This is a genomic window from Coleofasciculus sp. H7-1, from assembly GCF_057473865.1.
On sequence record NZ_JBYCCT010000064.1, the window covers coordinates 1 to 98,931 of the forward strand.

A 98,931-nucleotide genomic window follows, 5' to 3' on the forward strand; every position below is an offset into this window, starting at 1 on the left:
GCTGCTGATTCCACAACAAAGTTGCGATTTAAAACTGGCAAACAAAACTTGGGATTTTGGATTCCACATCCAAAATCCCAAATTAACAAACAGCACCTAGTCGTTAATGGCGTTGAGCAGCACTTCCTGCAAAGTCATGCCCTCCATATCATCCAGCGTTACCGTGTCGCAAATATCAAACTTTGCCCCAGCACCTTGCAAATCATCATCCAAGGCTTTCAGAAACCGACTCGCCGTTTGATCTGAACCCACTTGAATGAAGGAAATGGCTAATTCTTCATCTTTATCCATCCGGCGAGAGGCTTCAATAATCACCCGCATCACGGCTTTGCGGTCATCGGGTTCACCATCTGTAATCACTAGAATTGTCTCGCCATTTGGCTTGGTCTGACCAGCCGCCTTCCGCTCAAAGTAGTTGTCGGTAGCGTTTTTCAAGACATCGGCAAGATTCGTGGTGCCAGAGGGATCGTTTTCTTGAAATATCTGTGCGACCTTGCTAGAAGTCACATTGTCAAATCGCTTAAACCGACCTGAAAACAGGTAAAGCGTAATCCCATCGGGGTCGAACTTTTCGCATTTTCTCGCCAACGCCAGAGTAGATTCCTGTGCTGTTTCCCAGCGACTTCTACCGCTCGGTGGCTCTGGGGTAGACATACTGCCGCTTTTATCGATGATTAATGTATAGTCACGGTCTTCTGCCACAGATCCTCCTTCCACCAAAGATAACCTCCAGTGTTTGTCAAGATTTCCAAGCTCTAGCCTAGCCCACCTGCCGTGACTATCTAGTTGGTTTAGATAAAAGAAACATAAAAATTTCTACACGAGAGAGGGGGGAATTATCATTCTGGCGATCGCTCGTGGCTTTTACGCTTTAGTTTCCCCCAAGGCTTGCAAATAATCAATCGCTGCCTCTAGTTTAGATGGGTATGCATCGGCAAACTCTTCAAACCAAAGACCTTCTTCTGAGAGTGGCTTTAAATTTTTCAGCCATTCTTGCGCTTGGTTCTTGAATACCTCCCGTTGTTGCTGCCTTAGCTGCTCCTGTTTGAGTTGTTCTTCTCTGAGTTGTTGCTGTTTTTTTAGCTGTTCTGCGCGTTCTTGTTCTTCAAATTCAGACCTGACTTGGGCAAGAATTATATCGTCAGCTGAGGCAATGGTATGATTTTGCCATTTTTGTCGGGGCAATTCCGGAATTGAGTTGGCAAGAGGTATGTTAGCAGAATGATTCTGTAAGAAGTTCGCAGATTGCGGTTTGACTGGTTCTTCTTTCAGTTGTGGCGGTTTTGGCAGTTCTTTTGGTTGATCTTTTGTCTCATACTCAGCCTTGACTGCCGCGAGTATGTCATCTATTGATTCCATAAATTTGGACGCCTCTAGAGAGATTTTAGATTTCTCTTCACTATCAAAATCCCAAATCCCAAATTAGACTTTAACCTTAGTCAATAATGGCATTGATCAACACTTCCGTCAGGGTCATGTCCTCCATGTCATCCATCGTGACTGTGTCGCAAATATCAAACTTTGCCCCAGCACTTTGCAGTTCATCATCTAGCACTTTGAGAAATTTCGTTGCCTGTGCGTCTGTGCCAACTTGAATAAAGGAAATCGCCAGTTCTTCATCTCTATCCATGCGGCGAGACGCTTCAATAATTACCTTCATTACCGCTTTCCGGTCATCCGGTTCCCCATCCGTGACGACCAAAATGGTATCTCCATTTGTCTTGGTTTGTCTCGCTGCTTTACGCTGAAAGTAGTTATTCGTCGCATCTAGAAGGACTGCTGCTAAGTCAGTGCGTCCAGACGGTTCGTTTTCGCGGAAAATCTGTGCGACTTTACTGGCGTTTACATTGTCATACCGTTTAAATCGACCGGAAAATAGGTAAATAGTGATGCCATCCGGATCAAATTCTTCACATTTACTGGCTAAGGCGAGAGTAGATTCCTGCATCATTACCCAGCGACTTTTCCCACCTGGTTGGTCTGTAATCGACATACTGCCGCTTTTGTCAATAATTAACGTATAGTCGCGGTTTTCTACCATAAGAGTTTGCCTGATTCGCTTGCTTCTTTAAAGGTATCAAAATCCTCTAGCCGAGTTAAAGGAGCTGGTGGGTCACAAAGCTTAACCATTCAGACGTTCCAGCTCGTTTTGGCTCGGCATGAATGAGCGCCGCACCAGTGCTTGGGTGTGACGCTGAGATTGGATTGACTGACGCTGATTTTAAGCGGCAGCGATCGCGTTTTTAAGCGGTGTCCAGCGGAAAGCGCGATCGCCTCCCATTTCTACAGCAATTTTTAGGCGTGGCTCTATATTTGGCAACGTGGTTAAATATTCCACTTCCTCACGCGACAATACGTGTCCTTCAATCATCCACAGCACCAGTCCCTTCGATTTGGGAGGCAGTTGTTCCAACTGATAGGTCACGATAGGTGGCACGTAGTAAACGCGAATGTCTTTCTTACCCAAATGCGCGGGACGAACGCCGTGTACGCTCGTTAAATACGTTGCTACGTCGCCGAGTCCCCGTGCTGTGATGCTTAAAGTGGTATAGCCAGCTGCACGCAACCGCCGCTGGTAACGCCCCTCAAACCCTCCTTCTAAGGGTACATACATTCCTAAAGCACCTGACTTTTCCAAGTCTTTGACGAATTGATTGCCGATGGTGATCAGTGCCATATTTTTATGTTCTACCCAGCTTTAAGTTTTGTTAATTGCCGCTGGCAATTTATTATAGTTGGACGCTGAGGAACCTATCAACTTTGAGCGAAGAGCGATGTGCAACAAAATCTTTGGTGATTCTACTGAGGAGGGTTGCACTTTTTCAGGACAGTGTTGAGTTTTGAGGCTCTTTTGAATATAGGCTTACAGGCAATCGATCGGTTGAACTGCTTGAGCGATCGCGCTTTTTGTGGAGGTGCAACTGCTACTTAGAGCTAGTAAAGATTTAACTTTATTTGACTCAACATCGACTCAAAATAAGCGAACAGGCTTCTCCCTCACAGCACTTTATACCGCAAGTCGGAAAAGTAAAACTCAAACAGGTGACGTTGAACGGCTGAATCTATGGTTGAAAGCCTGCTTTCAACTATCTGCAATCTCTTGTAGTCCTCTGGGCTTCGGGGGATGTGTAGCCATTGTAATACTGTGTTTACAAATACTGTGCAGACAAATCGTGAAATGCTATAACCGACCTAAATGCCGGTCGTCGGGTTAGCGATCGCCTTCTTCCTTTCTATCCGTTAACCGGACAGTCGTCTTCTGGATCTGGAGTTGCACTTCAAGCGAGGCATACGATCCAGCAGACTAAATTTTTTTTGGAACAATCGCTAGACAAGTTGTAACAAATCGTTTATAGTAAACGATTGTGGTCAAAATTCGAGCAGCTATTACCGCTGAAGTTGAAATCGAGTCCAGGGACAGCACGACTTCCAAGTGAAAAACTATTGAGTCTTTCTCACAAGAGTTCAGTGCCCCCAGCGAGCGTCAAGCGTACCGCGACATCGATTTCAGAATTAGCGATCGCATCTAGAAGGCTTCTTGAGAAGAACTCTTCTAAGCCGGAAAAAGCCCTTTCGCCTTCTCGGGATACTGGATGGCTTGCCATCTAAGTCCCCGCGAATATAGGCAACGCGCTTCTAGCGCTTACCCGACCGTCGAATAGCTTCATACCAGCTAAAGAAAAAGCCTAAATTAGGCTGACTTGAAAGCTTGCCTCTCTCAATCCGAGGATGCGCCACAGCTGGCTGGTTTGATAACAACGTTTGTTGGAGCAAGCGGATTTACGAAACACTCGTAATCCCGCCTCTTTGTACTGTGTAAAAAGGAGAGACCAGAAAGCCGTGTCTGTTGGTATCCTCGGCACCAAACTCGGCATGACCCAAATATTTGACAAAGCAGGAAAAGCGATTCCTGTGACGGTCATTCAAGCAGGGCCATGCACCGTTACGCAAATTAAAACCAAAGAAACAGATGGCTACACTGCCGTCCAACTTGGTTATAAAGAAGTCAAACCTAAGGCTTTGAACAAGCCAGAATTGGGTCACTTGGCAAAATCAAGCGCTCCTCCTTTGCGGAAACTGCGGGAGTATCGCTTCGAGAATGTGGGAGAGTTTGAGCTAGGTCAACAACTCAAACCAGATATTTTTACTGCTGGTCAAATTGTGGACGTGATCGGCACCAGCATCGGAAAAGGCTTCGCCGGTTATCAAAAACGCCACAACTTTAGGCGGGGGCCCATGTCCCACGGTTCCAAAAACCACCGTCAACCCGGTTCGACGGGTGCTGGAACCACACCGGGACGTGTTTATCCCGGTAAGCGGATGGCAGGTCGTTTAGGCGGCACGCGCGTTACCATTCGCAAATTGACAGTAGTGCGGGTAGACTCAGAACGCAATTTACTGCTGATCAAGGGAGCGATTCCTGGTAAACCAGGGGCGCTGGTTAATATTGTTCCTGCCAAGATAGTAGGTCGAAAGTAGTCATTTTCTAAGGTCAGGCTGGCTAATCGCTAATAGCTTTTGATACTTAGCAATCCTTCAATTAGCAATTAGCAATTAGCAACGAACAAAGGACAACGGATATGGTTAACTGTGTAGTACGAAACTGGGACGGGGAAGAGGTCGGACAGGCAACTCTAGAATTAAAGGTTGCCAAAGAAGAGAATGCAGCTCATATTGTCCACCGAGCCTTGGTAAGGCAACAGGCGAATGCTCGTCAAGGCACTGCCAGCACCAAAACCCGCGCGGAAGTTAGAGGGGGAGGTCGTAAACCTTGGCGTCAAAAAGGGACTGGTCGCGCTCGTGCTGGGTCGATTCGTTCACCACTGTGGCGAGGCGGCGGTGTCATCTTTGGTCCTAAGCCAAGAGACTATGACACTAAGATGAATCGGAAGGAACGGCGTTTAGCGCTGAGAACCGCCTTCTTTAGCCGATCCGAGGACATGATTGTGGTGGAGGAATTTGCTGACAAGTTGCCTCGGCCTAAGACTAAAGAATTGGTAGAAGCGATCGCACGTTGGGGCGTCGAACCAGACTCTAAAGTCCTGCTGATCTTATCCGAACGTGAAGAAAACGTTTATTTGTCAGCGCGGAATGTTGCCAAGATGAAGATCATCCCTGCCACCCAGTTGAATATCTTTGACCTGCTGGCAGCTGACAAAATTGTGACGACGCCATCCGCCCTTGTCAAAATTCAGGAGGTTTACAGTGAGTGAGTATAACCCCCGCGAACTTGCGGATTTGGTGTATCGACCAATTGTAACTGAGAAGGCAACTCTGCTGATGGAGCAGAACAAGTATGTCTTTGAAGTCGTTCCCAAAGCAACCAAGCCAGAAATTAAAGCAGCAATTGAAGAACTGTTTAAAGTAAAGGTTGTGAGCGTGAATACCCTTCGTCTACCGCGCAAAAAGCGTCGCGTCGGCAAATTTGCAGGGTTTAAGCCTCAGTACAAGCGAGCAATCGTAACTCTGGCAAGCGGAGATACCATTACCCTTTTCCCAGAAGTTTAATAAGTTGGAAAGTTGACAAGTTGAAATTAAAAATTTCAACAAATTTCAACTTCACTCAACGGAAAGCCGCCCTACAAGCGTCTACAACCTTCAACCTTCAAACCTCTTTTTTAAGTTATGGGCACCCGTTCTTATCGGCCTTATACTCCCAGTACTCGTCAAGTTACCATTTCGGACTTTGCCGAAGTTACGCGGAGTGAGCCGGAAAAGTCACTAACCTACACAAAACATCGCCCCAAAGGTCGAAACAATCGTGGGGTAATTACCAGCCGCCGTCGGGGTGGCGGTCATAAACAGCTTTACCGGGAGATTGATTTTCGGCGCGACAAGCGCAATATCCCGGCCAAAGTGGCAACCATTGAGTACGATCCCAATCGCAATGCCCGGATTGCCCTGGTTTATTACCGGGATGGAGAAAAGCGGTATATTCTTCACCCAGTCGGCTTAACCGTGGGTACAGTTATCACCGCTGGACCAGACGCCCCAATTGAAATTGGCAATGCGTTACCTTTAAGCAAGATTCCTTTGGGAACTGCCGTTCACAACGTAGAACTGACTGCTGGACGAGGTGGGCAAATTGTTCGCGCTGCTGGTGCCACTGCACAAGTGGTCGCTAAAGAAGGCGACTATGTCACCATCAAGCTGCCCTCCGGTGAAGTCCGCATGATCCGCCGCGAGTGCTACGCTACCATCGGACAAGTCGGCAATGTTGAGCATCGAAACTTGAGCGCCGGTAAAGCTGGTCGCAATCGCTGGAAAGGACGCCGTCCGAAAGTAAGAGGCAGCGTCATGAACCCAGTCGATCACCCCCACGGTGGTGGTGAGGGACGGGCACCGATTGGTAGAAGTGGACCAGTAACACCTTGGGGCAAGCCCACTTTAGGTGCCAAGACCCGTAAGCCAAACAAGCCAAGCAATAAATTAATTGTCCGGCGTCGTCGCAAAGCTTCCAAGCGAGGTCGGGGCGGTCGGGAGTCCTAGGATTTAGATTTTGGATTTTAGATTAGCAATAAGTCCAAAATCCAAAATCCAAAATCCAAAAATCCAAAAGTAATTGGGGTTATTTGAACTATGGGTCGTTCTCTTAAAAAAGGTCCTTTTGTTGCGGATCATTTGCTGAAAAAGATTGAAAATTTGAATGCTAGGGGCGATAAGCAGGTTATTAAAACTTGGTCTCGTGCTTCAACTGTATTGCCGCAAATGGTGGGTCACACCATCGCGGTTCATAACGGGCGGACTCACGTGCCAGTTTACGTCAACGAGCAAATGGTAGGGCATAAGTTGGGAGAATTCGCTCCAACTCGCACATTCCGGGGACACTCGAAAGATTCCAAGGCAAAGAGGTAATTTTGAAGTTTGGATTTTGAGATTATTCAGAATTCCAAATTCAAAATTATTAAAAGGGAGAAATCTATGGCAGTTGATACTACAGAAGAAGTGAAAGCGATCGCGCGATACATCCGGATGTCTCCCCACAAGGTGCGCCGGGTTCTCGACCAAATTCGGGGACGATCCTACCGGGAAGCCCTGATCGTTCTGGAATTTATGCCCTATCGGGCTTGCGATCCAGTCCGCAAGGTATTACGCTCAGCAGCCGCTAATGCCGAACATAACGCCGGTTTAGACCCAACAAAATTGGTAGTTTCTCAGGCTTATGCTGACCAAGGATCAACCTTAAAGCGCTTTAGACCCCGCGCTCAAGGTCGCGCATATCAAATTCGCAAGCCAACGTGTCATATCACCGTAGCCGTTGCCCAAGCAGCGGCAGATGAATAACACTACTTTGGCTAAGCGCTAATTGTCACAAACAAGCTTTTGAACAATTAGCAATTAGCAATTAGCTGATTTAAGAGGACGCATTCGTGGGACAGAAAATTCATCCAATTGGTTTTCGGCTGGGGATTACCCAAGAACATCGCTCCCGTTGGTTTGCGGATGCTAAGCGCTACCCAGAACTCCTGCAAGAAGACTACACCATTCGGCAGGTCGTGGAGAAAAAACTCAGTAACGCTGGCATCTCTCAAGTGCGGATTGAGCGCAAAGCCGATCAAATTGACTTAGAAATCCACACCGCTCGACCGGGTGTTGTGGTAGGTCGCGGTGGTACTGGCATTGAAGTATTACGCGGCGATCTTCAAGAAGCTTTAGGCGGTGGCAATCGTCAAATTCGGATCAACGTGATCGAAGTGGCACGGGTAGATGCCGACGCCGGACTGATTGCTGAGTATATTGCCCAACAGCTAGAGCGACGAGTTTCCTTCCGGCGGGTCGTGCGTCAGGCGATTCAACGTGCCCAACGCGCTGAAGTCCAGGGAATTAAAGTACAAGTCAGCGGACGGTTAAATGGGGCGGAAATTGCCCGAACCGAGTGGACGCGGGAAGGTCGAGTGCCTCTGCATACCCTTCGCGCCAACATTGACTACGCTTACCGCACCGCCAAAACCATTTACGGCATTCTTGGCGTTAAAGTTTGGATCTTCAAAGGCGAAGTGATTCCAGGTCAGGAAGAAATTCCGGCTCCTAACAACGCTCAGCCCAAGCGTCGTCAACAGCGCCGCCGTCAGCAATTTGAAGACCGCTCTAATGAATAGGTTGATAGGTAATCGGTAATCGGTAATGGGTAATCAAAAAGAAAACGCCCAATTACCAATTACCAATTACTAATTACCAATTATCAATTACCAATTACCAAGTCATGTTAAGTCCCAGAAGAACAAAATTTCGCAAACAGCAGCGCGGGCGGATGAACGGCTTGGCGACTCGGGGCAATAGCCTAAACTTTGGTGACTTTGGCCTCCAGTCCACAGAACCGGCTTGGATTACCTCCCGTCAAATTGAAGCCAGCCGCCGAGCCATGACCCGCTACATCCGTCGGGGTGGCAAAATCTGGATTCGGATCTTCCCCGACAAACCAGTAACAATGCGTCCTGCTGAAACCCGTATGGGTTCTGGTAAAGGCTCGCCGGAATTTTGGGTGGCTGTCGTGAAGCCCGGACGGATCTTGTTTGAGATTGCCGGGGTTCCGGAAGAAACCGCCAGGGAGGCGATGCGTCTAGCTTCCCACAAGCTGCCAATTAAGACGAAGTTCATCACTCGTGAAGAAGAAGGGACTGTGTGAGTTATGGCTCTGCCCAAGATAGAAGAAGCCAGAAATTTAGGCGAACGAGAACTGGCTGAAGAAATTTTAGCTCTCAAGCGTCAGCTATTTGATTTACGACTGCAACAGGCAACTCGACGCCTGGAAAAGTCACACCAGTTCAAGCATACGAAGCATCGTTTAGGTCAGCTCCTAACCGTAGAAGGGGAGCGGCAACGGGCTGCAAAGGCTCAAAAGCCACAACCAGATGCAACATCCGAGGAGTAGACCCCAATGGCAGTTAAAGAACGAGTTGGCTTGGTCGTCAGCGACAAGATGCAAAAGACCGTAGTGGTCGCCATCGAGAACCGCTCGCCCCACCCGAAATACGGAAAAATTGTAGTGCGTACAAAGCGTTACAAAGCTCACGATGAAGAGAATCAGTGCAAGGTAGGCGATCGCGTCCGAATTTTGGAAACGCGACCTCTGAGTCGCACCAAACGATGGACAGTCGCTGAAATTCTCAATCGTGAGGCTCAATAAGTAAAGTTATGAGTTTTGAGTTTGTAAAGGCGGGTTAATCGAAATTTTCGATTTTATACCGATATTTAATCAAGTAAACCCGCCGGTAACAAGTTCTGAGTGAAAAATCCAAGTAAAGAATTCCGGAAATAAAACCGAACATCTTAAGTTCTTTCTCTTGTTCAAAACTCAAAACTTACAACTCAAAACTATTATTCAAAACTCACGCATCCGAAGCTAAGAACTATGATTCAGCCCCAATCCTACCTTAATGTCGCAGACAACAGCGGCGCTCGCAAATTGATGTGCATCCGCGTCTTAGGTGCTAGTAGCCGACGCTATGGCGGCGTTGGCGATGTAATCATTGCTGTCGTCAAAGACGCCATTCCCAACATGGCAGTTAAAAAGTCAGATGTTGTGCGAGCCGTGATTGTCCGTACCCGAAAAAATATGCGCCGGGACAGCGGTATGAGTATTCGCTTCGATGATAACGCCGCCGTGATCATCAACGCAGATGGCAACCCTAGGGGAACGCGCGTTTTTGGGCCAGTGGCACGCGAACTGCGCGACAAAAACTTCACCAAAATTGTTTCCCTAGCTCCGGAGGTACTCTAATGGCCGCAAAACAGTCTAAAAGAAACGGGATGAAGCTTCCCCAGCGCTATAAAATGCACGTCAAAAAAGGCGACACAGTACAAGTGATTGCCGGTCGTGATAAAGGCAAAGTTGGGGAAATCTTGCGGACACTTCCCCAGGAAAGCCGGGTAATTGTCAAAGGCATCAACATCAAAACCAAGCATGTTAAACCTCAGCAAGAAGGCGAATCCGGTCAAATTGTCACGATAGAGGCACCGATCCACAGCTCTAACGTGATGCTTTATTCGGCTCAACAAAAGATTGCCAGCCGCATTTGCTATACCTTGAATGAAGAAGGACGCAAGGTGCGGATGCTCAAAAAAACTGGTGAAATTATTGACTAAATAGTTGTTAGTTATAGCAAATTGCTAATTACTAACTGCTATTTTCCCTGACCAAGCCCAGGGGTATTAAGGAAAAAACAATGACACAAAAACTGAAAACGCTGTACCAAGAGACGATCGTTCCTAAACTGATGACTCAGTTTAATTACACGAATACCCATCAGGTACCCAAAGTCATAAAGGTCACGGTTAATCGAGGTCTAGGGGAGGCTTCTACCAACGCCAAAGCGCTGGAATCTTCCCTGACTGAAATTGCCAAAATCACTGGTCAAAAACCAGTGGTGACGCGGGCGAAAAAGGCGATCGCTGGATTTAAACTTCGCCAAGGTATGCCAGTAGGCGTGATGGTGACTCTGCGAGCGGATCGGATGTATGCCTTTCTCGACCGATTAATTAACCTGTCGTTGCCACGGATTCGGGACTTTCGCGGCATCAGTCCCAAAAGCTTTGATGGTCGGGGAAATTACAGCTTAGGCATTAGAGAACAGCTGATATTTCCCGAAATAGAATACGACAGCATCGACCAAATTCGGGGCATGGACATTTCCATCATCACTACAGCAAATACCGACGAAGAAGGCCGCGCCTTGCTAAAAGAAATGGGAATGCCTTTCAGGGATCAATGAGGCAGTCAAAATAAGGAGGGAATAATGGCGGCAAACGACACAATTTCAGATATGCTAACTCGCATTCGGAATGCGAATCTGGCGCGGCACCAAACAACAGAAATACCAGCAACAAAGATGACTCGCAGTATTGCCAAAGTCCTCAGGGATGAAGGCTTTATTGCTGAATTTGAAGAAGTTGGCGAAGGGATCAAGCAACACTTGCTAATTTCTCTAAAGTACAAAGGCAAAAACCGTCAACCGATTATTAATACCTTGAAGCGGGTCAGCAAACCTGGTCTGCGGGTCTACTCTAACCGCAAAGAACTACCCCGTGTGCTGGGCGGTATCGGAATTGCAATCATTTCTACCTCCAGCGGGATTATGACTGACCGAGAAGCGCGGCGTCAGGGTGTAGGTGGGGAAGTGCTTTGCTACATCTGGTAGATAAGCTAATAGCTATTAGCTCGATTGGCTGGTAGGTTTCAAAAACCTAGAAAAGCACAGACTTTGGGACTCACCGATAGACCAAAAGCTAACAGCTAACGGCTAACGGCTAATTGATTAGGAGGATTAAGTCATGTCTCGTATTGGCAAACGCCCTATTAATATTCCCGCTAAGGTACAAATTTCGATCGAAGGGCAATATGTTGCAGTTAAAGGACCTAAAGGAGAACTCTCCAGGGTTCTGCCATCTGAGGTAAGTGTAGAGCAGGAGGGAGAAACGATCCTGGTCAAGCGGCGGGATGAATCTCGTGCAGCTCGTCAGCGTCACGGTCTTTCTCGTACCCTGGTTGCCAACATGGTCGATGGAGTTTCCCAAGGATTTCAGCGTCGTCTAGAAATCCAGGGAGTCGGTTATCGTGCCGCAGTTCAAGGTCGCAATCTGATTCTGAACGTGGGTTACAGCCATCCAGTTCAGATTGAACCTCCCGACGGTATTCAAATGGCTGTGGAAAACAACACGAATGTGGTTGTAAGCGGCATTGATAAAGAAATCGTAGGAAACATTGCCGCTCGAATCCGTGCTGTCCGTCCACCGGAAGTCTACAAGGGTAAAGGCATCCGCTATGCGGGTGAAGTGGTAAGACGTAAAGCTGGAAAGGCAGGTAAGAAGTAAAGATGAAGCTAACTCGTAAAGAATTAATCCAACGTCGGCACTACCGGGTGCGTCGTAAGGTAAATGGCAGTGGTGAGCGTCCTCGGTTAGCTGTCTTTCGATCTAATCAGCACATTTATGTCCAGGTAATTGACGACACTCAACAACGCACTCTTGCCTGTGCCTCAACTTTGGAGGCGGATCTGAAATCACAGTTAACAACAGGAGCTACCTGTGCCGCCTCTGTTGAGGTGGGCAAGCTAATTGCTCAGCGAGCGATCGCTCAAGGCATTTCAAAGGTTGTCTTTGACCGAGGCGGCAACCTTTACCACGGTCGAATCAAAGCACTCGCAGACGCGGCTCGCGAAGCTGGGTTGGATTTCTAAAGACAAGTATGCAAAAGGCAAAAGTAAAAAGAAAGAAGTTTTTATCTATATATTTCTACCTTTGATTTCTCTTTCTTTTGCCTTTTTACATTTTTAGTTTTTACTTTCACTCTCAAGGTTCAGGATAAAACTATGGCAAAAGAGCGTCGGAAAAGTTCTGCGCGTCGGGAAAAAGAAATCACCTTTCAAGAACGGGTGATCCAGATCCGTCGTGTTAGTAAGGTCGTCAAAGGCGGTAAAAAACTCAGCTTCCGCGCCATCGTTGTTATTGGCAATGAGCGCGGTCAAGTTGGCGTTGGTGTTGGCAAAGCAAGTGATGTAATTGGAGCTGTTCGCAAAGGCGTTGCCGATGGCAAAAAGCACTTGATTGACATCCCCTTGACCAAGGCAAATTCTATCCCCCATCCGGTCAACGGAGCCGGGGGTGGTGCCCAAGTGATGATGCGACCCGCCGCCCCAGGAACTGGTGTTATTGCCGGTGGTGCTGTACGCACTGTGCTGGAGTTAGCTGGTGTCCGTAACATCTTAGCAAAGCAACTGGGTTCTAATAACCCCTTGAACAATGCTAGAGCCGCCGTCAACGCTCTTTCCACCTTGCGGACATTTTCCGAAGTGGCTGAAGAACGCGGGATTCCTATCGAAAACCTCTACGCCTAAATTTAGCCATCAGCGATTAGCTATTAGTGGTTCTCAGTTTAAAGGCAACTTTAATATCTTAGACAAAAGGCAAAAGACTAACAGCTAATAGCTAAAAGCTTTCTCAAAAAAATTAAGTCGTCAATCCTCTAGGTCAAGCGAATGAGATTAGAAGATGCAGTCCCTAAAAAAGGCTCAAAGAAGCGCCGCCGACGCATTGGACGAGGCATAGCGGCTGGTCAAGGTGCCAGCGGTGGCTTTGGTATGCGCGGTCAAAAATCGAGATCGGGGCGGGGCACACGACCCGGATTTGAAGGCGGACAAATGCCACTGTACCGACGCCTGCCTAAGTTAAAGCACTTTACGGTCATTAATCGTAAACAGTACACTACGATCAACGTAAGTAAGCTGGCATCACTCCCTGCTAACACGGAAGTGACTCTGGACTCATTGATGGAGTCTGGTATTATCACCGCCAATCAAGGTTCGCTGAAAATACTCGGTGACGGGGAACTGAATGTGGCTCTGAACGTAAAAGCAGCTGCTTTCACTGGCTCGGCTCGCAGCAAGATTGAAGCCGCTGGTGGCAGTTGTGAAATCGTTGCTGCCCGTGCCCGTAAGGGTTAAGCACATTGTATGCCAGCGTCTCTTGCTCATCGTTGAGGTACCCCTTCATGGTCGTTAGTCGAGACAAAAGCCCAACTGCTCAGGAAACCTTTGCACAGATGGCTCAAGCAGCCGGTCTTAGAGGTCGGCTGCTTCTCACCATCGGCTTGCTAATTTTAGTTCGCATTGGCATCTTTTTGCCAGTACCGGGAATTGATCGGACTAGGTTTGCTCAAGATATTCAAAATAACCAATTAATTGGATTTCTGGACATCTTCTCTGGGGGCGGCATTACCGCCTTAGGGATTTTTGCTTTGGGGATTTTGCCCTATATCAATGCCTCCATCATTATCCAACTGCTAACAGCCGCTATCCCTGCTTTGGAGAAATTGCAGAAGGATGAAGGAGAAGCTGGAAGGCGAAAAATCTCTCAGGTTACTCGCTATGTAGCGCTGGGGGGGGCTTTGATTCAAACTAGCTTCATTGCGGTATGGCTTGAACGCTATGCAACGAACGTTCGAGGACCTCTGTTCATTGCGGAGACTGCACTCGCTCTAACAGCTGGTTCGATGTTTGTGATGTGGGTGTCAGAGCTGATTACCGAGCGGGGGGTTGGTAACGGTGCTTCTTTGTTGATCTTTATCAATATTGTTGCAGTTCTACCCAGGTCGCTTGGGCAAACCATTAATTACGCCCAGGTTGACAATCGCAATGTGGGACCGGTGATCATTCTGCTATTAGTTTTCCTAGTCATGATCCTGGGAATTGTTTTTGTGCAGGAGGGAACCAGGCGGATTCCGATTATTTCGGCACGCCGACAGGTGGGTAAACGACTCTACCGGGAAAGGACGAGCTACCTGCCCTTGCGGCTGAACCAGGGTGGCGTTATGCCGATCATTTTTGCGTCTTCCGTCTTGATTTTCCCAGGTTTCCTAGCTCAGATTACTCAAAATCCTGGCAACAACCCGTTTTTGGTGCAACTCCATCAAGTTCTGAATCAAGTTGCGAATGCTCTAAATCCCAATAGTCAGACGCCCGGAGTTTATGAGGTCGTTTATCTGATCTTGATTCTGTTTTTCAGCTACTTTTACGCATCTTTGATTGTCAATCCCGTGGATTTGTCACAGAACCTGAAAAAGATGGGAGCCAGCATCCCTGGCATTCGTCCGGGTCGGGCTACTAGCGATTATGTGGAAGGGGTTTTGAATCGGCTAACTTTCTTAGGCGCTATCTTTTTGGGATTAGTGGCAATCGTGCCAACAATTGTGGAAAGAGCCACTGGCATTACGACTTTTCAAGGGCTGGGAGCTACTTCTTTGCTGATTCTGGTGGGCGTGGCAATTGATACAGCCAAGCAAATCCAAACGTATGTCATTTCCCAGCGCTATGAAGGAATGGTGAAGCAGTAGTGACGCGATTGATTTTTTTGGGGCCGCCAGGGGCGGGGAAGGGAACTCAGGCACATATCCTCGCTCAAGAGCTGGAAATTCCTCACATTTCCACGGGTGACATCTTGCGAAATGCCAAGGCTGCCGGAACCGAACTTGGTTTGAAGGCTAAGTCTTATATGGATCGGGGTGAGTTGGTTCCCGATGCTTTGATATTGGATCTGGTGCGCGATCGCCTTAGCCAAACGGATGCCCAACCCGGTTGGATTCTAGATGGTTTCCCGCGTACCGTCTCTCAGGCGACGTTCCTGGATGAATTGTTGCAGGAATTAGACCAAGTCTCCGATAGCGTTCTCAACCTGGAAGTTCCGGACGAAGTGTTGGTGGAGCGGATGCTGGAACGAGGGCGCAAGGACGGACGAACGGATGATACGGAAGAAGTCATTCGTCGTCGTTTGGAAGTTTATCGCAACCAAACGGCTCCGTTAATTGATTTCTACGAGCAACGCCAACAGTTGGTTTCAGTTGATGGCGATCGCTCCCTAGAAGAAGTTACTTCCGCACTCAAACAAGTTGTTCATTCTTGACAGGAGCGGGTGCGATCGCCCAGATGTTTGGGGTCAGTTCGTTGCCAATCCACTTCCCAGGCTGGCGGCTGGGACTGACCCCAAACCGGATGAAGTGAATTTTTGATAAAATATGTTAATAAGACCTTGACTGTCAGTCAGGGGCATGATCCGTGAATGACAATAGGCAAGCTGAAGAATTGAGGAAAAGGATAACTTGGCTAAACAAGATTTAATTGAAATGGAAGGCACGGTAACAGAATCCCTGCCTAATGCAATGTTTCGGGTCGATTTAGACAATGGGTTTAATGTATTAGCCCATATTTCCGGGAAAATCCGCCGGAATTACATCAAGATTCTACCGGGCGATCGCGTCAAAGTGGAACTCACCCCATACGACCTAACCAAAGGCAGAATTACTTATCGGCTGCGTAACAAAAAGTAGTGGCGAAAAAAAGCGATTCGCTCCTCTTAAAAAGCTTGTCTTATTAAAAAATTCGTCAAGCAGATGAACTTTAAAATCCACTTAAAAAGTGATATAATGTAGAGCTTGCAATGTAGCCAAAATAGGCATGAAAGTTCGAGCATCAGTCCGAAAAATTTGTGAAAAATGCCGCGTCATTCGGCGGCGCGGTCGAGTCATGGTGATTTGTTCTAACCCAAAACACAAGCAACGCCAAGGTTAACGAAGGCCCGATCCTCAGGACAAGTTTATAGCACTAAAAGCAAGACTAGGGAGACAACAAGCGTGGCACGGATTGCTGGGGTAGACCTTCCTCGCGATAAGCGCGTAGAAATTGGTCTGACTTACATCTATGGAATTGGACTCTCGCGCTCCAAAGAAATTTTGGCAGCATCCAAAGTTAATCCAGACACAAGAGTAAAAGACTTAAGTGATTCGGACGTAGCTGCCCTGCGCGAAGCAGTGGAAAGCAACTATCAAATTGAAGGGGATCTCAGACGCTGGGAGGCAATGAACATCAAGCGCCTGATTGACATTGGCACCTACCGGGGTCGGCGTCATCGGATGGGCTTGCCAGTTCGGGGTCAACGAACCCGTACAAATGCCCGAACCCGTCGCGGCAGGCGTCTCACAGTCGCAGGTAAGAGAAAGGCACCAGGACCGAAATAACCTTCTTCTGTTAGCTGAAAAGCTAAAAGCAGAGGCTCGAATTTCGTTTGCTAAAGGCAAACTTGACCAAGCAATTCAGCCAACCCATTATAACTACTGTCAACTAGATCCACATGGCGCGACAACCAACAAAAAAAACGGGTCCAAAAAAACAAAAACGCAACGTACCCAATGGCGTAGCCTTCATCCAGTCCACTTTTAACAACACGATTGTCACGATTTCCGACACGAACGGGGACGTACTTTCCTGGGCTTCAGCTGGCTCAAGTGGCTTTAAAGGAGCGAAAAAAGGAACTCCTTTTGCAGCGCAAACCGCAGCTGAAAGTGCGGCTCGCCGAGCGACCGATCAGGGGATGCGTCAGATTGAAGTGATGGTTAGCGGTCCAGGAGCTGGTCGAGAAACCGCGATTCGAGCGCTGCAAGGGGCGGGGCTAGAAATTACCTTAATTCGAGATGTGACGCCAATCCCCCACAATGGCTGTCGTCCGCCCAAGCGACGTCGAGTCTAGGATTGCTTTGAGTGCGATCGCACTCAAAGCAATTAGTAATTAGCAGCAAGTGGCAAACAGCTAACTGCTGAATTGGCATTGGGACAGCAGTGGCAATGCTAGGAAAGCGCTTTCAGCGTTCTTTCCAGGGGTTTTATGAAGAAGGGAGGTCACTCCGTGGCGCAGTTTCAAATTGAGTGTGTAGAGTCCAAAACTGAGAATAATCGGAGCCAATATAGCAAATTTGTCCTGGAACCTCTAGAACGCGGTCAAGGCACCACCGTTGGCAATGCGCTGAGGCGGGTTCTACTGTCTAACTTAGAAGGGACAGCAGTCACAGCTGTTCGGATTGCGGGGGTTAATCATGAGTTTGCCACAGTTGAGGGAGTGCGGGAGGATGTCCTAGAAATTCTACTGAACATGAAGGACATTGTACTCAAAAGTCATTCCTCCCATCCCCAAATTGCTCGATTAACTGTCACAGGCCCAGCAACAGTGACAGCCGGACGATTTGATTTACCCTCCGAAGTTGAGGTGGTCGATCCTAATCAATACGTTGCCACCCTAGCAGACGACGCTAGGCTGGAAATGGAATTTCGCATCGAACGAGGCAAGGGATATCGCGCAGTAGACCGGGGACGAGACGAAACTGCTGCTTTGGACTTCCTCCAGATCGACGCTGTGTTTATGCCGGTGCATAAAGTTAACTACAGCATTGAAGATGCCCGGATTGACGGTTCTTTGGAAAGAGACCGACTAATCCTGGAAATCTGGACGAATGGCAGCCTCAGTCCCCAAGAGGCACTTTCTCAAGCGGCGAGTATTTTGGTGGATTTGTTCAATCCTCTGAAAGATATCACTCTCGATCCGATGACGGTAGACTATACCGATGATGAAGATCCTACCAGCCAGATCCCAATCGAAGAATTGCAGCTTTCGGTGAGGGCATACAACTGTCTCAAGCGAGCGCAAATTAACTCCGTAGCCGACTTGCTGGATTACAGCCAAGAGGATCTGCTAGAGATTAAAAACTTTGGTCAAAAGTCGGCAGAAGAAGTCATCGAAGCCTTGCAGCGGCGACTGGGAATTACCCTGCCCCACGAAAAGGCGGCGAAAACAACTTGAAGTAAGGAGTAATGGGTAATAGGTAGAATCATTTACCTGTTACCAATTACTTTTTCACCGAGTACCAATTAGCAGTTACCAATTACCAATTAGCAATTCAAAATCGTTATGCGTCACTGTCGTCGTATTCCAAAACTGGGTAAGCCCTCCGACCAGCGTCGAGCGCTTTTGAGGTCGCTGGCAACCGAACTAATCCGTCAGGGTCGAATCACTACCACCAAGACGCGAGCCAAGGCGCTGCGCCCGGAAGTGGAAAAAATGATTACTCTGGCAAAGGACGGCTCTCTGTCAGCCCGCAGACAAGCCTTGGGCTACATTTATGACAAACAGTTGGTTCATGCCCTGTTTGAGCAAGCCGCTAGCCGTTATGGCGAACGCAACGGAGGATACACCCGTATCCTGCGAACCGTGCCACGTCGGGGTGATAATGCCGAAATGGCAATTATCGAGCTGGTTTGAAGTGAGGACTGAGAGAATTTAGAACTCAAAACTCACAACTCAAAGCTCATCATGTTAGAAGCCATGCCATTATCGACCCAGCGAGTTGCCCTGGTAATCCAATACCTGGGCACTCATTTTCATGGCTGGCAGCGGCAACCCAATGGGCGCACCGTGCAGGAAGAGATTGAAACAGTTCTGTCCAAGGTGCAGGAGCGACCTGTTACTCTACACGGTGCGGGGCGCACCGATAGCGGTGTCCATGCAGCAGCACAAGTGGCACATTTTGAGGCTACGGGTCCCATTCCGGCTGATAAGTGGGCGGCGATTCTTAATTCTCATCTGCCCGATGATATTCTGATTCGAGCCTCAGCTGCTGTGGGTTCAAACTGGCACGCTCGGTTTTCTGCGAACTGGCGTCGGTATCGATACACGATCTATACAGATCTCAAGCCAAACTTGTTTGTGCAGCCCTTCAGTTGGCATTATTATTATGCACCGCTAGATGAATCTTGCATCCAGGCAGCTTTAACCCCTTTGATAGGCAGCCACCATCTAGCTGCTTTTCACAGGGCGAATTCGGCGCGATCGCATTCCTGGGTGGATGTGCAGGCGGCAGAGTGCTACCGAGACGGCTCATTTATTCATATTGAGATTCAAGCCAACGGATTTTTGTATGGCATGGTGCGGCTGCTGGTGGGATTACTGGTACAGGTGGGAAGGAAAGAGCGATCGCCAGAAAGCTTTACCGAGTTGTGGGTAAACCAGCGCCGTCACGAAGTGAAGTACTCTGCACCCGCTCAAGGTCTGTGCCTGTTGCGAGTTGGCTACCCGGAGTTTCCCTTTCCCCCGGAAGTCTGGTTTGACACCCAGCCTAAGTTGGTCTTGCCGACTGTCACCACTGCCGAATATTGCCTAAGTTGAAAGGTTGAAGGTGAGAAGGTTGAAGGTTAAAAGGTTCTTCAACATTCAAAGCTCCAACTTACCAACTTTTGACTCACCCCTTGAAGCGTATAAAAAGAACCATGAACAAAACCCCCATCCCATCTCAAGACTCCATAGAACGCAATTGGTACGTCGTCGATGCCGCAGAGCAGCGTCTGGGCCGTCTGGCGAGTGAAATTGCCATGATTCTAAGAGGCAAAAACAAGCCCATCTTTACGCCCCATCTGGATACCGGCGATTTCGTGATCGTCGTCAATGCCGAAAAAGTAGTAGTCACGGGCAAAAAACGCACTCAAAAGCTCTATCGGAGACATTCGGGGCGTCCGGGCGGAATGAAGACTGAAACCTTTGCCAAGCTACAGGGCCGTATCCCAGAGCGGATTATCGAACAGGCCGTGCGCGGGATGCTGCCCAAGAGTTCTCTGGGGAAACAACTGTTCACCAAGCTGAAAGTTTATCCGGGACCATCCCATCCCCATGAATCTCAAAAACCCCAGGAAATCAAAATTCAAACAATTCCAGGAGGAGAAAGTTAATGCAAGCAGTAGAACAAAGTGGTCGAGTCGTGTACTGGGGAACAGGTCGCCGCAAGTCTTCCGTAGCAAGGGTTCGCTTGGTTCCCGGAAGCGGTCAGATGATTGTTAATGACCGACCGGGAGACAATTACTTCAATTACCAAGCGGCTTATCTGTCAGCAGCAAAAGCCCCCCTGGAAACCCTGGGTCTGGAAAATGAGTATGACATTCTGGTGAAAGCCCACGGCGGTGGATTAACCGGACAGTCTGATTCGATTCGGTTGGGAGTGGCGAGAGCCTTGTGCCAACTCGACCCGGACAATCGCCAGCCGCTGAAAAGCGAAGGTTATTTGACCCGCGATCCCAGAGCTAAAGAGCGGAAGAAATACGGCTTGCACAAAGCCCGGAAGGCTCCGCAGTACTCGAAGCGATAAAGAAGCGATCGCTTTTGAGTTGGTTATCGATGGTAGGTGCGAGGCAGACCTCGCACTCGCTAATGCTGGAAAGCTAGAATTTGTATAGGGACATTACCCAGTCGAGGAGCAATCATGGCAAAACAAGGAATTCATCCGCAGTGGTATCCAGAAGCAAAAGTTTACTGCAACGGAGAAGTGGTAATGACTGTCGGCTCAACACAACCAGAACTTCACGTTGATGTTTGGTCGGGCAACCACCCCTTTTACACCGGAACCCAGAAAATTATTGACACCGAAGGTCGGGTAGAGCGCTTCCTGCGGAAATACGGAATGTTGGAAACCAACCAAGCCCAAGGTGATGATTCGGGTTCCCAAGGCAAAAAGTAGCGGGTCGGCTTGCTCGTAGCGCGACCCACCTGTTGGGTCGAAGTTATTGATGATAAGCTTTCCTGCTGTTTTTGTGGAGCGATCGCATTTCCTATGGCTGAAACATACCTGCTGGAGAAATTAAATTCCGTTGAGCAAACCTTTAATGAGTTAACCCGCCGACTGGCAGATCCAGATACCGCCTCCAATCCAGATGAGTATCAACGGGTGGCAAAGGTTCGTTCCTCATTGGAGGAAGTTGTCAACACCTACGAAAGTTGGAAAACAACTCAGCAAAACTTGGTGGGCGCAAAACTCGTACATAAGGAATCTGCTAGCGATCCTGAGTTGCAGGAAATGGCAGCCTTGGAAGTGGAAGAACTGGAAAGCAAGCTAGAGCATTTGGAAATACGCCTCAAGATTTTACTTTTGCCCCGCGATCCCAATGATGACAAAAACATCATGCTGGAAATTCGTGCTGGCACAGGTGGAGATGAGGCGAGTATCTGGGCGGGCGATTTGGTGCGGATGTACTCGTACTACGCCCAAACTCAAAACTGGAAGATTAAGTTACTGGGCGAGTCGCGGGCAGAGTCGGGTGGTTTTAAAGAAGCCATCTTGGAAATCCAGGGCGACAACGTTTACAGCCAGCTAAAGTTTGAAGCTGGCGTCCATCGGGTACAACGGGTGCCAGTGACGGAAGCTGGAGGACGGGTTCACACCTCAACGGCAACAGTGGCGGTGATGCCAGAGGTGGATGATGTAGAGATACACATTGACCCGAAGGATATTGAAATGAGTACAGCTCGGTCTGGCGGTGCTGGCGGTCAAAATGTGAACAAGGTAGAAACTGCTGCCGACTTGTTCCACAAGCCGACGGGGATTCGGATTTTCTGTACCGAAGAGCGAAGTCAGTTGCAAAACAAAGAACGCGCTATGCAAATCCTCCGTGCCAAGCTTTACGAAATGAAGCTGCGCGAACAACAGGAAGCTGTTACCTCCATGCGGCGTTCTCAGGTAGGTACCGGCTCCCGTTCGGAAAAAATTCGCACTTACAATTACAAAGATAACCGTGTCACCGACCACCGCCTGAATCAGAACTACAGCCTTAACCCTGTTCTGCAAGGCGACCTGGAACATATTATTCAGGCTTGTATCTCTCAAGACCAGCAGGAACGCTTGGCAGAATTAGCCGCTTCCACTACTAACGCTGAGTCGCTTCATTAAGATCAGAGCTAAAGGTATCGAAAGACGCGATTAATCGCGTTTTTGCCATCCCGCACCCAGCCGACGTGTAAGCGGCTGGATTTTTTATGTCTTTTCATAATATCATCTCCGGTAAATTGCCCATCATTAGAGAAACCCACCTTGCCAGAGAATTAACAAACTTGCTCTCAGACGCGATCGCTTCAACAGCAGGACTTTTGCGTTCTATATCACTATCCGCAAGATGAAATTCTGGCAAAATTAGCTAAGGAACGGTTGTACCCTGCTGTTTTGCTCGAAAATCGGGATGGCAATCGCCCTTACCTAACAAAAAGCTGACTTTCCCCCCTATCTATCTGGGTTGGAAGTGAGAGCAGGATGAATCCAACTGTTCAAAAGCCTTATTTTCTTGTATTTTATTCTTATTAGAGAGATATGAATAATTACTCATATATTATTAATAACACTATTAAGTCAAGTTTCTCTAACTTTAGGCTCAAGTAAAACGGATGTAAAAATAGACTCGTCTAAATTAATTGAAAAAACTGCTTTAAAGGCTTGTATAAATAGCGTTGACCAGAGGTGCCGAGATGTCAAACAATAATAATCAAGCTTCGGATTGGAATTACGATCCAAACGATCCCTATTCTCCAATTTACTATAAGGGAGCCGTCGTTGGATTTATAAAACCAGAATATGCCCTCCGAATCGTTGATTTTCTCGATGAAGATGAAAGGCTACGCAAAGCTCTCAAAATGGCTTGTTTTGACTTGATAACTGAGGCGGGGGGCGATACGAATAGAGTTGATATTCTAATGAAAAAATATATTGCAAGCACCGAACGTCCTAGATATGGATCGGCGGCGATCGCCTTGCTATTAAGGGATAGACAAGATGAACTTGATATTAGTGATAAAGAATTTGCCCGGTTCTGCGATTCTTATCGATTGTCTTGGAAAGAGCTGAAAGAAATTTTTCTAGGAAAAGAAATTAACGATAATCAGCTAGGACCAATTGCACGAATCGTAGGAAAATCCATTGAAGAGTTGATTGAAGTGAGGGATGGGCCAATTCCCAGAGGCGATCGCTAATGCGAGTAAGCGGGCGGAATTAAATACAACTTGTTATTTGGGAAATTTGGGACTAGATAAAATTTCCCAATCTTTAATCACTATCCTGAATCAAAGAATACCAGTAGTTGTTGTTTGCGCTTACCGACTTATAACAAAAGCGCCTGAAGTGATAGGCGAGAAGAAGGACTCAGGTAATCCAAAATCAGCCTTCCCATCGGTACACCTAGAGAAAGACGATCGCGATCTGGGATCTTCAACCTGCCTCCCAACAGTTGCCAGTTTCTAATTTAGAATTAAATTTTGTTAAGATAAACTGGACTCTAGCGATCGCCTGACGGACTTACTGGCAATACCAACTGACATCCGTCAAATAATTCGCTCATCCCCTCAGCATCCTTGGAGACTCTTGATGTTACGACTTGAACATATCAGCAAAATTTACGCGACCGGCGAAGTTCTCAAGGATGTCAGCTGGGAAGTCAAACCGGGCGATCGCATTGGCTTAGTCGGCGTTAACGGTGCCGGAAAATCGACTCAGCTCAAAATTATTGCCGGGGAGATTGAACCCACTGCTGGGGAAGTGATTCGTCCTGCCAATTTGCACATTGCCTACCTGACTCAAGAATTTGAGGTAGATCCTACGCGCACTGTGCGAGAAGAACTTTGGACGGTCTTCAAAGAAGCCAACCAAGTGCAGCACTCTCTGGCGCAGGTGCAGCGAGACATGGAAACTGCCAATCCAGAGGAACTAGATCGACTGATCCACAAATTGGATCGGCTACAGCGGCAGTTTGAAGCGTTGGATGGCTATGGGTTAGACGCACGGATTGAGAAGATGTTGCCAGAGATGGGGTTTGTGCCAGAAGATGGCGATCGCCTCGTTAGTGCTTTCAGCGGCGGTTGGCAGATGCGGATGAGTTTGGGCAAAATCTTACTCCAAAAACCCGATTTATTACTGCTGGATGAACCAACTAACCACCTGGATCTAGAAACCATTGAGTGGCTGGAAACCTATCTCAAAGGGCTGAAAACCCCGATTGTGATAGTATCCCACGACCGGGAATTTCTCGACCGCCTTTGCACCCAAATTGTAGAAACAGAACGCGGCATTTCTACCACCTACTTAGGCAACTATTCGGCTTATTTACAACAAAAAGCGGAAAACCAAGAAGCCCAACTCAGCGCCTACGAACGTCAGCAAAAAGAACTAGAAAAACAGCAAGTCTTTGTTGACCGTTTCCGTGCCAGTGCTACCCGCAGCACCCAAGCAAAAAGCCGCGAGAAACAACTAGAAAAAATTGAGCGGATTGAAGCACCGGCTGGGGGATTAAGGACTCTGCGCTTCCGTTTTCCCGACGCTCCCCGCAGTGGTCGTGAGGTAGTGGAAATCAATAATTTGGTGCATACTTACGACGATAAAATTCTATTTTTGGATGCGAATCTGTTAATGGAACGAGGCGATCGCATTGCCTTCCTCGGCCCGAACGGTGCTGGCAAATCTACTCTATTGCGTCTAATTATGGGCATGGAAAAACCTACCGAAGGCTCAGTTCAATTAGGCGCTCACAACGTTATTCCTGGGTATTTCGAGCAAAATCAGGCGGAAGCGTTGGATCTTTCTAGAACTGTCATGGAAACTATCCATGATGAAGTACCTGAATGGAAAAATGAGGAAGTTCGCACGCTTCTAGGACGTTTCTTGTTCAGCGGTGACACCGTATTTAAAAAGGTTGAGGCTCTTAGCGGAGGTGAAAAAGCTCGTCTGGCGTTAGCAAAAATGCTCTTGCGTCCAGTTAATTTAATGATTTTGGACGAGCCTACTAACCACCTGGATATTCCAGCTAAAGAAATGTTGGAAGAGGCAATCCAAAACTATGAGGGTACAGTGATTTTAGTCTCCCACGACCGTTATTTTATTTCCAAAGTTGCCAATAAAATTGTCGAGATCCGCGATGGAGAATTCCGCCTGTATCGAGGAGATTACCATTACTATCTAGACAAAATTGCTGAGGAAAAAGAACAGGCAAGATTAGATGCGATCGCTGCTGATAAAGCTGCCAAGAAAGCTGCTAAAGCTGCTAAGGAATCAAGCAAACGCAAATAACACAAATAAATTAGTGGGGTGGGTAATGCCCACCCTACAGTTTGTTTAGAGAATATCAAACTTAGGTAAATCAAGCTGATTATTCGCAGCTAATTCTCTCAACTTTTTATCCAAAAGAATATAGTCATTTCGGGTCTTAACTCTAGCAAATTGACTATTCAACTCCTTGATTTCTAAATTGCTTAGATGAGGAGAACAGATAGATATTGCTTGCTTAATATGGGCTATAGCATTCTCTTTATACCAAATATTAGCGGATTCAGATATTATCGAACCAAAGCAAAACAACGCTAAAATTCCAAATATAAATGTATATTTAAGATCATGGGTAACAACACTGTACATTAAATAAGGTTGGCAATAAAGAAACATCGTAATTGAAACAGAGAAAGTAAGCTTACAAACAAATCCTTTAGCTATATCTTGGTAGGTTTTGTTATTCATTTATAAGATTCCTCCCACAATTATTGTTCAGTGCGCTTGATGGGTGGGTACGTTAAGCGATCGCTAACACACCGTATATATTTTATGACTACCGCATAAAATCAGGATTTTCCCAATTACCTCCTTTGCGTTACTCTGCGTAAACCTTTGCATCCTTTGCGTTAAAAAATAGATAAACTCCTCCCCTAGAGGGATGCAAGCTAAAATAGTGGAACAGTTGCCTAAGTCAGGGTGGGGAAATTGTTTTGTTTTTATGACATACCACAGTCGAACTATTTGCAAAGCCAAGAAACCAGCGTGTAACGCTTGTGTAGTGACAGACTTGGGTCCCAGTTGCGTTCAGGTGGGTTAACAGACCAAACCTCGTAAACGCGATAAGTTATGCACAGTATAGGATACGTGACTTGTAAAACCACTGGCGATCGCATCCTGCATTAAGCAATTCTCAGCGTGCGATCGCTTCCTCCCCGGACCCTGTAAAAAAACAGTCATCTCATCTAAAGAGAATTGCTGTGCTGTCCCAGGGAAAAAAACCAAAAAAGCTGACAGGAGCTGCTAAAAATAACACTGCGAGTACAAAGGGCGATGATATCATGACGGAGAAATTACTGAAAACAAAGGGCAATTGAGTATGGCGCAAGCACCTGTCTCTCCCGTGGTGCTAGTCATTCTAGACGGCTGGGGGTACCGCGAAGAAACCGATGGAAACGCCATAGCCGCCGCTAACACACCTGTAATGGATAGCCTCTGGGCAGTCTATCCCCACACACTCATCTATACCTCCGGCAAGGCTGTAGGGTTGCCAGAAGGTCAGATGGGTAACTCAGAAGTGGGTCATCTCAACATTGGTGCTGGTCGGGTTGTACCGCAAGAATTAGTTCGCATCTCAGACGCCGTGGAAGACGGTAGTTTACTGAGCAATCCCGCATTGGTGCAAGTCTGTCAGGAAGTCAAGAGTCGGGGTAGTAAGCTTCACCTAGTTGGGCTTTGTTCCGAAGGTGGGGTGCATTCTCATCTGGCGCATCTTCTAGGATTACTGGATTTAGCGAAAGCACAAGAGATTTCCTCGGTTTGTATCCACGCGATCGCCGATGGGCGCGATACCTATCCCCATGAGGGTGTGGAGGCAATTCAGAAGATTCAAGACCACATTGACCAGATTGGGGTCGGACGCATTGTCACCCTCAGCGGTCGCTACTACGCAATGGATCGAGACCATCGGTGGGATCGGGTTAAACGCGCCTACGATGTGATGACCCAGGATGGCTTGGGAGATGGTCGCTCGGCGCGGGAAGTTTTGCAGGCTTCCTATGCTGAAAATGTCACAGATGAATTTATCAACCCAACCCGGATTGCTCCTGGAGCTGTGGAAGCGGGGGATGGTGTCATTTTCTTTAACTTCCGACCCGACAGATCCAGACAACTTACTCAAGCCTTAGTGTCTCCCGGCTTTAAGAGCTTTGAACGACAGCACATCCAGCCGCTGAGCTTCGTCACTTTTACTCAGTACGAACCGAATTTGCCAGTTTTGGTGGCTTTTGAACCCCAGAACCTGAGTAACATCCTGGGAGAAGTCATTGCCAATCGCGGACTGCGCCAGTTTCGGACTGCTGAAACAGAGAAATACGCCCACGTTACTTATTTCTTCAACGGCGGTCGGGAACAACCTTTTGAAGGGGAAGACCGGGAACTGGTACCGAGTCCAATGGTTGCAACCTATGACCAAGCACCGGAGATGTCAGCAGCAGCGGCGACGGATGTAGCGATCGCTGCCGTTGAAAAACGCATTTACTCCTTCATGGTCATCAACTACGCCAACCCAGACATGGTAGGGCATACGGGTCAGATGGAACCCACGATTCAAGCACTGGAAACGGTAGACCGATGTTTGGGACGCCTTCTGGAAAGCATCAATAAGGCGGGTGGCACGGCGATAATCATTGCCGACCACGGGAACGCTGAATATATGCAGGATAAAGAAGGCAACCCTTGGACGGCTCACACAACCAACCCCGTGCCCTTTATCCTGGTGGAAGGGGAAGGGTTAAAAATTCCCGGCTATGGTACTGAAGTGACTTTGCGAAGTGATGGACGTTTGTCGGACATGGCACCGACGATTCTGGAAATCTTAAAGCTGCCACAGCCACTAGAGATGACGGGTCGTTCGATGCTGGTTCCTCTGGAATTTGATGTCCGCGCCAATCGCACACCCGTGCGAGTTTCTCTGTAAGTTGCTAATCCTTAATAGCTAATTGCATTTTGCTGACAATTAGCTATTAAGGATTAGCAATTAACGATTTTTGAAAACTGACACCTAACAACAAACTATGAATCTATATAGCATCCTCCAAATTATATGGGCACTGTCTTCCATCATTCTGATTGTTTTAGTGCTGCTACATAGTCCTAAGGGAGATGGCATTGGGGGGATTGGCGGACAGGCTCAGCTGTTTACCAGCACCAGGAGTGCAGAAACAGCGCTGAACCGAGTAACCTGGATATTCACTGTCATTTTTCTGGGCTTGACGGTGATTTTGAGCATGGATCGGTTATGGCGATAGCATCAAATCGTGATGCATTATAAATGATGAGTTTTGAGTTAAAAAGTGGGAAAGTTGAAAAGGCGAAACCATCAAACTTTCAAACTCTTAAACAAAGCCTACAGAACCGCCTGCGACATCCAAACTCTTTTCAAAACTCAAAACGATTCATCAGGGTGGGAATCGCGATCGCTACTTGCTTGTTGGCGGTTTTAGTCCATTTTCAGATGGTGGACGCTGGCGATGTTTGGGCATCTGAAATGTCACGCCAGTTATCTGCAACCTCCCTCCCGCCACCCCAAGCGCACGTCCTACCGCCGACACTATTGCAATGGCAAGATACCAGCAACAGTGGTGATTACTTCTCTCAGGTGAAGCCTACCCCCGTTGGCTATCTGGTTTGGTCGCAGTTTCCGGTTAAGGTGTACGTAGAGAGACCAGAAACTTCCACCGTCAGCCAACAGTGGGCAATTGCTGTGTTAAAAGCCGTGCAGGAATGGGGCGTTTATTTGCCCCTCCAGGTGGTCGAGCAGGCAGAGATGGCTGATATCAAGATCGGGCGATCGCTTCCTCCCCTCAAGCCATCCTTCAACCGCCGCACCGGGGAATTTCATCTGCCTCGCGCTCGTTCTGCTGAAACCCGCTATGAATTCTACCTGAACCAAGTGATAGGCACCCCATCTGTGCTTTCCCATCGATTTACGATCCAACTTAGTCCTACTCAAACCGGCGACTATATTCAATCAGCTGCCCGTCACGAACTGGGGCACGCATTGGGGATCTGGGGGCACAGTCCTTTAGAAACAGACGCCCTGTATTTTTCCCAGGTGCGTAATCCTCCCCCGATTTCTTCGAGAGACATCAACACCCTCAAGCGGATCTACGAGCAGCCAACGCGACTGGGATGGCCTTTGCCAAATACCACCCAAAGCCACCTCAAGCGTAGCGTATTGGCTAATAGGCTCATCGTGCCATCTAGGCGTGCAGTGGTGGGGCTAGGGGGCACCTGCAAGCCGTCAATCACTTGCTAGATGGTTCGGAGTATAACTGAACACGGCGTATTTGTTGCCTTTGTGTTCGACTGGAAGTTATGCCGTTTCTCTCATTAAGAACGGAAATCGGGAATCAGAAAACAATCCGCGATTACCCCTTCAGAATTACGATTAGCTGATTTTTGTTCTACCTTGATAACGCCAATCACTCAACTGGACTCGCCGCTCCTCTAGCAACTTAGTATAAAGTTTTACTAATTGCTCGATGTTGCGGCTGAGGGTGTATCGCTCTACAACCCTAGCGATCGCTTTTTGTCCCAGTCGCTTTGTAAACTCCGGGTTGCCTCTTAACACAGGCAGTAGGGTTCGCAACTGCCCAGCTACCCCTTGAGTTCTGAGAATTATCCCAGCGTCTCCCTCCAACGGCTTCCCCTCCAAAACTTCGCCATCAGCACCGGCATCGGTGGCTACACAGGCGACGCCACAAGCCATTGCTTCTAGTAAGGAGAGTGAAAGCCCTTCCACCAGAGAAGGCAGAATAAACACATCGGCTCCCCGCAAAATTTCGATTCGCCGTTGCTCATCCGGTTCGGTTCCCCACCAGATGATGCCGTATTCTGAGTCATAAAAAGGCTCTAAAGACGGTTTCAAAGGCCCATCGCCGACAATTAATAACTTGCACTCCGGCCCCATTTCTGACTCTTTCCAGCCTCGGAGCATTGCTTCCACATTTTTTTCTGTGGCAATTCGACCCTGGTAGACAAATAGACGCTTAGCGTTTAATTCAGATTTGATGTTAGAAGGTCCTGGACAATACTTCTGGACATCAACGCCATTGGGAATCACGGCTACCTTTGACGCCGCGACTCCCAGTCGTGCTAGTAAATCCCGCTGAACTTGAGAAAAGATAATTGTTCGGTCGTAATATGCCAGGAAAGGCGCATACAGCTGATAAGTCAGGAGTTGAGTCCCTGATTTGAGATTGCGTCGCTTTCCATCAAAGGGGGTATGGAAGGTGGCAACCAGAGGTAAATTCAGTTCTTCGCAGATTTCCGGCAGCAGGAAGTCCAGAGGTGATAGGGTGAGCGAGGCGTGTACCACGTCTGGCTTTAGCTCTTCGAGCGATCGCATCAAGACTTTGCTCGATCTCAGCGTCGGGATCGTGTAAACCTGGGACTTGTACAGGAAAGGCAGAGAGACTTCCTCGCATCCAGGCCAAGTCTGGAGGTCAGATTCTTCGTCTAGGGCAAAGTGGAGGAAGCTAACTCGATGGCCCTGATCTAACAACGCATTGGTAACTTCTCGACTGTAGGTGACATTGCCGCAAAAGGGTGATTTTTTTCCGAGCCAGGCTATGTGCATTTTCTAAGAGTTTTGAGTTTTTAGTTTTGAGTTTTGAGTTATGAGTTAATCATTCAAAACTCGTGATTCAAAACTCATCACTTTTCTTTTCCTGTACCGGAAATATACCAGGTTAGGAGTCCTCCTGCGATCGCGATCGCTGCTAAACCCAGAAATACTGCCTGTAACCCCAAAATCGTCTCTGCAACGCCTGCTAAGGCTAAAGGCAGGCTTAGAGCAATATTAATGACGTTGTTTTGTAACCCAAAGACTTTCCCTCGCATTTGGTCGGGGGTTTCTGCTTGGATGGTCGTCTGCATCGGGATAGCCACCATCGACCCGAAAAAGCCCAAAAGCGTTGTCAACAGGAACGCCAGCAATAGATGTTTCGTAAACAATCCCAGACCAACCAGAGATGCCGCCGTTCCCATAGAACCATAGAGGCTGAGCCGATTATGGGAGAACCGCTGCCCAAAGTGCCCCAGAACCGTCGCCCCCCCAGCCATACCAACCCCGCCAGCCGCTAGTAAAAAGCCGAACTGAGAGGATTTCAAGCCAGGGATTACTTCTGCCATCCGCACGGCCAGAACCGACAGCGCCGCAAAGACTGAAAATAAAATTACCAGTTGGATCAGAGCATTGCGGACGCGGCGTTGTTCTTTTAGGTAACGCAGTCCGTCGCGCAGGTCTTCCCAAACGTGGGGTGAATCTTGTTCGGGGTCGTTAGTTTTTTCCCCAGTGCGGAGGAAGAGCAACAGCAATCCCGCGATCGCATAACTGCTACCCACCACCAATTCTTTGCCAATGTCCGCCCCCACACCCAAGCGTCCCACCAGGGTGTCGGCAATTCCCAGTAACGGCTCTCCTACGGCAAATCCCACGATCACCGAAGCCATCATTGTCATCGTGTACAGCGAGTTCGCCGAAAGCAGATGATGGCGTCCCACGACCAGCGGAATCACTGACTGCTCGGCGGGGGCAAAAAACTGCGTCAGCGTAGAAATCAGAAACGTTAATCCCAGCAGAATGCAGAATCCCACCGGCAACCCTCCCAGAGTTGACCAGCCATGCGAGATCCACAGCAGCGGCGGCACCGCCAAAACCAGTGCCCCCCGCAGCAGGTTCGTTGCCACTAGCACTGCCTTCTTAGGCCACCGATCTACAAACACACCCGCAACTGAACCAAACAGCACGGCGGGAATCGTAAATGCCATCATGATCGCCGATACCCACACGCTGATCGTCTGATCGGGTGCTTGAAAGTGAGTCGCAATCAATGCAATCACTAGCACCAGATACACCTTATCCGCTATCTGCGAGAAAACTTGACCACCCCACAGCGCCAGGAAGTTACGGTTTTTTAAAACCGGCAAAAACCCTTGTGCTTCCTCCGTTGCTGCCTCATCGACAACCAGACTGGACGGTGAGGCGCTGTGGCTCAACCCCTCACCGGAGGGATCGTCTGTTTCTGTATCTATCTTTGGGGTTACAGCATCGTCCACTGGGGAGTGGGGGAAAGAAATCGCCGGGCGAACCTTTTCCCATTCAGAGGTTTGAGGGGGTGTCAAGCGCTCGTCAGACAAGGGGCGCGATGTGGTAGGTGTTGACGATCCAGTAAAAGCAGGGTGGGGGCGCTCGGAAGCGGGAACATTGAGTCCGGAAGAGCGAGGAAATTTTCCTTCCTCCGTCCACCGTTCGCCGTCCTCAATTCTCTGTCTAGACTGACTTAGAGACAAACTTCGCGCTTGTAGATCGGAATCATACCGTTGCATCATGGTTCAGGATAAATTCAGCTGGGACGAGAAACAAGCATCCATCAAAGCCGCAGAGCGAATTGACCGACCAAAGTGATACTGGACGTACTGACGTAAGAGTTGCTCTACTGAAACCCAAGCGGCGTCTTCGGAAGGATGAGGGATGAGGGATGTTGGATGAATTAATTCTTCATTGCTCTTTCTGCTCTGGGGTAGCTCTGGCTGAGCCAGCTGCTGTAGCAGCGCCAGCTCGACGGCGTTCAGTTTGGTGTTCAGCATCAGGGGTGTTTGTGGATGAACAACCGTTTGGTAGTTCCCACTGGGTTCCTCTGGTATTGTGCCTTGATCTTGAGGTGAAAAGCCGATGGCTGTAGGCGAGAATTTCTCTACTGCCAAATTGCCTTTTGCTGTACTACCAGAAGTGCGCGATCGCGCTTCGGCTTGCAGGCGTTCTAATGCTGGTAAACTCACCGTTCCACCGGCAGCAGTACTAAACCCAACCCGCCAGTCTGGATCGGTAAATTCCGGCATCAGGGGATGCCGCGAGACACAACAATGTTGAACCTGAGGCGCAACGCCAGCCAAAGCCATCAGGTGAAACACGCCGTGGGTTAAGTGAGCTAAAACCAGAGCAGCGCTGTTGGCAGGCAATCGCTCTAACCGATGCAGATGTTCGTTGAGCAACTCATACAGTTCCATTTGCGGCTGGTCGCTCAACGCCTGACAGAGAACCACTTCCGCCAGGTATTGGCTGGCTGTCAGTTTTTGGAGATCCTGACTTAAGCCGGGGTAAGATTCTAGCGTCTCTGCTTGAGTAATTTTATCGAGCGATCGCCCTTTGGCAATCAGTAGCTCATTCACTACAAACAAAGCACTCCTTCCACCTAGCTTTGAGTGGTGCTTGCGTGCCCCCGGTGCCACAGCCCGAATCAAACCAAATTCAGTCGTCAAAATCGTTAGCAGCCGGTCAGACTCGCCCAGCGCCATACTCTTTAGATTGATTCCGGTTGCTTTGTAAGTTCGACTCATGACGTAGGGTAATTGGTCAAGAGGTGATGGGTAATTGGTCAAGAGGTAATTGGTCAAGAGTTAGCGACTCATTCCCGATTACCCATTACCGATTCCCCTTTCCCTCCTTCTCCAGCGTATCGCGCTGACGAAGCAGATCGGGACCGTGCGACGTGCCTAACCGCGTCGCTCCTGCCATGATTAACTCCAAGGCTTGCTCAGGGGTTCGGATTCCCCCCGATGCTTTAATGCCCACCCGTTCTCGTGCTACTTCTTTCAAAAGTTGGATATCCGCTACTGTGGCACCCCCAAACAAACCAGTGCTGGTTTTTAAAAATGCCACTCCTGCATCCATACATATTTCCGCTGCCAGTCGTTTCTCTGCATCTGTCAGGCGGGTGGTTTCCAAAATTGCCTTGACGATTTGATCCGTTTCACAAATTTCCGCAATTTCCCGATGTAGTTCCTCAGTCTTCCCAATTTTCAACCAACCCTGGTTGATGACAACATCCAATTCCACCGCCCCATTTTCGACGGCTTCTTGGGCTTCGTAGAGCTTAACCGCCGATGTTGTCGCTCCAGAGGGAAAACCGATGACTGTACAGACTTTCGGCTGTTTGCCTTTGAGAAGCTCAGCCGCTTGCCGCACGTATGCCGGATAGACGCACACTGCCGCGAACTGAAACCTGTCAGCCTCTTCACACCACTGCTTAACCTGCTCTGGAGTTGCCGTTGGATTTAGCAGCGCATGATCGATCAATGGAGCAATATCAATATTTGGCTGAGTGACAGCCATTGCTTCTCCTCTCGCTCACCTTACCTATTGTTAAGTTTTATCAGATATTTAAGCAAAATTAAACAAAAGATCGCGGAATCTTTACAGGTTAGTCTGTAGCTTTGACCTTTAATGTAGAAAGATTATATACTTTGAGTCTTAGCTTATTTGAAGGAATTTTGGAACCTTGTCCCGATAATAAGGCAGTTAAGTTTAAAGTGTAAGCTTTAGAGCGATCGCTTTTTGTAACATACTCTAGCTTCAGTTTGATGCAGGTGAGGATAGGGAAGCGATCGCTCTTTATCTTGATTGACGCTAGTTAATCTAAACAGCTTATTTCTTCGGTGTCTTTGCTCCCTCAAATGGCGTGTATTTACCCCCCAAAGCTTCCACAATAGTGCGGGTATTCGCAACCATCATATTAATATAAGAATCTCCATCGCTACCAGCAGCACCAATCGAGTCAGAATAGAGTTGGCGTGGGGCTAATTTTACTCCAGATTCCTCTGCTACCGTCTTAATCAAAGCTGGGTTAATCGTTGTTTCTGCAAAAATCGCCGGTACAGTTGCCGCCTTCACAGATTCTACTAATCGCTGTACTGTTTGGGCACTGGGTTGTTCTTCCGTACTGATGCCAATCAAAGTGCCAGCAACGGGAATGCTGTAGGCACGAGCATAATATTGAAAAGCGTCGTGGGTTGTTACTAATTTGCGCTTATTTTCTGGGATAGTTTTAATTTCCTGGGTAATCCAACCATCCAGTTGTTTTAATTCACCCGTTAGCTGTGCCGCATTCTGAGTAAATTTCTCTCTGTCTTCGGGTAATAGCTCAATCAAGGCGTCACGAATGGCATCTACCATTTGAATGACATTATCAACATCGCCCCAAACATGGGGATCTGGCACCACTTCTCTGCCTTTATCCAGTTGCAAAGGCTTCACGGCTTCCCCCACAGCAACTTTGCGAATCTCGCCGCCGGTTGCGTTCATCAGCTTAATCAGCCCTGGTTCGAGGTTGTAGCCGTTATACAGAATCAGGTTCGCTTTCTCCAAAGCCTGACTATCTTGGGGCACAGGTTCATAAACGTGGGGATCAGTTCCCGGTTTGAGGATTCCTTGGAGCTGAATTTCGTCTCCCGCCACCTTTGCAGCCAAGTCTTCAATGATGGTACTGGTGGCAACTACATTAGGTTTGCCGTTGGCAATTGGATTCGCACGATTTGAGTTTGGCTGGGTACAGCTGAATAAGGCAAAAGGCAAGAGTATTCCCAGGCAAAGGCTAGAAACCAGAGCTAGAGGATTCCCAGATTTTGCTTGGGAACCAGGGCAAAAATAACTTTCTTTTGCCTTTCGGTAGAGTCTAGGGTGCTGTACCATCAATTTCACCTATCTTTCAGATTATTTCTCTTTATAGATGTTTTCATATTCTTTTCATTATTAGAGTAATCTAAAAAGAAAGCAAGATAAAACCACCCTATGAATACTGCCACCTTCTCCCCTGATACTGATTGGGCAAAAATGGTTTGCCATCTGACAGCCGCCCCGCTAGACGCATCTGCAACGATTAACATCAGCCAGGTGGGAGTGCAGTACCGCACGGTTGAGGCGCTACGGAATGTCAGTTGTGTGGTGGCACCGGGACGTTTAACAGGGATTATTGGTCCCAATGGTGCCGGAAAGAGTACCTTGATGAAGGCGATGCTGGGGTTGATTCCCGTGGCGGGTGGCACGGTGCTGTATGGCGATAAACCTTTGATGGAGCAACGGGAACGGGTGGCGTATGTGCCGCAGCGATCGCAAATTGACTGGACTTATCCCGCGACCGTTTGGGATGCGGTAATGATGGGGCGTGTCAAGAAAACTGGCTGGTTTCGTCGCTTCTCATCTGTGAGCCGACGAGTGGCGGCAGATGCCCTGGATCGGGTGGGAATGAGCGATTACCGCGATCGCCCCATTGGACAACTCTCTGGAGGACAGCAGCAGCGGGTATTTTTAGCCAGGGCTTTGGCGCAGCAGGCAGAGGTTTTCTGCTTTGATGAGCCGTTTGCCGGGATCGATCAGAAAACCCAAGCGATTATTTTTGACATTTTCCACGAACTCGCCGACGCTGGGAAAACAGTTCTTGTCGTCAACCACGACTTGGGAGCATCTATCACCCACTTTGATGACTTAATTTTATTGAATACTGAGTTAATTGCCTCCGGTTCGCGCCAAGAGGTGCTGAGTCAGGAAAATCTGTATCGTGCCTATAGTGGACAGGTGATGTTCTTTACAGATGCAGCTGCGTAGAGGCGGTTTTGAGCAAATTATCTATCCGCCTAGAAATATATTGAATCAACCCGCCCGGAGTGAGTTTTAAATTAAAGAAATCACTTCTCACTCGTCCTTCTTAAACTTTGTATCCTTTGCGCCTGGAGCGGTTAGAATCCTCTAAATTTTTATGTTAGAAGTGTTGATTGAGCCGTTGCAGTACGGCTTTATGCAGCGATCGCTGATTATTGCCATTCTCGTCGGTTTGCTGTGCGCTGTTGTCGGCAGCTACCTGATGGTGCAACGGCTGGCATTGCTGGGAGATGCCATCAGCCACTCGGTTTTGCCGGGGTTAGCGATCGCGTTTATGGTGGGAGCTAATATCTTTGTCGGGGCATTTATCGCCGGGGTTTTGAGTACAATGGCGATCGCTTGGATCAGGACGCGATCGCCAATTAAAGAAGATGCTGCAATGGGTATCGTTTTCTCCGCCTTTTTTGCCCTCGGCGTTACCCTAATTACCACGATCCAAAAAGATAACAAAATCGACCTCAATCACTTCTTATTCGGCAATATTCTGGGTGTTACCGTTGAAGAAGTCCGCGACACCGCCATCATTGCCGCAATTGTCCTATTGGTGGTCGTGCTACTGTACAAAGAATTATTGTTTTATACCTTCGATCCACTGGGAGCGCAAGCAGCTGGATTGCCTACCAACTTGCTCAATTTTGGCTTAATGCTGCTGATTGCCTTAACAATTGTTGCCAGCATGAAAGCCGTGGGTGTCATCCTAGTGCTATCGCTGCTAATTACACCAGGAGCAACCGCCTATTTATTAGTGAAGCGGCTGCACAATGTAATGATAGTTGGGGCAGGAATTGGCATTATTTCCAGCATCAGCGGGATGTATCTCAGTTATTACCAGAATCTGCCTTCTGGCCCAGCGATTGTATTAGTTGTATCGGGATTATTTGTTTTAGCTTTATTATTCAGCCCCAGCTACGGAATCTTCACTAATAAACAATCGGATTTTGGGCAAATCCCGCCATTTTGGCGAGAGTTGAAACAGCTGATGAGATCGCGCTTGTAAGACGTAGAGATATCCAAATCAAGTCAATATTTTTTGTCCAAAAACTTCTTGGATGTCTCTACCTGCTCCTGTGCTACCTGGAGGAACTCCTTGTACGAGAGTGCGATCGCCTACAATTCTCAAACCGTCTTAAAAATATCTCTTTACTATATATAGCTCGATAAGTCAAGGTTAAGTTGAAAAAGTTTATCTATGACTTGTGGGGCGATACTGTGAAATCGATACTGTACGAGCATTCCTTGTGGATAACCCTACAGTATCGACTAAGCCTGGGGACGAGAATCTAGATGCTCTTCAGTTCGGTTTATCCCTTTGCAGAGCTTGACTTTTCTGGCGTTCCACTGCTGTGGTGGTCAGTTTTGCCATTTTTGCGATCGGTATGTCCATTGCCGTTACGCGGCAGAATCACTCCATAACCACCGTGGTTGCGCTCATAAATGACGTTAATCTCACCGCTTTCGGCATTGCGGAACATATAGAAGTCATGATCCACCAGTTGCAACTGTTCCAAGGCTTCGTCCATCGTCATTGGCGGCATCGCGAAGTATTTGGTACGCACCACTTCTGAGGGGAGTTCGGGGGTGCGCGAACCAATCAGATCCTCTGCCACTGGCTCTGGTTCTACCACGATGCCAGTCTTGAGCTGAGCTTGGGTCTTCTGATCCAGACGTTTTTCTTTATATTTCCGCAGTTTTCGAGCAATTTTATCTGCAACCAGGTCAATGCTCGCGTAGAGACTCTCGCTGCTCTCTTCAGCGCGGATCACTGTACCATTGGCAAAGATAGTCACTTCAGCCGCTTGTTTTGGATTTATCCGGGGATTGCGAGCCACACTAAGATGCACGTCTACTTCGCTCGTCAAACTCTGAAAGTGGCTGACTGCCTTTTCAATTTTTTGATTTACATACTCACGAATCGCGTCGGTAATTTCAATGTTTTTGCCGTGGATAACAAGCTTCATACCGGATACTCCATGCTGTACCGTTGTGATAATTCAGAAAGCCCACAAGAATTGCGACTTTCTCAGTAGCAATCACGTGCCCGTTTTTTGGTGTAAGCAAACGTTGAACGGAGCCAAAACTTTGAGAGATACAAATTTTTTCCCGATTTCACACTGTTGCTAGGATGTTCTTGCTTGCAGCCCCCTCAGCTAGAGGAGTTGCCAGCAGAGCGATCGCACGAGTAGCAACTGCCGATGTTCACAGTTTAGGTTTCCTAGGGTGCTATTTAACCGAATGTACGTTCCCCAGCTTGGTTGCGATCGCCAAGTCTAATTTTGGGGTGGTTTTGAAGAGGCGTCCTCCCTCAACACTTGAGGTTATAACTTCAACACTAGCACTTTGTATTCTAGAGAACTTCTGCCTTTGACTTCTCTTCAGAATCCTTTGCATCTTTTGACATTTCTTGATTCCAGCAGATTAATTATGCAGAAAATATAAGTCAAATTACTGTTGATTTTTGCCATGATTTTAAGTAAGTCTGAAGATTCTGTCGGGAATGCCTCTGAGCAACTGCGCCAACTCTGGCTATACAATCGGGGGCGGATGCCCTATTCGGCAGCTTGGGATTGGCAGCGATCGCTGGTTTCCGAACGCATCAACGACCCTAGTATGGCTGACGCCCTGATTTTGCTAGAGCATCCGCCGGTTTACACGCTCGGACAGGGAGCCAGTCTGGAATTTCTTAAATTTGACCCCGCAGCGACCGACTGGGAGGTTTTCCGAGTGGAACGAGGGGGTGAGGTGACATACCACTGTCCGGGTCAGCTGGTGGGCTACCCAATTCTCAATCTGCGCTATTACCGGCAAGATTTGCACTGGTACTTGCGACAGTTGGAAGAGGTATTGATTCGGGTGCTGGATGTTTACGGGTTAAAGGGCGATCGCGTTGCCGGAATGACTGGCGTTTGGCTGCAAGGCTGTAAGGTGGCAGCGATTGGCATTAAGGTCAGCAAGTGGATTACCATGCACGGCTTTGCCTTAAATGTTTGTCCCGATCTCAGCGGATTTGAGCGCATTATCCCCTGCGGCATTGCCGATAAGTCGGTTGGCAGTCTCGCCCAGTTCGTTCCCGGAATTGACTTGCACCAGGTGCGCCAAGAAGTGGCGAAAGCCTTTGCGAAAGTTTTCCGCGTTCAGCTAATTGTGCAAAATTGCTAATTGTTTATTGTGACCATTAGCCATTAGTTATAGCCATTAGTTGTAGGTTGGGTTGAGGAACGAAACCTAACACGCATAAGCATTTGTTGGGTTTCGTTCCTCAACCCAACCTACGCAGATTTTGGATTTTTAGCTTTTGCGGAAATTTTCCATTCTTCCATTAGCCCTTATTGAGCGTGTTAACCTGCAAAAAACTATCCAAGTCAGCGTAGGAGCCTGCATAGGTCACAGTGGGCACTTCATAGCCCTTTAGATTGACGATATATTGCTTAAAACCAGTCTCTTGTTTTGCCAAAGAGATGAGATATTCGTGAGTGGTTTCTCCCACAGCAATATCCAGACCCAGTTGCTTGGTGGCAGATTCCAGACGAAATGCCGCATTCACCGTATCCCCAATCGCGGTGTAATCGGGGCGATCGCCACTGCCCGTGTTACCAACCATTGCAAAACCCGTATTAATTCCTGCCCCAATTCGCAGCGGAAAGGGCACGGGATATTTATTACTCAAGTCCATTGTGATTTTATGGAGGTCGCTCACCGCTTGACAAATGTTGAGCATATCCTCCTCGGTCACTCCTTGGGGGCCATGAAACCAAATCGCCATGACCGCATCGCCAATATATTTATCAACCCAGCTGCCATACTGTCGGATGATATTTCCTGCATGACGGAACCAGGTGCCAATCACCGCCGATAATATCTTTTCATCCAGTTGCCGGGTGAGTACCGTGAAGTCGCGGATGTCTACCACCATGACTGACATCAGGCGGCGTACGTGCAAAGTTGAAGTCAGCGTATCCTTGTCCCCACTTGGCAATGGCTCATTGTTGCGGTTGGCAGTGGGACAGTGAAACTCTAGATCCGTCTGACCAAAGGTGAGGCGATCGCCATTGCGTAAAGTAACCGGAATACTGACTCGTCTGCCATTGACAAAGGAGCCGTTGCGACTTCCTAAGTCAATTAGGTAGAACTCGCCGGTTTCGGTACACTGCAACATTGCATGGTTGCGAGAAATCCAACGATCTGGCAACACAAAATTGTTGTCGTCACTGCGACCAACTGTCCAGCAGTTACTACTCACCAAGGGGAGATAGCGATTGCCGGACTCGGTACGAAGGAGCAAGTAAGGAGTGGGTCGCAAAGTCACCACAGGCTAGAGAAGCGACGACGCATCGTATGAAGTGGTTAAATTTTAGCTTTCTTCTGGAAGCTCTGATGGGTAATTTGGGAACCTTGGTGGCTAGATGTCCCTACACCAATAAATTTTTCAGGGGACACTTTCAGATATTTTCAAGCCATAGTAGCAGCCAGCCAAAACAGACCGTCTACCAAAATTGTACTCAAAACGGCTCCACCAAACGCCCACCAATGCAGCTGGCGCGATCGCAATGGTACCAGACCAACACCTAGTAGGACTGCCAGAAGCACGATTGCCCAACTTGTTCCCCAGGGGGTGCTAACTTGGGCGATCGCACTTTGAAAAACCAATGATGCCTCGCTTGGTGCAACTTGCATGACGGTTCGCCAGTGTGGAATCAAACCAGCTAAGTAGAAGTATATATCTGTTACTGCCGTGCCAAACAGGGAGCCAAGATAAAATAGGTTGCCGACTAGACCCCAACGACGCCCCAAACACCATAAGGCAAACGGTAAACCAATTGCTTCCACCGGCAAGTGGATCGTGGGTTCCCAACGCATCCAGCCCCAATAAATCGAGCCTGCCAACCAACTCCAGCTAAATCCCAGCAGCAAATCTCCCCACACATGAGTCGCAGGACGCCGTCTGAGAACCACACTCAGCCAAACCCACCCGGCTGTCATCACTAAACTCAGTTCTGGCAGCAGCCGCACTAAAGGGGCTTGCACAAACACTGGCACTGACACCAGAAAAGACGCAGCTGCGAAAACTAACCAAGCTTGACGGGTGCCAATTCCCCAATCAAAAAGCCCCAACAGAGTTTTACTTGGCTTTTGGAGATTACCAGGGACAGAAGAAGATGAGTTAGAAAACCAGGTATCGTTAAACAAGATTTTGTTAATATTCTTTACTTTAGTTTACATCTTTCAAGATATCACAAGAAAAATGCCCTAGGGGGGGATATGGGAATCTTAGCTGAGTTTTATTGAGCAAGACAAGTAGCTTTTAGGAGTGCGGGGGTGAGAAAATTTGTTGGAATTTGGGGTAGACTCGGCGCTGAGAGTAGGAGATTTCGTAAAAAATGCCGTCTCATGTGTAGTGGCGCAAGATGCCTCTGCTGGTGACTCTCCAAGAAGAAAGGCTGACTTGTCTGCAATGCTGCTTACTAGAGGATTTCATGGCTGTATCAAAACGGAAAATGTTCGCGCTTTTAGGTGCTGGTGCTGCGTTGACTTTCCCCTTAGAAGCGATGATGGTAAGGGCGCAAGACGTGGCACCCGTCGCCGCAACGACACCCCAGATGAATATCTTTCAATCGGTGGTTCTGGGCGTGGTGCAAGGGCTGACTGAGTTCCTGCCCATTAGTAGTACGGCGCATTTGAAGGTGGTGCCGGTGGCGCTGGGATGGGGCGATCCAGGGGTTGCCTTTACCGCCGTGATTCAGCTGGGCAGTATTGCCGCAGTGCTGTGGTATTTCTGGGGGGATCTGAGGCAAATCACGACGGGTGCCCTCAAAGCGATCGCCCACAAGAATTACGAATCCAACGACTTCCGCATGGCACTGGGGATCGTTTTGGGAACGTTACCCATCCTCTTTTTTGGACTGCTGATCAAAAAGTTTATTCCCGACTTTGACAACTCCCCGTTGCGGAGTATGGCAGCGATCGCTATTGCCTCTATTTTCATGGCTTTATTGTTGGGCATTGCAGAGCGCATTGGGAATAAAAAGCGTAACTTTGAGCAATTAACACTTCGGGATGGCATTTTGATGGGCTTGGCGCAGGCTTTGGCGCTAATTCCCGGCGTTTCTCGCTCCGGCTCCACCCTGACTGCTGGACTATTTATGGATTTAGAACGGGCAACTGCTGCACGCTTTTCTTTTTTATTGGGAATACCAGCAATTACTTTAGCGGGGTTAGTGGAATTAAAAGATGTTTTAGAAACAGGGTTGGGAGATGCTGGGTTGCTTCCTCTGGTGGCAGGAGTCATCTCAGCTGCGGTATTTTCGTATCTAGCGATCGCATGGCTGCTGCGCTTCCTGCAAACCCAGAGTACCTGGGTATTTATTTGGTATCGGTTAGCATTTGGGATAGCTATCTTGGGCGCGCTCTTCGTCAAACTAATACCTAATGTCTAATTACTTTTTCCTCTGCGCCTGAAGCGGTTCGTTTCCTCCTAGTTTTATGAGCGATTCTATTCGTCCAGCCTTAATTACCCAGGTTCTCCCCGACTCCATTGCCGCCGAAGTCGGTTTTGAACCGGGAGACGCAATTGTTTCCATCAACGGGATGCGCCCTCGTGACCTCATCGACTACCAGTTTTTGTGTGCTGATGAAGTGCTGGAACTGGAAGTTTTAGATACTGCTGGGAAAAGCCACTCGGTGGAAATTGAGAAAGACTACGACGATGACTTGGGGTTGGAATTTGAAACTGCCCTATTTGATGGCTTAATTCAGTGCAATAACCGCTGTCCTTTTTGCTTCATCGACCAACAGCCACCCGGTAAAAGGCGATCGCTTTATCTCAAAGATGACGACTACCGCCTCAGCTTTCTCTATGGCTCATACTTAACTCTGACCAATCTCACCCAACGGGAATGGGACAGGATTGAGCAGATGCGCCTATCTCCCCTCTATGTTTCCATCCACGCTACCGAACCAGAAGTACGCAGCCGCCTGCTAAAAAATCTCCGCGCTGGTCAGATTTTGCAGCAACTGCGGTGGTTTCAAGAACGGCGTCTGCAAATCCATGCCCAGGTTGTTCTCTGTCCCGGCATTAACGATGGCGATCGCCTTGATACCACTCTGGGGGATTTAGCATCTTTTCACAAGGGAGATATCCCGGCTGTCGCCTCCGTGGCAGTGGTTCCGGTCGGTTTGACACGTTTCCGTCCAACCGAAGACGAACTAACCCCAGTGACCCCCCAGAAAGCCGCTGAAGTGATTTTGCAAGTTCAGGCGCTCCAGGAGAAATTCCGCAACCAGATGGGATCTACTTTCGCCTGGTTAGCCGATGAGTGGTTTTTAATTGCTGGGCAAGAATTACCGCCAGAATCAGACTACGAAGACTATCCTCAAATTGGCAATGGGGTTGGTTCGATTCGCCAGTTCCTTAAGGAATTTCAGCAGGTGCAAGAGAAAAAACTGCCGCGACGTTTAAAGACACCCCGGAAATTAACTTGGGTAGTGGGTAATGCCGTGGAAAAAGCCTTTGAACCCATCGTGCAATGCCTCAATCAAGTGGAAGGATTGCAAGTAAATCTGGCGGCGTTGCGTAGCGAATACTGGGGACAAGAGATTAGCGTCACCGGCTTGTTAACGGGTCAAGATTTGCTGAAATTAAAGGGAAGAGATTTGGGCGATCGCATTCTTCTCCCCTCAGTCATGCTAAAACACGGCGATTCTTGCTTCTTGGATGACATGACTGTGGAACAACTCGCCACTGAGTTGAGTACACCAATCTTGCCCATCAACGGCATCGAAGAACTCATCGACGCCTGCATTCACTGAATCCTTCATGTTCAGGATAAGTCTGGAATTCCTCGTTTTTAAACTGAGGATGGACTCGCCGCACATCACCACATAGTAAGGGCAACCACAGGGGGATTGAACCCGAAAAAATGCTATATGTATAAGCTTTGCGTAAGTCCTGTTCTTACAAAAGTCGAATTAACCCCCACAGTCCCCGAAACAGGGGGAGAAAATCTTACTCCCTCTCCGTTTCGGGGAGGGTTGGGGAGGGGTTCTGGGTATTTTTGCAGGTCTATTCTGCGGTAACTGAAGTCCCGATAGCAGGCTGAGGCAGCATTTTTTCATACAAATCGAGCAAAAGCCTTTCCTTGAGATCCCAATCAAAGACTTCCTGCACCCGCTTTTGTCCTGCTTGTCCCATTCGCACCCGTAACGCTGGATCTTCAGCTAAACGAGTCATCGCCGCAGCTACGTCGCGTGCTACTTGTTCGGGATCTATCGCAGCCACCTTAATCCCAGTTTCCTCCGTTACCTGTACCGCTGGTCCTCCCAAATCCAAGCAAATGACTGGACGCCCCGCCGCCATCATTTCCGCACAGACAAACCCCCCAGATTCGTGCAGACTGGGGTGAACGAGGACGTGGCAATGCCCAATTTTAGATAGGGTTTCCTGGCGCGGTAAAGCGCCCCAGAAGCGAACTTTATCCGCCACTCCCAGGGAGTGAGCGATCGCTTCCAATTGTTGCCGTTCCCGTCCATCTCCCACAATCCAGTATTCTGCTTTGGGAATTTGAGCCAAAGCAAAAGCTCGAATCCCCAGATGGACTCCTTTCCAGTGGATGAGGCGACCCACGGTAATAAACCGTATTGGACTATCATCAGGCAGAATATGGTGCGCCAATTGACTAATTTCTTCTTTAGATAAACCCACTTGCGAAGCGATTTGGACATTTTTTACTCCAAGCGATCGCAACCGTTCTGCTGTCTCCTGAGTGGTTGCTAATCCCACACAACTTCGCTTTGCTGTCAGTCGCACAAACGGATCTTGCTCACCCACCGATTGAGCCAAGTTTCGCAGCAATTCGTAAACCTTGCCACGCCGACTAAAATCTTTCCAGAAAGCTTTTGGAGCCGATTCAGCGCCTCCGACAGGTCCCCAAATAAAGGGAACTGGCAACAGTACTAAAAAGCTAGGAGACCAGTGTTTCACATAAGTGACATGACGCACCAAGTCAAAGCCAATCTCCCGATGTAGCTGCCTTGCCAGAAAATAAGCTTGTATTTGCCAAAGGTAGTAATGAAATTGCACCAACCCTTGCTTATTCCGCCAATCTTCCGTCCAATTAAACGGATCGAAATAAACAAAGTGCAAGTTGGGAACCGGGTGACGATCTAGCTCTGTCTCAATTGCTGCACGATAACCAATTCGAGTTAACACCCAAACTTCGTGATGATTCGCTACTTGCCGAACCGTATTCCAGCCTACCCCTTCCTCAGAGCCGCACCCAGGCTCGCAAGCGTATGCGGACAGAAGGATTTTCATAGGCTTTTTACCTCTTATAAAATTAGCAACTTTCCCTATCTATAGTTCCCACCCACTTTCAAAATTACCCACTTTTCCAAAATTATTTTTCTGGTTCCCCGCCTAAGCTGGGAAACGCAATTTTAGAGACTCTGCCTTAATTCAATATCGTTCGGCATTTATTTGACTTTTTTGTAAAACATTCATTGCTACTTCTGCCATTGATTTTGCTGCTGTCTCTGGAGTGTACTGTCCTATCAATTGCTTGGATTTTTCTCCCATTGAAGCAATCAAATTTGGATTATCTATAAAACGGCGCATCCCTTCAGCAATTTCTTCTGGATTTTGCGGATCGAACAAATACCCATTCTCTCCTTCTATCACCATTTCATAAGCGCCTGCACCTTTAGAACACAATATGGGTTTGCCAAATACCATCGCCTCCAGCACCACCATTCCCCAGACATCTTCAAAGGTAGGAAAAACAAAGACATCGGCATTCTGAAAATATGCCCCTAGTTGCCCGTAATCCACCCATCCCGTCCACGTAACCAGCTCTGTCAAATTGTTGTCTTTAACAAAAACTTCCAGCTCCTCGCGTTGCGCTCCATCCCCAATAATCAGCAGCGAATAATTAGAATATCCCTGACTTTGAAGCAGAGAACACGCCTCCAACAACGGCTTTATCCCTTTCCTAGAAATTACTTGTCCGACAAATAGAAAAACCGGACGTTTTAACTCTAATTCACTAGGTTTAGCAGCTTCAAGACGTTCCCGCAAAGCTTGCGGTTCAGGCACTAGATAAGTTTTAGTAAAAATTTTACTTTTATCCGCTCCAATTGCCTCATAAAGATACTTTTTGCCATCATTACTATTGGCAATAAAAGCATCTGTAAATTGAACCATTAAACGACGCGACAAGGTACGAAGTTTAGAATCTTCAAAGTTCGTATTAGGTGAACTGCCATCATAAATAATTACAACTTTCCAACCTCCTAACGGTTTGAAAAGCAGTGCCAAAACAGTCCATATAGAGAAAGCACTGGCGAAGACAACATGAGGCTTAAACTCAAGTAACTCATTCACAATCTTCGGTGAAGCTACCATAAAACCGCGACCATAGCCACCCGATACTTGAGTTGCTTCTACAAATTTAAATTTTCCTACAAGTTTAACCGCAGAAGCTCCAGGAGCGTCAGCATCGAATTTCGGCCAAAGACAGCCAGTATAAAAAATTGTATTTTTACATATTTTCGTAAGTTCGTACAAAACAGGTCGCCAATAAGAGCCAAATTCGACTGAGGGAATCACAATGGCGATGCGGAGAGCGTCTATCTTTAATTTTTTGCCGTCAGAATGTCTAACTTTCATGTTCCCACCTGTCCCCGTTTGATAAAGCTTGAAAAAAGCAATTTTCTATACGGTAGCAACCAATAAATAGGCCATAAAATCCCAGCATGGCGCTGAGCAAATAACTTCCGTTCTTGGAATGTGAAATTTTTAGGTTGTTCTGCCTTTTGCCATCGTTCGCGAATCGGCAAATTAGAATCCATCCAGTTCGCGTATAAAGGGTTTCCCGAACAGGTTCCGATGTAGCTCGGAGCTAGCCAAACTGTATATCCTTTGCGTCTCGCGCGTAACCCATAATCAAAGTCTCCCGCATAATGCTTGAAGTCAGGATCTAAATTTCCGATTGCTTGGAATATTTCTTTAGGAATCAATACACAATTTCCATGCATGGTGTCACATCGTATAGCTTTTTCGCCCGGTTCTAGCCAGCGAAATTTGAAGGGATGCCACCACGTACTTCTCACGACGCCGCCATAAGAAACCGTATTCGTATCTGGATCGCAAGTCGCCCCTGCTACAATGGCTGCATCTCCTTTCGAGGCTAAAAGATGAGAGGTTGTCAGCAAATTACTTAAAGCTTCTGGGTAAATCAGCGTGTCATCATTCAGCCAGAGATGGTAGTCATGAGGGTGCTTGATGGCTTCAGAAAATGCCACCCGCATTCCTCCATTCCAGAATAAATTTCCATCTCCCTGGATAATCTTTACTTGAGGATAGTTTTGGTTGACGGCTGCTGCTGTACCGTCACTGCTGCCATCATCTACAAGATATATGCAAAGATTAACGTCAGTTGGGAGTACCTGGTTAAAAAGTGCCTGTAGACTTGCTAAGGTCTTTTGCTTTCGGTTATAGCAAGTGATAAGAACGGCTATGCTAGTATTTCCCATCAGCGCCTCAAATTATTAAAATGAATGTAAGTTATCATAATAGCTATGTTATCCCTAAAATTGGGAACGATGGGGAACATTGACAGCGAAGCAAGGTAATCGATTTTTTAATTAACATATATTTTATAATTTAACAAAGTCTGTATTCATTATTTTTACAAATTAAAGAATCTTTTCAATATTCTTGCTATCAATTTTTATTAAGCTAGATTAAAGGTGCTTAATTCACTTTCTGAGGTTAACAATATGTCTGCAACAATGAAATTAAATTTAGGCTCTTTTGACCGAATCTTCTCCGGCTGGATCAATACTGATATTACTCCTCACATTTGGGTTTCAAAAATCCCCTTTTTACCCGATATTATGTATAAAATGGGGAAGCTCGATCGAGAACGATATGAGGAGCATCAAAAAGGTATTTTTCGTCAGCTTACATATCTGGATCTGACTAAAAAATTTCCCTGGCCCGATAATAGCGTCGATGCAGCATATACCTCTCATGTACTAGAGCATTTATACCTTGAAGGTGCCTTGAATTGTATCTCGGAAGTTTATCGAGTTCTCAAGCCAGGTGGAATGTTTCGGGTGGCAATTCCAGACCTCGATCAATTAATAAAGAGTTACGATTCTAGCTGTCCCGAAGTATTTCTGACAGAATTTTTAGAGGCAACGCAGACGTTAGAAAAAAATCGTCACCACTGGCACTATAACGAAAATTCGTTGCGAAAAATCCTCTTAGATACTGGATTTCGGGAAGTGGTTAGATGCAACTATCGAGACAGTCAAATAGCAGGTATTGCAGAACGAGAAGAACGCCCAGAATCCCTATTTATGGAATGTATTAAATAATAATTAAAACCAATAGGGTGGGCAATGCTCACCCGAAAATTTTATATCTATGGAACATAAGTGGAGGGGAAGAGAGGGATAAGATGATAAAGCCCCGTATAAGTCTGAAACCCCGTGTTTAAACCTATATAATAGGAAGGAAGAATAACATTCACGAGGGCAATATAAAACAATATACGATGCCCCGGAAAAACTTTCTCTTCCCGAATTAGGATAGCAAAAGCGATTAACATTCCAAAGAAGCCATAGCCTACATTTCTGCTAGTATCTACAATCAAAAACATTGTAGAAATAGGGAATGCAATGATACTAGCGATCGCGCCTACCAAAAGTGTCTCGCCCTGACGCCAAAGTATCCACAAGATATAGAGGGTAATAATCCACAATAGCTTGTAGGAGAAGAAAAAGCCTGCTAACCCCAACATTGGGTTTTCAGCTAAATACTGCAATGCCGTCTTATTCTCCAGTATCAAGTGTGCCTTTACTGGACTATCCAGAGAAAATCCACTGCCAGCAAACCAGATAAAACAGTAAATGGGGACTAAAGATAAAGCGGTTAATACTTCTCGTCTGGGAAAACAGAAGATAACAATTGGGATGAAGACAAAAGCACTGGCTTCATGTGTCGCCAAGGCAAAAGCAAGAGTTGCGAGTCTTCCCTGCCGAGTCATAGGAATACAAGCTGGAAGTAATAGCAGACTAAAAAATAGCTGATCTACATAACCCGGAAATTGACAATTAAAAATTAAATAACTACTGGTTGCAATTGAAAGGTAATATAAACCAAGTTTTTGATAATTTATCGATTTTGATTCAATTTCTTGTTGTCCCTCCTCAGTCTCCTTTGAACCAAAAATTTTAGACTCGATAAATGTTAAGCTCAAGAAGATTAAAAGATAGGTACAGGCTAGAGAAAAAATGTAATATAGGAACGGCCCACTCATGTGAATAAAGTTAGCGATCGCTAGCATAAACAAGCGTCGATAGTACCAGTCAGCATTTTGGCTAAAAGGCTCTAAACTCCTAATGGCATACTCTAAACCCATTACACCTGGACCTAAAGGATAGCGAAAAGGAACGATGAGTAAAGATATAATTGCGAAGATGGCTAGGGACGCGATCGCTCTCCTTTTAAATCCAGCTTCAAATAGTGAATAGCGCGACTTAATAATCGATATTAAGATTGGGTATGCAATTACTAAAGTCGCTATAAAAAAGAGAAATCCTTTGATAGGGATTATGCCGTAGATAGTAGTAATCTCGGCTAGTTGCTGCGGAGCATTTCCGGCTAAAATTTCTGGGCGAATCAACCCTTGGGTGAAACGACTTTCGATTGCTTGAACAGTTATAGAAACCCAGTCTTGGGGCAGGCGATTGAAGATTGCCTGAAACGCCATGATTATCCTATTTTTCGGCGCATTCGCTACTGCATACAAAGTAGTTACAGCTATCCAGAAAAAGACTGGAGGAATAACATTCTTATCTTTCAGCGTATCAAAGACTACGTAATGTAAGTATTTCTCTGAGCGTTTCAACATCTAAAAAATCCCTAAATAAAATTTGGCTAGTTATACAACGCTGCGTACTATCTCTAAAAAACGTCTACCATATCCTTTGATTTTCTCAACATTATCCTGTTTAGCTAAACTTTCCTTTTCTACATCTGGTCCTGGTGTTAAGGTAGTAAAAGTTTTATCAATGAGTGCTGCTAGCTGTTCCGCATTACTGCGCTCAAAAAAGTGAGAATCAGGAGGATTCTGCTCCAGGTGAACTGGAAAGTCAGAAAGTAACATGGGTTTACCCAGAGAACGTGCGTCCTCTACAACCGTACTCCAACCTTCAAATAAGGAAGGCTGAATTACAGCTAAACACCTCCTCATGAGCTGAATTTGATCTACACGAGGAATTAATCCTAAAAGACGCACTTGTTCGCTAATTCCTAATTCCTCAATTCTTGTCAGGAGGTGATTGTAATAATCAGGATTGCGATAATCAGTAGCACTTCCAGTACAGACAACTGTAGGTGTAAGTCCCTGTTGTTTCAGTAACCCCAAAGCTTCAATTACTACAGCATGATCTTTGTGTTTCCAGAATTGATTACTGACTAGGAAAAAATTATCTGGAAGTTGATAATTTTCTTGAGTTAGTTTGGGATCTAACTCAAACCATTCGGGTGCGGGACAGCTTACGAAGTTCATTACAACACTTCGAGAAGCAGCGTCTGGATAAAGATGTTTAAAGTCTTCCTGCGCCATTTTGCTACTGAGGACGATGATAGGAGCAGCGTGAGCAATTTGTTGCTGATCTCGATTACGTTGAGCGATTTCTTCTTGAGAGAAAAGGTGGGGTAAGTGATAGTGTTGAAAGTCAGGAATCCAACCTCCCCATTGATAAGGTGCGCGGGTTCCTGCTATAGCTGGGTAGAGAAAATTTATTTTTTGAGGATTCAGTAGTTCCAGAGGAATGAAAGAAATACGCTCAGCTAAAAGATTACAAATTTTCAGGTAGGCACGCTGCCACTTGGAAGTAGCATAAATTTCGTTAACGTAACAGCGGGCTGGTTCTATTAAATTTATATCTTTATCGTGAACGGCTATTGTTAGCTTGATATTCGCTTTTTCTATTTCTGGTAAAGTGGCGATCGCGCGAGCTAAATTCTGAATATATAGCACGCCCCCTAGCCAGCCAGAGCCACCCACCATGTTGAGGCAAATATGTAGATTTTTCACCATCCTAAAATCTCAGCTCGACACCATTGAACGTAGACGTTTACACCCCTTTCTATCGTTACTTCAGGGGTAAATCCAATTTTGGCAAGTTTGCTCATATCGGCTTGCCAGTTTATCGGAGTTCCTACAGGAGTATTATTATCAAATCCAACTGGAATATCTTCCCCCAGTTTGGCTAACACTAATGTTGCTAATTCTTTGATTGTTGTTTCGACGCCATTCGCTAGGTTATAAACCTCGGCTTCAAAATTAGCTTTTTCAGAAAGAATATGAAGTGCCCTTGCTACATCTCTACCATGAATAAAGTCGCGGCTTTCGTTGCCAGTTCCTCGTAACTTTAGTGCGGAGTTTGTCAAAGCTTTTTGACACATATCCCAAAGAACTTGCCGCCTCAGTCCTGGTCCATAACCAGAAAAAATGCGTACTATAGCAGTGGGTAAGTTATAAACTTGGAAAAACTCAGCGCAAAGTTGCTCGGACATTAGCTTATGAAAGCCATACGGGGAAATTGGCTTCAAGCTTTGGTTTTCCCGAATGGGTAATGTTTCTGGATTTCCATAGACAGCAGCACTAGAAAGATAGATTAAACGACATTTTGGAACATAAAGACGTAATGTATTTAAAAGGTTGAAAGTGACGGCGACACTGTTGCTGAAATCTGCTGATGGATCGCTAATTGAAAGCTCCACTGATGCTCTTCCAGCGCAGTGAATACAAACTTCCGGTTGCAACTCTTGAACAATTTTTGCTAGCTCGGCAGAAGGCAAATTTAATTGTTGATAGCGAAACAAATCTTGTCTAGGTGCATTCTCTGGAGGACGATTTCCCAACCCTACAACACTCCATCCAGTTTCTGTAAACTGACGAGCAACATATCGCCCGATAAACCCTGTCACACCTGTAATTAGCACGGTTTTCATAAAAATAAAAATTTTAATTTGTTCATAAAATCAGCTATCTCTCTTCTTGGCTTCTGTAGTTTGTCACTCTAAATCTCCGAACAATTTGCTAACAGCGATTGTTGGCATTCTAGTAGCGGGAAAATTTTTCTTTAATATTGCTAAATATTCATCTTCACCAGGAAGATATTGATCGCCATCTTCAGAATAATCTTTAGTCCTTACCCACTCTTGCGATCGCATATCAAATCTTTTAACGATTCGACATGGATTTCCTACTACCACACTGAATGGGGGAATATCACAATTTACTACGGTGCAAGCTCCAATGATTGAGCCGTATCCTACTTTGACCCCTTTCAAAATAGTCACGTCTACACCCAGCCAGCAATTTGTGCCGATATCTATTACTCCATCAGTAGTTGTTGAAGCAGTGTGATAAGGAATAAAGGGAGAAATGTAATCGTGCCCACTTCCTAACAGTTTACAGTCATTGCCAATTAAACTATAGTCGCCGACTTTTATCAAAGCTCCAGCACTATAAAAGTTTCTGCGACCTACAAAACAGTTATCACCAATAATGACAGAGATTTTGTCTTTTTCCCGTTTATTAATTACAATTACTGTTTCTTCACCGATGACTGAATTTTGACCAACTTTTACATTACCCCACCCCAGTACATGAACAGATGGATCAATATAAGAGTTTTTACCTACATTCTGCCTTTTAGTAAAATAGGCTTTTAAGTTACCTCCTAACCATTTAATTCTGTCTATTTGAGCGTCTGTTAGTTTAGATACTATAAAGCGCTTCATTAATTTTTACCCGCGATCGCTCACTACTTCTTTGCCATTTAAAATCTTCTGTTCACCTTCAGGAACCTTGCCAATAATCCGGGCTGGATTCCCCGCGACAATCGTCCAAGCAGGAACATCTTTAGTAACGACTGACCCAGCACCGATAATCGAGCATTTTCCAATCGTCACCCCTCTCAAAATAATTGAGTTACAAGCAATCCAAACATCCTCTTCAATAATGACGGATTTTCCATTTAGGTTTAAATCTTTAGGAAAACCTTTTTGGATAATGTGAACAAATTGCTGATGACGTGCTACCGGATCGAGCGGATGAGTTTGATTGTCGAATATATTGACATTATGAGCAATAATTGCTCTATCTTTTATTTCAATTAAAGTGTCTGACCAAATTCTAGAGCCTTGGGCTAAATAACAGAAATTTCCTACTTTTATTTTTCCTCCGGGGAAAGTCATTAACTGGCCTTCAATGTGAGTGTTGTCGCCCAGAATAATACTATTTTTATCACGATCGTGGCTCACCAGTAAATTATGGTCTAAAACACTTGAATTATTGCCAATTACACATTTTTTATTGACTAAAGCAGCATTAATCTTAGATTTAATTTTGAAGAAGGGGTTCATCTGACAATTACTCCTTAAGCAAACTTTTTTGAAATTTATTTTTGACTTTAGTAAAAAGGCTTCTATTGTCAAAAAAATTTTCTTGAAACAAGGTGTCTGCCTCCACATCTCGAATCATAAAGGGAGGATGCTTTAAAGGAAATATAATTTCTTGCGTCTCCATTTTACCTAGTGGATTTTCAGTGGAAAAAGTGTGAGTTGCATTAGCTCCAAAACCAATATTCGTAATTAAATTAACTTCGGGCACTATTTTTAATCCATGTTGAAGCCAACAAGCTAGCAGCCATTGATAATCCCAACAGGATCTATTTTGATTTTGGTAGGCATTTTGAAATATTTTTTGCCAAAATAAATAATATTTCGGTACCATTAAGTAATTTTCTAGAAACCGACTCTCTAAAATTTCAGGCCATTGCTTAATGTCATAATCAAAATATTTCCAGGCTCTGCGCCAGGATGCCCAACCCCAATTTCCACCAAAGTAAGAAAAGTAATAACTTTGTCTAGGTAATTTCCGTTCGCCTAAAAGATTGGTTCCCGCGATACTCATTACCCTTTCATCATCACGATACTTTTCTAATAACTCTTCGCAAAACTGGAAGAAAGTCGGATGAGGTAAACAATCATCCTCGAAAAGGATGGCTTCTTCTACTTGTTCAAATACCCAATTAATACCCGTAGCTGGACGTAACCCGCAGCCTAAGTTGACATCCGAATAATTTTTTAGAACTTCGCAGTCCCAATCTACAGTGTCAATAATTGCACGAGCAGCAGCGCACTTTTCCGCTTCACCTGGCCGATCGGCACGAGGGCCATCAGCGACTACTAAAAGCTTAGGCGGTTTTGCCTGACGAATTGCCTCAAAAACCTTGGCTGTAGTCTCAGGTCGCTTAAAGATTAACAGAGCAACGGGAGTTTTCATGGTCACTTGTCAGCAGTCATATTCTGCTTAAATTCGGAGTAATGTAGGAGCATACTGGAAGCGATCGCTCCTATTTCATCCAGAGGAGTTTGAAGCGAAACATAGCGATATCGAAAAGCAGCCAATCTAGGATCTGTCTCTTGATAGAGGATATCTTGCGCCAGGTTTCCCCAGCGCTCTTCTGGCATCAGATCGAGAGTCATGCCAGCATGACCAGAAGGTAGCAGCATATTAGAGCCATGTACACCAATCACCAAGCGGCTTTGGGAATAAACTTGACACATCTGCCTCTCAGTGTCTGAATCAAACTTGTTTACCCGCAAATCTTCAATCCAGTCGGGAAACTGAGTTTTCCTTCCCAAACCAGCGATCGCAAACTTTGCTAAAGGAACTCTAGCTCGAATCTTTAAAAATAGTTTTTGCACCCGTTCATTCTGAAGCTTGAGGGCAATATCAAGCATTTTTAATTTTCTCAAGGTTTTGAAGAGAAGCGGATTACACCAGATCCGATCGTCGCGCCAAATAAAGGTTATTTGGTTTGGATCTTTATCAAAGTTATGGCTGGGAACCCGCGTAAATTTACTAATGTCAAAATGCCTCGGATGAGAATATGCTTTGCTTACGCAAATTTCATCAAAACGCTTAGATTCCTCAGAGATAAATTGCTCAAATTTCGGATAGTAGCATTGCCCCCGTCGTAAAGGGATATTCACCGTCCAAATTTCTGTAACGTCCTCTGGAACCATCCATCTCAAGAACTTTGGTACGATGACAATTAAGCCCCAATCCGGATAATTATCCAGATGTCTTTGGACATTTAGCAGCTTTAATAAGCTATGCCCATAAAGATAATCGATACAGTTTAAGATGATGACACGTTGATGCTGCTTAAAAACTTCTTTAGATACCTCAATCTCTTCAGATTGTGGATTTTGCAGAGAGGAAAGAAGCTTTTCGCCTAACCAATATTTACAAGATTCATTTCCAAAAACGTCGCCTTTTGCTAAATCAACTTGATAAGGAAAGGTGACAGCATGACCAACTTCTAAATCCTCAATAATTTCTGTATTGCAAGAGTCGCATTTAGATTTTACGCAAATATGCATTCCTTGCCAAAGAATACCTTGAGGCTTAAGAGCTGTACCGCTGTGGGGACAGGTAGATTGGTGCTGAATATTTGGCTTTATTTCAATCATCGCACTATTCCTTTAATTCTTGTAGCAGCCTTATATAAATTACAAGAACGTAAAATAAACTTACCGATAGGCTTTAAATCAGGAATTATAAAATTGAGAAGTATAGTCACAATGAAATAAGTAATCAAAGTCGCTATAGTGGCTCCAACAGCCCCATACTTGGGAATTAAATATAAATTTAAAATTATATTTACTACTGCTCCTGTAAATGTTAAAACTAATTCATTTTTTGCTTTACCTTCAATCATAATAAACGCATTTCTGGCCAGACCAAAACCACTACCAAACTGTGACCAAACATAGATTGATAGTATTGTAGCTGAAGCTGCATACTTATCTCCGTACAAGAAATGAACGATGTAAGTGGAAAGCAGTGAAACTGGAATTGCTATTATCAGCCATAAAATTAAGGTTAAATCAAAGTAAGCCTGAAATTTTTTGAGATATTCAATCTCCCCTTGAGCCTTAGCTTCGGTGAGTTTGGAAAAAAAAGATATCTGCATGATAGAGGGGATGAAATCAAATATCTGCGATATCTTCACAGCAGCTGCATAAATGCCTAATTCATATTTAGGATCGAACTTCAGTTCTTGGGCAGAGAAGGAACCTAGCATGACCTGATCGATGGTGGAATAGACATAAATTGCGATTCCCGATACAATCAGGGGCCAACTTTCTTTGATTAAGTCCTTCGCCTGAGGAAGACTGCTGCGCCATGCTTTTATATCCTGTCCGCTTGTCTGATAAATTATTACCAATCCCACAGCAGCTAAGGCAAGTTCTCCACATCTTGCCCAGGCAAATGCAATGAGAGGAGCTTTAATTTGAATTAAGACAATTCTGACAGCGCAGACAAGTAAATAGGCGCTATTTTTAACAACAACTGTATATTTGGATTGAACTTGCGATCGGAACCAAAGATCGATCGTCTCGAAAGCTTGAAAAATGGTTCCGGCAGCGATAATTCCTACCAACCAATGAGTTAAAGTGTCCTGGGGCTGTAGTAAGGAAATTGCGCCAACCGCTAACAAAGTTGTTACAGCACCGCCAATAAGTTTTAGTGCTAGGGAAGTCCCAAGCGTTTCATTCTTGGTAAATGGATCGCGCACAATGTCGCGCACTACGATGCTATCAAGCCCAAGATTGGCAATCGGCCCTAACAACGCTACAAATGCGATCGCATAATTAAATAAGCCAAACTGTTCCGGCCCTAGATAGCGAGCCACCCATATTCCTACAATTAGGCTCAAGCCCATTTGGAGGATTTTGTCAGCGAACAGCCACGCGATGTTGCTGAACACCTTGCGTAGACCAGGGCTAAGCTTTTGATTTATCAGACTCAGCTTGTCTAACATCAGAATTGGGCAATTTATGAAGGAATAAAGATAGGGTTTGAGAACTGGGTCGTGCTACAGAACCCTATTTGTTGTTGCGGTAAACAGAATGGAATTGATTATTTACCTTTAGCACCTTGCAAAACTTTTCTTACAAATTTTGCGGTTCGCATCAACTTTGGTTGCTCCCACAAATACTGCAAGAAATCGGTTTTCAGTTTTGCAGCCGCTGAATAATTTTTATACATTGAAGGAATCAAGCGATACTTCATTCCTTTGTACGTGGCATAATCTACAGCAGTCGGAGATTCTGCATTGCGGCTACCGAATTCATACACCGCTGGTAGATAATGAGCTGTTAGAGATTTTCGAGAATATTGGGGATTGAGTGTTTCCAAGGAACCGTGAATAGTTCTAGAGTTCCAGAACAGGACATCCCCTTTTTTCAAGGCAGGAGCTTGAATATTACTCTTGTGAGTGTTGATATACTCCTTCAACTTTTCTAAGTAAAACCGATTAGATAGTTTTTCATCATCCGTTAACTCAAAGTCAACGAGATGGGATGTTGGTAAAACATAGAATCGACCAGCTTCTTCGTGGATGTCTTCCAGAGCAAACCATCCAGCTAACAAATGACCATTAGGCATGGAATCTAAATAGTACCAATCCTGATGAGCTGGAGTAGCCGTGTTCATATCAAAGAACATCGTTTGCATGAGGTTATGCTCCTCACTACCCGTCAGTTCAGTCAGTGCTTCTCTAACCTGCTGTAAACAGAAAATTTCTTTGGCTGCCTCAGTAAATGCTGGATAATCTGGGTAATCGTGAACATCCCGGAAAGATTCTTCAGAGTATCCGTTGGGAGTAATTCTATTGGTTTCCCATTTATTAGTTGACTGCCTAAAGAAAGGAGATTTGGATGAAAGAATATTAGAGTTATACTCTTTTAAAATATTATCAATCACATTTTCAGGAATGAGATTTCTAAATACGTAGTATCCGTTGGTTTCGTAATAATCTTTAGGTCTGTCCATAAACTCAATCCTTTATAAACCGATTGTTTTAGTTCACTTTTAACCGTATATTATTAGATATCGAGAAAAATTTCCTACGTAAATATCCTGAAATTAGATATTGAGAAAAATTTCCTACGTAAATATCCTGAAAAAAACGTTGAATTTTGTGGCAACACGGCTTAACATATTTTGCGAAACTCATCCTTATTGGAGCGATCGCTTACCGATCCTCTGCCCCTTCTAGCGATCGCCTGATTGGTCAGACACCCCTCAATACCGGCGAACCAGTTTAAACTCTGGAATTCTCTTGAGAACTTTTTCCTGTAGCGTCCAGGCACAATCGAACTGTTGCTATAACATAAAACAGCCAAGCAGAGGTAATTGACATCAATCCAGTTTCAGTAATATTTGTCATGACTGCCCAGGTAATCAGTAGCAGGGGCATGACTAATTCAGGTTCTTGAGTACGCTTCATGTACTGGACTGCCAAAGCAATATTGGTTAAGAAAGAAAGACAAAAGAACCCTAATCCCACCAATCCCAAATCTACGGTGATATCTAAAAAACCATTGTGAGAATGCTCTGGCTTAAATTGGGTTTTCACCACTATAATGTCAGCCGCCGGATCGGCTGCTCCTCGCCAAGACTGCCAAAAACCTTGGTATCCATAGCCCAGTAGTGGATGTTGTTTAATATGGTTAATTACCAAGGGCCAGAAGTCTGTGCGTCCGGTCAATGTCAAATCTTTATTCAGGGTATCTACAATAATAAATTCGGCATTTTGGGTAATTACAATACACAAACACATCGCAAGAGCCATAAAAAAGATTATGCAAGCAAAAGCTAATCGGGGAGGCAAGTTTTTGATAAAGCGGATAACGACTAACACGCTTATCAGTAAAACTAATAGAACTTTTCCCATCCCGCTGTTTGAGCGTTGTAGAGCAAAAATAGATAAAGCAGCGAAACCAAGAGATTGCCATTTAGTTTTCGGTTGGCGAACTGACTGTATATAACACATGACCGCCGTTAGACCCATCAAAAAGCCGAAGGCATTTCCGTGGGGTAAAATTCCTTGCCAGCCTTTGGTAGTTACTCCAATTGACGGTCTGAATAAAGCATAAAATATACTCAGCACAAGTATAACTTTGTTAATTGTAAGCAATAAATCAAATAGTTCTTTCCACTTATACTGCTTGCCAACGTAAACACAAAAAGCAGTTGTCCCCAAAAAAACTATACTAGCTTTGAGTGTGTAACTTGGAGTTTCTGACCAAGCCGCAGATAGAACTAACACGAACAGTAATCCGCAAAAATAAATATTATTAATTAACAGCCTAGAAACAACAAAAACTGAATCCTTAAGGTTATGCAGGAGGCGCGAATAGATAATAAACATAAAAGTGGCATAAATGCCGATTTGCAAAATTGTAGAATAAAGTTTTTTTCCCTGTAAATATAAAGCTCTGGGATGGATTTTATCAAAACCACTTAGGGTGACTCCAGCGATCGCAAATATTAATAAAGCAATAAAAACTTTTTCCAAAATTTTAGAAGTGGCTTTACTTCTACCAGCAAAATTAAATAATAATAAAACATAAATGATGGCGCTGGCAGCCGCTATTAGCAAAAATAAAGGGTTTGAAGCTAGAGTATTCATGTTTAATATTCTTAACCGAAAGATAAAGCAAAGCTCACCCTATACGAGTATAGCGGCTGATTAAACAAGAGAGAAACAAGCAATTTGCGTATATTTACGAGTATTTAATTATTTTAAAGATACCAATTAAAAACAAGTATCTTTAAAAAGCTTGCTATAGATAGGGTTAAGAGTTTTACCAAGAAAACTGAGGATAAATAACTACTATTTAGAGTGGCAGATTTATCCTCACACAGCTTAGATTTAAAAATATAAAACAAGTAGGTTATGTATGGGCGATCCAGGTTTTTATAGACAACTCACCCGAACTTCTGCCGGTATAACCTTAGTGGCAACATTTGCCATTGCTTGTCCCTCTCCTACCCAGGCGACTCTGCCGCGTTTTCAGAAACCTACGATTCTTGCACAAGCGAATACCAATCCCGCTCGACCTGATATAGCCTATACATTGGGTGGAGGCGATCGCATCCGCCTTGATATCTTCGAGGTTCCCCAATATAGTGGCGAGTACCAAATTCTAGCAGATGGCTCCTTATCCCTACCCCTGATTGGTACCCTATCGGTTCAGGGGCTAACCGTGCCACAAGCGACTAATGCCATTTCATCTGCATACTTTCGCTTCCTCAAACGACCCATAATCAGCATTAGCGTTCTGTCTCCTCGCCCTATCAATGTTCGGGTGGGAGGAGAGGTGACTCGCCCAGGCGGCTTCACAATTCCCCTGATAGCCGGAGTCGGGAGCGTGCCTGGGTTCCAATATCCCACAGTAACGCAGGCAATTGAGCAGGCGCAGGGAATTACGCTGACGGCTGATATTCGTAAGGTTCAGGTGCGTCGCAAGCTAGCATCCGGTTCCGAGCAAGTTATCAATCTTAATCTTTGGGATCTGATCCAAACCGGCGACAGCAGCCAAGATTTAAATTTGCGGGATGGAGACACTGTTTTTATTCCCACAACCACCACCATTAACTTAGACGAAGTACGGCAAATCGCCACGACTCGTTTTTCACCTCCTTTAGAAGAACCCCGCAGTGTTGCAGTCGTGGGGGAAGTCAACCGTCCTGGCACTTATGTTGTTATCGGAGGAAAGACAACACTAGAGCAAAGAACCCTAGGACTACCAACCGTAACGCGGGCAATTGATTTGGCTGGGGGGATTAAGCCATTGGCAGATATTCGCCGTATCCAGTTGCGGCGACTCACCAAAGCAGGGACAGAACAAATCATCGATCTAAATCTTTGGCAACTCTTGCAGGCTGGTGATTTCAGTCAAGATACACTTTTGCAAGATGGAGATACCATTTTTATTCCCACTGCATCAGCAGTCAACCCGGCAGAAATTTCTGAATTAGCGACCACTAGCTTTTCTCCCAGTATTATTAAGGTAAGTGTGGTAGGAGAAGTGAAAAGCCCAGGAGTGGTGCAGGTTGCGCCAAACACAACCTTGAATCAAGCATTGCTGACTGCGGGAGGATTCAATGATGCTAGAGCAAATCGAAAGGCGGTCGATTTAATTCGCCTCAACCCCGATGGCACAGTGTCAAAAAGTAAAGTCAATATTGATTTAACCCAAGGAATCAATGAGGCAAATAATCCACTCCTCCGCAATAACGACATTATTGTAGTCAGCCGATCTGGAAGCGCCAAGACTTCTGACAGTGTGCGAACATTCTTAGAACCGATAGAGAAGGTTTTCACATTTTTCAACATTTTTAATTTATTTGGAATCTTGGGAAACAATGACTAGGTAAGTATATCTTCAGGGTGTATCTATAAACGTTCTCTTAAACTGTAGTTAGCTGCTTTTTTTCTATCTAATTCTATCTAAATAGGTAAATGGATACCGAACACAATTCACAGCCATTCTTCAATAAACGCAATAGCAAGCCGACTCAGTCGTTGCCTGGGCAACTCACTCGACCGTCTGACGACAGTGATGAACAGAAGCTGGACTTGGCATGGTTGTTGGGCGTTGTGCGCCGCCGACTCCCGGTTATGGCAGGGGTAACAATTGTATTAACTGTCATCTCAGGGAGCATGATTGTCTTCAGCTCAAAGCGGATTGTTCCAGAATATGAAGGAGCCTTTCGGCTTTTGGTGGAACCCGTTACCGCTGAAGATAGATTAGCAAAGCAATTTTTATCGTCTCAAACTAACAACGCAGATATCCAAAAAATTGAAGTTGAAAAATCTAGCTTGTTGGATTATGAGACGCAAATCCGAGTTTTGCAAAGCACGAAATTGATGTTGCCAGCCATCAAAGAATTGCAAAAAAAATATCCGGAGATTACTTATAACTATTTGATGACGAAACTCTTAATTTTTCGAGTCAATTATGAAAAAGATGGAGTTCAATACGGCACCAAAATTTTAGAAGTTAGTTACCGGGATCAAGATCAGCAAAAAATTCAGTTTGTATTGGATAGTCTTTATAAAAATTATCTGAACTATAGCCGCCAAGAGCGCCTGTCAAGCCTCAAACAGGGAATTGAGTTTATCAATCAGCAGCTACCTCAGCTACAGGGGCAAGTTGATACGCTGCAAGCACAACTCCAAAAACTCCGGCAGCAGTACAATGTCAGCGATCCGGAACAAGCAGACTCCTTGCTGTATCAGCAGGCTTTGACGATTGAAAGACAAAGATTAGATACCCAAGCGGAACTGGCTGACGCGCAAGCGCAATATGCCAGTATGCAAAAACAGTTGCGGGAAGGAAATACTACCGCAATTTTGTCTACAGATGCGAAGACTTACGAAACCTTGCTAGCGCAGATTCAGACTCTAGACAGTACCATTGCGGCACAATCCCCCCAATTTCGGGACGACAGCCCACCGATTCTAGTTCTTAGGGAAAAGCAGCAAAATTTGCAACAGCTGATGAGGGAACAAGCCCAAGGGGTTCTAAAAAAATTGCAGGGAAGAATCCAAGGAACACAGGAGCGCTACCAAACAATTCTGAGAACTGAAACTAAAATCAAAGCACAACTGCAAGAATTACCTGCGGTTGCCCGCCAGCACGCGGATATACAGCGAAAATTATTAGTTGCAACTGATAACCTCAAGCAATTTTTAGGCAAACGAGAAGCCTTAAAGTTAGATGCTGCCCAACAGGAAGTGCCTTGGGAACTGATTGAGGAGCCTCAGCTACGGCGCGATGAAGATGGCAACCTGATATCAGTAGCGACCAAACAAACTAAAAAACAGTTAGCGATCGCTATCGTTTTAAGTGCGCTATTGGGCATCGGACTGGGTTTTCTCATCGAGGCTCTCAATACAGTCTTCCACACCCCCGAAGATGTCAAAGGGGAAACGAAACTGCCGATTTTGGGAGTGATTCCTTTTGCCAAGGAACTCAAGAAACCGCCCAAGAAACCCAGTAAACCCGCTACCGTAGCGGAGGTTGCCGGTTTAAATCAACTGTTGGGTGACAATGCAGCAAATGGCAATGGTCGCAAGAAGCTGAATGTATACACCGATTCGCCATTTTTGGAAGCCTTCCGTTCTCTCTATACCAATATTCGCTTGCTCAGTTCTGGGACGCCAATTACCTCTTTGGCAATCAGTTCGGCGACACCGGGAGATGGGAAATCAACGGTTGCCATCCACTTGGCGAAAGCCGCAGCGGCAATTGGTCAGCGGGTATTATTGATAGACGCCGATTTGCGGCGTCCGAGTCTGCATACTCGCTTGAGCTTACCGAACGTGCGAGGACTCAGCGATACCATCGCCACCGATCTGAGTTTGAATGATGCCATTCAGCGATCGCCAGAAGACAACAACCTGTTTGTCTTAACATCGGGTCAAAACTCTTCAGACCCGATCAAGCTGCTTTCGTCAGATAAAATGCAGTATCTCATCGAGCAATTTCAAGCCCGTTTCGACTTAGTGATCTACGACTCACCACCTCTGGTCGGTTTGGCAGACAGCAACATCTTGGCTGCGAATACAGATGGCACCATTTTAGTTGTCGGGATCGATCAAACAGACCGTTCCATGCTAATGAAAGCATTAGATGGACTAAAAATTTCTGGTGGCACAGTCTTGGGTATCGTCGCCAATGGTATTAAAGGGTATACTTCTCCCGCGTATCCTTCCTATAGTCGCAATTAAGGGAGCTTCAGGACAGGGGCGCATTCTGGTGTTCTCTGAGTCTGTGCTTGGCTTTGTGCTAACAGCACTTGAGTCCCCAGTTGCTATGAGAGCGATCGCTCTCATAGCAGAGCTTTTCAAAAATGGGAACAACCGCAATCGAATTGCTTCTACATTACGGCGCTGCTGCACTCAAACGGGGTGAATGGAGATGATGAAGTTAAAGCTGAATTGGTTTCGGGACAAGGTTTTCCCAAAAACGCTTCCGAGAACGCGATCGCCATTTTCAGCAACGGCAAAGCCGATCGGGCGGACGCGCTTACTCGCTCAAAGCTGCTTATGGGGCGTCACCATAACTTCCTTAAGCAACGCTTTCGCACTTTTGTCAAGTGTTGGGGCACCCGTCTTAGCAGCGGAACGGGTAACGCTGCGCTTGGGGCCGTTTCAGCAATCGGTAGCAATCGAAGATTTAGAGGATTTTGCCAAAACGGGGGAAGTTCCCGCCAGTCTCAAGCCTTATAAGGCATTGCTAAGCTCAGAATTTCGAGAAATACTCAACCGTCGCTTGCACCTAGATCCGAATTTGGGAGACAAAGTGGTGAAAGACGTGTTGCGATCGCCCGTTGGAGAAGAGTTAATCAAGAAGCTGGGATTGGCGCTACCGAATAGTACGGTTGAACAACTGCAAGCTGGTCTAACCCTAGCCTTGCGGCAAGCCAATGGCTTAAGCGTCATCAGCTTTTTGCAGTCCTATCCAGCCGACACAATTACCGTAGACGCCTCCTCTGCGATCGCGATCGCCCTAGAATTCAACGCGCCCTACTGGCAAAGCGGAGCTTTAAGCCCGCTACTGGAGCGAGAACTGACCGTCACCAAAGGAAAATTCCGTCCCGCCTTTAACCCCGCCCAAGCGGGTTCCGAAACAGTACAGCAGCAGACTCTGACCTTTCACGACTGGCGACGCCAGGAGCCGATTCTGGGGACATACACCAGCGATCGCCAGATCGTCGTCGATCTCTACTGGGCAAACACAAACGAGAAACCACCTTACCAAAACTCTCAAAATCCCCTTGTCGTCCTCTCTCACGGCTTTGGAGCCGATCGCTCCTTCCTAGCCTACATAGCCCGTCACCTAGCTTCTCACGGCATCACCGTCGCCGCCATTGAGCATCCGGGCAGCAATGCCAACCGAATCTTTGGAGGGCATTTTGGCAGCAACTCCGTGGGAATGCCCGGTTTGGTGTCCTTGTTACCGGCGTCCGAGTTTGTCGCCATGCCCAAAGATATTAGCTTTTTGCTCGATGAGCTGGCTCGGCTAAACCAGCTACCAGGTTCCCTTCAGGGGAAGCTGAATACCGAGAAAGTCAGCGTTATTGGTCATTCCTTGGGCGGCTACACAGCTTTGGCGTTGGCGGGAGGCGAACTGAATCTGGATGCGTTGCGGCAATTTTGCAAAAATCGCAATCCCCTAGGGAAATCGGGAGGGGATTGGTTGCAGTGTGCAGCAGCGGGTCTGCCCGACCAACGTTTGAACTTGCGGGATCGGCGCGTGGTGCAAGCGATCGCGCTTAACCCCGTTGTGGGAGACTTGTTTGGCGAAAAAGGTCTTGGCAAAGTTAGCACTCCCACCTTAATCTTGACTGGCACCAGTGATTCTCTCACCCCATCGCTGAACCATCAACTACGACCTTTTACCCAACTGCCCAGCCCTAAATATCTCCTCACAGCAATTGGCGGAACTCACTTAAGCATTAGCGATTTTGGTCCAGGCAGCCAAGGCGAACTTCTCACTCAAACAACCCTCGTCAACGAACGCACCGGCAAATCAGCGGCTCCCCTGCGCCAGTTGCTTGAAGGCGTCACCTTGGCATTTGTTAAACAACTGACCCCAGCCGCCTCAACTTACGAACCCTTCTTGACACCCGCCTACGCCCAATCTCTCTCTACCCCAGAACTGGCCCTGCGCCTGAATACGCAACTACCCCCAAGCGTCACTTCCTGGCTGGCTTTGCCACCTCTGCCTTAGAAACGCTGGCATCACGGTGGAAATGTTTCTCGGAACTAGGGCAAGGCTCCGAGTCTTGGGCGGAAATCCCGATTTACTTAAAGTAAAGCTGCGACTAATTAAAAGTTAGCATTAAGCTAATAGCTACTTTTAACAGTAGCCTCTTCAGGAGAGAGCGCATTATGGACCCCATCACGATTCTTGCCCCCCTCGTCTTGGTGATCGTTGGCTACACAGTGGGTTCTGTGAAAATTATCAACGAAGGAAATCAAGCTTTAGTAGAGCGCTTGGGTCAGTACAATCGAAGACTCGCGCCCGGTCTCAACTTCATCGTTCCCTTTGTTGACTCAATTGTGGTGGAGGAAACCAGCCGCGAGAAGTTTTTGAACATTGACCCTCAACAGGCAATTACCAAAGATAACGTTTCGCTGAAAGTTGATGCAGTGGTGTACTGGCAGATTCTGGATTTGGAAAAAGCCTACTACGCCGTTGAAGATATTGAGCAGGCAATCGAAAACTTAGTTTTAACGACGCTTCGCTCTGCAATTGGTCAAATGGAACTGGAGCAAACTTATTCTTCCAGAACCGAAATCAATCAGACTTTGTTGCAGCAGTTGGATGAAGCGACTGCTGCGTGGGGAGTTAAGGTGACTCGCGTCGAGGTGCGAGACATTACGCCCGCAAAAACTGTCTTGGAGTCTCTGGAGCTGGAACGAGCAGCGGAAAGTAAGAAACGCGCTTCTATCTTGGAAGCGGAGGGAACTGTGAAGTCGATAGAAATTCTTAGCCAAGCTTTGCAGTCACAGCCTTTAAGTAGAGAAGTATTGCAGTTTCTCGTTGCTCAAAGATATGTCGATGCCAATCAGAAATTGAGTGCCAGTCCTAACTCCAAGGTGGTATTTATGGACCCGAAAGCCTTATCAGAAGCCATGACTGACTTAATGACTACTCCTGAGCCTCCCAATGGCTCTAATGGCAATGGAGCAGGTAGTGTTTAAAAGGTAAAAGGTCAAAAACAAAAAGTAAAAGAGTTTTAAGAGTAGAGAGTCTGATTTGAAATTAAAAACATCAATTTTTAAGGCATTTCAAGACAGCGATCGCTCTTAGCTTTTTTATTTTTATTTTCTGAAAATGGCATCAGCGACGCGACAGACATCGTGCATTGGTTGGACATCGTGAACCCGGAGGATGTCGGCACCTCCCGCGATCGCTCCGCAACAAGCCGCCGCTGTTCCCCACACTCTGGCTTTGGGATCGGGTTGATTTAAAATCCGCCCGATAAAACTTTTCCGGGATGGTCCCACTAACAGAGGAACACCCAAGGAATGCAACATCGGCAGGCGTTGCAAGATTTCCAAGCTTTGGTCGTAAGTTTTGGCAAAACCAATGCCGGGATCGATGATAATCTTCGAGCGATCGATGCCAGATGCGATCGCCCGCTCAATTTGACTTGACAAAAACTCGGAGATTTCCCCCATCAAGTCCTGATAATTCGTCATCTGCTGCATGGTAGCTGGCGTCCCTCGGATGTGCATCAACACAATTGGGACACCCAACTCTGCCACCACAGCAAACATCTCCGGGTCGAAAGTCCCGCCGGAAATATCATTGACCATATCAGCCCCCGCTGCAACAGCTGCCCTTGCCACAGATGCCCGCGTCGTATCTACAGAAATCGGCACCTCAGAAGGATGAGGGATGCAGCGCTTTGCCCTTCCCGAAGAATAGGATAAGGGATTGCAGTGTTGAGCGGATTCTATGACTCCCACCGCCGAATCGGATTCATCCTTCCTGCTTCCGCCTGCATCCTTTCGGAGCGCCTGCACCACTGGCAGCACCCGATTCAATTCCTCTTCCAAAAGAGTTTCAGCGGCTCCTGGTCGAGTTGATTGTCCCCCCACATCGAGGATATCGGCACCGGCTGCCACAAGATGCTTAGCGGCAGCCAAGGCGTCTCCTAGCGTGTTAAAGTCTCCGCCGTCACTAAAACTATCAGGCGTCACATTCAACACACCCATTAAATAAGTGCGCTGTCCCCAGTCAAAGATGTGACCCCGGAGGGTCAAGGGATTTTGGATTTTGGATTGATTCATCCGTCATCCGGCAAAGATTGCGCCGCAACGAAGAGCATCCTTCATCCTTGTTTAAAGTTGACAATTCGGGCAAAACTCGCAGGCTCCAGACTTGCTCCCCCTACCAAAGCCCCATCGATTTCTGGCTGTGCCATGATTTCATCAATATTATTGGGCTTGACCGAGCCACCATACTGAATCGAGACATTTGGATTCGTCAATTGAGTGCGAATTAAGCCAATCACCCGATTTGCTTCTTTTGCCTCGCAGGTGTCACCAGTGCCAATTGCCCAGATAGGTTCGTAGGCGATAACCAGGTTATCTTGGTTAATGTCAACCAGGTCTTTTTTCAGTTGGGTAGAAATCAGGGATTCTGTTTCACCAGCATCGCGTTGTTGCTTGGTTTCGCCAACGCAGAGAATGGGCGTTAAACCATAGCGTTGCGCTGCTTTCAGCCGCAGATTTACAGTTTCATCGGTTTCGCCAAAGTATTGACGCCGTTCGCTATGACCCACAATTACGAAACGCACCCCAATTTCTGTCAGCATGGGTCCGGCAATTTCACCTGTGTAGGCTCCCATTTCGTCCCAGTGGACGTTTTGGGCACCCAGCTGCACGCGGCTACCGTGCAGATTTTTAGACATGATGCTCAAAGCAGTGAAAGGAGCCGCTAGCACTACTTCCCGCTCGTCTGGGGTTTCTTCTAGGTGGGACATGAATCCTTGCAAAAACTCCAGACTCTCTGTCTGAGTTTTGTACATTTTCCAATTACCGGCAATAACTATTTTCCGCACAGCTAACTCAGTCAAGTTCAGAATGCTAAAAAGTGTAATCTCCAGTTTAGTACGGCGGGGGAACCCCTGCTTTCTCATGCGATCGCATTTACACTTTCTGGCTGCTAAAAGCGTAATTCCTTGAGCGTTGCCATGATTTCACCCCGCAATACGCAGCGTACCAACACTCGATCCCCAGAGCGATCGCTCCTGCGAATGCTGTTCTTAGCCGCTACTCGCTTCAAAAATCTTTTTATTACTTTAGTTAAGTATTCAACCGAAAGATTCCTTAAATATTTGACAAAAACGCCAAAGCTCGGTCTATTACCGACCGAGCTTGTGCAAGAGCGATCGCCCAATCGCCCAAAGCGCAGATACAGCAGCGCTCTTGCTCTATCGTGCAGCCTTTGCCGAAAGCCGAGAGGCTTCTTCTGCCTCTACCAGAATCCATGACGAAGACAAATCTTCTACAAAAGTCTTTTGGCTCAAACTTGCGGCTTCAGCCACTCTGACGATGAGTGTTGGTAAATAAGTGCTATTAACCATCTGATAGCCATAGCCAAAAACCTTGCCAGAGCGCCCGGTTTGCTTGTGTAGCACGCAATCTCCGATGTTAAGCATGGTTTTAATCCTGATTCGGTAATTTGCCGTTTTCTTACTTCTTGAATTGCTCTCAAGTTATTGGATGGATATCTCGCTTTGACCGACAATCCATCGATTTGGCAGCAATTTGTCTAGCGTTTGGGAACGAAGAATAGAGTTCTTGCAAAAATATTGAAAACCTTTCCCAACTTCCGGAAACGAAGAGGGAGTCTCATTTCCTCCTTAGGAGGAATACAGAGGATCGTTTGTTTTTTGCAAGAGACATCTATGCACTGAAAGCACACAAACGTTGGATGAAAAATCTCTTTTCTACTGCCTTTTCTTGCTCAGTATCGGTAGGAAAATCCCACCGCAAAAGACTCAGCACTTTTCATTGAAAAAAATCTTAAGCGACTAGCTGAGGTTTGCTCGCAGATCCAGCAGCGGCTTGGCACAATAATTTGGTGTACAGATGGCTGAGTCTTAATGCCACGCTATTCCAGCTAAAGGCAATTTCCACCCGTTGCCGACCCATTTGACCTAATTGGTCTCGCCAATCGGGATTAATTAGGATGCGGTCAATCGCCTGTGCAAAGGCGACTTCATCTTTGGGAGGCACCAGTAAACCCGTTACCTCTGGCACTACGGTAAACTGCAAGCCGCCTACATTGCTGGCAACTACGGGAGTCCGGTTAGCCATTGCTTCAATGGCAACCAAACCAAAGGGTTCATAGTGACTGGGGACAACACACACATCGGCGGCTGAGTAGTAGAGAGGCAAATCGCTATCTTCTACGCGACCGGGGAAGCAGGTGAGATCGCCAATGCCTTGTTCAGCTACGATTTTCTCAATGCGATCGCGTTCGATTCCGTCACTCTGTCCCGGACGACTTCCGCCTGCAATGAATAGCTTCAGGTCACAAGACTCGCGTAAGCTTGATTTTGCTACCGCTCGGACTAGAGTTTCAATTCCCTTTCGCCGATCGAAACGACCCACATACAGCACTACTTTGGCGTCGGTGGCAATTCCTAGCTGTTGGCGTGCCTCTTGGCGCTGAATGGAACCAAATCTTTCAATATCTGTACCGCAGGGAATCATTTCAATCTGTCCCTGAGTGGAAACAAGCGATCGCATTTGATCCGCTTCTTGTGGACTCGTGGCAACAACCCGATCCACTGTTTCCAGACACGCTTTTTCAACTGCTAGTCGTGTGGAAGCGATCGCGGGAATATCGGAAACTGTACGATACTTCACTGCACCCAGAGAGTGATAAGTATGTACCTGCTTCAAAGATTGGTGCTTCTTCAGTTCCATTCCCACCCAAGATGACAACCAATAATTGGTATGCACCAGCGTATATTGCCAACCTTCACGCTGCTGAAATGCCTGGAATTGTTGAACAAACTCTGGTAAATACCCGAAGAGTCGATCCCGACTCATGAATTGGGCTGGCCCAGCGACTAATCGGATTGTCCGGCACTTAGGTGTATGCTGAACTACATCCAGTTGCTCCGGAGTGCTGCGGCGAGTGAACATATCCACCTGCCATCCTTGCTCAGCCAGTGCTAATCCTATTTGACGCACATAGACATTTTGACCTCCAGCTTCTTCTTGCCCAATTTCTACCGCTGGATCGCCATCTACCGAAATTAAGGCAATACGATTTTTTTGGGTCAGTAACATCGGTTGATTTTCTCCTCATGGCTAGCGTACCTGCTTCAGACGCCAGCAGTTGAAGCACGAAATGTGCCTCTACTCATAGTCGAGGGCAGGTACAACGAAGCGAACAGATACCAGCCAAGGACACTGATGAGATCGCGCAAATTCTATAAAATTGCTGACTCTTCAGTCTCCTCTCAATGCCGACGGAGTTAGCTGACGGGCGAGGACTGAGAGATGTCCCTTTCTGAGGAATTAAGAATGCAAAATTAAAAATTAAAAATAGTAATCCTATTTTTTTAATTTTTAATCTGAATTTTTAATTTCCCATAGATAAGCCCCAAAATTTGGTTCCTCCGCTCCAGCTTCACCTTAATCAGATAAGGAACGTTTTTAAAAGCGAGATACTGGATTAGGCTGACTTATGTAGACTGACTGCAAAGGTAACACTACAATTCTAAAATCGTCAATCTATCCTAAGATTGATGATTTTTTGAGATGAGATGATAGTTTTTATGCTTACCATCTAAGGGTCAGGCTTGCTAGGTTAAGCGTTTGATGTTTGCTGAGGTAGTAGACAGAGTAGGGAATGGTTAAAGTAAAAAAAACCATAAGCCTGTTTTTGTTGGGGAACGTTCGCGCACGGGATTAACCTAGACGCGAAGAACTGCAACTCGTTATCAATAAAAGCTTGTACGTCTTTAACCCTTAGTCATTAGTTCAATAGCAACAATACTAATGACTAAGGCAACAACTCGTTACCGTTGCCACTACTCATCAATTAATTCTAATTTTTATATAGCAGTGCTAAATGATTACTTAAAGGGGAGATCCCCGACTTCTTCAAGAAGTCGGGGATCTAAACCGCTGGAGCGCAACTCAAATAGGATTGCTATAGATTCGAGACAATTTATTAGATTTAATCTCAGAAGTAAATCGTAGTTGTTGAGCAACAAAGGTTGTCTTAGCGATTAGGGGTTAGCAATTTCAGTTCCTAATCGCTAACAGCTAATCGCTAATCGCTAATTGCTTTTTTAGCGACTTGCTGCCGCTTCACGAGCCGCCGCCGCTTCATCTGGGTGAATCCCCAAGCGCGTCAGATTAATCCGACCTTTGCTATCAATTTCCCGCACCTTGACAATGACTTCATCCCCGACAGCCACCTCATCTTCGACGCGACCGACTCGGTAATCAGCAAGTTGAGAAATGTGGATCATCCCTTCTTTTCCGGGAAGCACCTCCACAAACGCCCCAATGGGAATAATCCGGGTTACGCGACCGGCGTAGACATCACCCTCATTCAGCCTCCGCGTCATCCCTTGGATGATGTTGCGGGCTTTTTTCGCCTTCTCTCCATCTACCGCTGAAATCGTGATCGTGCCATCATCCTCAATGTCGATTTTGGCACCCGTTTCTTCAGTGATGCTCTTAATCATCTTGCCTCCAGGCCCGATGACCATGCCAATGAGTTCTGGCTCAATCTTGATCGTCAGCAAGCGAGGTGCATAAGGTGACATCTCGGTGCGAGGTTGGTCAATGGTTGCCAGCATTTTCTCTAAAATGTGCAGCCTAGCACCCTTTGCTTGCTCGACGGCTTTGGCAATGATATTCAGAGGCAGTCCGCTGATCTTCATGTCCATTTGCAAGGCAGTGATACCAGTATCGGTACCTGCCACCTTAAAGTCCATGTCACCTAAGAAATCTTCAATGCCCTGAATATCAGTCAGAATGCGAACTTCTTCGCCTTCTTTAATCAGTCCCATTGCTGCGCCACTCACTGGCTTCGCAATGGGCACGCCAGCATCCATTAAAGCGAGGGTAGAACCACACACCGAACCCATCGATGTGGAACCATTGGAAGAAAGAATTTCAGACACCACCCGAATCACGTAGGGGAACTCTTCCTTCGACGGTAACACCGGCACCAGTGCCCGTGCGGCTAGTGCCCCGTGACCAATTTCCCGACGACCGGGTGCCCGCATCGGCTTGGTTTCCCCAACAGAATAGGGCGGGAAATTATAGTGATGTAAATAGCGCTTTTCATCTTCTGGGTGCAGGTCATCTGCGAGATCCTGGGCATCGCCTGGGGTGCCGAGAGTACAAACAGATAACACCTGGGTCAGTCCTCGGTTAAACAAACCGCTACCATGAACCCGATTGGGCAACAGACCAACGCGACAAGAGACAGGGCGCACTTCATCAAGCTTGCGACCATCTACCCGCACGCTGTCTTCGAGAATCTGACGGCGCATCAGCTTCTTGGTGATCTCTTTAAAAACGTTACTCACCGTTTTAGAGTTAGCCGCAGAGGCAACTCGGATGGGGTCGTCTTCTGGTAATTGTGCGATCGCTGCCAGGACTTGTGTCTCTTTGATCTGATCTAAAAGAGCATCGCGGCTATTTTTGTCTAGTTCAAATTTGGAGAGGACTTCTTTGATTTGGGCAGTCGCGCGATCGCGGATAAAATTCTCTAGGGTCGAATCTACTTCCGGCGGCGTCTCTTGCACCAATTCAATCCCCAGTGCTGCCATCAGTTCTCGCTGCGCCTCAATCAAGTCGCGCACCGCCTCATAGCCGAAATCAATCGCCTCAATGACATCCTGTTCTGGCAGCTGGTTCGCTCCCGCTTCCACCATAATCACGCCATCTGGGGAGCCTGCCACCACCAGATCCAAATCCCCTGCCTCGATTTCGGCATAGGTGGGATTGATAATAAAATCATCCCCCACCAAACCAACCCGCACCGCTGCCATCGGCCCCTGGAAGGGAATCTTTGCCAACAGTACCGCAATTGAAGCACCTGTTACAGCCAGGACATCCGGCGGCACCTGCTCATCCATCGACAGCGTGGTTGCCACTACCTGAATGTCATCTCTCAGCCAGGAAGGAAATAAGGGACGCAGGGGACGGTCAATCAAACGACCCGTGAGCGTTACTTTTTCGGGGGGACGCCCTTCTCGCCGCAAGAAACCACCGGGAATCCGACCGGCTGCATAAAGCCTTTCTTCGTAATCTACCATTAACGGCAGGAAATCAATGCCTTCTCGACCTCCGGAGCGAGTCGCCGTGACTAAAACTGCGGTGTCTCCTGACTGAATTAAAACTGAACCCCCAGCTTGAGGGGCAAGCAAACCCACCTTCAGTCGAATATCCCGTCCATCAAAGGATATTGACTTGTCTAGCTCTACCATGTGGTACTTTGTCCTTCTATCATTTTTCTTTATCTTTCGCAATCGTAGCACTTAGGTACTGGTGGTGCCTTTAGGTAGATGACGGCACTCAGGAGACGAGGAGGGACAGGGGAGCAAGGGCGCAGGGGAGCGACGATGACTACTGATGAATTAACTCAAAGAGCGGTACATCCGAAAGGGCGTCTACTACCCCGTCCATCAGATAAATGTCCAGGACTCGGAATCCGCCCGATTGTCTCAAATCCCAAAGATTGCCACAATCGGATAGAGGGCGTGTTAGTTGCAAATACAAAATTGAACATCACCGCCGTGTAACCCTTAATGGGAGCAATTTCTAGCATTGCTCCCATCAACCTAACCCATGCCTTGACCCCGCTCAAGCAGGTTGTACAATAAATCCAGCATTGCAGATGTGGCTGCACCATCCGGGAAAGTTGGGTTTGAGATAGAAAAATCCCAAGATTTTCATCGGCGTTGGTGGATTTAGTGTGGTTGTAAGTGACAACAAAAGCATCGTGGCTCATCCTGTAGTCAGCAAATTCTACTTTGGATAGAGGTTGATTTTGGGGATAAGTTTGACCCTCAATAATAATCTGATTCAGTAACTCTCTGACTGCATCTTGCTCCTGAGGAAACATCCGGTCTAGTTCGACTTTAGTCTCATTTTGCAAGGTAGTTAAAAAAGACAGATTAATTTTCATTTGTTAGTAAAATTTGTAATAATTGATGCTTGTAATTTAGCTGGAGAAAGAAAAAGATCGGATTATCTAATAGCTAATTTTTGATTTAATAAACCTTAATAAATTGAGTTAATTTTCCCAAAAAAAGCTTCTAAATATGGCAATTTTACACGGTAGTTGGCTCGTTCAACCTCAGGGTGGTTATCTATTTGTTTGGGGAGAAATTTGGCGACCCATGACGCCAGCGATGTCTTCTCAAACCGATACGGCGGCATCCCATCCGATGGCGATGACGCAGGCAGAATTAATCGCTTTTTTGCGATCGCGTAGTATCTTTGGAGAATCGAGCCGCCTTTCGAGAAGTCGCGCTAACGAGAAATGGCACAAGAAAGCGATCGCTCTGCCCAGTCAAACTTTAGAAACAGGCGAGCCAATTTACCCGGTGCTGTCTACCAAAATGCTTTCAGAAGGTGCGGATGCTTCAACCTTATCCTTACACCTCTGGCAAGTTGAAGGGCTGTGTCTCCATCCTCTGGAAGCAATACAATTTTTGCAAGCGCTACCCCTTGGCTCTTTTAAAGCGTCTGATGCTTATGTAGGGGGAGATTTACGCTATTGGGCACAGGTTAGCCGATGGATTTTGGATCTTCTGGTGCGATGTAAGTTTTTACCAACCCTGCATCGGCAGTTGGATGGTACAGTTGTCGCCGGTTGGCAACCCCTACTCGATAGTGCGTTAGATCAAGCGCGTTTGGAAAAGTTTACCCAGCTAATGCCCTCTGCTTGCCGCACCTATCAACACTCAGAGGTCAGTAGTAAAGAAAAACCTAACGAACAACTGACACCAGACGCACCAAAGGAATTACTTTTGGGATTCTTAGGCAGTGTGATAGACGCGCAAGTGCGTTCGGGTGTTGGTAATTCTCCCTTACCAGCAGTAGAACCGATAGTTCGGGAGTGGCTGCAAGCCCTTTCGACCGCATCAAATACCCTGAAGGCAGAACCGACGGCAATCGGACGCTTGGAAGTGGCACTTCAGACTTGGACATCGCCAGTGCAAGATCATTTAGTCGCCGCAGTGTTCGCTAGCGGGGAGTTGAGAACCAGCCAATACCAACAAAACCGATTTCGCACCTGTTTCCTTCTCCAACCACCCGCATCAGGCGATGAGAATTGGAGTTTAGAATACTCTCTCCAGGCAACGGGCGACCCAGAATTTTTGGTAGATGCAGAAACTATCTGGAACCATCCCTTAGAGCGTTTGGTCTTCAAAGGGCGCACGATTGAGCATCATCAGGAGACTTTTCTGAGTGGCTTAGGTTTGGCTGCCCGACTTTATCCTCCCATTGAATCCAGCTTGCATGACCGTCGCCCGCAGTTTTGTCGCTTGACACCCGTGCAGGTGTACGAATTTATCAAGGCGGGTGCATGGCGACTAAAAGACAGTGGATTGGGAGTCGTGATGCCGTCCAGTCTGATGCCTGCGGAGGGAGAAAATAGGCACTTGGGGCTGAAAATTCGCTCCAGCACCACACCGGGCAGAGGTCAATCGGGATTGCAAAGCTGGCTGTCTTTCGAGTGGGAATTAGCGATTGGCGATCGCACGATTTCTAAACAAGAATTTGACCGCCTGATCGCCCTGCAAAGTCCGCTGGTGCAAGTAAATGGGGAGTGGATAGCCCTGCAACCCTCCGATGTTAAAGCCGCTCAGTTGCTGCTGGCAACGCCCAAAGACCAGATGGCTCTCTCCTTAGAAGATGCTCTGCGGCTGAGTACCGGCGATACCAAGGTGATTGAAAAACTTCCGGTGGTTAGCTTTGAGGCAGCAGGGCCACTTCAGCAGTTGCTAACGACTTTAACTAATAATCAGGCGGTGGAAGCGATCGCGCCTCCTGCCAATTTCCAGGGGCAGTTGCGACCTTATCAAGCGCGGGGCGTCGGCTGGCTCTCTTTCCTCGAACGCTGGGGTTTGGGAGCCTGTCTCGCAGACGATATGGGTCTGGGAAAAACTATCCAGTGTATTGCCTTTCTGCTAAATTTGCAAGAAGAAGAGAAATTAGAGGCACCGACGCTATTAGTTTGCCCAACTTCAGTTTTGGGTAACTGGGAACGGGAAGTTAAGAAGTTTGGCCCCACGCTGAAAGTGGTCGTCCATCACGGAGATAAACGACCGAAAGGGAAAGCGTTGGAGAAAGCTGTTAAGGGCAAAGATTTGGTGATTACCAGTTATTCACTGGCATTTCGAGATGCCAAAGACCTTCAGAGTGTTTCTTGGCGGGGTGTGGTGCTGGATGAAGCTCAAAATATTAAGAATCCACAGGCGAAGCAATCGCAAGCAGTGCGTCAGTTAAAAGCAGGTTTTCGGATTGCGCTAACAGGAACTCCGGTGGAAAATCGCTTGGCAGAACTGTGGTCAATTTTAGATTTCCTGAATCCGGGGTATTTGGGAACGCGGGATTTCTTTCAACGCCGGTTTGCTTTGCCGATTGAAAAATATGGAGATATGGCTTCGTTGCAGACATTGCGATCGCTTGTTAGTCCTTTTATCCTGCGACGACTGAAAAGCGATCGCAATATCATTCAAGATTTGCCAGAAAAGCAAGAAATGACTGTATTCTGCGGACTCTCTGCCGAACAAGCTGCACTCTATCAAAAATTGGTGGAAGAATCGCTGGTTGAAATTGACAACAGCGAAGGTGTGCAACGCAAGGGAATCATTTTAGCTTTGTTGATAAAATTAAAGCAGATATGCAACCATCCTGCCCAATTTTTAAAGGAAAAAGAACTGGTAGCACAGCGTCGATCTGGTAAACTTCAGCGTTTAGAAGAGATGTTGGAGGAAGCTTTATTAGAAGGCTATCGCGCTTTGATTTTTACTCAATTTGCCGAGTGGGGAAAACTTCTCCAACCTTATTTAGAGAAACATCTAGGTTGGGAAACTTTGTTCTTGTATGGAGGTACTCGCAAACAACAAAGAGAGGAAATGATCGACCAATTTCAGAACGATCCTGAAGGTCCGAGAATCTTTATTCTTTCTTTAAAAGCAGGTGGCACTGGACTCAATTTAACACGGGCAAATCATGTCTTTCATTTCGACCGTTGGTGGAACCCAGCAGTCGAAAATCAGGCAACCGATCGGGTATTTCGGATTGGTCAAACTCGGAATGTGCAGGTACATAAATTTACCTGCACTGGCACTTTGGAAGAAAGAATTAATGAAATGATTGAAAGTAAGAAAGCATTGGCAGAACAAGTGGTGGGCGCTGGTGAACAGTGGATTACGGAACTGAATACTGACCAACTCCGCAATTTATTATTGTTGGATCGTACTGCTGTAATTGATGATGAATAACAAACTGTTTATGGTTCATGGGTTTAAGACTGTAAGGCTGAACCTGGAAATGATAAAAGGGATAATAATGCAAGATGGGATTAGGATAAAAAATGAATAATTACGAAATTCAAAGCCGCGAATGGTGGGTACAAGAATGGATTGATCTATTAGAGAAATCCCGGTTCAAAAAGCGATTGGAAAGGGCACGAAATTATGCAATGCAGGGAAATGTTCTCAGCATTGACTTTCAAGGGTCAAAGGTGTTAGCGAAAGTGCAAGGTACGGCACCAGAACCCTATCAAGTTTCCCTATCGCTAGACCCTTTTACGGATGAACAGTGGGATTATGTGATTGAAACCATGTCTCAACGGGCGATTTTTTCTGCCCAATTATTGGCAGGAGAAATGCCGCTAAACATTCAAGAAGTGTTTACCGCCAATGGTTTGAGCATATTTCCCTTTACCCTGTCCGATATCCAGGCACGGTGTAGCTGTCCGGACAAGGAAATTCCCTGCAAACATATTGGTGCAGTTTATTATCAGTTAGGCGATCGCTTCAGTGAAGATCCTTTCGTAATCTTCCAGTTGCGGGGACGCACTAAAGAACAAATCCTCGATACCTTACGCAAACTAAGACGCGGTAGCGAACAAAATTCTGAGACAGAAACTTCGATGGCTGAGACATCCCAGCCATCGGGCGAGGGTACTTCATCCCTACCAGTAACCCCACTCAAAATTGAGCAATTCTGGCAATACGACGAACCGTTAGATTCTTCACTGGTGGTAATTGCACCTACCGGCGACACCGTATTAAATGTACTGGGGTCAATTCCTCTAGCATCCGATTCTAGTCAAGCGGTGATGCAATATTTAGACACCGTTTATCAAACAGTCAGTCAGCAAGCTTTTCTAGCGGCGATGAATTTAGAAGAAAATTGAGCGTTTGAGAGGCGCAATATTGCATCTCATAAAACCTCTTGTTGTAGCTATACTACCCACAATCCGTCCTTTGAACTGTCACAATCGATACTTTCACAAAACAGTTGGATTGTACGTAGTTCACTTATTTAAAGGGTGGAATTGCAGATGGTAAGCCCACCCGCATAAACAACCGCGCGAAGGCTTGTGAAAAGTGTTCTAAAAATGGTGACTTTAATCGCCAACGCAAGCTGAACTCAGTCGCATATTTCACAAGATAGTCATAGGGCAAGCTATATATTTCTCGAAAATCTACAACGAGTGCTTCTCGATTATTGGCTGGATTTGTTGGCGATGCTAGCAAATGCAATCCTTCAACTCTACCTTTCAATACCTCATTCCATTTACCCTTTTTTGCAAAATCTGGGTTAGCTTCCTCAAACTGTGATAAAGAGAAAATTGGACTCAGCGCCACTAAACGCACCTTTTTGTTTTCCAAGTCACAGCTTTGATTCAAAATTATCAAATCAAATTCGTTTATTTCTACCTCTATGTCTTGTATTTGGTCGTTTTTGCCAAAAGTGGTTGGATCAAACACTGGTACAGGCACAAGACATCCAGGCAGGTAGTCACCCTGCCTGAGGGTTGGCTCATTTACCTGCACCCAGAAAGGCTCTATCGTCATTCTTCGTCTAGTGGGTACGGCAGAGGTTTTCCACGCCCTTTGAACTGGGCACGCATATGCACACGCTCCGAGCGCTTTGGTGGCACTAGATTGTAATTGATTTCTCTAATATTTTCCAGAGACTCTAAGAATTCCTGAATAGCTGTCAAATCTAGCAAAATGTTTTCAGTTACCTGTGCAATTTTTCGCCCCTCAGGGCTTTGCAGCTGAGATGTAACTTTTGATTCTCGCACCAGTAATTTGGGCGGGGTTGTAATTTCGTTAGGACGTAGGGGGGAAACTGTAGCCATTAGTTGATCAACTCCCTTGTGCGATCTGTGATGCAAGCTTCAAAGACCTGATCTGTCCGGATGTGCAGTTGTTCCAGATAATTCCAAAGTCCTACTTGATCGTTGGGTATGTCCCGTTCTCGAAATACGTCAATATCCAAGAGTACAGACACCACATCAGGGGCTGGTGGAGGAACTATCGCTTGATTGAGAACAAGCATTGCTTCTAGATCGTGCTGGGGAATTTGTAATTGCATGAAGTAGCCACTTAGCCCTTGCGGCAAGTCGGGCGAGACTTCAGGCACCGTCCGTAGGTAATCCTTAAAATCATTCAGTGGAAGAGGGATATCTAGTCGATTAATGTACCGAACTGCTATCCGGGCGATCGCCTTTGGGTTCGTCAGTGACCGATAAATACTCCAAAGCCGATGTGCTTGTTCTCGGAATGTCTCCCAAGAGTCGTAGGGAGCAAGCTGGCTGAAGCTGAAGCCATCCAGACGTGCCTGAAAAATCTGTTTTTGATTACTACTGGAGAATCTATAGCCTATTTGGGTTTGACTGGCTGTAGCCCCAACACTAGCACCAGCTATCATTAGCCCCTCTACAACAAACATATCCTCACGGATTGGGTAGTCAGTCTGGATGGTAAGGTACACTTGCGCCAATGTGTCGAGTTTAACTTCTTCAGGAAGTTGAACCCGTAGGTCTATCACCGCTTCGGTGATCGGGGCGCGTGAATAGTGTTTTCGGGCTTGCATACCAATTATCGTAGCCTCCTCCGGCTACGGAAGCAATGGCAGGCTATAGCACCTCTACAAACTTTTCGGCTTCTTGGCTCTCCTGACTTTTTGGGGATAAATAAAAGTAAAAATTATTGTCATGCTGTAGCTTGCTTCCGAAAGATGCCACGCTACTACGCAAGCCAAATTCGTTTATTACTGCCCAAATTCTAGCCGCGCCTGCTCCACTAAATCAGCGGTGACAACTTCCAAACCCCCTGCACGAGCGATCTGCTCAATTCGCTGACGCGCTTGGGAACGAACAAAAAAAGGAATATTTTTCAGCTTTGCCTTTGCTTCCGGCGTCCACTGTAAAACATCTGTAAAATCAGAATCGCGCATGGCACACCAGCCCTTAGCTATCAGCCGGTCGGCTTTTAGCTGGTAAACTTAATCGCATTTTATCAAGTTGCGATCGCGATCGCGTATGCCGCTCCTCGCGCCATGACACACCAGCTTTAGGAGAATCAATTCTTTGGCTGAGCTTGCTTTAGTTTCTTCTGTGCCGATTGCAGCAGTTGTTGGGCTTCTCGATAGTCGCTTGTGCCTGGTTTGACCATTTTCAACTGATGGATAATTTCTTGCATCTGGCTGAATATCTGGTTGCGATCGACTTGGGAACTATCTTTGGGTATAGACACCAGCAAAGCGTTGATTTGTTGTTGAACATTATTGAAGGCTTCGTGAGACTCGCGTTCTGCTTTCAATCGAATTTGCACGGTGTCTAAATTAGTCTGGTACGTTACCAGTAACTTTTGCGCTTCCACATAGTCAACGTCTTCCGCGCGAATGTTTTGCAGCCGTTCAATTGCCTTGCCCCACAAGTTTTCAAGTTGTTGCCACCGCTGTGCTGTATGGGGTGGATTCTGCCCAGCTTTAGCAGCAGCGAAGGCAAATTGCTTGGCACCTTCGATTAACTTGCTGGTGTGTCCCTGAGCCTGGTTTTGCTGTGAAAGCTGGTTCTTTATCTGCTCCAGTCGAAAATGAATCGAGGCTGTTTGCTCATTAGGGATTGTCTGCGTATCATATCCGCTAACATAGCGCCGACCCTTGCGGTTGTAAGAGTATCGCCGGGAGGAGACTGTATCTGAAACAGGCAGATAATCGATTTGTTTTTTGGCTTCACTTAATTTATTTTCGCCCAATGCCAAATCTGTTGCGGTCTTGGCTTGGTTAATTAATTCTTCTGCTTTTTCTAAAGATGCGATCGCTTCCTGATAGCGATCTTCTGTACTCATGGGAGCATTTTGTCCCACTGGCTGATGAGCTGTGGGAGATAGCAAAATTGCCAAAACAAGCGTCCCAGTTCCCCCAACTAGCAACACAGTCCCTCCAACTACCGCACAGCCAGCTAATTTGATTGCGCCGAATATTCCCAGCGGACGGTTGGCTTTTGCTGCCGCTAGCAGTGCCTTCTGGCTGAAGTTTGCATAGGTGGAGATGACGATCTTCCGCAGTTCTTCTAAGGAGGCAGGTGAGCCTGGTTGCGATCGCAGTTTTTCTAATTCCTCTAGTACAAGCTGCTGCTCCATTTGACTTAGAGGATCATTACCAGCGCATTTCTTCACTTCCGCACGGAGGATTTGAAAGGCGCGATTGTTGAGACGGGACATAAACTACACCTAGCAACTCATCTTAGTGTTCCCGTAACTGACTGGAAAATCCCACAAATCAGATTCGCGCAGTGGTTCCCAGAAACTCGCTCAGATGGCAATAACATCTGCTCAGCGTGCAGACGGTGCAGCTCTTATTCCAAAACATCTCCCGCTTTGCTAGACAGTAGAACACGCTTAGTTGAACTAATATCTTCAGGACTCGCCGCACATCACCACATCTGAGGGCAACCACAGGGGGATTGAACCCGAAAAAACGCTGTATGTATAAGCTTTGCGTAAGTCCCGATCTTGCCCCTAGCGAATTATATTTGCTAGGGGCAATCTTTTTAGGAAAGATAAAGTTCCGACTTAGGGTTGAAGATTAAAGATGGCAATCTTTAGATAAACCGTGTCAACTGCACGCGGTAACGTTCTTTTTTAGTGACCGCAATTTCCCCAATCTCTAGCCGTCCTTTGCCGCGAATCGCAATTAAGTCTCCAGACTTAAGAATATGACTTGCCTGGGTGACTTCTTTCCAATTCACTCGCACATCACCGCCGTCAATAAAATCAACCATTTTGCTGCGAGACATTCCAAAGCCAGCGGAAGCGATCGCATCCAGCCTCAAAGAAGCCTCAACCGTGGTCAATTCTTTCTTTTTCGGTTCCCGAATTTTTAACTCGCTCAACTCAATTTGCCGGGTTTTCACCGGGACGGAACGCACCTGATTGAGATGCATTCCCAAAAACTCCACCATTTCTGGAACGACAATCGCCTGCGCTCCTTGCTCTCCCAGCACAATCACGTCGCCAGTTTTTTCGCGCACAATCCCACACCCCAACATTGCGCCGAGGAAGTCTCGGTGGGTGGATTGGTCAAACAAAAAATTACCGGCAATATCGATAGCAGCAATAGAGACTTGTGACGAATCGAGGGGCAATTCTGCACGCGCGATCGCAATTCTCTGTCGTTCAGCTTGCGGATAACCTCCCCAAGCGACCAGTTGGACTTCTGTTAAACGATTAAACGCTTGCTGAATCTCAACCAGTTCTGGAGGAGACAGAAAATCCGTAAACACCACTTCCCAAGTTTTAATTGCTTGATCCGCTTGGTCGATAACACGCGCCACAGTCTCTCGATTTTCGACTCCTTTGAGGAGTTCTTCCCTTGGCAACATACAGCAGATGCTTGATTGAGGTGAAACTGTCTTGATTCTATCGTTGCAATTATGATCCAATGTTTTAGCGATCGCCGTACCGAAACTTTGAGACGGTTCTACCCAAACCGATTATCGAGCCGACAAGCGCAACTCCCAAACAAGTTAGCAATATTTGCATCTATACCACCTCCCAGTGACTTGCGCTCAGGCTGGTACTTAAAGTAACAACGTTCTGTTGATTACTTTCTCTGTCCGTGGATGGAAGCCCCAGCCAGCTCAAACGCTTGGGAGATGTTTATTTTCTAGACTCCCTCTGAGTCAACGTAGCCTTGAATATTTTCTGGCTCAAACTGACGGAGAATCCGAGTAGCTTGGCGGGTGATCGTTTCGGAAGCTTTCACGACAATCAGATACTTACCGGCATTGAGGCGATTGCGGTAAGGCAAGGCGTCACCACTCCCCAGTGCCAAGCCTACCCCACCTCCCACAAACAAGCTACCCATCGCACCAGAGGCGGCACCTAAAAGTCCAGCAATCAGGTAATTGCCGATTTGACCCGCCCAGGCAAAGGTTTCTAAACCCGTGGTGATGTTGAAAGCTACTCCAGCGAAGAATCCAAAGGGGATCAGCCAATAAGCCATCAGCTTTGATTGCTTTTTAGCTTGCTCATTAGGGTCAATTAAGCCAAATTCATCAGCGCTTTTGTATCCTCTGCCCAGGATACTGACTTTTTTCATCGGTAAGCCTTCTTTCTCTAAAGCGGAATAGGCGGCTTCTGCCTGGATGCGGTCTGGCAGTACGGCGACGAGATAATTCATAGCGATTCGTTAAATGCTGAGATAGCCTTAGTTAAAGCCTAGCAGTGCAGGGACAGCAAATCTTCTACCGTAATTAGGATGCACAAGTGCGATCGCGAAGCGCAGAAAAAGTCAGTTCGCGCGATGCTGACGCTGAGGCTGTGTTTTGTTTCCTTGGGCTATCGGCGAGAAGCACTTCGCCCACGCGAATGAAAGTTAAAAACTTTCAGCCAACTAGCCGTACAAAGACACCTGATACAGTTAAAATGACCTTCTGCCTCTGTTGTTCGTGGTGGCGAGTGATTAGACGCGATGCCTAAGCCAACTCCCATCAAGCAAGCCTGCTCCCAAGGTTTTACCTGCACGCGATCGCGTAATGCCAGGGAGCGCTCCTGGCGAAGTGTATGCAACACAACGTGCGACTTGCGGTCTTGACCTTTTAAGAGTCGTGCGTGCGTGTCGCGATGAAATTTTTATCTAGACTCACCTGCCGATCATGTCCAAGGTTCTTGTTTCCGATCCCATAGACCAAGTTGGAATAGACATCCTCTCCCAGGTTGCCCAAGTTGATATTAAAACAGGTCTTTCTCCAGAAGAACTGGTGCGAATTATGCCAGAGTATGACGCTCTGATGATTCGTTCTGGAACCCACGTCACCAAAGAAATTATCGAAGCTGGCACCCAGCTAAAAATCATTGGTCGTGCTGGAGTTGGCGTCGATAATGTCGATGTTACAGCCGCCACCCGACAAGGAATTGTGGTGGTCAATTCCCCCGAAGGCAATACAATTGCAGCGGCAGAACACGCCTTGGCAATGATGCTATCGCTCTCCCGTTATATCCCCGATGCCAATCAGTCGGTGAAAAGCACTCAGTGGGATCGCAAGAGTTTTATCGGCGCTGAAGTTTACAAGAAAACGCTGGGTGTTGTCGGTTTGGGGAAAATTGGTTCCCATGTCGCCAGCGTTGCCAAAGCGATGGGGATGAAACTGCTAGCTTACGATCCCTTCATTTCGGTAGAACGGGCTTCGGAACTAGGTTGTCGTCTGGTAGAGCTGGATTTGCTGTTTCAGGAATCAGACTACATTACCCTGCACATTCCCAAAACTCCAGAAACGACTCACCTAATTAACGCCGAAGCGATCGCTAAAATGAAACCCACGACGAGGATTATCAATTGTGCCCGTGGTGGCATTATTGATGAGACAGCCTTGGCGGAGGCTCTGAAAGCTGGCAAAATTGCTGGGGCGGCGTTGGACGTTTTTGAGACAGAACCTCTCGGCGAGTCGGACTTGCGATCGCTGGGGAAAAATCTCATCCTCACTCCCCACTTGGGAGCCTCTACAGCAGAAGCGCAGGTAAATGTCGCCATTGATGTTGCCGAGCAGATTCGGGATGTCCTGCTGGGGCTACCAGCGCGTTCAGCAGTGAATATTCCAGGCTTGCGTCCTGACGTATTGGAAAAACTCAGACCTTATCTTCTCTTGGCGGAAACCCTGGGTCATTTAGTCGGGCAACTGGCTGGAGGACGGATTGAGTTGTTGAATATCAGCTTGCAGGGAGAATTGGCAACCAATCAAAGTCAGCCTCTCATCGTGGCAGCACTCAAAGGGCTGCTCTCTCAAGCGTTGCGAGAGCGAGTGAACTACGTCAATGCCAGTATTGAGGCAAAGGAGCGGGGAATTCGCGTGATTGAAACGCGGGATGCCTCGATTCGAGATTATTCGGGTTCGCTGCAACTGGCGGCGAGGGGTTCGCTAGGAGAACACTCTGTTACTGGGGCTTTGTTGGGCGATAACGAAATTCGGATCACCAGCATTGATGATTTTCCCATCAACGTCCCCCCCACTTCTAATATGCTGTTTACGCTGCACCGCGATATGCCAGGAATTATTGGGAATATTGGTTCCCTATTGGGCAGCTTTAATGTCAATATTGCCAGTATGCAGGTGGGTCGTAAAATCGTGCGCGGTGATGCAGTGATGGTGTTAAGCCTGGACGATCCCCTACCTGAGGGAATTTTGGCGGAAATTCTCAAGATTCCCGGCATTCGAGATGCCTATACGGTAACTTTATAAGTGCTGAGGACTGAGGACTGAGGACTGAGTATGAAGAAAAGAGGTACAAAAAGAGTAAATTCTTTTTAATTTCTCTTTACTGTAATTCCTAAGCTCTACGCTCTAACCTTCCTTAGTCCTCAGTCCTGATGTATGGCAATTGCGAATTTTCGGCTTGGGTGGGGAAATTTTGCTAACCTTCCTTAGTCCTCAGCCCGTGCTTCGCACCGCGCGTGCTAACAGTCCTCAGTCCTGATGTATGGCAAACACCTGGTGGGAAATTCAAGTTCTCTGCGACCCAGCCTTAGAAGATTTAATCTTCTGGCGGCTGGAAAAATTTGGCTGTCGCGGTACATCCATTGAGGTCAAAGGACACTCGTGCCTGGTATGTGGTTATTTATCCGCACTCCAAGCGCAGTTATTGGATTTGGCAGCGCTGTCTCTGTGGCTGCGTCAAGATGCGCTGAATGTGGGAATGCCGATGCCGGTGATGGATTGGCATTTAATTGATGAGGAGGATTGGGCAAGTAGCTGGAAGCAATACTGGCAACCTCAAGAAGTTGGCGATCGCTTATTAATCTACCCCGCCTGGTTGCCCCCTCCAGAGCAGACGGAACGGCTTACCCTACGCCTCGATCCCGGAGCCGCTTTTGGCACCGGCACCCATCAGACGACTCAGCTGTGTCTGGAAGCATTGGAAATGCGATTGGGGTTGGGCACCCCCGATATCGTCGTGGCAGATATTGGTTGTGGTTCTGGCATTCTCTCAATTGCCGCGATGCTGTTAGGTGCCGAAAGAGTTTATGCCGCAGATATTGACCCGATGGCGGTACGAGCCACTCACAGCAACCGAGAACTCAACAAAATTAGCCCCGAACAGTTGATTGTGGAGCAAGGCAGTATCGAGCGCTTGATGGAACTGATAGATGAGCCGGTCGATGGCATTCTTTGCAATATTCTAGCGGAGGTGATTATCGATTTGATCCCGCAGATGACAGAGATGGCTAAACCCAGCACTTGGGGGATTATTAGCGGCGTTTTGCTGGAACAAGCCAAACCAATTGCCGATACTTTAGAGCAACACGATTGGATTGTTGCCACCCTCTGGCGGCGTCAAGAGTGGTGCTGCTTTAATATTCGGCGCTCATAAATTAGGACTGAGGAGTGAGGAGTCAGGACTGAGTGCTGAGGACTGAGGACTGAGTGAGGAGTGCAGAGTCAGAACTCAGGACTTAGTAATTAATCACTCATAGCTTTTTATAGCTTTTTACTCAGTCCTCAGCCCTCAGTCCTGACTCCTCAGTCCTCAGTCCTGACTCCTCAGTCCTCAGTCCTGACTCCTCAGTCCTCAGTCCTGACTCCTCAACCCTCAACCCTTAATCTGTGCGGACGACATCCTGATAGAATCTGGTGCATATTCACGACTGCACCAATAATGGCGATCGCGGGTGCCCCAAATCCAGTCGCCTCAACTTGCGCCACAATCGTGTCTAAGGTGCCAATGAGTTCTTCCTGTTCCGGTCGAGTTCCCCAGCGCACCAACGCCACTGGCGTCTCTGGGCTTAAGCCTGCTGTCTGAAGTTGTTCCGTAATGTAGGGTAAGTTGTGAACGCCCATGTAGATGACAATGGTTTCGGAACCCTGGGCGATCGCTTGCCAGTTCACAGCAGGTCGATACTTCCCGGCGGATTCGTGTCCGGTAACAAATGTCACCGAGGAGCTATAAGCGCGGTGAGTTAAAGGGATTCCTGCATAAGCGGGTGCTGCAATCCCAGATGTCACCCCCGGTACTACTTCCACCGGCACTCCCGCATTTACTAAGTCTTCCATCTCCTCGCCGCCACGACCAAACACAAAGGGATCGCCACCTTTGAGGCGCACCACGATTGCCTCAGTTTGTGCTTTTTCAATTAACAGTTGAGTCGTCTCTTCCTGCAATAGGGAATGACGCCCCATCCGCTTTCCAGCGTCAATTTTTTCGGCTTGGGGATTAATCATTGCCAAAATTTGGGGACTTACCAGAGCGTCGTAAACTACGACATCGGCACACTCCAACAGCCCTTTCCCTTTGAGGGTTAACAAACCGGGATCTCCCGGCCCTGCACCCACTAGATATACTTTACCCAAACACGTTCTCCTGTTTACCTGTGTGTTCTCTGTAAGTGTGAGGTTCATTGACTTCTCAAATCCCAAATTAAATCCGCTAATTCCGCACTAGCGCCGATTGGTTCAGCCATCTGGAGTTTTGCCGAGGGAAACTGCTGGGATAATCGCTCAACTGTTTGAGCGATCGCATCCGTAATTCCCCCAGCAAATAGAAAATAAGGCAGGATGGCGATTTTCTCCTTCCCCGCCTCAACAAACGCTTTCACCCTGTCCTCTAGGCTGGGTGGCACCGACCAGTAAGCAGGCACTGCTTCCAAAGTCCTTGCAATTGTCTCTACTGGCTGATTTCCCCCGCTACGGCGGCTTCCGTGAGCTAAGAGAATTCGGGCGTCTGCTGTTATCGAAGCGAATTGACTGGCTAACAGACGACTCAAGCCAAGGTGAGTCCCTAAGTGAGGACAAATGTCAAGTTTTAATTTAGAGCCAAACGCGGCTTGAGCGATCGCTACTTCTTCTGGGATATCCTCCATTACATGAACTCCCGGCAGTAGAAATAGCGGCAACACCTGAATGCAGTGGTACTCAGATGCAACAGCGCGATTCTGCTTCACAGACGCTACGCGATCGCCAAATTGCCGAATTTGCTCGTGCAACGGCTGGGTTGCCAATTCAAGCACTGCTGTACCTACCAGTGGTTCTTGTAGAAACGCAAAATTTCGCGTCTCTAGCATCGGCGGCGCAGCCAAGCGGCGAACTGGTTGAGATGCCTGCACCCAGGCAATATCCGACCGCCGCACCTTCTCGTAGATCAGGGTTGCCAGCTGTTCTACAGCGGCTTGGGGGCGAGGGTCGCGGCTTCCGTGAGAGACCAGTAGATAGGCAGATGACTTGGGCAAGAGCGTAACTAAAAGCTTTTGAGCAGTTTCTTTATTCAATTTGATATCTTTTCTAGCAACAATTTCTGTATCAATCGTTTCCAATTGACAATTTATCCTGGTGGTTTACCAATTTGGGCACCGCTGAGGGTTAGAAGATTTCTAATATTATTAATAACTTATTCATAAAAATAGAGCCACTGGACTACACCTCCCAGTGACTCTATTTTTTCTAATTGACTTCTGCCGCTGACTGTTTACTGTTTAACTTACTGTTTAACTTCAGCAGATGGATCGGCGATATACTGGAAATCTGGCTCCGAGTTCCAAGGCCCACGCTCATCTTTACCATTCGTAGACAAGTTGAAGTAAAGATTGACAGTTTCATCAGGCTGGATATTGCCAAAGAAAGGATCGGTCAATTTACCCAACGAAGAAAGCGCATTCATGAACATCTTCGTATGAGAAATTTCGCGGGTCAGCAAATGTACCAAGGTGTCTTTCGTCCCTTGATCTGGAGCCATTTTGATCAACTCCTCATAGGTTTGACGCGCCCCAGCTTCAGCGGCAAGATTTGCCCTCAGATCGCGCACAACATCGCCACCTTCATTGATATACGCCGCTGTCCAAGCGCTTCCCTGGCTATCTAAAAAGTGTGGCCCCATGCCGCGTACAGCGAAAAGCGTACTCCTGTAAGCTTCTGTTTGATCGACATTCTTGGTGTGTGATTCGATCAGTTTGCCCACCATTTCTAAGTGGCTGAACTCTTCGATGGCAATATCTTGGAGCATATCCCGAATACCGGGATTTTCGCAGTGAAAGGACTGCACCCAATACTGTAAAGCGGCTGTTAATTCACCCGTTGCTCCCCCAAACTGCTCTAGCAGCAGCTGGGCAAAACGTGGATTAGGCTCTTTGATACTAACAGTATGGATGGGTTCTTTTTTATGGAAAAACACGAATCAATTCCTCCCCTCTATTTGCCGGATCGCTGAGTGTTTACCAAGATTTTTTGTAAAGAAATTCTAAAAAAGCAATTCTTTTTCTTTTACAAATCAAGGTATATAGCCATACTTTAGATCGGGTATCAAATCTATTCCTGCCTCATCAGGTAGACTTAATTGGGGGATTCTTCTATAACCAGAGGAGGACACAAAAAACCAAATTTAAATGAGCCAATTTTTTAGCTAAAACCGTTCCAATCGCTCAACCGAGGATGAAAATAGCCGAGAAGGCAGAAAAAACTAAGCGATACTGCACTGTTCTAGTTTCCCAGCCATTGCACTGGCGTGACGCCACCATTCATAACCACCCACCCACCGCCGCGATGGCAGATGTCCGATGGGTGCCTTGTCGCTAAATTTTAAACCAGAGTCAGCAACATACGGGTTGTGGGTAGACCAGCCAACGCGATCGCAAAAATTGCTATATTCTCCCCCAACCTCTAGAAAAATTTGCTTTTGCACGCTGAAGCCAAAGCGCCCCTGGCTGTACTTTATCCATAACTGGTCAATTGTCCATAAATCCTCGCAAGGAAACTTTTGAATATCGCTGTTGAATAGATAGTTATTGCTTGACTTGCCGACTACCAGACACATCACTACCCAGGTTTCTTGGTCGGCTTCTTTCCATTTCTTTTTAGCGAGTAAATCCCGCAATTTTGTATAGTCAACTCCGACTTCTGAATTCAAAGCACTACCACCCAATCGTTGAGATTGAGTTGGAACTAGGGGTGTAGGACTGGGGTTTAAATTCTGCTGTACCGCTTGCAAGGCAGAGACACCGTCTTGGTAGCGATCTTTAATATTATTTTGCAGCAGCCGATCCAAAATTTGACCCAGGCGATCGCTGACCTTTCTCTCCTTGGGCAAAAAATCGCGCCACCCCCACCCGTTATTCATAATGTCATACATCTTCAGGGGCGGAACGCCAGTTAGCAAGTAAATACAAGTGACGCCCAGACTGTAGAGGTCGCTGGAAGGAAAGGCTTTACCCCGCGTTTGTTCGGGTGCCATATAATCCGGGCTACCGACAATCGTGCCGGTGTTGAACAAAGCAGTATCGGTGAATAGTTTGGCAATCCCAAAATCGATCAAGATCAACTGACCTTCCCTTTCTCCTGGGGAAGAGGAGGTTGAGGGGGTGCGTCGGATAATATTCGCTGGCTTAATGTCTCGGTGAATTACCCGATGTTCGTGGATATATTGCAAAACTGGCAACAAATCCTGCAAAAATTCCCAAATCTGCGTTTCGTTATAAATGTCCCGTCGCTGCAATTCCTCCGCTAGAGTGTGTCCGGAAATCAACTCCTGCACTAAATACAGTTGCTGCTGCTGTTCAAAGTGGGCTAATAGGGAGGGAATTTGCGGATGTTTCCCCAGTTCATTGAGGTGTATCGCTTCCTGACGAAATAAGGAAACTACCTTTCTAAAATTGGCTGGATCTTGCTGTGGGAAGCAGAGTTGCTTGATGACACAACTGGGTTTGGAGGGAATATGCTCATCCACCGCCAAAAAAGTTCTCCCCATACCGCCTTTGCCGATTGGTTTGACTGGGCGATAGCGGTCTTTAAGCAATAACACTTGCCCGCAACACAGACAAAATCTTTGATCGGAAGGATTTTGGGGTTTTTGACATCCAGAGCCAACACAGTAGATCATGGCAGCCGCGATCGCCCTCCCTGTTGATGTTCATCTCTAAGATATCCTCAATTAGAGAGATGATCGCAAGGCGTATCTATTATATAGCTGAGTAAAGCTGTCAACTCGCAGCGTTACCCGGTTCTCAGCACTTTAAGAGCGATCGCGCATCTTCAAGCAAATATTCGCCGCCAAGAAGATTATTGCTTCTCGGCCTGGTAAATATAGAAATTGTCGAACGCTCCCACCGATTCAAAATGATAAGAAGGCAAGAACGAACTAACCGCCAAATCGGTGCGGTAAATGCTAAAGAAGATAAAATTTTGCCGATGTGTAGTTTCGGCAATCAGCTGCTTAACTTGCGGACTTCCTGTCTCGACTAATAAACTGCATTGACGCTTCAAAAAACTATCGAAGTTTTCTGGAGCTTTTTCACAAACATTGTCTTTTATGTACACCGTTAGTTGCTGTAAGGCAAATTCTTCGTACTCATCCTGACTGGGATTGGTCAGCGCCATCGCTACACCCACTCCAGCCAAGGCGACTCCCGCAATCGTTGTAATAACCTGTAAACCCTTCATGGGATGTTAAAACCATTATTGTGTAGCCTTTGACTACGGCGATCGCAGTCTGAGTTCCAGGTTAACTGACGAAAGACTGGATCAACTGGCAAGCACAATGCTATATTAAAAATCTGAAATGGCGAGCGTAGCCAAGTGGTTAAGGCAGTGGATTGTGATTCCACCACTCGGGGGTTCAAGTCCCCTCGTTCGCCCTGGCTCTTTCTTGTACAGACGTAGATCGTCCGTCTCTCGAAAGTCTATCGCTTTTGGGTGCGACTACTACAAACAAAGACCCCTCCCAGTGTTGCAGCCCACCGAATACGGCTGCAACACTGGGAGGGGTTATTAATATTTTTGTGGAACACACTACTTGACGGGAACAGCCTTTACATCAACCGTGTCTGAATTGGCAGTTGAGCCAACACCTGCGACATCCGCTTCCGCCACCACTTCCTCGTCACGAGACTTGAGGCGTTGAGCTAGCATTTGGGAAACCTCGGAAACCAGCAGTGTCAGAATCACACCATCGTCAATCCATCCGATGATCGGCAAGAAGTCGGGGGCAATATCAATCGGACTGAATAGATAGAGTAATGACCCTAGAATCACCCACCAGCGATACTTGGGATTGCGGATCGTGTTGCGATACCAGTTGTAAATTGATTGGATTGAAAAATTATTCATTATTTAATCCTCCAGTTATTTTTAATATTGACAAATCTACCAGCATTATGTAGGTGTGGATATCCACCCGAAGTTTGACTAGAAGATTCGACAACAGCGGGAGAACCTCGCCCTTTGGTTCAGACTGAATGACAATGCTTGTCTAAAATTGGAATGGCTTCAAGTTGTTAAAGAAAATTAAAAGCTTGGGGAGTGTAGGAGGAAAAAATCGACCGTGACTTTTCAAGAACTGATTGAGAAGGGTGGGCCAACGATGTGGCCTCTGCTGGCTTTATCGCTGCTGTCTCTGGGCACTATTTTTGAGCGCCTGTGGTTTTGGGCAAGAATCTTGACCAAAGAAAGAGAAACTGTGGATCGCGTGCTGGAAGCAGCAACTCGCAACTGGGGAGTTGCCACTGAAATTGCTCACCAAGCTAGAAGACAGCCGATTGGGCGTTATCTATATGCTCCCTTACGACTCTCTGACCCCGATCCAGAAATGTTTAGGCTGGCACTGGAGGCAGCAGCAGACGAGGAATTAGCTTCAATGCGCCAGGGCGATAAAATCTTAGAAGCGGTGATTGCCCTGGCACCTCTACTAGGATTGCTGGGAACCGTATTGGGATTGATCAGATCCCTGAGTGGGATTCGCCTCGGCGATCTCGGAACGTCTTCAACCGCTGGAGTGACTCTAGGGATTAGCGAATCTCTAATCAGTACGGCAGCTGGGCTGATAGTCGCAATTACCAGCCTTGTCTTCTATCGACTGTTTCAAGGTTTTTTGTTTAACCAAGTCAAAATTTTCCGTAAAGCCGGAAATGAGCTGGAGTTAATGTACCGGCAGGAATGGCCCAAACTTGGTATCGATCGTCATCCGATGAAGGCGAAAGTAGAAACTTCAGATACGGCTGAATCCTAGAAGTCATTCGTCATTAGTCATTTGTCATGGGTTATTAGTCAGTAGCGAAGAATTAGGGACTAAGGACTCATGACTTTTTAAATTACCCCTGTTGTTTGAACTTATGAAGATTAACTTGGATGTTCCGGGTGATGACGCCCGAATTGAGATTATTCCGCTGATAGATGTCATCTTTTGTATCCTGACGTTCTTTCTGTTGGCTGGTTTGCAACTCACTCGTCAGCAAGCAATTAGTGTAGATTTACCCAAGGCTAGTAGCGGCACTCCGCAGATGCGAGAGATGTTGATGGTGAGCTTGGATGATTTTGGTCAAATCTACGTGGAACAACAGCAGATCAATTCAAAAGATCAGCTGACTCAGTCTTTGCAGAATTACCGCTCAACAAATCCCAATGGATTGATGGTGCTGTATGCTTCTCGGACTGCAAGTTACAACGATGTCATCCAGGTTTTGGATTTGCTGCGAGATGTGGGAGGCGATCGCGTGTCTTTAGCGACTCTACCCGGAGCCTCTGAAGCGGCGGCTGGCTCTAATACGCAGGTTCCTACGGCTCCCGGTACTCCCGGTTTAGCTCCCTATTCCGGCAACGCTCCCATCCAACCTTATAATCCCTATGCGCCACCCAGTCCATCAGCCAACCCATATAATTTGGGTCAGCCGCAATTGCCGGTGAATCCGGGACAAGCAGAGATTAATCCCACGATTCCCGGCACTATACCCGTGACACCGATTCCTGCTCCCCAAAGGACTGATTCTGCTCCCAAGAGGTAGAGACGATTCTGCCAATTTACAGAGGTCGAGGCGCAATTGTTCGTTTAAGGTAGGAGCATCAAAAGATTTTTTCACGCCTCAACTTCTGGATAGGAGGTTCATAAATATGGATTTAATCGATGTGTTAATTACCTGGTTGGTAACAGCTTCCAGTTTGTTGATTATTAGCAAGTTGCCACTAGGAGTTGAAATTGATAACCCAGGAATCGGCTATATTTCGGCAGCCGTTTTTGGGATTTTAAATGCAGCTATCAGTTTTGTATTTTTCACCTTGCCGAATACGCTAACATTTGGCATCTACGGATTTTTTGCCAAGATCCTGACTTTGGGTTTATTCTCTTTTACTCTCAATGTGATTGCACTGACATTAGCCGCTAGATTGATTACTGGCTTTCGTTTGGAAAAAGGGATTTGGAGTGCTGTCATCGGTGCGATCGCTCTCGCCGCTGTCAGTAGCTTTATTACCAGTGTCGTGATTGGTCAGCCAACAGCAATTGCGTAGGAAGTCGATCGAGGGGTAGGCATCAATTAGCGTAAAATGACCAACAACTTTAAAAACCCGTTTTCTTAGAGAAAACGGGTTTTTTGTTGCTCAGTTTTTCGGCTGGATATCTCCCAACCCCCGCTGAATTGGGGGGTTATGAAAATGTTGCAAGAAATTTAAGCGGGAACTTGGATTTTCTGGCTACCGGCAAGTCCAAAAGCGGCGTGGATGGCTTGTAAGGCGGTGACACCTTGATTTTCCGCGACGACGCAACTGATTTTTATTTCAGAAGTTGTAATCATCTGAATATTGATTTGGTGTTGGGAGAGCGCTTCAAACATTCGGGCGGCGACACCGGGTTGTCCGACCATACCGGAACCGACGATACTTACTTTAGCGATCGCTGTATCCACCAAAACTTCACCGCATCCTAAAGATGGTGCGAGTTTTTCGAGTGCTGCTTTCGCTTCTTGGGCATCTGCTTGGGCGACGGTGAAGGCAATATCGCGGGTCGCGATCCCATTCACCACGCGACAGCGTTGGGACTGGATAATCATATCCACGCTGATATTTTTCTGGGCTAAGAGTCCAAACACTTGAGCTGCCATCCCTGGACGATCGGGGATGTGGCGAATGGCGAGACGCGCTTGATTGAAATCGAGGGCAACACCTCGCACTGGGGGAGAGGAGTGCTGAGGACTGAGGACTGAGGACTGAGGAGAAATTCTGTTTTGTGGGACTGGGGAATTGTTCACCTCGAAGGTTTGGCACAACAGGGCGATCGCGCGATCACCATCATCCGCATCAATGACGCAACTAACTTTCACTTCCGAGGTGGAAATCATCTGAATATTGATCCCAGCACTAGAAAGTGTGGCGAACATCTGCGCCGCCACGCCGGGACGCCCAATCATTCCCGCACCAGCGATCGAGACTTTGGCAATTTGCCTGTCTACCATCACCTCGGCTTCTCCCTGTTCTGGGTTATTTTGGGTGCAAAGGGCGGGCGCGATCGCTGCGGCTACAGCTTCCGCCCGATTGATAACGTTTTTGCTAACCGTAAATGCAATATCGTTAGTATTGCCTTCGTGAATCGACTGGATAATTAGGTCAATATCTAAGGCTTGATGGGCAATTTCACCGAACAACCGCGCCGCCACGCCCGGATAATCTGGCACCCGCAACAGCGCTATTTTCGCTTGGTCGGTATCAAATTCTACCCCATCTACAGGACGGGCAATTTCTAAATCTTGGAGCGATCGCGGCTTGGGCATTGGAGAAACTACCCTAGTACCCGGATCGTCCGTCCAGCTGGAACGCACCACCAACTCTACGCCATAATTCCGGGCAATTTCCACAGCGCGGGGATGCAGCACCTTTGCCCCTAAGCTGGCTAACTCCAGCATTTCATCGGAGGTAATCTCCTCCATCAGCTGGGCTTGGGGCACTAACCGGGGATCGGTCGTAAAAATCCCCGGCACATCTGTGTATATTTCGCAACAGCTTGCTCGTAAAGCTGCCGCCAGTGCTACCGCCGAAGTATCGGAACCGCCGCGCCCCAAGGTGGTAATTTCCAACTCTTCGGTGCTGGTGATGCCTTGGAAACCCGCCACCACAACCACCTTACCGGCGTCTAAGTGACGTTCCATCCGCTGTGTCTGGATATGCAGAATCCGGGCGCGGGTGTGTTCGGCTTCGGTAACAATTCCGACCTGTGCGCCGGTGAGAGAAACCGCTGGCTGTCCCAATTCTTGCAACGCCATACTCAGCAGGGCGATAGAAACTTGCTCGCCAGTAGAGAGCAGCATATCCATTTCCCGACGACAGGGATTTGTAGAGATTTGGTTGGCTAATTTCACCAATCCATCAGTCGTCTTACCCATTGCCGAAACCACAACAACCAGCGAGTTGCCCATCTGGGCTGTTTTTAAAACCCGCTGAGCGACTGCCTGAATGCGTTCCACCGAACCAACTGAAGTGCCACCGTATTTCTGGACAATTAGCGCCATAATTATCTCACCAATCCTGCCTAGATATACCCACAGGCTAAAGCCTGAGGCTACACAAACCAAGCCTGCCTACGCGCGTAAGCACACCAAAGGTGCGATAGGCTGACACGGCAAGGCATCTTATCTTCTTTTAACCTAATTAAATTATCAGACTTGCCGGGACAAAACCGGCTGACTTTAGGTTGCGTTGGTTAATTATTGTGAGGCATCTATCGTGGGTAGTGCGTTAGAGATAAAGCGAAGCGCTTGGGGATTTTCAAGAAGAGGTGATTTCGCGGTTGCAGCAACAGGTTGAGCGGGAACGGTAACGGGTAGCAGAGATGGAGTCTTTGTTAGCTAAGTATCGGAACGCTTTGGCGAGTTGCCGGTAAATTAAAATAAGCGCGATCGCGTTTATACAAAACCGACAGTATCTAAATCAGGGACGTTCTGTAACTGAGTATCTGCTGTGACTAAACTCGCTCCAGATTCAATTGAAGTAGCGGCAATAAGTGCGTCGGGAAGTCGAAGACGATACTGTTGTCTCAGTTGAATTGTCAAATCAATCAAAGATGATTGACTTGATTCTATCCATACAACTTCAACGCGGTGCAAAAATTCATTGAATACTTGTCTATGTGCCTCAGTCAACCCGGCAAAAGCTAAGAACTCAATCTGACTGATAATTGAAATACCAACCCATTCAGCATCTTGCAGGAGTTGCGTTAACTGCTCATTCCCTTGAAGTAGAGCGATGATAGCATTTGTATCTAGTAGGTAACGCTCACCACGCATTTCGCATTTCTTTCTCAATAGCGACTGGATCGCCCGACAAGGTTAATTTGCCTGATAGATCAGAAAAATCATATTTTCGACTACTTGCCTTTTCTGGAGATGTCGGGTTAATGACCAAAACTAGCTCTACCTTTCCTGCTGGCAGTTGAGTCGGTACATCTAGGTGTAGATGTCCGTCTGGGTTAATTGTGCCAGTAAGTGTTAAGACTTGCATTCCGGTGCCTCCAAGTATTTCCATAGTAGCTTTGCTAAAGTATCAAGGTAGCGATCGCTCTTTTTACAACTTCACCCAATTTCATCAAATATTACTAATTAAGTAACAGCAGTAGTAAGTTGGTTTTGACGACAGTGAAGGAGCGATCGCACTAACATTTTTTATTTGTTAGCCATTAAGCAAGCGATCGCTTGCTTGACTGTGAATATTTCAGGAGAGTGAAGCGCTGAGGCGCTACCGCACTCTTTTTCTCCCCATCATTCCATTATTTTATCTGTCGCAGGTTCACCTGGATAGAAGACTTCGCTTAAAGTTTCCTCCAAC

106 protein-coding genes, 1 tRNA gene and 1 riboswitch are annotated in these 98,931 nt (G+C 46.8%); of the genes, 58 read left to right on the forward strand and 49 right to left on the reverse strand.

Annotation, left to right across the window (positions count from 1 at the left end):
* Positions 1 to 96: 96 nt before the first annotated feature.
* The 4 genes from AC2VDX_RS15610 to ndhN form a co-directional block, all read right to left on the reverse strand.
* Positions 97 to 702: a vWA domain-containing protein gene (locus AC2VDX_RS15610; protein WP_378174072.1), complete on the reverse strand. Its 606-nt coding sequence runs from the start codon at positions 700 to 702 to the stop codon at positions 97 to 99.
* Between the two features lie 162 nt (positions 703 to 864).
* Positions 865 to 1,359 (reverse strand): salt stress protein, Slr1339 family, encoded by a 495-nt coding sequence (locus tag AC2VDX_RS15615; RefSeq protein ID WP_378173868.1) that lies wholly within the window; start codon positions 1,357 to 1,359, stop codon positions 865 to 867.
* A gap of 76 nt (positions 1,360 to 1,435) precedes the next feature.
* Positions 1,436 to 2,041: a vWA domain-containing protein gene (locus AC2VDX_RS15620; protein ID WP_378173866.1), complete on the reverse strand. Its 606-nt coding sequence runs from the start codon at positions 2,039 to 2,041 to the stop codon at positions 1,436 to 1,438.
* Between the two features lie 180 nt (positions 2,042 to 2,221).
* The gene (ndhN, locus tag AC2VDX_RS15625; RefSeq protein WP_378173863.1) at positions 2,222 to 2,677 is read right to left on the reverse strand and encodes an NAD(P)H-quinone oxidoreductase subunit N; all 456 of its coding nucleotides are present in this window, start codon (positions 2,675 to 2,677) and stop codon (positions 2,222 to 2,224) included.
* 1,163 nt (positions 2,678 to 3,840) lie between these two features.
* Between ndhN and rplC the strand changes: the two genes are divergently transcribed.
* From rplC to AC2VDX_RS15795, 34 genes are all read left to right on the forward strand, one after another.
* On the forward strand, positions 3,841 to 4,479 hold the full coding sequence (gene rplC / locus AC2VDX_RS15630) for a 50S ribosomal protein L3 (protein ID WP_378173860.1): 639 nt from the start codon (positions 3,841 to 3,843) through the stop codon (positions 4,477 to 4,479).
* A 101-nt stretch (positions 4,480 to 4,580) separates the two neighbouring features.
* Entirely contained in the window at positions 4,581 to 5,213 is a 633-nt protein-coding gene (rplD, locus tag AC2VDX_RS15635; protein WP_378173858.1) for a 50S ribosomal protein L4, read from the forward strand.
* Positions 5,206 to 5,508 carry a 50S ribosomal protein L23 gene (locus AC2VDX_RS15640; protein WP_378173856.1) on the forward strand — a complete coding sequence of 101 codons (303 nt, stop codon included), beginning with the start codon at positions 5,206 to 5,208 and terminating at the stop codon, positions 5,506 to 5,508. Before rplD ends, AC2VDX_RS15640 begins: the two co-directional genes overlap by 8 nt.
* A gap of 117 nt (positions 5,509 to 5,625) precedes the next feature.
* The gene (rplB, locus tag AC2VDX_RS15645; protein WP_378173853.1) at positions 5,626 to 6,489 is read left to right on the forward strand and encodes a 50S ribosomal protein L2; all 864 of its coding nucleotides are present in this window, start codon (positions 5,626 to 5,628) and stop codon (positions 6,487 to 6,489) included.
* A 90-nt stretch (positions 6,490 to 6,579) separates the two neighbouring features.
* Positions 6,580 to 6,855, forward strand: a complete 276-nt coding sequence (gene rpsS / locus AC2VDX_RS15650) for a 30S ribosomal protein S19 (protein WP_378173850.1) — start codon at positions 6,580 to 6,582, stop codon at positions 6,853 to 6,855.
* A gap of 66 nt (positions 6,856 to 6,921) precedes the next feature.
* The gene (gene rplV / locus AC2VDX_RS15655) at positions 6,922 to 7,284 is read left to right on the forward strand and encodes a 50S ribosomal protein L22 (protein ID WP_378173847.1); all 363 of its coding nucleotides are present in this window, start codon (positions 6,922 to 6,924) and stop codon (positions 7,282 to 7,284) included.
* A gap of 86 nt (positions 7,285 to 7,370) precedes the next feature.
* Complete coding sequence (rpsC, locus tag AC2VDX_RS15660) at positions 7,371 to 8,099, forward strand: 30S ribosomal protein S3 (RefSeq protein ID WP_378173844.1); 729 nt, start codon at positions 7,371 to 7,373, stop codon at positions 8,097 to 8,099.
* A gap of 104 nt (positions 8,100 to 8,203) precedes the next feature.
* Positions 8,204 to 8,626 carry a 50S ribosomal protein L16 gene (gene rplP / locus AC2VDX_RS15665; protein WP_378173841.1) on the forward strand — a complete coding sequence of 141 codons (423 nt, stop codon included), beginning with the start codon at positions 8,204 to 8,206 and terminating at the stop codon, positions 8,624 to 8,626.
* Positions 8,627 to 8,629: 3 nt separating this feature from the next.
* Positions 8,630 to 8,872, forward strand: coding sequence for a 50S ribosomal protein L29 (gene rpmC / locus AC2VDX_RS15670; protein WP_378173839.1), 243 nt, complete (start codon positions 8,630 to 8,632; stop codon positions 8,870 to 8,872).
* Between the two features lie 6 nt (positions 8,873 to 8,878).
* A complete protein-coding gene (gene rpsQ, locus AC2VDX_RS15675) occupies positions 8,879 to 9,127 on the forward strand; it encodes a 30S ribosomal protein S17 (RefSeq protein WP_378173837.1) in 249 nt (82 codons plus the stop codon).
* Between the two features lie 225 nt (positions 9,128 to 9,352).
* The gene (rplN, locus tag AC2VDX_RS15680; RefSeq protein WP_378173835.1) at positions 9,353 to 9,721 is read left to right on the forward strand and encodes a 50S ribosomal protein L14; all 369 of its coding nucleotides are present in this window, start codon (positions 9,353 to 9,355) and stop codon (positions 9,719 to 9,721) included.
* Positions 9,722 to 9,750: 29 nt separating this feature from the next.
* Positions 9,751 to 10,086, forward strand: a complete 336-nt coding sequence (gene rplX / locus AC2VDX_RS15685; RefSeq protein WP_378174069.1) for a 50S ribosomal protein L24 — start codon at positions 9,751 to 9,753, stop codon at positions 10,084 to 10,086.
* Positions 10,087 to 10,166: 80 nt separating this feature from the next.
* Entirely contained in the window at positions 10,167 to 10,712 is a 546-nt protein-coding gene (gene rplE / locus AC2VDX_RS15690; protein ID WP_378173833.1) for a 50S ribosomal protein L5, read from the forward strand.
* A 24-nt stretch (positions 10,713 to 10,736) separates the two neighbouring features.
* Entirely contained in the window at positions 10,737 to 11,138 is a 402-nt protein-coding gene (rpsH, locus tag AC2VDX_RS15695; RefSeq protein ID WP_378173831.1) for a 30S ribosomal protein S8, read from the forward strand.
* A gap of 133 nt (positions 11,139 to 11,271) precedes the next feature.
* Positions 11,272 to 11,811: a 50S ribosomal protein L6 gene (gene rplF / locus AC2VDX_RS15700; protein ID WP_378173829.1), complete on the forward strand. Its 540-nt coding sequence runs from the start codon at positions 11,272 to 11,274 to the stop codon at positions 11,809 to 11,811.
* Positions 11,812 to 11,813: 2 nt separating this feature from the next.
* On the forward strand, positions 11,814 to 12,176 hold the full coding sequence (gene rplR / locus AC2VDX_RS15705) for a 50S ribosomal protein L18 (RefSeq protein WP_378173826.1): 363 nt from the start codon (positions 11,814 to 11,816) through the stop codon (positions 12,174 to 12,176).
* A 132-nt stretch (positions 12,177 to 12,308) separates the two neighbouring features.
* A complete protein-coding gene (rpsE, locus tag AC2VDX_RS15710) occupies positions 12,309 to 12,833 on the forward strand; it encodes a 30S ribosomal protein S5 (RefSeq protein ID WP_378173823.1) in 525 nt (174 codons plus the stop codon).
* A 141-nt stretch (positions 12,834 to 12,974) separates the two neighbouring features.
* Positions 12,975 to 13,439, forward strand: a complete 465-nt coding sequence (gene rplO / locus AC2VDX_RS15715) for a 50S ribosomal protein L15 (protein WP_378173820.1) — start codon at positions 12,975 to 12,977, stop codon at positions 13,437 to 13,439.
* Between the two features lie 47 nt (positions 13,440 to 13,486).
* Positions 13,487 to 14,827: a preprotein translocase subunit SecY gene (gene secY, locus AC2VDX_RS15720; RefSeq protein ID WP_378173817.1), complete on the forward strand. Its 1,341-nt coding sequence runs from the start codon at positions 13,487 to 13,489 to the stop codon at positions 14,825 to 14,827.
* A complete protein-coding gene (locus tag AC2VDX_RS15725) occupies positions 14,827 to 15,393 on the forward strand; it encodes an adenylate kinase (RefSeq protein ID WP_378173813.1) in 567 nt (188 codons plus the stop codon). Before secY ends, AC2VDX_RS15725 begins: the two co-directional genes overlap by 1 nt.
* A gap of 196 nt (positions 15,394 to 15,589) precedes the next feature.
* Positions 15,590 to 15,817: a translation initiation factor IF-1 gene (infA, locus tag AC2VDX_RS15730; protein ID WP_015203280.1), complete on the forward strand. Its 228-nt coding sequence runs from the start codon at positions 15,590 to 15,592 to the stop codon at positions 15,815 to 15,817.
* Between the two features lie 127 nt (positions 15,818 to 15,944).
* Positions 15,945 to 16,058: a 50S ribosomal protein L36 gene (gene rpmJ / locus AC2VDX_RS15735; protein WP_071782548.1), complete on the forward strand. Its 114-nt coding sequence runs from the start codon at positions 15,945 to 15,947 to the stop codon at positions 16,056 to 16,058.
* A gap of 62 nt (positions 16,059 to 16,120) precedes the next feature.
* The gene (gene rpsM / locus AC2VDX_RS15740) at positions 16,121 to 16,504 is read left to right on the forward strand and encodes a 30S ribosomal protein S13 (RefSeq protein WP_190411879.1); all 384 of its coding nucleotides are present in this window, start codon (positions 16,121 to 16,123) and stop codon (positions 16,502 to 16,504) included.
* 113 nt (positions 16,505 to 16,617) lie between these two features.
* Entirely contained in the window at positions 16,618 to 17,013 is a 396-nt protein-coding gene (gene rpsK, locus AC2VDX_RS15745) for a 30S ribosomal protein S11 (RefSeq protein WP_190411878.1), read from the forward strand.
* Positions 17,014 to 17,148: 135 nt separating this feature from the next.
* Positions 17,149 to 18,117 (forward strand): DNA-directed RNA polymerase subunit alpha, encoded by a 969-nt coding sequence (locus AC2VDX_RS15750; RefSeq protein ID WP_378173808.1) that lies wholly within the window; start codon positions 17,149 to 17,151, stop codon positions 18,115 to 18,117.
* Positions 18,118 to 18,225: 108 nt separating this feature from the next.
* The gene (gene rplQ / locus AC2VDX_RS15755) at positions 18,226 to 18,576 is read left to right on the forward strand and encodes a 50S ribosomal protein L17 (protein WP_378173805.1); all 351 of its coding nucleotides are present in this window, start codon (positions 18,226 to 18,228) and stop codon (positions 18,574 to 18,576) included.
* 51 nt (positions 18,577 to 18,627) lie between these two features.
* On the forward strand, positions 18,628 to 19,479 hold the full coding sequence (gene truA, locus AC2VDX_RS15760) for a tRNA pseudouridine(38-40) synthase TruA (protein WP_378173802.1): 852 nt from the start codon (positions 18,628 to 18,630) through the stop codon (positions 19,477 to 19,479).
* Positions 19,480 to 19,580: 101 nt separating this feature from the next.
* On the forward strand, positions 19,581 to 20,036 hold the full coding sequence (gene rplM, locus AC2VDX_RS15765; protein ID WP_378173799.1) for a 50S ribosomal protein L13: 456 nt from the start codon (positions 19,581 to 19,583) through the stop codon (positions 20,034 to 20,036).
* Entirely contained in the window at positions 20,036 to 20,449 is a 414-nt protein-coding gene (gene rpsI / locus AC2VDX_RS15770) for a 30S ribosomal protein S9 (protein WP_378173796.1), read from the forward strand. The genes rplM and rpsI overlap by 1 nt, the downstream gene beginning before the upstream one ends.
* A gap of 114 nt (positions 20,450 to 20,563) precedes the next feature.
* Positions 20,564 to 20,818, forward strand: coding sequence for a 50S ribosomal protein L31 (gene rpmE, locus AC2VDX_RS15775; RefSeq protein ID WP_378173793.1), 255 nt, complete (start codon positions 20,564 to 20,566; stop codon positions 20,816 to 20,818).
* Between the two features lie 93 nt (positions 20,819 to 20,911).
* Entirely contained in the window at positions 20,912 to 22,024 is a 1,113-nt protein-coding gene (prfA, locus tag AC2VDX_RS15780; RefSeq protein ID WP_378173791.1) for a peptide chain release factor 1, read from the forward strand.
* A 569-nt stretch (positions 22,025 to 22,593) separates the two neighbouring features.
* Positions 22,594 to 23,094, forward strand: coding sequence for a hypothetical protein (locus AC2VDX_RS15785; protein ID WP_378173788.1), 501 nt, complete (start codon positions 22,594 to 22,596; stop codon positions 23,092 to 23,094).
* Positions 23,066 to 23,362 carry a hypothetical protein gene (locus tag AC2VDX_RS15790; protein WP_378173785.1) on the forward strand — a complete coding sequence of 99 codons (297 nt, stop codon included), beginning with the start codon at positions 23,066 to 23,068 and terminating at the stop codon, positions 23,360 to 23,362. Before AC2VDX_RS15785 ends, AC2VDX_RS15790 begins: the two co-directional genes overlap by 29 nt.
* Positions 23,363 to 23,485: 123 nt before the next feature.
* The gene (locus AC2VDX_RS15795) at positions 23,486 to 25,180 is read left to right on the forward strand and encodes an ABC-F family ATP-binding cassette domain-containing protein (protein WP_378173783.1); all 1,695 of its coding nucleotides are present in this window, start codon (positions 23,486 to 23,488) and stop codon (positions 25,178 to 25,180) included.
* 45 nt (positions 25,181 to 25,225) lie between these two features.
* Here AC2VDX_RS15795 and AC2VDX_RS15800 read toward each other — a convergent pair whose 3' ends face one another.
* Entirely contained in the window at positions 25,226 to 25,624 is a 399-nt protein-coding gene (locus tag AC2VDX_RS15800; RefSeq protein WP_378173780.1) for a hypothetical protein, read from the reverse strand.
* Between the two features lie 253 nt (positions 25,625 to 25,877).
* Here AC2VDX_RS15800 and AC2VDX_RS15805 point away from each other — a divergent pair, with 253 nt between their 5' ends.
* The 4 genes from AC2VDX_RS15805 to AC2VDX_RS15820 all read left to right on the forward strand — a co-directional run bounded on the left by AC2VDX_RS15805 (position 25,878) and on the right by AC2VDX_RS15820 (position 29,195).
* Complete coding sequence (locus tag AC2VDX_RS15805) at positions 25,878 to 25,976, forward strand: hypothetical protein (RefSeq protein ID WP_486928198.1); 99 nt, start codon at positions 25,878 to 25,880, stop codon at positions 25,974 to 25,976.
* A 279-nt stretch (positions 25,977 to 26,255) separates the two neighbouring features.
* Positions 26,256 to 27,854: a 2,3-bisphosphoglycerate-independent phosphoglycerate mutase gene (gene gpmI, locus AC2VDX_RS15810; RefSeq protein WP_378173775.1), complete on the forward strand. Its 1,599-nt coding sequence runs from the start codon at positions 26,256 to 26,258 to the stop codon at positions 27,852 to 27,854.
* Between the two features lie 97 nt (positions 27,855 to 27,951).
* Positions 27,952 to 28,185 (forward strand): preprotein translocase subunit SecG, encoded by a 234-nt coding sequence (gene secG, locus AC2VDX_RS15815; RefSeq protein ID WP_378173772.1) that lies wholly within the window; start codon positions 27,952 to 27,954, stop codon positions 28,183 to 28,185.
* A 23-nt stretch (positions 28,186 to 28,208) separates the two neighbouring features.
* Positions 28,209 to 29,195, forward strand: coding sequence for a peptidase (locus AC2VDX_RS15820; RefSeq protein ID WP_378173769.1), 987 nt, complete (start codon positions 28,209 to 28,211; stop codon positions 29,193 to 29,195).
* Between the two features lie 132 nt (positions 29,196 to 29,327).
* On the opposite strand, the gene AC2VDX_RS15825 is transcribed toward AC2VDX_RS15820, so the two are convergent.
* The 5 genes from AC2VDX_RS15825 to AC2VDX_RS15845 all read right to left on the reverse strand — a co-directional run bounded on the left by AC2VDX_RS15825 (position 29,328) and on the right by AC2VDX_RS15845 (position 35,411).
* A complete protein-coding gene (locus AC2VDX_RS15825; protein WP_378173766.1) occupies positions 29,328 to 30,518 on the reverse strand; it encodes a glycosyltransferase family 4 protein in 1,191 nt (396 codons plus the stop codon).
* 77 nt (positions 30,519 to 30,595) lie between these two features.
* The gene (locus AC2VDX_RS15830) at positions 30,596 to 32,272 is read right to left on the reverse strand and encodes an MFS transporter (RefSeq protein WP_378173763.1); all 1,677 of its coding nucleotides are present in this window, start codon (positions 32,270 to 32,272) and stop codon (positions 30,596 to 30,598) included.
* Between the two features lie 3 nt (positions 32,273 to 32,275).
* Positions 32,276 to 33,280: a DNA repair protein RecO gene (gene recO / locus AC2VDX_RS15835; protein WP_378173760.1), complete on the reverse strand. Its 1,005-nt coding sequence runs from the start codon at positions 33,278 to 33,280 to the stop codon at positions 32,276 to 32,278.
* Between the two features lie 85 nt (positions 33,281 to 33,365).
* Entirely contained in the window at positions 33,366 to 34,055 is a 690-nt protein-coding gene (deoC, locus tag AC2VDX_RS15840) for a deoxyribose-phosphate aldolase (RefSeq protein WP_378173757.1), read from the reverse strand.
* A gap of 312 nt (positions 34,056 to 34,367) precedes the next feature.
* Positions 34,368 to 35,411, reverse strand: a complete 1,044-nt coding sequence (locus AC2VDX_RS15845; protein ID WP_378173754.1) for a metal ABC transporter substrate-binding protein — start codon at positions 35,409 to 35,411, stop codon at positions 34,368 to 34,370.
* 99 nt (positions 35,412 to 35,510) lie between these two features.
* Here AC2VDX_RS15845 and AC2VDX_RS15850 point away from each other — a divergent pair, with 99 nt between their 5' ends.
* Both AC2VDX_RS15850 and AC2VDX_RS15855 read left to right on the forward strand, forming a co-directional pair.
* A complete protein-coding gene (locus AC2VDX_RS15850) occupies positions 35,511 to 36,323 on the forward strand; it encodes a metal ABC transporter ATP-binding protein (protein ID WP_378173752.1) in 813 nt (270 codons plus the stop codon).
* A gap of 151 nt (positions 36,324 to 36,474) precedes the next feature.
* Complete coding sequence (locus tag AC2VDX_RS15855) at positions 36,475 to 37,374, forward strand: metal ABC transporter permease (RefSeq protein ID WP_378173749.1); 900 nt, start codon at positions 36,475 to 36,477, stop codon at positions 37,372 to 37,374.
* 304 nt (positions 37,375 to 37,678) lie between these two features.
* On the opposite strand, the gene hpf is transcribed toward AC2VDX_RS15855, so the two are convergent.
* Positions 37,679 to 38,335: a ribosome hibernation-promoting factor, HPF/YfiA family gene (hpf, locus tag AC2VDX_RS15860; protein WP_378173746.1), complete on the reverse strand. Its 657-nt coding sequence runs from the start codon at positions 38,333 to 38,335 to the stop codon at positions 37,679 to 37,681.
* 164 nt (positions 38,336 to 38,499) lie between these two features.
* On the opposite strand from hpf, the gene AC2VDX_RS15865 reads away from it, so the two are divergent.
* Positions 38,500 to 38,742, forward strand: coding sequence for a hypothetical protein (locus tag AC2VDX_RS15865; protein WP_486928199.1), 243 nt, complete (start codon positions 38,500 to 38,502; stop codon positions 38,740 to 38,742).
* A gap of 95 nt (positions 38,743 to 38,837) precedes the next feature.
* Positions 38,838 to 39,533, forward strand: a complete 696-nt coding sequence (lipB, locus tag AC2VDX_RS15870) for a lipoyl(octanoyl) transferase LipB (RefSeq protein ID WP_378173743.1) — start codon at positions 38,838 to 38,840, stop codon at positions 39,531 to 39,533.
* A gap of 160 nt (positions 39,534 to 39,693) precedes the next feature.
* Here lipB and AC2VDX_RS15875 read toward each other — a convergent pair whose 3' ends face one another.
* Both AC2VDX_RS15875 and AC2VDX_RS15880 read right to left on the reverse strand, forming a co-directional pair.
* Positions 39,694 to 40,683, reverse strand: a complete 990-nt coding sequence (locus tag AC2VDX_RS15875; RefSeq protein ID WP_378173741.1) for an adenylate/guanylate cyclase domain-containing protein — start codon at positions 40,681 to 40,683, stop codon at positions 39,694 to 39,696.
* A gap of 140 nt (positions 40,684 to 40,823) precedes the next feature.
* Positions 40,824 to 41,489 (reverse strand): DUF3120 domain-containing protein, encoded by a 666-nt coding sequence (locus tag AC2VDX_RS15880; protein ID WP_378174066.1) that lies wholly within the window; start codon positions 41,487 to 41,489, stop codon positions 40,824 to 40,826.
* 359 nt (positions 41,490 to 41,848) lie between these two features.
* On the opposite strand from AC2VDX_RS15880, the gene AC2VDX_RS15885 reads away from it, so the two are divergent.
* Together AC2VDX_RS15885 and AC2VDX_RS15890 are read left to right on the forward strand one after the other, a co-directional pair.
* Positions 41,849 to 42,808: an undecaprenyl-diphosphate phosphatase gene (locus AC2VDX_RS15885; RefSeq protein WP_378173738.1), complete on the forward strand. Its 960-nt coding sequence runs from the start codon at positions 41,849 to 41,851 to the stop codon at positions 42,806 to 42,808.
* Positions 42,809 to 42,854: 46 nt separating this feature from the next.
* On the forward strand, positions 42,855 to 44,180 hold the full coding sequence (locus AC2VDX_RS15890) for a TIGR03279 family radical SAM protein (protein WP_378173735.1): 1,326 nt from the start codon (positions 42,855 to 42,857) through the stop codon (positions 44,178 to 44,180).
* Positions 44,181 to 44,433: 253 nt separating this feature from the next.
* Here the strand turns inward: AC2VDX_RS15890 and AC2VDX_RS15895 are convergent, their stop codons facing one another.
* The 3 genes from AC2VDX_RS15895 to AC2VDX_RS15905 all read right to left on the reverse strand — a co-directional run bounded on the left by AC2VDX_RS15895 (position 44,434) and on the right by AC2VDX_RS15905 (position 47,900).
* Complete coding sequence (locus AC2VDX_RS15895) at positions 44,434 to 45,684, reverse strand: glycosyltransferase family 4 protein (protein ID WP_378173732.1); 1,251 nt, start codon at positions 45,682 to 45,684, stop codon at positions 44,434 to 44,436.
* A gap of 141 nt (positions 45,685 to 45,825) precedes the next feature.
* Positions 45,826 to 46,932 carry a glycosyltransferase family 4 protein gene (locus tag AC2VDX_RS15900; RefSeq protein WP_486928200.1) on the reverse strand — a complete coding sequence of 369 codons (1,107 nt, stop codon included), beginning with the start codon at positions 46,930 to 46,932 and terminating at the stop codon, positions 45,826 to 45,828.
* 98 nt (positions 46,933 to 47,030) lie between these two features.
* Positions 47,031 to 47,900, reverse strand: a complete 870-nt coding sequence (locus AC2VDX_RS15905; protein ID WP_378173726.1) for a glycosyltransferase family 2 protein — start codon at positions 47,898 to 47,900, stop codon at positions 47,031 to 47,033.
* Between the two features lie 246 nt (positions 47,901 to 48,146).
* Here AC2VDX_RS15905 and AC2VDX_RS15910 point away from each other — a divergent pair, with 246 nt between their 5' ends.
* On the forward strand, positions 48,147 to 48,749 hold the full coding sequence (locus tag AC2VDX_RS15910) for a methyltransferase domain-containing protein (protein WP_378173723.1): 603 nt from the start codon (positions 48,147 to 48,149) through the stop codon (positions 48,747 to 48,749).
* 47 nt (positions 48,750 to 48,796) lie between these two features.
* Here the strand turns inward: AC2VDX_RS15910 and AC2VDX_RS15915 are convergent, their stop codons facing one another.
* The 9 genes from AC2VDX_RS15915 to AC2VDX_RS15955 form a co-directional block, all read right to left on the reverse strand.
* On the reverse strand, positions 48,797 to 50,287 hold the full coding sequence (locus AC2VDX_RS15915; RefSeq protein ID WP_378173720.1) for a hypothetical protein: 1,491 nt from the start codon (positions 50,285 to 50,287) through the stop codon (positions 48,797 to 48,799).
* Positions 50,288 to 50,317: 30 nt separating this feature from the next.
* A complete protein-coding gene (locus AC2VDX_RS15920; RefSeq protein ID WP_378173718.1) occupies positions 50,318 to 51,481 on the reverse strand; it encodes a glycosyltransferase family 4 protein in 1,164 nt (387 codons plus the stop codon).
* Positions 51,475 to 52,398 (reverse strand): NAD-dependent epimerase/dehydratase family protein, encoded by a 924-nt coding sequence (locus AC2VDX_RS15925; protein WP_378173715.1) that lies wholly within the window; start codon positions 52,396 to 52,398, stop codon positions 51,475 to 51,477. Before AC2VDX_RS15925 ends, AC2VDX_RS15920 begins: the two co-directional genes overlap by 7 nt.
* A gap of 63 nt (positions 52,399 to 52,461) precedes the next feature.
* The gene (locus AC2VDX_RS15930; protein WP_378173712.1) at positions 52,462 to 53,193 is read right to left on the reverse strand and encodes an acyltransferase; all 732 of its coding nucleotides are present in this window, start codon (positions 53,191 to 53,193) and stop codon (positions 52,462 to 52,464) included.
* Positions 53,194 to 53,199: 6 nt separating this feature from the next.
* Positions 53,200 to 53,817 (reverse strand): acyltransferase, encoded by a 618-nt coding sequence (locus AC2VDX_RS15935; protein ID WP_378173710.1) that lies wholly within the window; start codon positions 53,815 to 53,817, stop codon positions 53,200 to 53,202.
* Between the two features lie 7 nt (positions 53,818 to 53,824).
* Complete coding sequence (locus AC2VDX_RS15940; protein ID WP_378173707.1) at positions 53,825 to 54,739, reverse strand: glycosyltransferase family 2 protein; 915 nt, start codon at positions 54,737 to 54,739, stop codon at positions 53,825 to 53,827.
* A 2-nt stretch (positions 54,740 to 54,741) separates the two neighbouring features.
* Positions 54,742 to 55,935: a hypothetical protein gene (locus tag AC2VDX_RS15945; protein WP_378173704.1), complete on the reverse strand. Its 1,194-nt coding sequence runs from the start codon at positions 55,933 to 55,935 to the stop codon at positions 54,742 to 54,744.
* Entirely contained in the window at positions 55,932 to 57,290 is a 1,359-nt protein-coding gene (locus tag AC2VDX_RS15950; protein ID WP_378173701.1) for a flippase, read from the reverse strand. The genes AC2VDX_RS15945 and AC2VDX_RS15950 overlap by 4 nt, the downstream gene beginning before the upstream one ends.
* A gap of 98 nt (positions 57,291 to 57,388) precedes the next feature.
* Positions 57,389 to 58,303, reverse strand: a complete 915-nt coding sequence (locus tag AC2VDX_RS15955; RefSeq protein WP_378173697.1) for a phytanoyl-CoA dioxygenase family protein — start codon at positions 58,301 to 58,303, stop codon at positions 57,389 to 57,391.
* A gap of 146 nt (positions 58,304 to 58,449) precedes the next feature.
* Between AC2VDX_RS15955 and AC2VDX_RS15960 the strand changes: the two genes are divergently transcribed.
* Positions 58,450 to 58,578, forward strand: coding sequence for a hypothetical protein (locus tag AC2VDX_RS15960; RefSeq protein WP_378173694.1), 129 nt, complete (start codon positions 58,450 to 58,452; stop codon positions 58,576 to 58,578).
* On the opposite strand, the gene AC2VDX_RS15965 is transcribed toward AC2VDX_RS15960, so the two are convergent.
* Positions 58,575 to 59,945, reverse strand: a complete 1,371-nt coding sequence (locus AC2VDX_RS15965) for an O-antigen ligase family protein (RefSeq protein WP_378173691.1) — start codon at positions 59,943 to 59,945, stop codon at positions 58,575 to 58,577. The two genes, AC2VDX_RS15960 and AC2VDX_RS15965, sit on opposite strands and share 4 nt — an antisense overlap.
* Positions 59,946 to 60,216: 271 nt before the next feature.
* Between AC2VDX_RS15965 and AC2VDX_RS15970 the strand changes: the two genes are divergently transcribed.
* The 4 genes from AC2VDX_RS15970 (at position 60,217) to AC2VDX_RS15985 (ending at position 67,037) form a co-directional block, all read left to right on the forward strand.
* Positions 60,217 to 61,692, forward strand: a complete 1,476-nt coding sequence (locus AC2VDX_RS15970) for an SLBB domain-containing protein (RefSeq protein ID WP_378173688.1) — start codon at positions 60,217 to 60,219, stop codon at positions 61,690 to 61,692.
* 89 nt (positions 61,693 to 61,781) lie between these two features.
* Entirely contained in the window at positions 61,782 to 64,055 is a 2,274-nt protein-coding gene (locus AC2VDX_RS15975; protein WP_378173685.1) for a GumC family protein, read from the forward strand.
* Between the two features lie 190 nt (positions 64,056 to 64,245).
* Positions 64,246 to 66,060, forward strand: a complete 1,815-nt coding sequence (locus tag AC2VDX_RS15980; protein WP_378173683.1) for an alpha/beta hydrolase — start codon at positions 64,246 to 64,248, stop codon at positions 66,058 to 66,060.
* Positions 66,061 to 66,221: 161 nt separating this feature from the next.
* Positions 66,222 to 67,037, forward strand: a complete 816-nt coding sequence (locus AC2VDX_RS15985) for an SPFH domain-containing protein (RefSeq protein ID WP_378173680.1) — start codon at positions 66,222 to 66,224, stop codon at positions 67,035 to 67,037.
* Positions 67,038 to 67,157: 120 nt separating this feature from the next.
* Here the strand turns inward: AC2VDX_RS15985 and folP are convergent, their stop codons facing one another.
* The 6 genes from folP to AC2VDX_RS16015 all read right to left on the reverse strand — a co-directional run bounded on the left by folP (position 67,158) and on the right by AC2VDX_RS16015 (position 75,018).
* Positions 67,158 to 68,132, reverse strand: coding sequence for a dihydropteroate synthase (gene folP / locus AC2VDX_RS15990; RefSeq protein ID WP_378173677.1), 975 nt, complete (start codon positions 68,130 to 68,132; stop codon positions 67,158 to 67,160).
* A gap of 41 nt (positions 68,133 to 68,173) precedes the next feature.
* Complete coding sequence (gene tpiA / locus AC2VDX_RS15995) at positions 68,174 to 68,905, reverse strand: triose-phosphate isomerase (protein ID WP_378174063.1); 732 nt, start codon at positions 68,903 to 68,905, stop codon at positions 68,174 to 68,176.
* 372 nt (positions 68,906 to 69,277) lie between these two features.
* The gene (locus AC2VDX_RS16000; protein ID WP_378173675.1) at positions 69,278 to 69,505 is read right to left on the reverse strand and encodes a hypothetical protein; all 228 of its coding nucleotides are present in this window, start codon (positions 69,503 to 69,505) and stop codon (positions 69,278 to 69,280) included.
* 367 nt (positions 69,506 to 69,872) lie between these two features.
* The gene (locus tag AC2VDX_RS16005) at positions 69,873 to 71,150 is read right to left on the reverse strand and encodes a glycosyltransferase (protein WP_378173672.1); all 1,278 of its coding nucleotides are present in this window, start codon (positions 71,148 to 71,150) and stop codon (positions 69,873 to 69,875) included.
* A 162-nt stretch (positions 71,151 to 71,312) separates the two neighbouring features.
* Positions 71,313 to 71,524: riboswitch (cyclic di-AMP (ydaO/yuaA leader) on the reverse strand.
* 636 nt (positions 71,525 to 72,160) lie between these two features.
* Positions 72,161 to 74,317 (reverse strand): polyribonucleotide nucleotidyltransferase, encoded by a 2,157-nt coding sequence (locus tag AC2VDX_RS16010; RefSeq protein ID WP_378173669.1) that lies wholly within the window; start codon positions 74,315 to 74,317, stop codon positions 72,161 to 72,163.
* Between the two features lie 155 nt (positions 74,318 to 74,472).
* Positions 74,473 to 75,018 carry a GNAT family N-acetyltransferase gene (locus tag AC2VDX_RS16015; protein ID WP_378173666.1) on the reverse strand — a complete coding sequence of 182 codons (546 nt, stop codon included), beginning with the start codon at positions 75,016 to 75,018 and terminating at the stop codon, positions 74,473 to 74,475.
* A gap of 136 nt (positions 75,019 to 75,154) precedes the next feature.
* On the opposite strand from AC2VDX_RS16015, the gene AC2VDX_RS16020 reads away from it, so the two are divergent.
* Positions 75,155 to 78,349: a DEAD/DEAH box helicase gene (locus AC2VDX_RS16020; protein ID WP_378173663.1), complete on the forward strand. Its 3,195-nt coding sequence runs from the start codon at positions 75,155 to 75,157 to the stop codon at positions 78,347 to 78,349.
* Between the two features lie 92 nt (positions 78,350 to 78,441).
* Positions 78,442 to 79,269, forward strand: a complete 828-nt coding sequence (locus AC2VDX_RS16025) for an SWIM zinc finger family protein (protein WP_378173661.1) — start codon at positions 78,442 to 78,444, stop codon at positions 79,267 to 79,269.
* 124 nt (positions 79,270 to 79,393) lie between these two features.
* On the opposite strand, the gene AC2VDX_RS16030 is transcribed toward AC2VDX_RS16025, so the two are convergent.
* The 8 genes from AC2VDX_RS16030 to AC2VDX_RS16065 form a co-directional block, all read right to left on the reverse strand.
* Positions 79,394 to 79,933 (reverse strand): hypothetical protein, encoded by a 540-nt coding sequence (locus tag AC2VDX_RS16030; protein WP_378173658.1) that lies wholly within the window; start codon positions 79,931 to 79,933, stop codon positions 79,394 to 79,396.
* Positions 79,930 to 80,223 carry a hypothetical protein gene (locus AC2VDX_RS16035; RefSeq protein WP_378173655.1) on the reverse strand — a complete coding sequence of 98 codons (294 nt, stop codon included), beginning with the start codon at positions 80,221 to 80,223 and terminating at the stop codon, positions 79,930 to 79,932. Before AC2VDX_RS16035 ends, AC2VDX_RS16030 begins: the two co-directional genes overlap by 4 nt.
* Positions 80,223 to 80,960, reverse strand: coding sequence for a TIGR04255 family protein (locus AC2VDX_RS16040; protein ID WP_378173652.1), 738 nt, complete (start codon positions 80,958 to 80,960; stop codon positions 80,223 to 80,225). Before AC2VDX_RS16040 ends, AC2VDX_RS16035 begins: the two co-directional genes overlap by 1 nt.
* A 177-nt stretch (positions 80,961 to 81,137) precedes the next feature.
* Positions 81,138 to 81,323 carry a PCP reductase family protein gene (locus tag AC2VDX_RS16045; RefSeq protein WP_190430618.1) on the reverse strand — a complete coding sequence of 62 codons (186 nt, stop codon included), beginning with the start codon at positions 81,321 to 81,323 and terminating at the stop codon, positions 81,138 to 81,140.
* A gap of 125 nt (positions 81,324 to 81,448) precedes the next feature.
* Complete coding sequence (locus AC2VDX_RS16050) at positions 81,449 to 82,594, reverse strand: hypothetical protein (protein ID WP_378173649.1); 1,146 nt, start codon at positions 82,592 to 82,594, stop codon at positions 81,449 to 81,451.
* A 380-nt stretch (positions 82,595 to 82,974) separates the two neighbouring features.
* Positions 82,975 to 83,754: a photosystem II electron transport protein, Sll1252 family gene (locus AC2VDX_RS16055; RefSeq protein WP_378173646.1), complete on the reverse strand. Its 780-nt coding sequence runs from the start codon at positions 83,752 to 83,754 to the stop codon at positions 82,975 to 82,977.
* Positions 83,755 to 84,038: 284 nt separating this feature from the next.
* A complete protein-coding gene (locus tag AC2VDX_RS16060; protein ID WP_378173644.1) occupies positions 84,039 to 84,554 on the reverse strand; it encodes a hypothetical protein in 516 nt (171 codons plus the stop codon).
* Between the two features lie 158 nt (positions 84,555 to 84,712).
* Positions 84,713 to 84,946 carry a hypothetical protein gene (locus AC2VDX_RS16065; RefSeq protein ID WP_378173641.1) on the reverse strand — a complete coding sequence of 78 codons (234 nt, stop codon included), beginning with the start codon at positions 84,944 to 84,946 and terminating at the stop codon, positions 84,713 to 84,715.
* 83 nt (positions 84,947 to 85,029) lie between these two features.
* On the opposite strand from AC2VDX_RS16065, the gene serA reads away from it, so the two are divergent.
* Together serA and prmA are read left to right on the forward strand one after the other, a co-directional pair.
* Complete coding sequence (serA, locus tag AC2VDX_RS16070) at positions 85,030 to 86,610, forward strand: phosphoglycerate dehydrogenase (RefSeq protein WP_378173638.1); 1,581 nt, start codon at positions 85,030 to 85,032, stop codon at positions 86,608 to 86,610.
* A gap of 238 nt (positions 86,611 to 86,848) precedes the next feature.
* Positions 86,849 to 87,739 (forward strand): 50S ribosomal protein L11 methyltransferase, encoded by an 891-nt coding sequence (prmA, locus tag AC2VDX_RS16075; protein WP_378173635.1) that lies wholly within the window; start codon positions 86,849 to 86,851, stop codon positions 87,737 to 87,739.
* 212 nt (positions 87,740 to 87,951) lie between these two features.
* Here prmA and cobA read toward each other — a convergent pair whose 3' ends face one another.
* From cobA to AC2VDX_RS16100, 5 genes are all read right to left on the reverse strand, one after another.
* A complete protein-coding gene (cobA, locus tag AC2VDX_RS16080) occupies positions 87,952 to 88,764 on the reverse strand; it encodes a uroporphyrinogen-III C-methyltransferase (RefSeq protein ID WP_378173632.1) in 813 nt (270 codons plus the stop codon).
* Positions 88,761 to 89,675 (reverse strand): sirohydrochlorin chelatase, encoded by a 915-nt coding sequence (locus AC2VDX_RS16085; RefSeq protein ID WP_486928201.1) that lies wholly within the window; start codon positions 89,673 to 89,675, stop codon positions 88,761 to 88,763. Before AC2VDX_RS16085 ends, cobA begins: the two co-directional genes overlap by 4 nt.
* A 164-nt stretch (positions 89,676 to 89,839) precedes the next feature.
* Entirely contained in the window at positions 89,840 to 90,529 is a 690-nt protein-coding gene (locus AC2VDX_RS16090) for a manganese catalase family protein (protein ID WP_378173629.1), read from the reverse strand.
* Between the two features lie 285 nt (positions 90,530 to 90,814).
* A complete protein-coding gene (locus AC2VDX_RS16095; protein WP_378173626.1) occupies positions 90,815 to 92,230 on the reverse strand; it encodes a GUN4 domain-containing protein in 1,416 nt (471 codons plus the stop codon).
* Between the two features lie 179 nt (positions 92,231 to 92,409).
* Positions 92,410 to 92,790 carry a DUF4359 domain-containing protein gene (locus AC2VDX_RS16100; protein WP_378173623.1) on the reverse strand — a complete coding sequence of 127 codons (381 nt, stop codon included), beginning with the start codon at positions 92,788 to 92,790 and terminating at the stop codon, positions 92,410 to 92,412.
* 121 nt (positions 92,791 to 92,911) lie between these two features.
* Here AC2VDX_RS16100 and AC2VDX_RS16105 point away from each other — a divergent pair.
* Positions 92,912 to 92,984, forward strand: a tRNA-His gene (locus tag AC2VDX_RS16105).
* A gap of 154 nt (positions 92,985 to 93,138) precedes the next feature.
* On the opposite strand, the gene AC2VDX_RS16110 is transcribed toward AC2VDX_RS16105, so the two are convergent.
* Complete coding sequence (locus tag AC2VDX_RS16110; RefSeq protein WP_378173620.1) at positions 93,139 to 93,456, reverse strand: YkvA family protein; 318 nt, start codon at positions 93,454 to 93,456, stop codon at positions 93,139 to 93,141.
* Positions 93,457 to 93,670: 214 nt separating this feature from the next.
* Between AC2VDX_RS16110 and AC2VDX_RS16115 the strand changes: the two genes are divergently transcribed.
* From AC2VDX_RS16115 to AC2VDX_RS16125, 3 genes are all read left to right on the forward strand, one after another.
* The gene (locus AC2VDX_RS16115) at positions 93,671 to 94,354 is read left to right on the forward strand and encodes a MotA/TolQ/ExbB proton channel family protein (RefSeq protein WP_378173617.1); all 684 of its coding nucleotides are present in this window, start codon (positions 93,671 to 93,673) and stop codon (positions 94,352 to 94,354) included.
* A 103-nt stretch (positions 94,355 to 94,457) separates the two neighbouring features.
* On the forward strand, positions 94,458 to 95,126 hold the full coding sequence (locus tag AC2VDX_RS16120; RefSeq protein ID WP_378173614.1) for an ExbD/TolR family protein: 669 nt from the start codon (positions 94,458 to 94,460) through the stop codon (positions 95,124 to 95,126).
* Between the two features lie 106 nt (positions 95,127 to 95,232).
* Positions 95,233 to 95,628, forward strand: a complete 396-nt coding sequence (locus tag AC2VDX_RS16125) for a phage holin family protein (protein WP_378173611.1) — start codon at positions 95,233 to 95,235, stop codon at positions 95,626 to 95,628.
* A gap of 158 nt (positions 95,629 to 95,786) precedes the next feature.
* On the opposite strand, the gene AC2VDX_RS16130 is transcribed toward AC2VDX_RS16125, so the two are convergent.
* The 3 genes from AC2VDX_RS16130 to AC2VDX_RS16140 all read right to left on the reverse strand — a co-directional run bounded on the left by AC2VDX_RS16130 (position 95,787) and on the right by AC2VDX_RS16140 (position 98,631).
* Positions 95,787 to 97,619, reverse strand: coding sequence for an aspartate kinase (locus tag AC2VDX_RS16130; protein WP_378173608.1), 1,833 nt, complete (start codon positions 97,617 to 97,619; stop codon positions 95,787 to 95,789).
* Between the two features lie 393 nt (positions 97,620 to 98,012).
* Positions 98,013 to 98,393 carry a type II toxin-antitoxin system VapC family toxin gene (locus AC2VDX_RS16135; RefSeq protein WP_378173605.1) on the reverse strand — a complete coding sequence of 127 codons (381 nt, stop codon included), beginning with the start codon at positions 98,391 to 98,393 and terminating at the stop codon, positions 98,013 to 98,015.
* Positions 98,383 to 98,631, reverse strand: coding sequence for a hypothetical protein (locus AC2VDX_RS16140; protein WP_378173602.1), 249 nt, complete (start codon positions 98,629 to 98,631; stop codon positions 98,383 to 98,385). Before AC2VDX_RS16140 ends, AC2VDX_RS16135 begins: the two co-directional genes overlap by 11 nt.
* Positions 98,632 to 98,931: the final 300 nt, after the last annotated feature.

Excerpts from the sequence above, each read along its gene's own strand:
- AC2VDX_RS15615 (WP_378173868.1), bottom strand. The coding sequence starts at position 1,359 with ATGGAATCAATAGATGACATACTCGCGGCAGTCAAGGCTGAGTATGAG.
- AC2VDX_RS15620 (WP_378173866.1), bottom strand. The coding sequence starts at position 2,041 with ATGGTAGAAAACCGCGACTATACGTTAATTATTGACAAAAGCGGCAGT.
- ndhN (WP_378173863.1), bottom strand. The coding sequence starts at position 2,677 with ATGGCACTGATCACCATCGGCAATCAATTCGTCAAAGACTTGGAAAAG.
- rplD (WP_378173858.1), top strand. The coding sequence starts at position 4,581 with ATGGTTAACTGTGTAGTACGAAACTGGGACGGGGAAGAGGTCGGACAG.
- rplB (WP_378173853.1), top strand. The coding sequence starts at position 5,626 with ATGGGCACCCGTTCTTATCGGCCTTATACTCCCAGTACTCGTCAAGTT.
- rpsS (WP_378173850.1), top strand. The coding sequence starts at position 6,580 with ATGGGTCGTTCTCTTAAAAAAGGTCCTTTTGTTGCGGATCATTTGCTG.
- rplV (WP_378173847.1), top strand. The coding sequence starts at position 6,922 with ATGGCAGTTGATACTACAGAAGAAGTGAAAGCGATCGCGCGATACATC.
- rplP (WP_378173841.1), top strand. The coding sequence starts at position 8,204 with ATGTTAAGTCCCAGAAGAACAAAATTTCGCAAACAGCAGCGCGGGCGG.
- rpmC (WP_378173839.1), top strand. The coding sequence starts at position 8,630 with ATGGCTCTGCCCAAGATAGAAGAAGCCAGAAATTTAGGCGAACGAGAA.
- rpsQ (WP_378173837.1), top strand. The coding sequence starts at position 8,879 with ATGGCAGTTAAAGAACGAGTTGGCTTGGTCGTCAGCGACAAGATGCAA.
- rplN (WP_378173835.1), top strand. The coding sequence starts at position 9,353 with ATGATTCAGCCCCAATCCTACCTTAATGTCGCAGACAACAGCGGCGCT.
- rplX (WP_378174069.1), top strand. The coding sequence starts at position 9,751 with ATGAAGCTTCCCCAGCGCTATAAAATGCACGTCAAAAAAGGCGACACA.
- rplE (WP_378173833.1), top strand. The coding sequence starts at position 10,167 with ATGACACAAAAACTGAAAACGCTGTACCAAGAGACGATCGTTCCTAAA.
- rpsH (WP_378173831.1), top strand. The coding sequence starts at position 10,737 with ATGGCGGCAAACGACACAATTTCAGATATGCTAACTCGCATTCGGAAT.
- rplF (WP_378173829.1), top strand. The coding sequence starts at position 11,272 with ATGTCTCGTATTGGCAAACGCCCTATTAATATTCCCGCTAAGGTACAA.
- rplR (WP_378173826.1), top strand. The coding sequence starts at position 11,814 with ATGAAGCTAACTCGTAAAGAATTAATCCAACGTCGGCACTACCGGGTG.
- rpsE (WP_378173823.1), top strand. The coding sequence starts at position 12,309 with ATGGCAAAAGAGCGTCGGAAAAGTTCTGCGCGTCGGGAAAAAGAAATC.
- rplO (WP_378173820.1), top strand. The coding sequence starts at position 12,975 with ATGAGATTAGAAGATGCAGTCCCTAAAAAAGGCTCAAAGAAGCGCCGC.
- secY (WP_378173817.1), top strand. The coding sequence starts at position 13,487 with ATGGTCGTTAGTCGAGACAAAAGCCCAACTGCTCAGGAAACCTTTGCA.
- rpmJ (WP_071782548.1), top strand. The coding sequence starts at position 15,945 with ATGAAAGTTCGAGCATCAGTCCGAAAAATTTGTGAAAAATGCCGCGTC.
- rpsK (WP_190411878.1), top strand. The coding sequence starts at position 16,618 with ATGGCGCGACAACCAACAAAAAAAACGGGTCCAAAAAAACAAAAACGC.
- AC2VDX_RS15750 (WP_378173808.1), top strand. The coding sequence starts at position 17,149 with ATGAAGAAGGGAGGTCACTCCGTGGCGCAGTTTCAAATTGAGTGTGTA.
- rplQ (WP_378173805.1), top strand. The coding sequence starts at position 18,226 with ATGCGTCACTGTCGTCGTATTCCAAAACTGGGTAAGCCCTCCGACCAG.
- truA (WP_378173802.1), top strand. The coding sequence starts at position 18,628 with ATGTTAGAAGCCATGCCATTATCGACCCAGCGAGTTGCCCTGGTAATC.
- rplM (WP_378173799.1), top strand. The coding sequence starts at position 19,581 with ATGAACAAAACCCCCATCCCATCTCAAGACTCCATAGAACGCAATTGG.
- rpsI (WP_378173796.1), top strand. The coding sequence starts at position 20,036 with ATGCAAGCAGTAGAACAAAGTGGTCGAGTCGTGTACTGGGGAACAGGT.
- rpmE (WP_378173793.1), top strand. The coding sequence starts at position 20,564 with ATGGCAAAACAAGGAATTCATCCGCAGTGGTATCCAGAAGCAAAAGTT.
- prfA (WP_378173791.1), top strand. The coding sequence starts at position 20,912 with ATGGCTGAAACATACCTGCTGGAGAAATTAAATTCCGTTGAGCAAACC.
- AC2VDX_RS15785 (WP_378173788.1), top strand. The coding sequence starts at position 22,594 with ATGTCAAACAATAATAATCAAGCTTCGGATTGGAATTACGATCCAAAC.
- AC2VDX_RS15790 (WP_378173785.1), top strand. The coding sequence starts at position 23,066 with ATGGGCCAATTCCCAGAGGCGATCGCTAATGCGAGTAAGCGGGCGGAA.
- AC2VDX_RS15795 (WP_378173783.1), top strand. The coding sequence starts at position 23,486 with ATGTTACGACTTGAACATATCAGCAAAATTTACGCGACCGGCGAAGTT.
- AC2VDX_RS15800 (WP_378173780.1), bottom strand. The coding sequence starts at position 25,624 with ATGAATAACAAAACCTACCAAGATATAGCTAAAGGATTTGTTTGTAAG.
- AC2VDX_RS15805 (WP_486928198.1), top strand. The coding sequence starts at position 25,878 with ATGACATACCACAGTCGAACTATTTGCAAAGCCAAGAAACCAGCGTGT.
- gpmI (WP_378173775.1), top strand. The coding sequence starts at position 26,256 with ATGGCGCAAGCACCTGTCTCTCCCGTGGTGCTAGTCATTCTAGACGGC.
- secG (WP_378173772.1), top strand. The coding sequence starts at position 27,952 with ATGAATCTATATAGCATCCTCCAAATTATATGGGCACTGTCTTCCATC.
- AC2VDX_RS15820 (WP_378173769.1), top strand. The coding sequence starts at position 28,209 with ATGATGAGTTTTGAGTTAAAAAGTGGGAAAGTTGAAAAGGCGAAACCA.
- AC2VDX_RS15825 (WP_378173766.1), bottom strand. The coding sequence starts at position 30,518 with ATGCACATAGCCTGGCTCGGAAAAAAATCACCCTTTTGCGGCAATGTC.
- AC2VDX_RS15830 (WP_378173763.1), bottom strand. The coding sequence starts at position 32,272 with ATGATGCAACGGTATGATTCCGATCTACAAGCGCGAAGTTTGTCTCTA.
- recO (WP_378173760.1), bottom strand. The coding sequence starts at position 33,280 with ATGAGTCGAACTTACAAAGCAACCGGAATCAATCTAAAGAGTATGGCG.
- deoC (WP_378173757.1), bottom strand. The coding sequence starts at position 34,055 with ATGGCTGTCACTCAGCCAAATATTGATATTGCTCCATTGATCGATCAT.
- AC2VDX_RS15845 (WP_378173754.1), bottom strand. The coding sequence starts at position 35,411 with ATGGTACAGCACCCTAGACTCTACCGAAAGGCAAAAGAAAGTTATTTT.
- AC2VDX_RS15850 (WP_378173752.1), top strand. The coding sequence starts at position 35,511 with ATGAATACTGCCACCTTCTCCCCTGATACTGATTGGGCAAAAATGGTT.
- AC2VDX_RS15855 (WP_378173749.1), top strand. The coding sequence starts at position 36,475 with ATGTTAGAAGTGTTGATTGAGCCGTTGCAGTACGGCTTTATGCAGCGA.
- hpf (WP_378173746.1), bottom strand. The coding sequence starts at position 38,335 with ATGAAGCTTGTTATCCACGGCAAAAACATTGAAATTACCGACGCGATT.
- AC2VDX_RS15865 (WP_486928199.1), top strand. The coding sequence starts at position 38,500 with ATGTTCTTGCTTGCAGCCCCCTCAGCTAGAGGAGTTGCCAGCAGAGCG.
- lipB (WP_378173743.1), top strand. The coding sequence starts at position 38,838 with ATGATTTTAAGTAAGTCTGAAGATTCTGTCGGGAATGCCTCTGAGCAA.
- AC2VDX_RS15885 (WP_378173738.1), top strand. The coding sequence starts at position 41,849 with ATGGCTGTATCAAAACGGAAAATGTTCGCGCTTTTAGGTGCTGGTGCT.
- AC2VDX_RS15890 (WP_378173735.1), top strand. The coding sequence starts at position 42,855 with ATGAGCGATTCTATTCGTCCAGCCTTAATTACCCAGGTTCTCCCCGAC.
- AC2VDX_RS15895 (WP_378173732.1), bottom strand. The coding sequence starts at position 45,684 with ATGAAAATCCTTCTGTCCGCATACGCTTGCGAGCCTGGGTGCGGCTCT.
- AC2VDX_RS15905 (WP_378173726.1), bottom strand. The coding sequence starts at position 47,900 with ATGGGAAATACTAGCATAGCCGTTCTTATCACTTGCTATAACCGAAAG.
- AC2VDX_RS15910 (WP_378173723.1), top strand. The coding sequence starts at position 48,147 with ATGTCTGCAACAATGAAATTAAATTTAGGCTCTTTTGACCGAATCTTC.
- AC2VDX_RS15915 (WP_378173720.1), bottom strand. The coding sequence starts at position 50,287 with ATGTTGAAACGCTCAGAGAAATACTTACATTACGTAGTCTTTGATACG.
- AC2VDX_RS15920 (WP_378173718.1), bottom strand. The coding sequence starts at position 51,481 with ATGGTGAAAAATCTACATATTTGCCTCAACATGGTGGGTGGCTCTGGC.
- AC2VDX_RS15925 (WP_378173715.1), bottom strand. The coding sequence starts at position 52,398 with ATGAAAACCGTGCTAATTACAGGTGTGACAGGGTTTATCGGGCGATAT.
- AC2VDX_RS15930 (WP_378173712.1), bottom strand. The coding sequence starts at position 53,193 with ATGAAGCGCTTTATAGTATCTAAACTAACAGACGCTCAAATAGACAGA.
- AC2VDX_RS15935 (WP_378173710.1), bottom strand. The coding sequence starts at position 53,817 with ATGAACCCCTTCTTCAAAATTAAATCTAAGATTAATGCTGCTTTAGTC.
- AC2VDX_RS15940 (WP_378173707.1), bottom strand. The coding sequence starts at position 54,739 with ATGAAAACTCCCGTTGCTCTGTTAATCTTTAAGCGACCTGAGACTACA.
- AC2VDX_RS15945 (WP_378173704.1), bottom strand. The coding sequence starts at position 55,935 with ATGATTGAAATAAAGCCAAATATTCAGCACCAATCTACCTGTCCCCAC.
- AC2VDX_RS15950 (WP_378173701.1), bottom strand. The coding sequence starts at position 57,290 with ATGTTAGACAAGCTGAGTCTGATAAATCAAAAGCTTAGCCCTGGTCTA.
- AC2VDX_RS15955 (WP_378173697.1), bottom strand. The coding sequence starts at position 58,303 with ATGGACAGACCTAAAGATTATTACGAAACCAACGGATACTACGTATTT.
- AC2VDX_RS15965 (WP_378173691.1), bottom strand. The coding sequence starts at position 59,945 with ATGAATACTCTAGCTTCAAACCCTTTATTTTTGCTAATAGCGGCTGCC.
- AC2VDX_RS15970 (WP_378173688.1), top strand. The coding sequence starts at position 60,217 with ATGGGCGATCCAGGTTTTTATAGACAACTCACCCGAACTTCTGCCGGT.
- AC2VDX_RS15975 (WP_378173685.1), top strand. The coding sequence starts at position 61,782 with ATGGATACCGAACACAATTCACAGCCATTCTTCAATAAACGCAATAGC.
- AC2VDX_RS15980 (WP_378173683.1), top strand. The coding sequence starts at position 64,246 with ATGATGAAGTTAAAGCTGAATTGGTTTCGGGACAAGGTTTTCCCAAAA.
- AC2VDX_RS15985 (WP_378173680.1), top strand. The coding sequence starts at position 66,222 with ATGGACCCCATCACGATTCTTGCCCCCCTCGTCTTGGTGATCGTTGGC.
- folP (WP_378173677.1), bottom strand. The coding sequence starts at position 68,132 with ATGAATCAATCCAAAATCCAAAATCCCTTGACCCTCCGGGGTCACATC.
- AC2VDX_RS16000 (WP_378173675.1), bottom strand. The coding sequence starts at position 69,505 with ATGCTTAACATCGGAGATTGCGTGCTACACAAGCAAACCGGGCGCTCT.
- AC2VDX_RS16005 (WP_378173672.1), bottom strand. The coding sequence starts at position 71,150 with ATGTTACTGACCCAAAAAAATCGTATTGCCTTAATTTCGGTAGATGGC.
- AC2VDX_RS16010 (WP_378173669.1), bottom strand. The coding sequence starts at position 74,317 with ATGGTAGAGCTAGACAAGTCAATATCCTTTGATGGACGGGATATTCGA.
- AC2VDX_RS16015 (WP_378173666.1), bottom strand. The coding sequence starts at position 75,018 with ATGAAAATTAATCTGTCTTTTTTAACTACCTTGCAAAATGAGACTAAA.
- AC2VDX_RS16020 (WP_378173663.1), top strand. The coding sequence starts at position 75,155 with ATGGCAATTTTACACGGTAGTTGGCTCGTTCAACCTCAGGGTGGTTAT.
- AC2VDX_RS16025 (WP_378173661.1), top strand. The coding sequence starts at position 78,442 with ATGAATAATTACGAAATTCAAAGCCGCGAATGGTGGGTACAAGAATGG.
- AC2VDX_RS16030 (WP_378173658.1), bottom strand. The coding sequence starts at position 79,933 with ATGACGATAGAGCCTTTCTGGGTGCAGGTAAATGAGCCAACCCTCAGG.
- AC2VDX_RS16035 (WP_378173655.1), bottom strand. The coding sequence starts at position 80,223 with ATGGCTACAGTTTCCCCCCTACGTCCTAACGAAATTACAACCCCGCCC.
- AC2VDX_RS16040 (WP_378173652.1), bottom strand. The coding sequence starts at position 80,960 with ATGCAAGCCCGAAAACACTATTCACGCGCCCCGATCACCGAAGCGGTG.
- AC2VDX_RS16045 (WP_190430618.1), bottom strand. The coding sequence starts at position 81,323 with ATGCGCGATTCTGATTTTACAGATGTTTTACAGTGGACGCCGGAAGCA.
- AC2VDX_RS16050 (WP_378173649.1), bottom strand. The coding sequence starts at position 82,594 with ATGTCCCGTCTCAACAATCGCGCCTTTCAAATCCTCCGTGCGGAAGTG.
- AC2VDX_RS16055 (WP_378173646.1), bottom strand. The coding sequence starts at position 83,754 with ATGTTGCCAAGGGAAGAACTCCTCAAAGGAGTCGAAAATCGAGAGACT.
- AC2VDX_RS16060 (WP_378173644.1), bottom strand. The coding sequence starts at position 84,554 with ATGAATTATCTCGTCGCCGTACTGCCAGACCGCATCCAGGCAGAAGCC.
- serA (WP_378173638.1), top strand. The coding sequence starts at position 85,030 with ATGTCCAAGGTTCTTGTTTCCGATCCCATAGACCAAGTTGGAATAGAC.
- prmA (WP_378173635.1), top strand. The coding sequence starts at position 86,849 with ATGGCAAACACCTGGTGGGAAATTCAAGTTCTCTGCGACCCAGCCTTA.
- cobA (WP_378173632.1), bottom strand. The coding sequence starts at position 88,764 with ATGAACCTCACACTTACAGAGAACACACAGGTAAACAGGAGAACGTGT.
- AC2VDX_RS16095 (WP_378173626.1), bottom strand. The coding sequence starts at position 92,230 with ATGATCTACTGTGTTGGCTCTGGATGTCAAAAACCCCAAAATCCTTCC.
- AC2VDX_RS16100 (WP_378173623.1), bottom strand. The coding sequence starts at position 92,790 with ATGAAGGGTTTACAGGTTATTACAACGATTGCGGGAGTCGCCTTGGCT.
- AC2VDX_RS16110 (WP_378173620.1), bottom strand. The coding sequence starts at position 93,456 with ATGAATAATTTTTCAATCCAATCAATTTACAACTGGTATCGCAACACG.
- AC2VDX_RS16120 (WP_378173614.1), top strand. The coding sequence starts at position 94,458 with ATGAAGATTAACTTGGATGTTCCGGGTGATGACGCCCGAATTGAGATT.
- AC2VDX_RS16125 (WP_378173611.1), top strand. The coding sequence starts at position 95,233 with ATGGATTTAATCGATGTGTTAATTACCTGGTTGGTAACAGCTTCCAGT.
- AC2VDX_RS16130 (WP_378173608.1), bottom strand. The coding sequence starts at position 97,619 with ATGGCGCTAATTGTCCAGAAATACGGTGGCACTTCAGTTGGTTCGGTG.
- AC2VDX_RS16135 (WP_378173605.1), bottom strand. The coding sequence starts at position 98,393 with ATGCGTGGTGAGCGTTACCTACTAGATACAAATGCTATCATCGCTCTA.
- AC2VDX_RS16140 (WP_378173602.1), bottom strand. The coding sequence starts at position 98,631 with ATGGAAATACTTGGAGGCACCGGAATGCAAGTCTTAACACTTACTGGC.